Here is a 115,343-nt window from a genome sequence, read left to right on the forward strand (position 1 = left end):
CCGGCGGCCGGCGAAGTCGCGCAGGATCTCGGCGGCGGTGGTGTTGCGGTGGTAGGCGGGGTTGGCGGGGTTCTGGAACTGGCGGGCGAGGAACCAGCCGTGCTTCTCGGCAAGTTCCTCGGCCTTGCGGACCATGCCGCTGCCGCGCTCGGCGGCGGGGGTCAGGATGACCTTGGCGCCGTAGGCGCGCATCAGCTTGCGGCGCTCGATCGAGAAGGTCTCGACCATGGTGGCGACGAACTTGTATCCGCGCGCGGCACAGACCATGGCGAGCGCGATGCCGGTGTTGCCGGAGGTGGCTTCCACGATCGTGTCGCCGGGCTTGATCAGCCCGCGGGCCTCGGCGTCGAGGACGATCGCCAGCGCCAGCCGGTCCTTGACCGAGCCGCCGGGGTTGAAGCTCTCCACCTTGGCGTAGAGTTCGACGTGGGGCGGGGCGATGCGATGCAGGCGGACCACGGGGGTGCGACCGATGGTGTCGAGGATGTTCTCGTGCAGGGACATGGCGTCTCGATGGATGGTGGCGATGGAAAGGAAGGCGGCGGACGTCGTCACGCTGCTTCGCGAGCGCCGAGCGGCTCGGTCAGCGGTGCGTCGCCGTACCAGTGCAGTCGCGTCGCCAGGGCGGCGACCGAGCCGAGAATCAGCAGCGCGGGCGCGCGGACCTGGTGTTCGTTCGCACGTTGCGCCAGGTCGCGCAGCGTGCCTACGACCGTGCGTTGCCGTGCGCGGCCGCCGTTCTCGATCAGGGCGAACGGCGTGGCCTCGGCCATGCCGTGCGCGAGGAGCCGCGCCTGCAGGGTCTCCAGCAGCCCGACGCCCATGTAGACGGCCAGGGTCTGTCGTTCCCGGGCGAGTGCGGCCCAGTCGAGGGTGTCGAGGGATTCGCGGCAATGGGCGGTGATCAGGCGCACCGACTGTGCATGATCGCGATGCGTCAGCGGCACGCCCGCATGCGCGGCGCAGGCCAGCGCGGCGGTGATGCCGGGGACCACTTCGTAGTCGATGCCCGCGTCGCGCAAGGCTTCGAGTTCCTCGCCGCCGCGTCCGAACACGAAGGCATCGCCGCCCTTCAGGCGCACCACGCGCCGGCCGGCGCGCGCGTGTTCGATCATCAGGGCGTGGATGCGCGCCTGCGTGGTGGCGTCGGCACCGGGCAGCTTGCCGACGTCGATGCGCTCGGCATCGCGGCGGGCGAGCTCGAGCACGCCGGGATCGACCAGCCGGTCGTGCAGGATCACGTCGGCCTGATTCAGCGCGCGCAGCCCGCGCAGGGTCAGCAGGCCGGCATCGCCGGCGCCGGCGCCCACCAGGTGCACCGCTCCGTGGGTGGCGGCCGTGCAGTGCAACCAGGCCTCGAATGCACGCTCTGCCGCGAGCGTGCGCCGACGCCGCAGCAGATCGTGCACCGGCCCGTCGAGCAGTTCCGAAATCGCGCGCCTTCGGACATCGGTCTGCGGCCAGCGCGCGCGGATGCGCGTGCGATGCCGATCGAGCAGGGCCGCCAGCGCGCCGTAGGCGTCGTCGTAGCGGGCTTCCAGATCCTCGCGGACCAGCCGCGCGACCATTGGTGCGCCGCCGCCGCTGGAGACCGCGATCTGCAACGGGCCGCGGCGGACGCGTGCGGGGACCTGGAAGGCGGAGAGCGCGGCATCGTCCACGACATTCGCCCAGATCCGCCGCGCCTGCGCGGCGGCGGCGACGGCCCGATTGACCGCGTGGTCGCCGGTGGCGGCCACGACCAGCCAGGCCTCGTCCAGCCAACGCTCGACGAAGACGCCAGGCAGATGGGTGACGCGCCCGTCGCCGACCCAGCCGGCAAGGGTGGCGTCGACCACCTGAGGTGCGCCGACCCGGACGTGCGCACCGGCCTCCAGCAACGCCTCGACCTTGCGCCGGGCGACCTCGCCGGCTCCCACCACCAGCACGGTGCGGTGGCGCAGGTCGACGAACAGCGGAAACAGGGCAGGCGTATCGGCGGCGGACATGGCGTCTCGTGAACCTTCGCAAGGCGAGCCCCGACGCTAGCCGCGCGGCGCCGGGCGGACAAATGGCCTCGCGCTCTGTCTTCATTCCATATCGGCATGACGCGATCGGGATGCCCGCTCCGATTCGGAACGCTGAGGGGCGATCCGAAGCGGTCGAGTCGCGCCCGGGGTATGTCAGTATCCGGAGCGTCGCCCGTCTCCCCCGTTCGCGATGACCCTCAGCCAATTGCGTTATCTCGTCGCGATCGTCGATGCCGGCCTGAACATCACCTTGGCCGCCGAACGCGTGCATGCCACCCAGCCCGGCCTGTCCAAGCAGCTCAAGCAGTTGGAGGACGAGCTGGGCTTCCAGTTGTTCGTGCGCCGCGGACGCAACCTGGAGCGCATCGCACCGGCCGGTGTTCCCGTGGTGGAGCACGCGAGGCGCGTGCTGGCCGAGGTCGCCAACATCCGCGCGTATGCCGCCAACGAGCGCGGCGAGCATCGCGGGCGTCTGGCCCTCGCCACCACCCACACCCAGGCGCGCTATGTGCTGCCCACGGTGATCGCGGCGATCCGGCGGGCCTTCCCGCAGGTGGACGTGGACCTGCAAGCGGCCAGCGACGCCGACGTGCTGCAGCGCCTGGCCCAGGCCGACGCCGACCTGGCGTTGATCAGCACCGCGGGCGAGGTGCCCGAGCACGGCCTCGCGGTGCCGCTGTACCGCTGGCGTCGCGTGCTCCTGCTGCCCACCACGCACCCGCTGGCGGCGCTGGGGCGCGCGCCCGACCTCGCGGAACTGGCGCGCTATCCGTTGATCAGCTACGAGTCGTCGGTACGGCCGGAGTCATCGCTGCGACGCGCCTTCGCCGCCGCCGGCACCGAGCCGCTGGTGGCGATGACCGCGCGCGACGCGAATCTGATCAAGACCTACGTCCGTGCGGGGCTCGGTGCCGGCCTGCTCGCGGAAATGGCGGTCGGCCCGCACGAAGCCGACGATCTGTGCCAGCTGCCCGCACCGGAGGAGATTCCGGAATGCATCACCTGGGCGATCATCCCGCGCGGCCGGGTGCTGCGCGACTACGCGCTGGCCGTGGTGCACGCGCTCGCGCCGCAGATCGACCGCCGCGACCTGGAGCGGGTGCTGCAGGGTCACGAAAGCCCGGCATGGCCGCAGCCGCCCAGCTGGCAGACGTTGCTGGACACGCTCCGCACCGGTTGACGCGGCTCAGCGGCCCGGGTCGCCTTCGCCGTCCTCGTGCAGCCCGCATTCCCGTTTCAGGCCGAAGAAGCGGGTGTCTTCGGGCCGCATGCCGTCGCCCAGCGGGCGGGTGGTGTGCACGTCGCCGATCGAGACGTAGCCGCGCGCCCACAGGGGGTGGTAGGGCAGCCCGTGACGGACGAGATAGCGGCCGACGTCGCGGTCGGTCCAGTCGGCGATCGGGTGGAGTTTCAGCCTGCCGTCGCGTCGCTGCACGACGTCGAGGCCGGCACGGCTGTCCGACTGCTGGCGGCGCAGGCCAGCGATCCAGGTGCCGACGCCCAGTTCGCGCAACGCGCGCTGCATCGGTTCGACCTTGCGGACCCGGTTGTAGTGTTCGATGCCGGCCGTGCCCTGCTCCCAGAGCCGGCCCGTGCGCGCCTCCATCCACGCCGGGCCCAGCGCCGCGCGATAAACCTTGAGGTTGAGGTCCAGGCGCTCGGTGAGAGCGTCGACGAAGCGATAGGTCTCGGGGAACAGGTAGCCGGTGTCGATCAGGATCACCGGAAGATCGGGGCGCACGCGCGTGGCCATGTGCAGCAGCACCGCCGACTGTGCGCCGAAGCTCGACGAGAGCGCCGGCGCGCCGGGCGCGTGGTGCAGTGCCCATTCGATCCGGCTTTCGGCGTCGCGGGCGGTCAGCCAGCGCTGGAGCGCATGCAGAGCGCCGTCGTCGTCCAGGGCGGCGTGCGCATCCGGGAGCGATGCGGTGGCGTTGGAATGCAGCGCCGTCATCCGGCGATCTCCACGTCGGCCTGCGAGGGCCGGACCTGTGCCGGGGCCGGCAGCACGCCGGCGCGCAGCAGGAAATCGCCGAAGCGCTCCCCGGCCCGCGCGTCGGCGGCGTAGGCGGCGAACAGCGGGTCGAGGGTGTCGAGGATCGCCGCTTCGTCGATGTTCTCCCGGTACAGCGTGTTGAGACGCTGCCCGCGGTGATCGGCGCCCAGCATGAGGTTGTAGCGCCCGGGCGCCTTGCCGATCAGGGCGATCTCGCCGAGATACGGGCGCGAGCAACCGTTCGGGCAGCCGCTGATGCGCAGATGGATGGGGGCATCCGCGATGCCGTGGTGCGCCAGCCGCTTCTCGAGGGCGCCGACGATGTCCGGCAGGTACCGTTCGGCCTCGGCCATCGCCAGCCCGCAGGTCGGCAGCGCCACGCAGGCGAGCGCGGCGCGCCGCAGCGGGCTGGCCGCGCGCCAGCCGTCGAGGCCGTAGCGTGCGGCGAGGGCGTCGATATCCCCGCGCAGGACCGGCGGCACGCCGTGCAGGCCGAGATTCTGGTTGGCGGTCAGGCGGAATTCCGCATCGGCCGCGCGTTCGGCCAGCAACGCGGCGATCGCGCGCAGGCCGCTCAGGTGCCGCACCGTGTCGCCGCCATCCGTCGCGCCGTCGACGATGCGCCCGGCCGGAATGCGCAGGCCCAGATGCAGACGTCCGTCGTCACCGGCGTGCCAGCCGAAGCGGTCGCCGTTGTGGGCGAAGTCGAATGGTCGTGGCGGTTCGAACGCGAGCCCGGCACGGCGCTCCACTTCGGCGCGGAACCAGTCCAGACCGCGGTCGTCGATGGTGTACTTCAGGCGTGCGCGCTTGCGGATCTCGCGGTTGCCGAAGTCGCGCTGTGCGGTGACCACCGCGGTCGCGACCGCGATCACCGCGTCCGGCGCGATGAAGCCGATCACGTCGCCCAGACGGGGATAGGTGTCGGCGTCGCCGTGGGCGGCGCCCATGCCGCCGCCCACGGTCACGTTGTAGCCCAGCAGCTCGCCGCCGTCGCCGACGATGGCGATGAAGCCGAGATCCTGGGCGAACACGTCGACATCGTTGTCGGGCGGAATCGCGAAGCCGATCTTGAACTTGCGCGGCAAATAGCGCTCGCCGTAGACCGGTTCGTCTTCCTGGCCTGCGCCGGCGATACGTTCCTCGTCCAGCCAGATCTCGTAGTACGCGCGGCTGTGGGGCAGCAGGTGACGCGACAGCGCCGCCGCTTGCGCGTGCACCTGCGCATGCATCGCGGAGACGCTGGGGCTCGCGGAGACGGCGATGTTGCGGTTGACGTCGCCGCAGGCGGCGAGGGTGTCGATCAACGCCGCGTTGATCGCCTGCATGGTGGGTTTGAGTGCGGTCTTGATGACGCCGTGGAACTGGAAAGCCTGGCGGGTGGTGATGCGCAGGCCGCGCTCGGCGTAGGTGGTGGCGATGGCGTCGAGCTGCAGCCATTGTGCCGGCGTGACAGTGCCGCCCGGGGTGCGGGTGCGGATCATGAAGGCGTAGGCCGGCTCCAGCTTCGCCTGCCGCCGTGCCTCGCGCACGTCGCGGTCGTCCTGTTGATAGCTGCCGTGATACTTGATCACGGTCTGGTCGTCCTCGCGCAGGGCGCCGGTGACCGGGTCGGCCAGGCTCTCCAGCAATGCGCCGCGCAAGCGGGCGCTGCGGGCCTTGATGTCCTCGACGGAATGCGTGCTCATGCGGGTGCCTCAGTAGACGTCGCGGCTGTAGCGGCCTTCGGCCTGCCAGCCGGCGATGGTTTCGATGGCGGCTTCGCGGTCGCCGCCGGCGGCCTGCGCGACGCGCTCCACCAGCGCCTCGTCCACGTCGCGACCCATCGCGATGGAGCCGCAGACATAGAGGTGCGCGCCGTCGCGCAGCCGGCCGAGCAGGGCGTCGGCGTGCTCGCGCAGACGATGCTGTACGTAGATGCGCTCGGCCTGGTCGCGCGAGAATGCGAGGTCGAGCCGGTGCAGCGCGCCGGTCTTGAGTGCACGCTGCCACTCGAGCTGGTAGAGGAAATCGGTGCGGAAATGCGGCGCGCCGAAGAACAGCCAGTTGTGGCCCCGGGCGCCTGCTGCCTCGCGCTCCTGGACGAAGGCGCGGAACGGGGCGACGCCGGTGCCCGCGCCGATCATCACGATGTCGCGGTGGCCGTCCGCCGGCAGGCGGAAGCGGGGATTGGCTTCGACGTACACAGGTGCGTCCGCCTCCTCGCCGCGACCGGCCAGAAACCAGGAGGCGACGCCGCGGGTGCCCGGCGCCCCGCCGACCATGGCGACGGCGAGATGGGCCTCGTCGCCGACCACGGCCTGGCTGGAGGCGATCGAATACAGGCGCGGCTGCAAGGGCCGCAATGCGGCGACCAGCGACGCCGCATCCCATTCGGCCGGGTGTTCGCGCAGGACATCGGGCACCTGGCGCGTGGCCATCCAGGCGGCCAGGTTCGCGCGCGCGTCCGGATCGAGCAGCGCCGCGAGCGCCGGGCCCCCGCCTCGCTCGAGTTGCGCGCGCAGCAGCGGCGGGGCCAGACGGGTGAGTTCGCGATGCGCGCGCAGCCAGTCGTGCAGCGGCCGGGTGGTGCCGTCGTGCGCGACCTCGGTGTCGCCGTCGAGGCCGCTGTGGGCGAGCACAGCGGCGACCAGCGCGTCCTCGTTGCGGGCGCGCACGCCGAGCGCGTCGCCCGGCGCGTAGCGCAGCCCGCTGCCTTCGAGCGACAGCTCGACATGTCGGATATCGCGCGCGGCGTGATGCGTGGTGATGCGCTGCACCGACAGCAGCGGTGCCCGGAACGGCGCGGCGTCGCTGGCCGCTCCGGTACTGCCGGCGGATGCGTACGGGGTCCGCAGCGGGGTCACGGTGGCGCTGGGCTTGAGCGCCTCGCGCGCGCGGTCGAGCACGTCCGTCCGCCAGGGTGCTGAAGCGGCCTCGATGTCCAGGTCGGCCTCGGCCAGCGGTCGCCAGCGCGTCGCACCGAGTTCGGCCAGCCGCGCATCGAGTTGCCGTCCGATCGCGCAGAACTGTGGATAGCTGGAGTCGCCGAGCGCGAACACGCTGTAGTGCAGCCGCTCCAGCCGCGGCGCGCGGCGTCCCGACAGCAGGGCGACGAGGCCGCGGGCATCGTCGGAGGGCTCGCCATCGCCCTGGGTGCTGACCACCAGGCACAGGTAGCGTTCCTGCTTGAGGGCCTGCAGCGTGTACGCATCCGCGCGCACGATCCGGACCGCCAGGCCGGCGGCGTCCACCGCAGCGCCCAGGCGTTCGGCCTCGCGCTGCGCATTCCCGGTCTGGCTGCCGTAGACGATGGTCAGGCGCGGGGCGTCCGCGGGCGCGTCCGTGGCGACCGGCGCCGGCGTCGGTGTGGACGCGGGCGCGGCGGCTCCACCCGCGCTCGCCAGCCCCGCCGCATAGCCCGACAGCCACCACAGGCCGGCCTGGTCCAGACCGGCGACCAGCCGTCCGAGGGTGTCGGCGGCGAGTGGAGACAGCGGCAGATCGGCACGGCTGGAGGCGGTGGACATCGGCACGGACATGGATCGAGGAGGTGTCGAGGCTACGTGCACCTGGACCGGCGACGGAAAGGACGAGCGGTTATCGGGTCATGCCCGCCCGACATGTGCGCGACGCCCTGCCGGGAGATCGCGGTCTGGTTATTGCGAGATGCCCAAGCGTCATTTCAGCCCTGGCGGCAGGGCGGATTCAATGCAGGTCCCGTCGTCACCTGCGAAGCGTTGCCACGATGTCCGACTCCCTGGACCGGCTGGAGGCCGAAAGCCTGCACATCCTGCGCGAGGTCGCCGCGGAAAGCCGGCGACCCGTTCTGCTGTATTCGATCGGCAAGGACAGCTCGGTGCTGCTGCATCTGCTGCTCAAGGCGTTCGCGCCGGCACCGCCGCCGATCCCGCTGCTGCACGTCGACACCACCTGGAAGTTCCGCGAGATGATCGCCTTCCGCGACCGTCGTGCCGCCGAGACCGGTGTCGAGTTGCGCGTGCACATCAATGCGGACGGCCTGCGCGACGGGATCGGTCCGCAGACCCATGGCGCCAGCGTGCACACCGACATCATGAAGACCCAGGCCCTGAAGCAGGCCCTGGCGGCGCGAGGCTACGACGCCGCCATCGGAGGTGCCCGTCGCGACGAGGAGAAGTCGCGCGCGAAGGAGCGCGTGTTCTCGTTCCGGGATGCCCAGCAGCGCTGGGATCCGCGCCGGCAACGGCCCGAACTGTGGCAGCTCTACAACGGCCGGACCGCCGAGGGCGAGAGCGTGCGGGTGTTTCCGCTCTCCAACTGGACCGAGCTCGACGTCTGGCGCTACGTGCGCCGCGAGGCGATTCCGGTGCCGTCGCTGTACTTCGCCGCCGAACGCCCGGTCGTGCGTCGCAACGGCACCTGGATCATGGTCGACGACGACCGGTTCCGCCTGGCGGACGGCGAACGGCCGCAGTTGCGCCGGGTGCGATTCCGCACCCTCGGCTGCTATCCGCTGACCGGCGCGGTGGAGTCGGACGCCGGTGATCTCGATGCGGTGATCGCGGAAATGGAGGCCAGCCGGCAGTCCGAACGGGCCGGGCGCCTGATCGACCACGCCGACGGCGATTCGATGGAAAAGAAGAAGCGCGGAGGTTACTTCTGATGAACGTACGGGCAGCGGGCGCAGCCAACGTCGTGGCGGTGACGGACGAGGGGTGGCGGCGTCCGTCCGCGCCGGCGGCGGTCCCGGCCGCGGCGCCGGACGCCGGGCAGGCGGAGACCTTCGTGCGCGTGGTCGCCTGCGGCAGCGTCGACGACGGCAAGAGCACCCTGATCGGCCGCCTGCTGTACGAGGCCGGCCGCGTCTCCGAGGACGAGCGGCTCGCGCTGGCGCAGATCAGTGCGCGGCACGGCACCCGCGGCGGTGACATCGACTACGCGCTGTTGCTCGACGGCCTGGAGGCCGAGCGCGAGCAGGGCATCACCATCGATGTCGCCTGGCGCCACCTGGAGACGCCACAGCGGCGTTTCCTCATCGCCGATTGCCCGGGACACGTGCAGTACACCCGCAACATGGCGACCGGCGCCTCGGTGGCCGACGTGGCGGTGGTGCTGGTCGACGCCACCCGCGGGATTTCCGCGCAGACGTTCCGCCACACCGCCATCGCCGCGTTGCTGGGCGTCCGTCATGTCGTGCTCGCGGTGAACAAGATGGATCGCGTGGACGATGCCCGGGGGACGTTCGAGGCCATCGCCGCGCGCTATCACGCGCACGCCGCACGGCTGGGGCTGACCGATGTCCAGGCGATCCCGTTGTCGGCAGTGGACGGCGACAACGTGGCGACACGCAGCACGCGCTGGTCCTGGTATGCCGGCGCCTCGGTGCTGGAACATCTCGCCGGCATCCACGTGGAGGCCCCCGCACGCGGCCTGCCCGTGCTGCCCGTGCAGACGGTGTTGCGCGATGCCGACGGCGGGCGCTGGCTCGCGGGCACGCTCGGCGGCGGACGTCTGCGGGTGGGCGACCGGCTGGCGATCGCCGGTACCGCCACCGGCGCCCGGGTCGCCGGCCTGCAGGTGGCCGGCTGTGTCGCGGTGAGTGCGCTGGCCGGGCAGGCGATCGCCCTGCGCCTGGCCGAAGACGTCGATGCCGCCCGCGGCGATGTGGTCGCCCCCACGGAGCGGGGCCCGGCGACGGGCGACCGGCTCACCGTGGACGTCCTGTGGTTCGACGAGGTGCCGTTGCAGCCGGGCCGGCGCTACTTGGTGAAACTGGGCACCCGCACCGTCGGTGCGCGCGTCGGCGAGCTGCGCCATCGTCTGGATCCGGACACGCTGGCGCCTGCCGAGGCCGGGCATCTGGGCATCAACGACATCGGCGAGGTGACGCTGGCGTTGGATGCGCCGGTGGCCTATGTGCCTTACGACCGGGATCGCACCCTGGGCGGCCTGCTGATCATCGACATGCTCAGCCGTGCCACGGTCGGTGCCGGCATGGTGCGGCGGGGCGGGCACGGTCACGAGGACCTGCGCTGGCAGGCGCTCGACGTGGATCGCGACGCCCGCGCCGCGCTCAAGCGGCAGCGGCCGCGTTGCGTATGGCTGACCGGCCTGTCCGGTTCGGGCAAGTCGACGATCGCCAACCGTGTCGAGCGGGAACTGCACGCCCGTGGCATCCACACCTATCTGCTCGACGGCGACAATCTGCGCCACGGGCTCAATCGCGATCTCGGCTTCGGCATGGACGACCGCCTGGAGAACCAGCGCCGGCTGGCCGAGGTGGCGCGGCTGATGACGGACGCCGGCCTGGTGACCCTGGTCAGCGCGATCTCGCCCAGCCGTGCCGGGCGCGCCGCGGCGCGCGAGTTGTTCGCGACCGGCGATTTCATCGAGGTGTTCGTGGACACGCCGCTGGCCGAGGCGGAGCGGCGCGACGTCAAGGGGCTCTATGCACGGGCGCGCCGCGGCGAGATCACCGACTTCACCGGGATCGATTCGCCCTACGAGTCGCCCGAAGCCCCGGAACTGCGCCTGGACACCGTGCGCGAGAACGCCGATGCCCTGGCGCGCCGCGTGATCGATCGCCTGTTGGCGGATTGACCGCGCTCAGCGCGGCCGCAGCAGCTGCAGGATGCCGAGGATCACGATCGCGCCGATCAACGCACCCAGAAAGCCGGCCGCCTCGCCGATCCGGTACCAGCCGAACTGCTGGCCGCCCCAGGTGCCCAGCAACGCGCCGCCGATCCCGAGCAGGCAGGTCAGGATCACGCCCAGCCGGCGACGCCCCGGCGTGACGATGCGGGCCAGAATGCCGACGATCAGCCCGATGACGATGATGTACAGCCAGTTGCTGCTGCCGAACGGTTCCATGTGCGTCTCCTGGGTGGGCGGTGCCGCGGCAGCATACCCGTTCGCGACGCGCGCCTTGTGGCGCGACGAGGGGGCGCGCGTGGGCCGCTTGCCCCGATGCGCCCGACACGTTCGATCCAGGCGCTGCCGTGGCCGCGATCTGCCCGATGCGGAGCGGCACGGGGCTGAAGATCCAGCAGATGCGGGGGCGGCATCATGCGGCCCCTGCGGGGCTCAACAGCAGCCGTGATCGCCGTGACGCTGGCCGCTGTCGGCCGCAACGGCCGAGCCACTGGTCTCGCCGCGCGCGCTGGCCAGCTGATGCTCGGCGAGCACCCGTGCCACGCACGCGGTGACCCGCTTGCCCATCGGGATGTGCAGGAACTCGTTGGGTCCGTGCGCATTGGAGTGCGGGCCGAGCACGCCGGTGATCATGAACTGCGCACCGGGGAACTTCTCGCCCAGCATGCCCATGAAGGGAATCGAGCCACCCTCGCCCATGTACATGGCCGGGCGCCCGTACACCGCCTGGCTGGCGTCGTCGATCGCGCGGGTCAGCCAGGACGACATCGCCGGCGCGTTCCAGCCGGTGGCCGCCTTCTCCAGGTCCAGGGTGACGCGTGCGCCGTTGGGGGTGTCGCGGGTCAGCGCTTCGGTCAGCAGGTCGCCTGCACGGCGGCCGTCCACGGTCGGCGGCAGGCGCAGCGACAGCTTCACCGCCGTCTGCGGACGCAGCACGTTGCCGGCCGAATCCAGCGACGGAATCCCGCCGACACCGGTGATCGACAGCGCCGGGCGCCAGGTGCGGTTGAGCACTAGTTCGGCCAGATCGTCGTGCATCGGGCGCATGCCCGGCAGCAGCGGGAACTTGTCGTAGATCTCCGTGCCCAGGACCTCGGCTGCGCGCCGCGCCTGCGCCGTGCGCTCGTCGGGAATCTGCGCATGCAGGCCGTCGAGCAGGATGCGACCGGTGGTCTCGTCCTCGATGCGCGACAGCAGCTGGCGCAGCAGACGGAAACTCGACGGCACCACGCCCGACGCATCGCCGGAGTGCACGCCTTCGGACAGCACGTTGACGGTGAGATTGCCGCCGGCCAGGCCGCGCAGCGACGTGGTGCACCACAGCTGGTCGTAGTTGCCGCAGCCCGAATCCAGGCACACCACCAGCGACGGCTTGCCGATGCGGTCGGCCAGGTGGTCGACGTAGGCGGGCAGGTCGTAACTGCCGGATTCCTCACAGGCCTCGATCAGCACCACGCAGCGCGCATGCGGCACCTGCTGCTCGTGCAGGGCCAGGATCGCGGCCAGCGAGCCGTAGATGGCGTAGCCGTCGTCGGCGCCGCCCCGGCCATACAGCTTGTCGTCGCGCAGCACCGGCTTCCAGGGGCCGAGATCGTCGTCCCAGCCGGTCATCTCGGGCTGCTTGTCGAGATGGCCGTAGAGCAGGACGCAATCGTCGTCGCGCCCGCCGTGCGCTGCCGGGATGTCGATGAAGATCAAGGGCGTGCGGCCTTCGAGCTGCACCACCTCGACCTGCATGCCGGGAATCGGCTGGCGCTTCGCCCAGTCGACCATCAGCTTCACCGCATCGTCCATGTAGCCGTGTGCTTTCCAGTCGGCATCGAACATCGGCGACTTGTTCGGGATCCGGATGTACTCGACGAGCTGGGGCACGATCTCGTCGTCCCACTTCTGGGCGACGAAACGTTCGGTCTGGCTGGCGTCCATTCGAGACTCCTGCTGTGAAGGCTGAGACCGCCATTTTACTCCCGTCGCGGGGCAGGGGTTTTTCCTACGCAGGCCGACGGGGTTGCCCGTTCATGGGTGGGCTGGATGGCGATAGGCGGGGTGGCGTCGACGCGGGAGACTGGTCCCCGTCGGCATCGGATCGCCGGCGCAGACCACTCCCTCTTTATCGAAAGGAATCCCAAGCATGAAGACCTTCACGAAACCGCTCGTCGCCCTCCTGCTGTCGCTGCTGATCGGCGGCACTGCGTGGGCAAGCGAGACCGTCAACATCAACACCGCCGATGCCGCAACCCTCGACAAGGTCCTCACCAACGTCGGCCCGGCGAAGGCGGAGGCCATCGTCGAGCACCGCAAGGAACACGGCGCGTTCCGCAGCGTCGAGCAGCTCGCCATGGTCAAGGGCATCGGCCTGCGCACCGTGGAACTCAACCGGGAGCTGATCGAGCTCGGTGCGGCGCCGGCACGGACGCCGGCCGCCGGCGCCACGGCTGCAACCGCGACGGCGACGGCGGGTCGCTGAGCAACGGGCCCCGAGGTCCCGGTCGCGGCATCCGGAGGTGCCGCGACCGGCGACGAGCAGGGATGCAGCACAGGACGCGGCAGGACGCCGGAAACACGGATGTCAGACGCCAACGATCCGGGCAGGGACGCCCGGGTCGTCGGCACATTCCCACAGGACTGTCAGGGTGCGTGGCGCTGTCTTGACGCTCGCCGCGATCGAGCCGATCGGTCAGCGCCATCCGCCCTACACTGTGGCGATGGGGCACGATCACGACAGCCGGGTGATTCCGGCCAACGAGTACGTCCGCAGTCGCTGGCGCAACGGCGCTGGCTGGACCCGCGAAATCTGCGCCATGCGGATGGGGGAGGACCACGGGACCGAGGACGCCAGCGACGGCGACTGGGACTGGCGGTTGTCGATCGCGGATATCGAGAGCCGTTCCGGGTACTCCGCGTTTCCCGGCACACGTCGCGAGCAGGTCCTGCTGCGCGGCGATGCGCTCGATCTCGAGTTCCCGGAAGGCGACACCCTGCGGCTGGCGCCGCCCTTCGGACGGTTGCGGTTCGAGGGCGACCGCTGCCCCGAGGCCACGCCGACGGGCCATGTCGAGGTGCTCAATCTGATCTGGCGTCCCCGGCGCGTCGTGGCCGATGTCTGGCACCGGCCGCTGGTGGGGCCGATGCTCTTCTTCGCCGAGCCGGACACCTGTTGGGCCTTGCACCTGCTTGCCGGGCAGGCGCGTTTCGCGAAGGACGGCAGTCTGCCGTCGCTCGCGCAAGGCGACACGGCGCTGCTCCTCGCGCCGCAGCGGCGCCGCTTTCTGCTCGACGGCGGCGGCGAGTTGCTGGTGGTGCGTCTCCAGCGTCCGGGTTGAAGGAGAGCCGTACCGCCGCCGCGCCGCGGCATCTTCCCGCTGCCGGGAAGACACCGTGCCCCCGGATCAGAACCGGGCGTTGACGCTCACCCAGAAACTCCGGGCCTTGTCCTTGTTGTTGTAATGGTCGAAGAACAGCACTTCGTTGGCGACCGAGGGATCGTAGGCGCCATCGCCGTCGAGATCGCGGAACTCCGCGTCGTAGGTGGTGAAGTCGCGGTCGAGCAGGTTGTTGATCCGCGCGTTGAACGTGACCGCATCGTTGAGGCGGTACGAAGCGCCGAGGTGCAGGACCTGGTAATCCTTGTAGTACAGCTCTTCGCGGGTGACGGCATGCAATCCGCGATAGCGCTTGGAGCGCGCTTCGGCCGACAGGAATACGTTGACGCGGTCCGTGGCCTGCCAGTCCAGCGTGGCGTTGGCCATGTGCCGGGCGCTGTTGCCGAGCGGGAGGCCGGCTTCGCTGCCGCTTTTCTGTTCGCTGTCGGTGTAGGTGTAGTTGCCGCGGAGGCCGAACGTGTCGGCGATCTGCCATCGTCCGGCCAGCTCCGCGCCCTCGATGACCACCTCGTCGATGTTCACCGTCCTGCTGCTGTTGGCATAGCCGAGGTCGGCGTACTCGCCGGCACCGGCGCAGGCCTGTGTGGTGCCCGGCCCGCAGGGCTGGCTGGCGATCTTGTCGTCGAAGGTGTTCCTGAACACCGTGACGTTGGCATTGTGGCCGTCCGGATGTTCCCAGTAGGTCGCCAGCTCCATGCTGGTGCTGGTTTCCGGCTGCAGATCGGGATTGCCGAACATCGGCGACGCGCCCTGTCCGCCGAAGCCGATCACGCCGTCGTAGAGCTGGGTGGTCTTGGGTGTCTTGAAGCCGGTGCTGACGCCGCCCTTGACCGTCCATCTGTCGTTGACGGTGTACACGCCGTACAGGCGCGGGCTGAGGTGGTCGCCGAACACGTCGTGATCGTCGAAGCGCAGGCCGGCGGTGATGGCCAGCGGTTCGATTACGTACCAGGTGTCCTCGGCGAACACTGAAATCATGTCGTGCTTCTGCACCCCGCCGGGCGCGCCGCGTTCCATGCCGAACACGCCATCGGTCAGCTCACCGCGGATCACTTGCGCGCCGATCACCGCGACGTGTTCGCCGGCCGCCTGGAAGGGGATGTCCAGCTTCGCGTCCAGGGTGTACTGCGCGCTCTCCAGGGTGCGGTCGGGGCGCGGCAGGAAGGTCGCTTCCGCGATGCCGCGGCGCTCCGCCACGGACAGCCCCGCGTAGTCGCCGGTCCCGTTGAGCATTTCCAGCAGGCGTTCGCGTTCGGCGACGGTGAACGGCAGCGTGCGCCCTTCGTTGTTGGTCGCGACGTGCGACAGCGAAACGAAACTGTTGCCGAATGCCCACGTGCCTTCGTGGGTCAGCGACCAGCTGTCGCGGGTGAACTCCTGGCTGGGCCGGTAGCCGGCACGGGGGTCGGCACGCGTGCAGCTGCCGGTGGCGATGCAGGCCGGCGTGTTGCCGCGCCAGATGGAATTGATGCTGTCGACGGTGCCGACCGGATATTCCTCCTCGCCTTGGTCGTTGATCCGGATCGCGTTGTCGTATTCCTGCCGCGAGGTGTCGTAGTCGAACGTCACGGTCTGCGCATCGCTCGGCGTCCAGGTCAGGCTGATGCCACCGGCCTTGTTGGTGTTGTCGACCGTCTTGCCGCCGCCGCCGAAGCCCAGGGAGCGGGTATGCACGATGCCGTTGGGATCGGTGACCGTGTCGTAGACGGGGTTGGACGCATCGCGCTCGTACCAGCTGGCGCGCGCGCTCAAGTTGAGGGTGCCCGCGATCAGCGGGCCGGTCACGAAGGCGTCGGCGCTGGTGTCGTCGCCGAATGCGTCGTTGCTCTCGAAGGTGCGACCGAACGTGATCGAGCCGTGCCAGCGGTCGAGCGTGCGCTTGGTGATGATGTTGATCACGCCCCCCATCGCGTCCGCACCGTACAGCGTGGATGCCGGCCCGCGGATCACCTCGATGCGCTCGATCGCGTCGAGCGGCGGGATGTGGTTGAACTGGTTGCCGCCGAAGGCGTTCGGGTAGATGTCGCCGTGATTGTTCTGGCGCTTGCCGTCGATCAGGATCAGGGTGTAGTCGGCGCCCATGCCGCGCATGGAAATGGTGCCCTGGCCGGTCTTGTCCCGGGTCTCGCCGACGTCGACGCCCTCCAGGTCGCGCACCGCATCCAGAAGCGTCATGTAGGGCCGCTTGCCGAGATCGTCGCGGGTGATCACGCTGATGCTGGCCGGCGCATCGGTCAGCTTCTGCTCGAAGCCGGCGGCGGTGACGACGACCGTATCGAATTCGGTCGGTGCGCGCGCATCGAGGGCGTCTTCGGCCAGCGCGGCGGACAACGGCATCAGCGACAGGATGGTCGCGGAGAGAAGCGTGCGGACAGGGCGGCGCGACGCCGCGCGGATGCGCGAACGGGTGATCATGGCGACTCCAGAGCAGGAGATGGGTGAGAGGAACGACCCGCGTCTCTGGCAGTGGGCTGGACGCTGAGGGGCGCACGGGCGCGGCGGACTGCCGACAGGTGCGAACCTGTTGCGAATGTTAATGAAAGTATTTCTTATTTACAACGCCACATGAACATTGCGCGGCTCGCGGCAGGGCTGCGCTGGCGCCATGGCTGAAGAAGCGGGGAAATCGGTGCCGGTGGTCAGCGGTCGTCGCGCGTCCAGATCGCGCCGTCGCGGATCTCGACGGGAAACGTCACCACCGGACCGTACGCGGGTGGGCACAGCGGACGTCCGTCACGGATGTCGAAGCGGGCCCCGTGCAGCACGCACTCGATGCTGCCTTCCGCGACATCGAAGGCACCCGACGACAACTCGAAGTCCTCGTGGCTGCAACGGTCTTCGAGCGCGTAATAGGTGCCGTCGAGATTGAGCACCAGGATCGGCGTATCGCCGTCCCAGGCCACCCGCGTTTCGCCTGGCAGCAGCTCGGACGTGGGGCAGACGAGGGTCCAGTCGATGCTCATGCCGGCATTGTAGAAGAGTGGCGCCGTCACGCGATCCGCGGACACCTGCGACCGCGATCAGACGAAGATCTTCTCCAGTACCTCGAAACGCAGATCGTCGCGCTTGGGCACCCCGAAGCGGGTGTCGCCATAGGGAAACGGGCGGAAGTCGCCGGTGCGGCGATAGCCCAGGCGCTCGTACCAGGCGATCAGTTCGGTCCGCGCGTCGATGACGGTCATGCGCATGACCGGCAGGGCCCACTCGTCCCGGGCGATACGCTCGCACTCGACGATCGTCGCGCGACCGATGCCGCCGCCCTGGCGGAGCGGATCGACCGCGAACATGCCGAAGTAGCCCGCACCCTCGACATCGGCCACGTGCGCGCATGCCAGCAACGTTCCGGCCGCGTCTTCGGCGACGACCACGCGGCTGCGCGCGCGCGCGATGTCGTCGTGCAGGAGGCCGGGGTCGATACGGTCGCCGTCCAGCAGATCGGCCTCCGTGGTCCAGCCGGCGCGGCTTGCGTCGCCGCGATAGGCCGAAGTCACCAGCGATACCAGTGCGGGCACGTCGGCATCGGTGGCGAGGCGGAAATGGGCGAGTGTGCGATCGGTCATGGATGCGGGAAGTAGGAGGTTGGCGCGGGCCGACAGGCGATCGCCATCACGATCCGGCGCGTGCGACGCTCACCCCAGCAACGTGCGCACCTTGCGCAGTGCGGCGATGAAGGTCTCGATCTCGTCGTGGGTGTTGTAGAACGCCAACGATGCCCGGCAGGTGGCCGCCACGCCGTAGAACTGCAGCAGCGGATGCGCGCAGTGCTGGCCGGAGCGTACCGCCACTCCTTCGAGATCGAGCAGGGTGGCGAGGTCGTGCGCGTGCGCGCCCTCGACCAGGAACGACACCACTGCCGCCTTTTCGGGTGCGCGGCCGAAGATGCGCACGCCGGGTTCGGCGTCGAGCGCCTCGGTCAGATGGGTCAGCAGCTCCGTCTCCCGGGCCTCGATCCGGGCCATGCCGAGCGTGTCGAGATAGTCGATCGCCGCGGTCAGACCGACGAAGCCGGCGATGTTGGGGGTGCCCGCCTCGAACCGGTGCGGCGGGTCGTTGAACACCGTGCCGTCGAAGCTGACCTCCTTGATCATCTCGCCGCCGCCCAGAAACGGCGGCATGGCCTCCAGGTGCTCGCGCCGCGCCCAGAGCGCGCCGGTGCCGGTCGGACCGCAGACCTTGTGTCCGGTGAAGGCATAGAAGTCGCAGCCGATCGCCTGCAGGTCCACCGGCCGGTGCGGCACCGCCTGCGAGCCGTCGACGACGGTGACGATGCCGCGGCGACGCGCCTCGCGGCAGATCTCGCGCACCGGATTCACGGTGCCCAGCAGGTTGGACACGTGCGCCACTGCGAGCAGCTTCACGTCTGGCGTCATCGCGCGGTCCAGCGCTTCGCGGTCGAGCGTGCCGTCCTCGTGGATCTCGGCGACCCGGATCGTGGCGCCGGTGCGCTGGGCGACCAACTGCCACGGCACGATGTTGGCGTGGTGCTCCATCCGCGACACCAGGATGATGTCGCCCGCGGTCAACCGCGGCAGCGCCCACGAGTAGGCGACCAGGTTGATGGCGAACGTGGTGCCGCTGCACAGCACGAGTTCGTCGGCGCGGACGTTGAGGAAGCGCGCCAGGCGCTTGCGTGCGCCCTCGTAGGCCTCCGTGGCCTCGGCGCCGAGCTGGTGCACGGCACGGCTGACGTTGGCGTTGAACCGCCGGTAGTAATCGTCGACCGCCTCGATCACCGCCGCGGGCTTCTGCGCGGTGTTGGCGCTGTCGAAGTAGACCAGCGGTTTGCCGTGGACGGCCCGTTGCAGCAACGGGAAATCCGCACGCACGCGCGCCCAGTCGGCAGGCGCTTCGTGTGGGGGAGCAGGGGCCGGGGTGGAGGCGTTCATCCTGCGACGATGCCTTCGAGCCCGCGCGTCAGCGCCGCGTCGAGTCCCTCGCGCAGCGGGTCCGGCACCGCGGACAGGGGCTCGCGCGCGAACGCGCCGGTGAGCAGGGCGCGCGCCTGGGGTTCGGGGATGCCGCGCGAACGCAGATAGAACAGGGCGTTGTCGTCCAGCCGGCCGACGGTCGCACCGTGCGCCGCCTGCACTTCGTCGGCATGGATGACCAGCACCGGCTGGGTGTCGATCTCGGCATCGGCCGACAGCAGCAGGTTCTTGTTCGACAGTCGGGCGTCGGTGCCGTCGGCACCCTCGCGGATCAGGATGCCGCCGTGGAAGACCACCTTGCCGCGTCCGGTCGCCGCGCCGCGCCAGACCAGTTCGGCGGTGGAGTCGCGGGCGATGTGGTCGATGCCCAGGCGGGTGTCGACCTGGCGCCGGCCGGTGCCCAGCAGCACGCCGTTGGCGGTCAGGTGGGCACGGTCGCCCTCCAGGCGGACGTTGAGCTCGTGACGCGACAGCGCGCCGCCCAGCTCCACGTCGACGCGGCGGTAGTCCGCGTCCCTGGCGAGCACCGCATCGGTGCGCAGCAGCAGGGTGGCGCCGTCGGCTTCGTCCTGCACACGGGCATGCGCCAGGCGCGCCCCTGCCGCGAGGTGCACATGCGCCAGCGCGTTGACGAGGTGCCGCGACGCACCGGTGTTGAGGTGATGCTCGACGATGCCCACGGATGCGCCCTGACGCAGCTCGACGAGATGGCGCAGGTGCCAGGCGAGATCGGCGGCCGGGGCATCGGCTGCATCCGCCGGCGCACTGACGAACACCAGGTGCAGCGGCGTGTCGACGACGGTATCGGCCTCGACGCGCAGCAGCACGCCTTCGTCGGCGAGCGCGGCATTGAGGCGGGCGAATACCTCGTCGGTGCGCTCGAAGCGACGATGCAGGAAGCGCAGCGCCTCGTCGCCATCGGCGAGTGCGGCCGACAGCGGCTGCAGCGACACCCCGGCCGGCAGGCCGTCGAGCGACGACAGCGCGGGCGCGTGGCGACCGTTGACGAACACCAGGCGCGGCGCGGGAACACCGGCGAGCAGGGCGGTATCGATGCTGGGCGCCTGCGCCGGCGGGACGCCGAAGCTGCGCCGCTCCAGCGCACGCAGCGGGGTGTACTTCCAGGCCTCGCTGCGCGGGCCGGGCAGGCCGTCGCGCAGGGCTTCGTCGAGGATCGCGCGGCGGGCGGCATCGCCGGAGAAACCGGCGGCCAGCGATTCGAGCAGGACGCTCATCAGACGGCCTCCGGCACCACGCGCTCGCCCACCCAGCCGTAGCCGTGCTGTTCCAGCTCCAGCGCCAGCTCCGGGCCGCCGGTCTGCACGATGCGGCCATCGGCCAGCACGTGCACCACGTCGGGCTTGATGTAGTCGAGCAGGCGCTGGTAGTGCGTGATCACCACGAACGCGCGCTCGGTCGAGCGCAGCGCGTTGACGCCTTCGGCCACGGTCTTGAGCGCATCGATGTCGAGGCCGGAGTCGGTCTCGTCGAGGATGGCGAGTTTCGGCTCCAGCACCGCGAGCTGGAAGATCTCGTTGCGCTTCTTCTCCCCGCCGGAAAACCCTTCGTTGACGCCGCGGTGCAGCAGCTGGTCGTCCAGGTGCAGCACCGAGAGCTTCTCGCGCACCAGTTTCAGGAACTGCATCGAGTCCAGCTCGGCCTCGCCACGCGCCTTGCGCTGCGCATTGAGCGCGCTGCGCAGGAAGTAGGTGTTGTTCACGCCCGGGATCTCCACCGGGTACTGGAACGCCAGGAACAGGCCGGCCGCGGCGCGTTCCTCCGGTTCGAGGTCGAGCAGGGCCTGGCCGTCGAAGTCGACGCTGCCGGCGGTGACCTCGTAGCCGTCGCGGCCGGCGAGGATATTGCCCAGCGTGGACTTGCCAGCGCCGTTGGGCCCCATGATGGCGTGGACCTCGCCCGGCTTCACGTCGAGCGAGAGGCCCTTGAGGATGTCCTTGCCGGCGACGCGGGCGTGGAGGTTGTCGATCTTGAGCATGTGCGTGTCCGTTGTTGGCCTGAACCCCGCGCCGGCGTGCGGCGCGAGGTGGGTTGAGAGCGAGCGAGGGGCGTGCCCTCATCCGGCGCTTCGCGCCACCTTCTCCCGCGGGGGAGAAGGGAGAAAGCAGGGATCAGCCGACGGAGCCTTCGAGGCTCACTTCCAGCAGCTTCTTGGCCTCGACCGCGAACTCCATCGGCAGCTCGCGGAAGACCTGCTTGCAGAAGCCGTCGACGATCAGGCTCACCGCATCCTCTTCCGAGATGCCGCGCGACCGGCAGTAGAACAGCTGGTCGTCGCTGATCTTCGAGGTGGTGGCCTCGTGCTCGACGGTGGCGGCCGGGTTCTTCACCTCGATGTAGGGGAAGGTGTGGGCGCCGCACCGCTTGCCGATCAGCAGCGAGTCGCACTGGGTGTAGTTGCGCGCGCCGTCGGCGCCGCGGTCCACCTTGACCAGGCCGCGATAGGTGTTCTGGCCGCGACCGGCGCTGATGCCCTTGCTGACGATCTTCGACTTGGTGCGCTTGCCGACGTGGATCATCTTGGTGCCGGTGTCAGCCTGCTGGCGGTGGTGGGTCAGCGCCACGGAGTGGAATTCGCCGATCGCGTCGTCGCCCAGCAGCACGCAGGACGGGTACTTCCAGGTGATCGCCGAGCCGGTCTCGACCTGGGTCCAGACCACCTTGCTGCGGTCGCCGCGGCACTCCGCGCGCTTGGTGACGAAGTTGTAGATGCCACCACGACCTTCTTCGTCGCCGGGGTACCAGTTCTGCACCGTGGAGTACTTGATCTCGGCGTCTTCCAGCGCCACCAGCTCGACCACCGCGGCATGCAGCTGGTTCTCGTCGCGCATCGGCGCGGTGCAGCCTTCCAGGTACGACACGTAGGCCTTGTCCTCGCACACGATCAGGGTGCGTTCGAACTGGCCGGTGTGACCGGCATTGATGCGGAAGTACGTGCTCAACTCCATCGGGCAGCGCACGCCCTTGGGAATGAAGACGAAGCTGCCGTCGGAGAACACGGCGGAGTTGAGCGCGGCGAAGTAGTTGTCGCCCACCGGCACCACGGTGCCCAGGTACTGGCGCACCAGCTCCGGATGCTCCTGGATGGCCTCGGACATCGAGCAGAAGATCACGCCCTTCTCGGCCAGTTCCTTGCGGAAGGTGGTGCCGACGGAGACGGAGTCGAACACCGCATCCACCGCCACGCCGGCCAGGCGCGCGCGCTCGTGCAGCGGCACGCCGAGCTTGTCGTAGGTGTCGAGCAGTTCCTGCGGCACGTCGTCGAGCGAGGCGTACTTCGGGCCCTTGGGCGCGGAGTAGTAGCTCAACGCCTGGAAGTCGATCGGCGCGATGTTGAGCTTGGCCCACTGCGGCATCGGCATCTTCAGCCAGTGCCGGTAGGCGGCCAGGCGCCATTCGGTCATCCACTCCGGCTCGTTCTTCTTCGCCGACAGGGCACGGATGGTGTCCTCGTCCAGACCCGGCGGCAGCGAGTCGGATTCGATGTCGGTGACGAAGCCGGCCGAATACTTGCGGCCGAGCTGTTCGTGGATCTCACGGTTGGCGAGCGGCTCGCCGGTGACGGGTTCGATGATCTCGGTGGCCATGGGGGCTGCCTACTGTCAGGCGCTCGCCAGGCGCGCGTCGATGCGGCGCGAGGGCGAAGCGGAGGGGGAGGAAACGGAGGACGCGCCGGCGACCGACGGCGGCGGGGCATCGTCGAGCATCTGTGCCAGGCTGACCGCGCGCAGTGCATCGGCCACGACATCGTTGATCCTGCGCCAGTTCGCACGCACCCCGCACTGGTGTGAGATGCCGCACTGGCTGTGGTCGAGGCTGCATTCGGTCATCGCCAACGGGCCTTCCATCGCCTCGACGATCTCGATCAGGCTGATCGCCTCGGCCGGGCGCGCGAGGCGATAACCGCCATTCGCACCGCGGAAGCCCTCGACCAGCCCGGCCTGCGCCAGCGGTTTCAGGACCTTGCTGACCGTGGGAGCCTCCAGGCCCGCCAGTTCGGCCAGTTCCGCAGCGCTCAACACAGCGTCCGGCCGCGCGGCGAGCGCGGTCAGGATCACGGTGGCGTAGTCGGTCAGGCGGGTGACGCGGAGCATGGGCGGGGCAGTCCTTAATTAGGACCGGAATTGTACTCTTTTGCGTTCACCCAACCAAGCGTCGGCCCCAGCCGTCGTTCACCTGCGTGGACGCGCCGCGGTCGATGCCGCAGGGCGGCGGCGTCACGGGCGCGGCATGCCGGGGGCGAACGCCGAAAAACCCCGCGTCACCGTGGCATGCCGTCGTCGCATGCCACACAATGGTCATTCTCCATACATGGCAGTCCGATGCCGAAGCAGCCCCTCAAGATCGAAGCCCGCAAGTCCCCGATCCACGGCAATGGCGTGTTCGCCACGCACAAGATCCGCAAGGGCGAGCGCATCGTGCGCTACGTCGGCGCGCTGCGCTCGCACGAGGAGGTGGACGAGGATTACGGCGAAATCGAGGAAAACGGCCACACCTTCCTGTTCACCCTCAACGACGACTACGTCATCGACGCCAATGTGCGCGGCAACGTCGCGCGCTGGATCAATCACAGCTGCGACCCGAGCTGCGAGGCGGTGATCGAGGAAGACGACAAGGGCCGTCCGGAGAAGGACAAGGTCTACATCGAGGCGCTGCGCGACATCAAGCGCGGCGAGGAGCTGACCTACAACTACGGCATCACTCTGGACGAGCGGCATACGCCGAAACTCAAGAAGCTCTGGGGCTGCCGCTGCGGCCAGCCGAACTGCACCGGCACCATGCTGCAGCCCAAGCGCTGAGACGCTGCAGCCGGTCCGGGCGTCACGCCCGCCCGGCGCAGCGCGCGTGGGTCCACGACGCCGCGACGGCCCTTCACCGTCGCGGCGTTTTCATGCCGGTCCCGGGTCGCGATTCCGCCCGGGACACCCGTACGCGCGGACGTGCAACGTACCGTCCGACATCTCCGGGATGCATGGCGACCGCAAAGGGTTGCAATGACCGAAGGCAGGCGAAGCGCGGCCTTGGCGCGCCTAACGTGCGGGGCATCCGGGGCGCCGCCCCGCACGGATCGCCGCCATGCGCCACCTGTTTCGCATCGTCTTCCTGCCGATGGGCCTGCTGTGCTCGTCGCCCGCGTTCGCGGTCGTCATCGATGGCCGCATCGATCCGGACGAGTGGGCCGGCGCACGGGAGATCGTCGAATTCCGCAAGACCCAGCCGCTGTCCGGCGCGCCCGCGTCGCTGCCGACCCGGGCCTGGGTGATGGCCACGCCCGACGGGCTCGCGGTCGCGTTCCGCAACGAACAGCCCCCGGAGGTGCCGCGGACCCGGCAGCGCGTACGGCGCGATTTCGATGCCCAGGTCGACCGGGTCAACCTGATGGTCGACTTCGATGGCGACGGGCGCACCGCCTACAACTTCACCGTGTCGTCGACCGGTGGCATCTACGACGCGGTCATCACCAACGAAAACCAGTTCAACGACGACTGGGACGGGTTGTGGCGATACGCCGTCTCCGAGGATGCGGACGGCTGGTCGGTGGAGATGCTCGTCCCCTGGCACACCGCGCCGATGCGCGACGGGCGCGACGGCATGCGGACGCTGCGGATCTACCTCGACCGGGTGATCGGCAGCACCGGGGAGCGCGTGGCCTGGCCGCTGGCCAGCTACGAGCGCCCGCGGTTCGTGTCCGAGTTCGCGCCGCTCGAGGTGCCGGCCTACGACCAGTCGCTGCTGGCCGTGACGCCCTACATGTCCGGCCTCTACGACAACGTACGCGGTGGGGCGCGGAGCGATGCCGGCGCGGACCTGTTCTGGAAGCCGAACGGCCGGTTCCAGCTGTCGGCCACGATCAACCCCGACTTCGGCCAGGTCGAAAGCGACGACCTGGTGGTGAACTTCAGCGCCACCGAGACCTTCGTCAGCGACAAGCGGCCGTTCTTCACCGAGAACCAGGGCTTGTTCGAACTGACCACGCCCTCCGACTTCAGCCAGCAACTCTATACCCGCCGTGTGGGCGGCCCGGCCGACGACGGCATCGGGGCTGGCGACATCACTGCGGCCATCAAGCTCAACGGCAGCGTCGGCGCAGCGAAGTACGGCGTATTCGCGGCGGAGGAAGACGGTCCGGCGGGACGCTCGTTCCAGGCGTTGCGGCTGGTGCGCGATTTCGCCGACCAGAATCTCGGCGCCATGCTCACCCGCGTCGATCGTCCCTGGCTCGATCGCGAGGCCTTCGTGCTGGGCGTCGACCACAACTGGCGGCCGACCGACCGCTGGAACGTACGCACGCGCCTGCTCGGCAGCCGCATCGATCAGGCCGGCGTGCGCACCGAGGATGTCGGCGCCACGTTGTGGGCGGACTACGAAATGGACGGCGGCTGGCGCCAGCAATGGCTCGCGATGCACTTCGGCGATGCGCTGCAGCTCAACGACTTCGGCTACCTGGCCCGCAACAGCAGCAATTACCTGCACTGGGAGCTGCGCCGGCGTTTCGCCGACCTGCCGGCCGACGGCCGCTACGCCTCGAAGGATTGGCGCTGGCGTGCCAGCACCAGCCACAACGACCGCGGCGACCATCTCAACGACCAGTTCCGCATGAGTCGGGAGGGCCGGTTGCGCGACGGTAGCTACGAGTACGCGCAGATCAACGTCAACAGCGCCGGGCTCAACGACCAGCTGCTGCGCGGCAACGGCCTGGTCCGCATGCCCGCGAACTTCAACACGTTCTACCAGTACGAACGGCCGCGCAAAGGGGCGTGGGCGCATGAGGTGGAGCTGGAGCTGTTCGGCGGCGGCCTCGCCGGCAACGACCGGATCGGGTCCGCGCTGTGGTACGGCACCACGTTCTTCGTCAGCGACGCACTCAGCCTGAACCTGGGCGGCATCGTGATCCGCAGGCCGGACTGGCTGATCTGGCAGGGCGAGGGCAATCTGGTCGGCGCGTTCGACGGTCGCGAGGCGCGCCTGCGCGCCGGGCTGGACTGGAACATCGATGCGCGGCAGGAGTTGCGGGTGAAGCTGCAAGCGATCGGCATCGATGCGGGGGCACGACGGGCCTGGCGCTTCGACCCCTCGGGCCACGCTCTCGAGGCGGCCGACCGGATCGACGACTTCGGCGTGCGCAACCTGGGCTTCCAGATCCGTTACCGCTACGAGCTCGCGCCGTTGTCGCACCTGTACGTGGTCTATGCGCGCGGCGGTTACGAGTCCATCGACAACCCCGAGGGCGTCGGCGACCAGTTGCAGCGCAGCTTCGACCTGCGCGACGACGAGCAGTTGCTGCTCAAGCTGAGCTATCGCTTCGAGATCTAGCCGAAAGACGCGGCCTGGCGGCGTGTCATTCCGGCAACGTCAGCGGGGCGCGATTCGGGCGCAGCCACACCAGCATGCGCCCGAGCAGCAGCATCGCGATCAGGTCGAAGATCACTTGCCGGGTCATCAGCCCGAACGGCAACGGCTGGCCGACATAGGCCAGCAGGTGCCACGGCACGAACGACAGCAGCGCCATGGCCAGGCCGAACTGCAGCCCGTGGCGCGCACGGGTGCGGACATCGGCGTACAGACGTCGGAACAGCCAGGTCATGGTGAAGCCGATCAGACCGTAGGCGACCACGATCCAGCCCAGGCGCGCGTTGGCCTCTTCCGGCGTGCGGTAGAGCTCGGCATGGGCGAGGTAGTCAGCACGCAGCAGCCAGCCGTGCACCATTGCGCCCAGCAGCATCGCCGCCAGGCCGATCATCACGCCGCATACGAGGAATCGCTTGTCCATCCGGTGTCTGCGTGGCCGGGTCGAGCCGGCGGTCCCGAAAGACCCGATGCTAACCGGGCAGCCGCGATGCGTCGATGCGGACGGGTCGTTCACGGCGTGTCTCTCATGGCGCTGGCCCTCGCACGGGCGTGTCTTCGAGTTCGCGGGCGCGGCGGGCGCCCGCGCGCAGCAGCGGCAACGGATCGTACGCGCCGTCGCTGCCGTAGATGCCGTAGTGCAGATGCGGCTGGGTGCCGCGGGCGTTTCCGGTATCGCCGACGTAGCCGAGCACGTCGCCGGCCAGCACCACGTGCCCCTGGACGAGCTCGGGCGTCCAGTCGTCGAGGTGGGCGTAATAGTGACGCTCATGCGCGGGGCCGAGGACCCAGACCTGACGCCCGCCCAGTCCGGTCTCGCGGATCGACGTCACGATCCCCGGGGTGGCGCTCAGGACTTCGGTACCGCGCGGCGCGAAGATGTCCACGCCTTCGTGGCGGCGGTCGCGCCCGCGAGGCGCACCGAACGTGTCCGCGACACGGGACGCCTCGACGCCCCGCACCGGCATCGCGATCGCGTCCGGCGCCGGCATGCGCGACAGTTCGAATCCCATCCGCACCGATGCCATGAAGGGTTGCCGCCAGGCCCAGCTCGCGGCGAACCACGCCAGCAGCAGGAACACCACCCAGCCGGTGAGGCGGATGGCGGCTCGGCGGTAGTCGCGGCGGGGAGGCGGGGGCGATGCGGACACGGCACCAGCCTAGCCGTGTCGGGTGAAGCCGCCGTGCGCGTCAGGCGGCGTCGCTGCGCAACTGACTTTCGAGACGACGTTTCAGGGTGTCGTCGAGATCCAGTTTGCGCGCCAGCTCGTCGAGATAGGCGCGCTCCATGAAGTTCTGCTCGTCGGCCATCATCAGGCTGGCCAGGTACATTTCGGAGGCGAGCTCGGGCGTGCTCGCCGCCTGCGCGACCTCGGCCGGGTCCAGCGGCTTCTCGAGCTCCGCGTGCAGCCACTGCTGCAGCTCGTCATCGGTGCCGGCGCGGGCGAATTCGCCTTCGATCAGCTCGCGCTCGCGCGCGTCGATGTGGCCGTCGGCCTTGGCGGCGGCGACGATCGCCTTGAGGATCGCCTCGCTGTGCTGTTCGGCCTGCGGCGGCGGCAGGCGGTCGACGGTACGGGGCTCGACCTGCTGTCCGGACTGTTGGCGCTGGTAATCGCCGTACGCCTTGTAGGCCATGACGCCGATCGCGGCGAGACCGCCGTACGTCGCGAGCTTGCGGGTGGTCTTGTTGCGGCCCAGCAACAGGCCCAAGGCGCCGCCCGCGGCCGCGCCGCGGCCGAAGTCGGCATTGAACATGCCGCCGAGATTGCCCAGCGCACCGCCGCCTTGCGTGCGGTCCTGGGGCGCGGCGGCACCGCCGCCCTGGGCGGAACGGAGAACGTGGTCGAGAAAGCCCTGGAGTTTCATGACGTGTCGATCCGGATGTCGGCGCCTGTGCGCGGGATGGTCACTGGAATAGCCGGCGGTCGCTTAACGGATCGCCAACCGCACCTGTCGGCCGCGCACGAAAAAGGGCCGGTCGCACGAAGCGGACCGGCCCTCGAAACGCGGCATGTCGCCGCGTCGACGCGCAACCGTCAGGCGGCAGCGTCCTTGAGCTTCTTGAGCGGGCGCACCTTGACCTTGACCGAGGCGGGCTTGGCGGCGAACCACTGCTCTTCCTTGGTGAAGGGGTTGATGCCCTTGCGCTTGGCCTTGGCCGGCACCTTGACCGACGTGATCTTCAGCACGCCGGGCAGGGTGAAGGAGCCGAGGCCCTTCTTGTTGATCGAACCGTGGATCGCGCCTTCGAGCGCGGCGAGAACCGAGCGGACGTCCTTTGCGACGACACCGGTGCTCTCGGCGATGTGCGAGACCAGGCCCGACTTGGTCAGCGGTTCCTTGATCGCCTTGGGAGCGGCCGGCTTCGCGGCAGCCTTCTTCGGAGCAGCGGCCTTCTTCGCCACCTTGGTTGCTTTCTTCGCCATGTGTCCTGTTCCGTGATGGAGGGTTGGAAATGTCGGCCAAATCCAGCCGGCAGTCGAAATGTAGGGCATGTCCACGCTGCCGCCAATAGGAAACCGCGAAAAAACCGGGTTTTTAACGACCTTCGGACATCTCGGTCGGCGCGCGACGGGGCGGCCAGCATCGCCAGGCCAATGCCGCCAGGGCGACCAGGACGGTGTAGGCGGCCACGAAGATCCACCAGGGCGCCTCGAAGAACAGGATCCGCGACAGCCAGGACTCCACGAACGAGACGTCGTGAACGCTCTGACCCGCATGCCGGCGCAACAGCTGCTCCCACACGGTGAGCGGACACAACCGCCCCAGCCAGGCCTGCAGCGCGACGAAGGCGAGCAGCACGAGGTGCGTCCAGCGCAGCCACGCCACCCGGACCCAGCGCCAGCCGCGCGGACCACCAACCAGGACTGCCAGCAGCATCGACACCGCGAATGCCGCGATGGCGACATGCAGCGCGAGCACCAGATCGGCAAGGTGGGCGGCGAGAGCGGGAGACAGCGCCATCCCCGCAGCCTATGCGGATCCGCGTCGCCGGGCCGTCGATGCCGGTACGGCGCCCGGCACATGCCGGAGCGCGCGCGATCCGAAGCGGCCCATTGCAACCCTTCGCGCGCCTGCCGCATCCAAGCACGTGAGCCCGCCAGAAGGTGTCCCCCATGAATCGTTCGCTGCCACTCGCCCTGTGCCTGATCTGCCTGACCGCCTGGGGGGGCGGTGCGGGTGCGGGCGAGCCGACGCCGCGCACGCCGGAGTTGCGCGCTGCCCTGCAGGTCGGCGCATCCTCGCTGTTGTCGGGCCGGCAGTGGTGGCATCTGATGGCCGGTGCGGCGGCGCCCGCGTCGCTGGCGACCGCCTCGGGCGGGACCGCCAGCAGCTGCCACGAGTCGGTCGTGGTCCCTGGCCGGGCCCGCACGACCGCCCGCGATGCGGGTGGCGACGCCGCGGACTGGCGGCGCGCCGTGCGCGAGGGGGCCGGACGCGTGCGGTCCGACGTCGCCTTCCGGCTGATGTCGATGATCCCCGCCCGCTCGCGGCTGTAGATCGTCCAGGCCTGTCCCGGCATCGCGATGCCCGGCGCGTGTGCGCGTCCCGCTAACGTCGCGCCACCTAGGCTGTGTCGAACCGCGACGCACGCGGTGATTCGATTCTTCCAACCGGAGACGTGATCATGGGTATTTCGCGCAAGGCCACCGCACATTGGGAAGGGGACCTGAAGTCGGGTCGCGGTCAGCTCGACACGCCGCAGAGCGGCCTGCTGTCGGGGACCCGCTACGGGTTCAACAGCCGTTTCGGCGACGAGACCGGGACCAACCCCGAAGAATTGATCGCGGCCGCGCATGCCGGATGCTTCAGCATGGCGCTGTCGGCGAAGTTGACCGAAGCCGGTCACCCGCCGGAGGCCATCGACACCGAGGCCAAGGTCGACCTGTCGATGGACGGTGGGCCTACGCTGGTCGGGATCACGCTCACCTGCAAGGCGCGCGTGCCCGGCATCGACGATGTCGCCTTCCGCGCCATCGCCGACGATGCGAAACAGAACTGCCCGGTGTCGAAGGCGTTGTCGGCGGTTCCGATCACGCTGGACGCCGAACTGCTCGGCTGACGGCGTCTTCGATGCAGCCGTTCGCGATCCTGTTCGTGCACGGCGCAGGCGGCGGAGGCTGGGAGTGGAACATCTGGCGGCAGGTGATGGAGTCGGCAGGTCTCCGGGCCGAGGCCCCCGATCTGCGCCCGACGGCAGGCACCGTCGAAGGGGCCTGCCTGGAGGACTACCGGGCGCAGGTGGGATCGGCGTTGCGGCGGTTGCCCCGACCACGCGTCGTCGCGGGCGCGAGCCTGGGCGGCTTGCTGGCCGCCGCGTGCGCGGACGAGGCCGACGCGTTGATCCTGATCGATGCGCTGCCGCCCGCGCCCTGGCATCGGGAAATGCCCCCACGCGCGTGGCCCGCGCGGGTGCCGTGGGGACGGCATGCGCGTCTGGCCGGCACACGACGCGCGCTGGCGGGTGCGGACGCCGCATCCGCGCTGTTCGCATTCCGGCGCTGGCGCGACGAAAGCGGCGCCGTGCTGCGTGCTGCCCATGCCGGCGTCGCGGTGCGGCAGCCGACGTGCCCGGTCCTGTGTTTCGCGTCGATGCGGGACGAAGACGTACCGCCCGCGATCTCCGAAGCGTGGGCGGCGGCCTGGCAGGCATCGCTCGTCCGCACCCCGGGCGGTCACGCCGGGCCGCTGTTCGGGAGGGATGCGGCCGCCTCGGCGCGCTGGGCGCTCGACTGGCTGGCAGCGCTGCCGGCAGAGGCGGGGCCGGCTGATGCCGGAGCGCGCGGGGCGCAGTAGGCGGGTATCGCCGTCATCGGTCGTTCGGCGCCGGTGTCCGTGGGCACCGGCGCGGTGGCGGCGATGGCCGCTTTATCGCCGTTTGCCCGCGGCGGCAGGCGCGTCCATAGTCGGGCTTCGTCCGTGAGCGGGGAGCGCGTCATGCGGGGAGCGGGGCTGGGGCTTGTGCTGTGTCTGCTGACGATGCCGTCGTCGGCGACCGATCTGTGGCTGCTGACGGCGGAGCGCATCCACACGATGGATCCCGATCGCCCGCATGCCACGGCGTTGGTCTGGGGCGCCGACGGCACCCTGGTGGATGTCGGTGAGGCGGACGTGCTGCGCGCACGTCACCCGGAGGCGCTGCCTGTCGACGCCGCCGATGCGGTGGTGGTGCCCGGCCTGATCGATGCCCATGCGCACCTCATGGGGCTGGGCCTGGCGTTGCTGCGATCGGATCTGGCCGGCGTGCGCAGCAAGGCCGGGGTGGTCGCACGCCTGCAACGCGATGCGCAGGACCTGCCCGACGATGCCTGGCTGCTCGGCACCGGCTGGGACCAGAATCTGTGGCCCGAGGCGGACTTTCCGACCGCCGCCGATCTCGATGCCGCATTTCCCGAGCGGCCGGTCTGGCTGCGGCGGGTGGACGGCCATGCCGGCTGGGCCAATTCTGCCGCCATGCGCGCGGCCGAAGCCGCGGGTGCGGTGCTGACCGGCGACACGCAGCCCGACGGCGGGCGGATCGTGCGCGAGGGCCGCGTGCCGACCGGCGTGTTCGTCGACGAGGCGATGGCGCTGATCGAGCAGGCGGTGCCGCCGACCTCGGCGGAGGACCACGACCGCGCCCTGACCCTGGCGCTCGAGGCGGCGGTCCGCAATGGCCTCACCGGCGTGCACGACATGGGCGTGTCCCGCGAGGGGCTTGCCTTGTACCGCGCGTTCGCGGACGCCGGTCGCCTGCCGTTGCGGGTATCGGCCTACGCCGACGGCGATGCCGAAGCACTGGACGATCTGTGCACGCACGGCCTGTACGCGCATCCAGGCGGTCGCCTGGGCATGCGCGGAGTGAAGCTCTACATCGACGGTGCGCTCGGCAGCCGCGGTGCGGCGTTGCTGGAGGACTACAGCGACGATCATGGCAATACCGGGCTGCTGGTCACCGACCCGGTCGCGTTCCGGGCCGCGGTGGACAAGGCCGCGGGCTGCGGTGTGCAGGTGGCTTCGCACGCTATCGGCGACCGCGGCAACCGGCTGGTGCTCGACACCTACACCGAAGCGCTCGGCGAGCGCGCCGGCACGGATCATCGCTGGCGGATCGAGCACGCGCAGATCATGGCGGTCGAGGACATTCCGCGTGTGCCTGCGTTGCAGGTGATCGCGTCGATGCAGCCGACCCATGCGACCTCCGACATGCCGTGGGCCGGCGACCGGGTCGGGCCGGCGCGCCTGGCCGGCGCGTATGCCTGGCGCAGCTTTCTCGATGCCGGCGCTCGGCTCGCGCTCGGCTCGGATTTCCCGGTCGAATCGGTCGATCCGCGGCTGGGTCTGTATGCGGCCGCGACCCGCCAGGATCGCGAGAGGCGTCCACCCGGCGGCTGGTTGGCCGAGCAACGATTGAGCGCTGCCGAAGCCCTGCACGGGTTCACCGCCGCCGCTGCCCATGCCGGTTTCGGCGACACCACGGTCGGTCGCCTGCGGCCGGGCGCACGCGCGGATTTCCTGGTGCTGGTCGATGATCCCCTGGCGATGCCGGTCGAGCGTCTGGCCGATCTGCGCCTGCGTTCGACGTGGGTCGACGGTCGGCCGGTGTACGAGGCCGACGGCACGCCCTGAGCGGCGCATCCGCGTCCGTCGGCGGGTCCTGCCCGCGCGCACCGCGGCAGCGGCTGCGCGTGCCGGAGCGGTGTGTGGACCGAGTCGGTTCGTGGACTCAGACGCCCCAGTCGAGCGTGCCTTCGATCACGAACGCGACCTGGCCGCCGGACCAGATCTCGCCGGCGTCGTCGAGTTCCAGCTGCAGGCGCGCGTCGTACCCGACTTCGCGTCCCTGGCTGACCGTGTAGCGGCGCTTGCCGCCGGGCAGTGCGTCCTGCGCCGCCAGCCAGGCCGCCAGCGTGGCATTGGCGGCGCCGGAGGCGGCGTCCTCGAAGCGGGCCGGTGCGCCGACCCAGGCCCGCACGACCAGGTCGTAGGATTGCCCCGCATCGGCCCGGGCGAACGCGCACAGGCCCATGCTCTCGGTCGATTCGGCGAGCTGGCCGATGGCGTCCCAGTCGGGTTGCGCGCTGCGCAGGGTGTGCTCGTCGGCCAGTTCCGCCAGCCACCAGCGCCGGCCGCCGTCGACCAGAGCGGGCGGCAGCGCGCCGGGCAGCAGACCGTCGAGCGCGTGGCGCAGGCGCGGATCGCCACGGGTGGCGGTTTCGACCACGCGTGCCTTCGGCGTGCGGACCGCCACCGTGCGTGCCGGGCCTTCGCCACGCACGCGCAGCGGCAGGCGACCGGCCAGACCTTCCTGCAGCACGCAGCCGTCGGCGCCCGGTGCGATGCGGCCGTCCGCGAGCAGCACCTGCGCGGTGCCGACACTGGGGTGCCCGGCGAAGGGGACTTCGCGGCGTGGGCTGAACATGCGGATGCGATAGCTGCCGCCGTCCTCGGGCGGAAAGACGAAGGTCGTTTCCGGCAGCCGGGTCCAACGCGCGATCGCCTGCATGGCGGTGTCGTCGAGGCCCTCGGCGTCGAGGACCACGGCGAGCGGATTGCCGGCACCTGGGCGGTCGGCGAAGACGTCGAGCTGGAGAAAACGGCGGGCGGTCATGGCAGGGTCGGGCGTGGGGGCTGCGCAGCTTAGCAACCGGGCGCGGGTGGGATCGACGGCACGACTGGGGATACAGCGTCCTCCGGGCCGGCGCTTCGTGGTGATGTCGAATGCGCGCAGTGCGGATCGCGGTGCGCTGGGCGCCGTGATCGGGCATGCCGGGCGCCGGTGTGCCGCCCGTGCGGTGGATTGCGCAGGCCGGACCGACGATTCGCCCTAGAATGGAGGGCTTCGCGCCGCGGTCGCGGCCCGCCAGGATCGTCCAGGACCCCCCGATGTCATCGTCTTCCGCTGCCCCCTCCCGCTGGATCGTGCTCAAGTTCGGCGGCACCAGCGTGTCCCAACGCATGCGCTGGGACACCATCGGCCGGCTCGCCCGCGAGCGCCACGCGCGGCAGGACGCGCGGGTGCTGGTGGTCGTGTCGGCGCTGGCGGGCGTGACCAATGCACTGCAGGCCGTCGCCGAGGGCGCGGAGGATCCGGCCGGCCGGATGGAGGCGCTGGTGGAACGCCACGGCGCCTTCGCCCAGGAACTCGGGCTCGATCCGGATGCGGTGCTGGCCGAACGTATCGCCATGCTCCGGGCGCTGGCGACCGACCCGCGCGCGGCCACCCGTGCCTACGACTGGCAGGCCGAAGTGCTGGGCCAGGGCGAACTGCTGTCGTCCACCCTGGGCGCCGCCTATCTGCGCAGCCAGGGGCTCGATTTCGCCTGGACCGACGCGCGCGACTGGCTCGATGCGATGGAACTGCCCAACCAGAGCGACTGGTCGCGACGGCTGTCGGTCAACTGCCGCCGCGAGGCCGACGACGCCTGGCGCGCGCGCTTCGATGCCCACGATGCCGCGCCGATGCGGCTCACCCAGGGGTTCATCGCCCGCCACGGCGACGGCGGCACCGCCATCCTGGGGCGCGGCGGCTCGGACACCTCCGCCGCGTTGTTCGGCGCGCTGCTGCGCGCGCAGCGCGTGGAGATCTGGACCGACGTGCCCGGCATGTTCAGCGCCAACCCGCGCGAAGTGCCCGATGCGCGCCTGCTCACCCGCCTGGATTACGCCGAGGCGCAGGAGATCGCCACCACCGGCGCCAAGGTCCTGCACCCACGCGCGCTCGGCCCCTGCCGCGATGCGGGGGTGCCGCTGGCGATTCTCGACACCGGCCGCCCGGAGCTGCCCGGCACCCGTATCGAGGCCAGTGCCGAGCCGGTGCCCGGGGTCAAGGCGATCAGTCGCCGCAACGGCATCGTCCTGGTGTCGATGGAATCGGTGGGCATGTGGCAGCAGGTCGGCTTCCTGGCCGACGTGTTCGACCGCTTCCGCGCGCACGGGCTGTCGGTGGACCTGATCGGCTCGTCGGAGACCAACGTCACCGTTTCGCTCGATCCCAGCGACAACCTGGTCAACACCGATGTCCTCGCGCGCCTGTCCGAGGACCTGTCGCGGTTCTGCCGGGTCAAGGTGATCGCGCCGTGCGCGGCGATCACTCTGGTCGGACGCGGTATGCGCTCGTTGCTGCACAAGCTCTCCGACGTGTGGGCGACCTTCGGCCGCGAGCGTGTGCACCTGATCTCGCAGTCGTCCAACGACCTCAACCTGACCTTCGTCATCGACGAGGCCGACGCCGACGGCCTGCTGCAGGAACTGCACGCGGAACTGATCGCCAGCGGCGCGATGCCGGTACGCGAGTCGGCCGTGTTCGGTCCGCGCTGGCGCGAGATCGCCGGCCAGTTCCGCCCGCGTCCGCAGCCGTGGTGGCGCGCGCAGCGCGACACGCTGCTGGCCCAGGCCGCCGCCGGCACGCCGGCCTACGTCTACGACCTCGACACCGTGCGCGCCCGCGCCCGTGCGCTGGCCGCGGTGACGCCGGTCGACCGTCGCTTCTACGCGATCAAGGCCAACCCGCATCCCGAGATCCTGCGCGTGCTGACCGAGGAGGGCTTCGGCCTGGAGTGCGTCTCGCGCGGCGAGCTCGATCACGTCTTCGCCACGCTGCCCGGCTTCGCGCCGGAGCGGGTGCTGTTCACCCCCAGCTTCGCGCCGGTGGAGGAATACGCGCATGCGTTCGCGCACGGCGTGACCGTCACCATCGACAACATCGAAGTGCTGCAGCATTGGCCCGAGGTGTTCCGCGGTCGCCGCCTGTGGTTGCGGGTGGACCTGGGCCGTGGCGAGGGTCATCACGAGAAGGTCCGCACCGGCGGGCTGGCGTCGAAGTTCGGGTTGCCGGTGGACCGCGTGGACGCGTTCCTGGATGTGGCGCGTGCGATCGGGGTGCGGGTCAGCGGCCTGCACGCGCACCTGGGCAGCGGCGTGGAGACCGCCGAGCACTGGCGCGCGGTCTGCGACGAGCTCGGCGGCATCGCCGACCGGATCGGCAGCATCGTCACCATCGACATCGGCGGCGGTCTGCCGATTCCCTATCGCGACGAGGACGAACCGTTCGATCTCGAGGCCTGGAGCGCCGGCCTGGCCGAGGTCAAGGCGGCGTACCCCGGCTACCGGCTGGCGATCGAGCCGGGCCGGTATCTGGTGGCCGAAGCCGGTGTGCTGCTGCTCACCGCGACCCAGGTGGTGGCCAAGAGCGGCATCCGCCGGGTCGGCGCCGACGCCGGCATGAACGCGCTGATGCGCCCGGCGCTGTACGACGCCTGGCACGACGTGCACAACCTGTCGCGGCTGGACGACGAGGCCGTCGCCGCGTTCGATGTGGTGGGCCCGATCTGCGAGTCCAGCGACGTGTTCGGCCGTCAGCGCCTGCTGCCCGCCGCCACCACGCCGGGCGACGTGCTGCTGGTCGCCGACGCCGGTGCCTACGGCCATGCGATGGCCCACACCTACAACAAGCGCGCGCTGCCCGACGAGCGGGTGCTGGCCGCGGATGCGGAGGCGGGCCGATGAGCGCCGTGTTCGACCGCGAAGCGGTACGCAGCTTCCGCTTCGTCGACTGCGGCTTCGACGCCGCCACCGGCGTCGCGCGCCTGGTCTACGCCTTCGACGACGGCCCCGAGCTGGTCGAGACCGTCACCGTGCCGGGTGCGCCGTTCGCGCTCGACGATGCGCGAGTGGAGGCGGTACAGGCGGCCACGCGGCTGCTGCACCTGATCGCCGGTGTGAGCTACTACAAGGCCGCGGTGCCCGAGGACATCCGCATCGACGGCTATGCCATCGACGCCGCGACCGCCGCGCTGCTGGACGACATCTACATCCACGGGCTGGGCGAGTTCGCCTACCGCAACGGGCTGGACCTGCACGGGCGGGTGCGGTTTCCGGTGGGCGAGGGCGCGTCGTCCTCATCCGCCCTTCGGGCGCCGTCGTCGTCCGAATCGGCAGTCCCTGCCGATTCGTCTCCCGCAGGCGGGAGAAGGGCGTCCGAGGCGGTCGCCGGGGGCGACCGGGCATCTCTGGGCTTGCGGGCGCATGCCCTGGTCGCCATCGGCGGCGGCAAGGATTCGCTGGTCTCGATCGAGGCGCTGCGCGAGGCCGGGGTGGCGCAGACGGTGACCTGGATCGGCGGTTCGCAGCTGATTCGCGCTTGCGCCGAGCGGACCGGCCTGCCCACGCTCAACATCCAGCGCCAGCTCGCGCCGGAACTGTTCGACTACAACCGTCAGGGCGCCTGGAACGGCCACATTCCGGTCACCGCGATCAACTCGGCGATCCTGGCGCTGGCCGCGCTGGTGCTCGACGTCGACCAGGTGGTGTTCTCCAACGAGCGCTCGGCCAGCTACGGCAGCCTGATCGAGGGCACCGGCGAGGTGAACCACCAGTGGTCGAAGGGCTGGGCGTTCGAGCGGGCGTTCGGCGCCCACCTGCGGCAGCACGTCGCCGCCGACCTGCGCTACTACTCGCTGCTGCGGCCGCTGTCGGAGCTGGCGGTCGCGCGCCAGTTCGCAAAAACCGATCGCTACGACGCCCACTTCTCCAGCTGCAACCGCAATTTCCATCTGCTCGGCGAGCGGCCGGTGAACCGCTGGTGCGGGGTGTGCCCGAAGTGCCACTTCGTGTTCCTGGCGCTGGCGCCGTTCATGCCCAAGCCGCGGCTGGTCGGCATCTTCGGTCGCAACCTGCTCGACGATCCGGCGCAGACCGCCGGCTACGACGCGTTGCTGGAATACCGCGACCACAAGCCGTTCGAATGCGTGGGCGAGGCGCGCGAATCCCGCGCCGCGCTGGCGGCGCTGGGCCGGCGCCCGGAATGGCGCGAGGATGCGCTGGTGCAACGTTTCGCGCAGGACATCGCCCCGCAATTGGACGCCGGCGAACTCGACATCGCCCCGCTGCTGGTGCTGGACGACGAACATCAGCTGCCGCCTGCGCTGTGGGATCGCCTGCGTGCGCATTTCGACGCTTGACGGGCGCCGGGTCGGCCTGTGGGGCTGGGGGCGCGAGGGGCGCGCCGCCTGGCGCGCGATCCGCAACCGCCTGCCGGAACTGCCGCTGACGCTGTTCTGCACGCCGCACGAAGCGGCCGACGCGGCCTCGCTCGGCGATCCCCTGCTGAGCCCCTGCACGCAGGTCTCGGCGCAGGCGCTGGCGGCTTGCGAGGTGGTGGTGAAATCGCCCGGCATCAGCCCGTACGGGGCGGAAGCCACCGCCGCGCACGAGCAGGGCACACAGTTCGTCGGCGGCACCGCGCTGTGGTTCGCCGAGCGGCCGGACGCGCGCACCCTGTGCGTGACCGGCACCAAGGGCAAGAGCACCACGACCGCGCTGCTGGCCCACCTGTTGCGTGCCGCCGGCGTGCGCACTGCACTCGCCGGCAACATCGGCGTGCCCCTGCTGGAGCTGCTGGACGCGCAGGCCGACGCCTGGGCGATCGAGCTGTCGAGCTACCAGACCCGCGACGTGGCGACCTCGGGCGTGCGGCCCGGGATCGCGGTGGTCACGAACGTCTATCCCGAACACCTGGACTGGCATGGTGGCGAAGCCCGCTACGTGGCCGACAAGCTCGCACTGCTGACCGAAGCGCGACCGCGGATCGCGGTGCTCAACGCCGCCGATGCACGGCTGGCGGCGCTCGCCCTGCCCGACAGCGACGTACGCTGGTTCGGACGCGAGGATGGCTGGCACCTGCGCGGCGACACCGTCCACCGCGGCGACCTCGCGGTGCTCGACACCCGCGACCTGCCGCTGCCCGGTCATCACAACCGCGGCAACCTTTGTGCCGTGCTGGCGGCGCTGGAGGCATACGGCCTCGATGCGGCCGCGCTCGCGACGAATGCCCGCAGCTTCCAGCCCCTGCCGCACCGGCTGCAGGCCTTGGGCACGCGCGATGGCCTGACCTGGGTGAACGACTCCATCAGCACCACCCCGCACGCCAGCATCGCCGCGCTCGAGCTCTATCGCGAGGTACCGGTGGCGATCCTGGTGGGGGGGCACGACCGCGGCCTGGACTGGGCGGCGTTCGCCGCGCACGTGGGCGCCCGCCCGCCGCAGGCCGTGGTGACGATGGGGCAGAACGGGCCCCGCATCCACGCCGTCCTGCGGGCGTCCGCTGATGTCGCCGGATTCTACCTGCGTCAGGCAGGCGATCTCGACACGGCCGTGGCCCAGGCGCGCGCGGCGCTCGGGCCGAAGGGCGGGGTGCTGTTGCTGTCGCCGGGTGCGCCGAGCTTCGGGCCGTATCGAGACTACGCCGAGCGTGGGCGGCACTTCGCCCGGCTGGGCGGTTTCGATCCCGACGCGATCGCCGCCATTCCGGGACTCGGGGTGGGGTGAGGGGTCAGGGCCTCTCCCGCGGGTTCGCGGCAGGGGCGCCAGGAGGGGCGGCGGGGTGGCGGTGGCCCTCATCCGCCCTTCGGGCACCTTCTCCCGCAGGCGGGAGAAGGGAGAAGGTCATGGCATATCGGGCTCAGTGCGCGCGTTCGACCGCGTAGCGGGCCAGCCCGCGCAGGGCGGCGAGGGCGTCGCTTTCGGGCAGGCCGTCGAGCGCCTGCAGGGCGGCATCGGCATAGGTCAGGGCGCGCTCGCGGCTGTATTCCAGGCCGCCGGTGGCGCGGATCGCCGCCAGCACCTCGGGCATCGCGTCGGCGTCGCCGCGTTCGACGATGCCGCGCAGACGCGTGCGGGTGGCCCCGTCGGAGTGGCGGATGGCGTGGATCAGCGGCAGCGTCGCCTTGCCTTCGGCGAGGTCGTCGCCGAGGTTCTTGCCCAGGTCGGCGGCGTCAGCGGCGTAATCGAGCACGTCGTCGGCGATCTGGAAGGCATAGCCGAGGGCCATGCCGAAGTCGTGCAGCTTCTGCTGGGTGGCGGCATCGGCGCCGGAGGCCAGGGCGCCCAGACGGGTTCCGGCGGCGAACAGCACCGCGGTCTTGCGCTCGATGACGTTGAGATAGGCGGCTTCGTCGGTGTCCGGGTTGTGCACGTGCAGCAGCTGCAGCACCTCGCCTTCGGCGATGCGGTTGGTGGTGTCGGCGAGGATCCGCATGACGTCCATGGAATCCAGCTCGACCATCAGCTGGAAGCTGCGCGAGTAGAGGAAATCGCCCACCAGTACGCTGGCCGCGTTGCCCCAGATGGCATTCGCGGTGCTGCGGCCGCGGCGCAGGTCGGACTCGTCGACCACGTCGTCGTGGAGCAGGGTGGAGGTGTGGATGAACTCCACGATCGCGGCGAGCTGGTGGTGGCGCGGGCCGCCGTCGCCGCAGGCGTGCCCGGCCAGCATCACCAGCATCGGGCGCAGACGCTTGCCGCCGGCGGACACGATGTGTTCGGCCACCTGATTGATGAGGATCACGTCGGACGCCAGCCGGCCCCGGATCAGGCCGTCGACGGCCTGCATGTCCGGGGCGGCCAACGCCTGGATGGCGGGCAGGTCGAGCGTGTTCGGGCGGGAGTCGGACGGCTGGGCGGACGGCATCGGCGGCTGGATCGTGAGGAACGTCCCAGTATACGGGGACGTTCAGCCGGGGTTCGCGACGACGCGCCGGGGACATGCCGCCAGTGGGCCGCCGACGGACCGGGCGCGCGTCCCGCGGGCGTCGGGGGTGGCCGACGGCGAGGGGCGGTGTTTTCCCACGCCGCCGTGGTGCCGGGGAACGAGCGGCCGGCCGGGGCCGGCCGCTATAATGCCCGTCCAAGCAACATACGCACCGGAACGAGGAAGGTCTCATGGCCCGCGGCATCAACAAGGCGATCCTGGTCGGCAATCTCGGCAACGATCCCGAAACCAAGTACACCCAGGGCGGCATGGCCGTGACCAAGATCAGCCTGGCCACCACCAGCGTGCGCAAGGACCGCGACGGCAACACCCAGGAGCGCACCGAATGGCACCGGGTGACCTTCTTCGGCAAGCTGGGCGAGATCGCCGGCGAGTACCTGCGCAAGGGTTCGCAGGTCTACGTGGAAGGTTCCATCCGCTACGACAAGTACACCGGCCAGGACGGCGTCGAGAAGTACTTCACCGACATCATCGCCGACGAGATGCAGATGCTCGGCGGCCGCGGTGAAGGCGGTGGCGGCGGCGGTGGCGGCGGCAATTACGAGCGCGGCGGCGGTGGTGGTGGTTACGACCGTGGCGAGCGCGGCTCGCGTCCGCCGCAGCGTCAGGAAGGTGCAGCGCCGCGTCGCCAGGCACCCCAACAGCAGCCGCAGCCGGCGATGGACGACTTTTCGGACGACGACATCCCGTTCTGATCCCGGCGGGGATGTCGAGCGCGGTGCGCCCCGTCGGGTTGGTGCACCGCAGCGGTTGGCGCGACCGCGCACCCTGCGGAGCGCCCCGGCTTGCGCGGCGACGCGCGGGGTGCGATAGATAGGCCCCCTTTCGCACCACGGAAGCAGGCAACATGAGGCATCACAAGACGGTCCAGCGGCTTTCCCTCGCAGCGGCCATCGCCGCGTTGTCCGCGACGGGCGGCGCCTGGGCCCAGCAGCAGGCCCCCCAGCCCGCGCCGCAGCAGGCCGCGCCGCAGCAGGCCGCGCCGCAGCAACAGCTGACGCCCGAACAGCAGGCGCAGCTCGAGCGTCAGGACGCGGACATCACCCGCGCCGCGCAGCAGGTCGTGCAGATGATCGATGCAGGACAGGCCGGCGAGGTCTGGGACATGTCCACCGAGCGCGTCAAGGGCATGGTCCCGCGCGAGACCTTCGTCCAGGAAATCGGCCGCGACCGGGCCAATCTCGGCGCCCCCGCGCAGCGTGGCGAGGCGGTGGTGACGCGTTCGCAGTTCGAAGCCGGTGGGCAGGTGCCCGAGGGCATCTATCTCAACGTGATCTTCCCCTCGCGCTTCGCCAATACGGCGGAGCCGGTCCGCGAGCTGGTCTCCTTCCGGCTCGACGAGGATCAGGTCTGGCGCGTGTCCGGTTATAGCCTGCGCGCCAACGAGCCCTGAGCACCCTCACGGCCCTGGGCCCATCGGCGGAATCCGCAAGGTGAGGCCGGACCTCCAGTGACGCCCGCTCCGGATGGAGCGGGCGTTCTGCGTTCCGGTGGCCTCGATGGAATCGGTACCACCGTGGAGTCGGCCGACCTCGCATCGAAGTGTGTGGCCGGAATCACGATTTGTTTCCGCGCATCCGGCCATCGCATCATTGGGGGGTGTTGTCAGTGGAAACCCCCATGCTCCGACCCGAGCGGCCTGCCAACGAGGCCCAGCGTCTGGCCGCGCTCCAGCGCGCTCGCGTGCTCGACACGCCCCATGAAGCCACGTTCGACGACCTCGTCAGGATCGCCGCCGCGATCTGCGATGTACCGATGGCGATCGTCAGCCTGGTCGACGCCGAGCGCCAGTGGCTGAAGGCGCGCATCGGCGTGGACGTCTCGGAAACATCCCGCAACGACTCGTTCTGCGCGCACGCCATCCTCGACCCGGAGACCATGATGGTAGTGCCCGACGCCTTCGACGACCCGCGGTTCCACGAGAATCCCCTGGTCGTCGGTGCGCCGTACATCCGCTTCTACGCCGGCGTTCCGCTGCTCGATCCGCAGGGCTTTCCCCTCGGCAGCTTCTGCGTGATGGATCGCCGCCCGCGCGAACTCGACGACGACCAGAACCACGCGCTCACCGCACTGGCGCGGCAGGCGTCGCGATTGATCGATCTGCACAGGCTGGGTCTCGAGCTCGGCCACCACCTCAGCGAGCGCGACTGGTACGAACAGCAGCTGCAGCAGTATCAGACCGAGCTGGAGCGGCAGAACGCAGACCTCACGGAACTCACCCGGACCGACCCGCTGACCGGCCTGCCCAACCGGCGCGCGTTCTCGCAGGCGCTGGACGAGGTCACCGAGGCCGGTGTGCCCTATGCCGTGGCGATCTGCGACATCGACCACTTCAAGACGATCAACGATGTCCACGGCCATCCGGAGGGCGACCGGGTGCTGTGCGCGGTGGCTGCGGCGCTGCGCGACCAGCACGCCGCTCGCGGGCGCGTGGCGCGCTTCGGTGGCGAGGAGTTCGTGCTGCTGTTTCCCGCCACCGGCCGCGAACCGGCGGCGATGCAATGCGAACGTCTGCGCGAGGCCATCGCGCACCTGCCGGTCGGGCTGCCGCTGACGGTCAGCATCGGCGTGGCCGAAGGTGCGCCGGGGGAGCACGGAGAAGCGGTCGTCGCCCGGGCGGATGCCGCCCTGTATTCGGCCAAGCGCGGTGGGCGCAATCAGGTCGCGGTGGGATGAGGGCGGCGATCGCCGTCATCGACGGTCTGTCGGACGGACATCGGCGCTGGGGCGAATTGCAGAGATCGATCGGGAACGTGTCCAAGAAAGTGCTGACGGTGACACTGCGTCATCCCGAGCGCGACGGGTTCGTCGGACGCACCCTGACCCCGGCGGCCCATCCGTGTCGCCTACGAACTGACCGCGCTCGGTCGTGAGCTACTGGTGCAGCTATCGCCCGGTGCCGCGTTGGTGCCGCGCGAGCCTCATCGAGGCGTCGTGCGGTCGTCCGTGGGCGGGGTGTCGAGCAGGGGTCTGGCCTCGCCGGTGGCGAGATTTTCGGGATGGACGTCGGCACGTCCCAGATCGCGCCGGGACAGCAGCGGGTGGACCAGCACCGCGATCATCAGGATGGCGACGCCCGTGTAGAACGCCGGCGTGAGTTCGTGTTGCTCCCCGAGCAGCACGATCGCCAGAAGCACGGCGTAGACCGGTTCCAGGTTCACCGCCAGCTGCGCCGAGAACGCGCTCATGTGGCGCATCGCCACCAGCGCCAGTGCGAACGGCAACAGGGTGCAGCCGAACGCGAGCAGCACCAGCAGCGCCGCATCGCGCGGGCCTGGGGTCTCGAAACCGCCGGCCAGGCTGGGGGTCAGTACGGCCAGCACGGGCCACAGCGCGGTCAGCGCGAGCGTGCCGGCGCCGAGCTCGATCGTGGTGACGGTCAGCGGGTCGGCGCGCTCCACCAGGCGCTTGTTGAGCGTGCCGAACAGCGCCACGAACAACGCCGACAACGCGCCGACCGCGATGCCGATGCGCATGTCGTCGGGCACGCCGCCCACGACCAGGGCGACGCCGGGCAGCACCGCGAGGCCCAGCGAGAGATCGCGCCAGGAGAGCGGCCGCCGGTTCATCCGCGGCTCGATCAGGGCGACGAACACCGTCGCCAGCGCCATGCAGGTCGCCGCCACCGATGCATTGGCGAGCTTCACCGCGCCGTAGAACGTCAGCCAGTGCAGGCCGACCAGCACGCCGATACCGGCGTAGGCGGCCAGCAGCTGCCGGGGAAGCGCGCGCAGGCCGCGCCAGATCCGCGGCAGCAGGAGCAGGGTGCCGGCCACGAGCAGCATGCGCCACCACACCAGCGCGAGCGCGGGCAGGCTGATCAGCTTGCCGAGGATGGCGGTGAACCCCCACAGCAGGACGCAGACGTGGATCTGCCAGTGCGCTTTGGCGGTGGGCGTCATCGGGCCGGGGGAGCGACGTTGGGTCGCGCATTATCCATGGCGCATGCGGCCGGCACTATCGCCCGGCCTGCGCGACCAGCCAGTCATACAGGCAGCGCGCCGCCGGGCGCAGGCGTCGATGCCCCGGCTGTACCAGGTAATACGCGCGCCGCCCCTGGATCCACTCGCCGGGCAGGGCACGCAGGCGACCGGCCTGCATCCATGGGGCGGCTACATGCTCGCGCGCAAGGGCGATCCCGAGGCCCTGCGCTGCTGCTTCCAGCATGTCGGTACTGTCGCTGAAGACCAGCCTGGCCTCGCCGGACGGGGCCTGGATGCCATTGGCACGGAACCAGTCGTGCCAGCCGAAATTAGACAGGTCCGCGATCAGTGGATGCTGCGGGATGTCGGCGGCCTCGCGGATGGTATCCAGACCGGCGTATCGAGGTGCCGCCGCCGCGAACAGGCGCTCCTCCATCAGCAGATGGGCCGCGAGTCCCGGCCAGTGCCCCGGGCCGAAGCGGATGCCGAAGTCGGGGCCGCCCTCGTCGTCGAAACGGGTGAGCGCGAATCCGGTGTCGATGCGCAGACGAATGTCGGGAAAGGCGGCAGTGAAGTCGGGTAGGCGCTGCAACAGCCATCCATGGACGAACGAATGCAGGGTGGTGACGGTGACAGTGCGCTGCGTGTCGTGGCCGGCGCGCAACTCGCGCATCACGTTGTCGAGATCACCGATTGCATGGCTGGCGGAATCGGCCAGGCGCCGACCTTCTGCCGTCAGCGAGACGCCGCGCGCATGGCGTTGGAACAGGGTGACGCCGAGCCGGGCTTCCAGTTTGCGCACGTGATGGCTCACCGCGCTGGCGGTCAGGTGGAGTTCCTCGGCGGCGTGGGCGAAGTTCTGGTGCCGGGCGGCTGTCTCGAACGCGGCAAGGGCCGGAAGCCAGTCGGTACGGAGGGTCATCGAGGCACAAACTAGATGCGTGGCTGGCGCTGAAACTACGCGCTTGTGCGGCTATGGCGCAAGGGCAGAATCGAGGTCAGGCAACAACAGGATTCGATGGCGATGAGCGCATGTGTGCAGCCGGTGCTTCCGGCAGGTCGACGCGAGGACCGGCGTACCGCGCTGGAGCTGTGCGTGCTCGGCGCGATCTGGGGGGCGTCATTCCTCTTCATGCGCGTGGCCGCGGATGACTTCGGTCCGGTCCCGCTGGCCGAAGTGCGGCTGGCGGCCGGGGCGCTGGTTCTGCTGCCGTTCCTGTGGCGTGCGCGGGCCGCGTTTCCGGCGAATGCGTGGGCGAAGATGGCGTTGATCGGGGTGATCAACTCAGCGGTGCCGTTCATTCTGTTCGCCTGGGCCGTACAGCGCGTGCCGGCCGGCATCGGCGCGATCACCAACGCCATGACCGTATTGTTCACGGCGCTGGTGGGGCTGATGTTCTTCGGTGAGCGTATCGGCACCCGTCGCGCCGTGGCGCTGTTGGCCGGGTTCGCCGGTGTGGTGGTTCTGGCCAGCGGCAAGGTCGCAGGAATGAGCGTGGGCGCGGCTGTGGTGGCCGGTGTGGGTGCCGCGTTTTTCTATGGCCTCGGCATCAACCTGGTGCGGCGCCATCTCATCGGCCTGCCGCCCGCGGCGGTGGCGTCGGCGACACCGGGCACCAGTGCGCTGCTGCTGCTCCCGCTGGCGATCGTGGCCTGGCCGGAGCAGCCGATCCCCATGGCGTCCTGGCTGTCGGCATTGACACTCGGAGTCGTGTGTACCGGCATCTCCTTCGTCATGTACTACCGCCTGATCGCACGGGTGGGCGTGGGCCGTGCGTCCACGGTGACCTATCTGGTACCACTGTTCGGCGTCGCCTGGGCCTGGTTGCTGCTGGGCGAACCGGTGACATGGTCCATGGCGCTCGCCGGCGCCATCATCCTGGGCAGCGTGGCGGTGAGCCAACGGAGCGCTGGGCGGTGATACCCAGGCGCACATGCGCCGTCGATGCTGACGCAAGCCGTCCTCAATGGGACGGACTCTCGACCCCGACGTCGTGCTCGATCCGCCGGTGCGCGCGTCCGAGCATCAAGCCGTTGAGCGCCCAGCCGGCAGCGATGCCGGCGCCGATCAGCATGGCGATGGCGGGATGCTGCGTCACGCTGTCGATACCGGCCTTGACCCAGCCGCTCACCGCATCCGCGCCGCGGTAGACCACGGTGTCGTTGAAGTTCTTGGCGCGATACTTGGCGTCGGGTGCCAGCACCGAGTACAGCATTTCCCGACCCGGCCGTACGAAGCCGTATTCGCCGGCGCGGCGGGCGACCATGACCACCGCCAGCACCGCGAACGTGGGTGCGAACGCCAGCCACAGGAAGCCTGCAGCGGTGATCAGCGGCACCAGCACCAGCAGCACGCCGACGCCGAGACGCCCGGCGATGCGTCCGGTGACGAACAGCTGGGCGAGGATGGACAGCGCCTGCACGATGGCGTCGATCAGGCCGAACACGCGGGTCTGGTCGGTGGGGTCCGGAAACGCGGCCTCGACCAGCCGCGCCTGCTCGAAGTAGAGAAACGTGCTGACGCTGGCCAGGAACAGCATGAACAGCGCAATTCCCAGCAGATAGGGCGACCGCAGCACGTCGACGGCACCCGCGAACGGATGCCCGCCCAGCGGCCGTTGCCGTTGCGTGGCGGCGTCGGCGGGCATCGGGTTGCGATCGCGCCAGCGGTGGATCGCCCACGCCATCGCTGCGGACGCCAGCAGCAGCGCCGCGGACAGGAACAACAGGCCGGCATGCCCGATGGGCCCGACCAGGGCGATGCCGAGCAGGGGGCCGGTCAACCCGCCGAGACTGGCGCCGGCTGCCATCAATGCGAACAGGCGTTTGCCCTGCGCCGCGGAGAAAACATCGACCAGCACGCTCCAGGCCACCGAGATGGCGATCATGTTGAACACCGACAGCCAGACGTAGAACGTGCGCGCGATCCAGACGTTGTCGGGGGCGACGACGAAACCGGCGCCGAACAACGCGAGATTGGCGGCGAAGAACCCGTACACCCAGTACAGGATCCGCCGTCGCTGCGCGCGTCCGGCGAGCCACCCGAACAGCGGCATCGCCGCCAGGGTCGCGAAGAAGGTGGCGGTGAACAGCCACTGCAAGTTGTCCACGCCGCCGGCGATCCCCATGGTCTCGCGCACCGGGCGCAACATGAAATAGCCGGCGAACAGCAGGAAGAACATGGCGAAGCCGGCCGCGACCGCGCCGGTTTCGCCGTGGCGGACATCGAACAGGCGCGCGAGGCGGCCTGTCGGGCGGTCGTGGGACGGGGAGGTCCCGGAGGTGGGCGGCATGCGAACTCCAGTGAGGCCGTGGGTCGTGTGCGGACGGGACGCCTACGTCCTCCGGACAGCGCCGGCGCGGGTGCCGGCGGGCGCACCTGCGGGCACCCGCCTTTCCGGACGCGGCCCGGGCACGGCGTGTCGTCCGGCAACGGTCCGACCCGGCCGGTCCGGCATGCCCGACCGGCCATGCCGGGCATCACGCTAGGCGTGACGGATCGGGTGTCGCCTTCAGGCGGGCGCGACGATCAACCGAACAGGGCGACGAGCTCGTCCTGTTGCGCCCGGCTGAGCAGTTCGCCGTGGCCGGCCTGCAGATTGTCGGTCTGGCGATCGGGCTTGCCGGTGGCCGGGATCACCGCGGTGACCGCGGGATGGCTGATCGCGAACTTGAGGAACATCTGCGCCCACGAGGTGATGCCCAGTTCCGCCGCCCAGCCCGGCAGCGTCTTGCCTTGCGCTTCGGCGAACAGCTTGCCGTCGTCGAACGCGCGGTTGATCAGCACCGCCACGCCGAGTTCCTGTGCCGCCGGCAGCAGCGACTGCGCGGCCTGCGGCGCGTTGACCGAATAGTTGATCTGGATGAAGTCGGGTTTCTCGGCGCGCATGATGCGTTCGAGGTCGGCGTGGCCCCGCTCGAGATAGTGGGTCAGGCCGATGTACTTCGTGGCGCCCTGTTCCTTGAGCTCGCGCGCGTACGGCAGCGCGATCTCCCATTCGCGCAGGTTATGGACCTGCAGCAGTTCGACGTGGTCGGTGCGCAGGCGGCGCAGGGTCTCGGCCCACTGCGCCTCCATCGCCTCGCGGCTGTCCTCGGCGATCTTGGTGGCGAGGAAGCAGCGGTCGCGCCAGCCGCCGGATTCGAGCAGCGCACCGAGCACCTCGTCGGCATTGGTGTAGTTGGGCGAGGTGTCGAAGACGGTGCCGCCGCCTTCGAAGAACACGCGGATGGTTTCTTCCAGCGTGTTGTAGTCGGCGGAGCCCAGCGGCACCTCGTAGCTGCCGCTGGTGCCGGCGCCGATCACCGGTACCTGCTCGCCGGTGGCCGGGATCGCGCGGGTGATGAGGCTGCCGCTGGCCGGTGCCTGCGCCGGTGCGGTGGCGGCGGGTGCGGCATCGCCGGCGCCTGCGGCGGGCGGCGGCGCGCCGTTGCGGCTGCAGGCGGCGAGCGGGGCCAGGGCGAGGCCGGTGGCGGCGAGTGAGGCGGTGGTCAGGAAGTCGCGGCGCGTACGCATGGAGTGGGCTCCGGTGACGGGTCGTGCCCCGATCATAGTGGCATCGGTGGGAGCGGTCCCTTTCCCGGCGTCCGGACATGGTCGACGCGTGCCGAAGGCGCCGCGCCCGCGCCTCTCCGGCTCAACGCGCGTCGTCGGTCACCACCAGCGGCACACCGCGGGTCGGATGCTCGAGCACCAGCACCGGCTGCGCGTAGACGCGCTCGATGGTGGCCTGGGTCAGCACCTCGCGCGGGCTGCCGTCGGCGGCGATCGCGCCGCCATGCAGCATCACGATGCGATCGGCGTGCCCGGCGGCGAGATTGAGGTCGTGCAGCACCACCACCACGCAGGCGCCGGCGTCGGCCAGCCCGCGGGCGATGCGCAGCACCGACTCCTGGTGCTGGAGATCGAGCGCGGCGGTGGGTTCGTCCAGGAACACCACCGGCGTGGTCTGCGCCAGCACGCGCGCGAATGCGGTCCGCGAGGCCTCGCCGCCCGACAGCGTCTGCACGTCGCGTTCGGTGAGGTGGACGATGTCGGCATCGATCAGCGCGGCATCGACGATGCGCGCATCGACCGCGGGGTCAGGGGCGTGCGGCAGCCGCCCCATCGCCACCACCTCGCGCACGCTGAAGCCGAAGCGCACCGCGTGGTCCTGCGGCAGTACGCTGCGTTCGCGTGCCAGTGGGCGCGCCTTCCACGCCGACAGGGCGGTGCCGGCCAGCTGGATTCGGCCACCGGCCGGAGCGAGGTCGCCGCTGGCCACCGCGAGCAGGGTGGATTTGCCGGCGCCGTTGGGGCCGACCAGCGCGGTCAGGGTGCCGTGGGCCAGGTGCAGGTCGACCGCGTCGAGGATCGTGCGGCCGTCGATGCGCACGGTGACCTGCTCGATCGCCAGCGCGGCGGATGCGGGAGGCGCGCTCATGGGCCGGTCGTCCTCGCGGCGCGCTGGCGGGCCACCTTCCCCCGGCCCGGTATGGACGCCTCGATGGCGAGGGTGGAGGTCGGTCTCACATCGCGCTCCGGCGGCGCAGCACCAGCCACAGGAAGAACGGCGCACCCAGTGCGGCCGAGAACAGGCCCAGCGGAATCTCCGACGGCGGATCGAGACTGCGCGCGGCGGTGTCGGCGATCACGATCAGCAGCCCGCCCGCCACCGCCGACAGCGGCAGCAGCCAGCGGTGGCCCGGACCGGCGAGCAGGCGCACGAAGTGCGGCACCACCAGGCCGACGAAGCCGACCACGCCGGCGAACGCCACCGCCGAACCCACCAGAAGTGCGCACACCGCGATCAGGGCCGCGCGGGTGCGTTTCACATCCAGGCCGATGTGCTGCGCCTGGCGTTCGCCCAGCGCCAGCATGTCCAGCGGCGTGGCGAGCAGGCGCAGGGCGACCGCGCCGACGGCGAACGCCGGCAGCGCGGCGAGCGCCGAGGTCCAGTTGGCCATCGACAGCGAACCCATCTGCCAGAACACCAGCGATTGCAGATCGTCGGCATCGGCGATGTAGGTGAAGAAGCCGATCGCCGACGAGCACGCCGCGGCGATGGCGATACCGACCAGCAGCAGGGTCGCGGTGCCGCTGCCGCGGTCGGGCCGTGCCAGCAGGTAGATCAGCGTGGTGGTGGCCGCGCCACCGGCGAAGGCGGCGAACGGGATCGTCCACATGCCGAAGGTGGTGATGCCCAGCACGATCGCGGCCACCGCACCGAGCGCGGCACCGTGGGTGACGCCGACGATGCCGGGGTCGGCGAGCGGATTGCCGAACAGGCCCTGCAGGCCGGCACCGGCCATCGCCAGCGACGCGCCCACCAGCACCGCCAGCAACGCGCGCGGCACGCGCAGGTTCCAGACCACGGAGATGTCGCGTTGGCTCAGCGCACCGGCATCCGCCAGACCGATCTTGTGCGCGATCACGTGGAGGACGTCGCCGGGGGGAATGCGCAGCGGACCGATGCCGAACGACAGCACGATCACCAGCGCCAGCACGGCGACCCCACCCACGAACAGCAGCCCGCCGGGCGGTCGCCGGACGAGGCCGGAGCGGCGGGTCCGCATGCGACCGGTGTCGGCGCTCATGCGCCGGGTGCGGGTGCGGCCGGCATATGGGGCGGGGTGCCGGGCGCTGCCGAGGACGTGCCGGACGCTGGGGAAGCGCGGTCTCGGGTCGCGACCGCGCGTGCGGTCGACGCGACGGGCATGACCGGGGACGGCCGCACCGCGGCATGCGCGTCGAGTTCGTCGGCCAGTTCGGCCAGGTGACTGGCCAGTGCGATCGCGGCGGTGCCACCGGCGATGCTGCTGACCTTCAGCTGGGTGTCGGGCATCACCCAGACGCGCTCGGCGAGACCGGCCGGCGTCTGCCGCAGCGTCGGGTAGGCCGCCCACAGGCCGTCCTCGCCGCCGAACACGCGCATGTCGTCCTCGCTGACCAGGATCACCTCCGGTGCGGCGGCGACGATGCCCTCGTTGCTGAGCTGCGAGTAATTGGCCACCCGTGCCTCGTCGCCGACGTTGATGCCGCCGGCCAGGCGGATCAGCCCGGCGGCCGCGGTATCGGCGCCGCCGACGGCCGGCGCACCGCCGCCGCCGGTGGCCGAGACGTGGATCACCCGGGGCGCGCGCGAAATGCCCGCGGCGATGACCTTGGCCTGATCGAGCTGTTGCCGCACCTTCGCGGCGAGCGTTTCGCCTTCGTCGGCGTGGCCGAACACGGCGGCGAGCTTGCGGACCTTGTCGGGCGCGGGCTGCAGTTCGTCGACGATCACCAGCGGCAATCCGGCATCGCGCAGCGGCTGTGCGAGCTTGCCGTGGCGGCGCAGGCTGTTGCCCACGAACAGGGTGCCGTCGAGGCTGAGCACGCCTTCCACGCCCGTGGTGCGGTTGAACAGGAAGTGGTGCTGCGCGGCGCGCGCGCTGGCGCTGACCGCATTGGTGGGTGCGGCGAAGACCTGGTCGGACAACCCCAGCGCATCCATGACCATCACGATGTCGTCGTTGCCGACGATGGTGCGCGAGGTGTCGGTGACGACGACTTCGACCCCGTCATCGGAGCGCACGGTCGCCGGCAGATCCTGCGTGGACCGCGCCACACGCGGAATGTCGGCGCCGGCGACCTGGCGCCAACCGCCACCGGGTGCCTGCGCCGACGTCGCAGCGTGCGACGGGGGGCCGCCCGGCGTTGCGGCCGCCGTGGACGCCGCGTCGCTCTGGGTCGCACGTTCGGAGCCCGTGTCGGGTGCCGTCGGCGAGCACGCCGCCAGCAGCACGGCCAGCGTCGCGGCGAGCGGCGCGGTCCGCCGCATGTGCCTGCCGGCGGCCCTGGCGTCGGCACCATCGGCAGGGGCGTGCAGGACGTGGGGAGGCGAAAGGGGACGGTCGGGCATCGGAGTTTCCAGCAGCGGAGCAAAGCAACACCGGCCGGGCGCGAGCGCCTCGGCCGGTGCGTCGGGGCCGATCTTAACGGGCCTTCGGGGTGATGCGACGGATGTGGTCGCCCTGCGGGTCGTCGCTGCCACGCGCCTTGTTCACCGCGTACACGTGTCCGCGGCCGTCGGCGAAGGTGTGGTTCGGGAACGTGCCGCCCTCCAGGTTGGCCACGATCTGCCCGTCGCCGTTCACGACGGTGATCGTGCCGGCGCCGCGGTTGGGCACGTAGGCCAGCTTCGACACCGGGTCGAAGCTGACGTTGAGCGCACCCGCGCCCACGTACACGTCGTGCAGCACGTCGCCGCTGGCGATGTCGACGATCAGCAGGTTGTCGCTGCCCTGCGAGGCGACGAACAGGCGCCCGGTCTCGGTGTCGACGGCTGCGCCGGAGGCGGCCGACGCGCCCGGCAGGCGGAACACCCGGTCCACGGTGCCGGTGGCGGTATCGATCACCGCAGCCTCGTTGGTGGTCATGCTCACGGTGTAGAGCTTGCCGCGACCGTCCAGCGCGAGGCTCATCGCGTTGAACGTGCCGCCGCGCACGCCGGACTCGATCACCACGTCGGGCAGCTGTTCCAGGGTCCGGGCGTCGAACGCGGCCAGCGTGTTGTCGCCGAACGCCGAGGCGTAGACACGGCCCGTGCCGGGATCGACGATGACGTCGCGCGCATGCGCCGCCGCGCCGACGTCGTACTGGCGCACCAGCGACAGATCGGACTGGCGGTACACCGCCACGGTGTCCTCGCGGGTGTTGGTGACCCAGACGTTGCCGTTGGCGTCGTCCACGCCCACGCCGTAGACGGCGAACACGCGCTGGTCGTCGTGGCCCGGGATCTGCGCCGGGGTGATGCGGGCGACGATCTCCAGCGATTGCGGGTCCACCTTCACCAGCTCGGAACGGGTGACCGGCGGGCGGCCGACGGCGGAGGTGACGAACAGGGCGTCGCTCGCGGCGCTGTAGGCGACCTGGTACAGGCCGGGCACGAGCGGCTCGGCGGCAGCGTCGAAGCGGTCCTGCCCGGACAGCGGCACATCCTTCGAGATCTTCAGATCGAACACGGCCGCGGCATCCGGATTGGCGACGCGCACGACCACCGGGTGACGGCCGGCGACCGCATCGGCGGGGATATCGAGCGTGGCCTTGAAAGCGCCTTCGGCATCGGCGACGTAGGGCCGTGCGTTGAGCACGGTCTCGCCGCGCAGCAGGGTGATCGACTGGCCCGGGGCGAACCCGCTGCCGGCGATCTCGGCCTGGGTGCCCGGCAGCACCACCGCGCTGGCGGCGCGGACGCTGCCGTTGAAGTCGGGATCGGGGGCGCCGAACACCTGCGCACCGGCGACGCCAGTGGCCAGCGACAGCGCCAGGCCGAGGACGGCCAGACGCAGGGGCATGCCCCGTCGCGGGCGCGGGGTGCGGGTGGATCGGGACTGCAGGCTCTTCATGACGGACTCCTTGCGAAAGGGACACCGGCCGCTCGACGGGCCGGACGGACATGCCTGGGGTGAGCTGCCCGACGGGCACGCGACGGCGCGTCCGGACATCCGGACGCGCCTGCCTGGGCGATGGGGGTGGCGGGCGCCGTCATCGCGGCGCCCCCGATGGATGCGATGGATGCGGCGCCCGCGCGGCGCCGGCGGGCACGGCGGTGCCGGCCGCGGGCAGCCGCTGGAGGCCGTCCGCCGGTGCGGATGGCGCGCGCATCGCGAACGCATGAGACATGTCGGCCGTATCGGCGGCGGCGTGCAGCGGGTGCACGTGGCCGGCCCACATCAGCAACTGCAGCACCTGGTTCAGCAGGCCGGGCGCTTCGGCGAACGGCGGCAGCCGGCGCAGCGCCTCGAACCGCTGCGGGCCGTCGGCCAGCGCGCGCAGCACCGGGCCGACCCAGCCGCCGGGCGCGTCGACCGGGCCGATCCGGGTGTCCAGGCGCAGGCCGTGGTCGGCGGCGGCCGGAGCGCCGGGCAGCGCGGCGAAGCGCAGCGCGTCGAGGGCGGCCAGGTGCGCGACCGGGTCGAGCCGGTGCGGCGCATCCGCACCGGGCTGGACGCGCTGGAACAGATCCCGGCGCAGGCTCTGGTTGCGCGCGAGATCGCGCGCGGTCTCGGCCAGCGGGCCAGGGGGCAGCGTGCGCAGGTGGGGCTGCAGCGCGGCCGGCACCGACAGCGCGTCGATGTTCTCGATCGGCGTGGCGCTGCCGATGAAGGCGCACCCGGTGCCGGCGAACGCGCGGATCGTGTCGGCGGCGTGCTGCGGCTGCCAGTGCGCGCCGAGGAACTCGTGGACCAGGTAGGCCGGGGACTCGCGCTCCATCGCCTCCAGCTGGCGCAATGCGCCGGGATGCTCGGCGAAGAAGCCGGCACCGGCATCGGCGAGCGCACGCAGCAGGCCCAGGGCCTGGCGCACGCGCGTTTCCGGGTCGCCCTCGAGGTGGCGCGCGGCCTCGGCGAGCAGGCGCTGCGCGCCTTGCAGCGGCGACGCGCCGGGGTGGCTCATGTAGCCCACCGCGACCAGGCCGCCAGGCGCCAGCCGCGCCTGCAGCAGGGCGAGGATGGCCGCGCGCACGGTCGCGTCCACCCAGGCCCAGACGCCGTGCAGGACGACGAAATCGAACGGCGCGCCGTCGCGCAACGCGGGATCGCGCAGGTCCGCCTCGACGAACGCCAGGTTCTCCAGGCCGTCGTCCGCGGCCGCGGCCCGGGCGCGTGCGATCTGCGCGGCGTCCATGTCGATCGCGGTGAAGTGCCCCGTCGGGTTGCAGGCGGCGGCGACGCGCGCGGTCAGGCCGGCGCCGCAGCCCAGCTCGCACCAGCGGTAGGGCCGCGACGGGTCGGGCGCGGCGTGGCCGAGCGCGGTGGCGGTGGCGTGCAGCCACAGCGGCATCTGCTCGCGATGGAAATGCGGCGGATAGGCGACGCCGCCGACGAGGTCGTCGGCGGAGGCGTCGATGGCCGCCGCATAAGCGTTCATCGGTCGGGGTCGACCCCGTCGGCCAGGCTCGGCGTGCCGCTGCGGTCGGCCACGCCGGCGATGGCGTGCAGCGCCCACATCAGCGAGGCGCGGAACATCGGGCCGTGGGTCAGGCCGGGGAACTCGCGGTAGGCCACGTCCAGCCCGTCGACCGCCGACAGGCGCTGCGCCAGCTTCTCGGTGGAATCCGGCGGCGCGGCGGCGATCCGCCGCAGGTGCACCTGCACCCGCGGATCGGACAGGTCGCGGTGGCGCACGTCGCTGCGGCGTTCGCCTTCGCCCAGGCCCAGCAGCACGCGCACGCGGCGGCCGGCGTTGTTGGCGGCGAAGCGCTGCTCCGGCGCGCCCAGCATGGCGCCGTCGGCCCACCACAGCGAGGGACTGCCGGCGGCGTAGGTGTCGAACGCGCCGGTGCGGGTGTAGAGGGTGTGCAGCGCGAACAGGCCGGCCAGCGAGTGGCCCCACAGGGTCTGTCGCGCGGGGTCGGTGGCCACGCGCCGTGCGACCTCGGGCCGGATCGTGCGTTCGACGATCTCCAGCAGCGCGTCCGCGCCGCCGCCGCCCGCGGCGGTGGAGACGGTGGCGCCGTCGCGCACCGGACGTTCGCCCGCGACCGGGGTGTAATCGCGGGTGCGCGCGTTGGAATCGATGCGCAGCGCGTTGTCGTAGCCGACGAACACCAGCGCGAGCGGTTCGGGACGGGCGGCGAGCTCGGCCAGCAGCGCGTCGTCGAACTCGATCAGGGCGGCGTTGCCGTCGAGCATCCAGAACGCCGGAAAGCCCCCGGGCGGCGGCGCCGTCTTCGGGGTGGCGACATGGACCCGCCAGGTCCGCTCGCCGTCGGGGCTGGCCACGGTGAAGCGCTCGAACGCGTAGTGCGGCGAGACGCGGTCGGCGACGGTCTCGCCGATGCTCTGCTGCGGGTTGCGCTGCTGGGCGGACACGGTGGCGGGCACGGCGAGGGTGGAGAGCGCGAGCAGCCCGGCCACGGCGGTGGCCGTGGCGCGGGTGCGGAATGCGGGGGGGAGACGGGCGGGCATGCGGGTTCGCGTCGAGAGGGGATCAGAAGCCGATGGTCATGCTGACGTAGTAGGCGCGTCCAGGCTCATTGTAGGTGGCCGCACCGGCGTAGCTGCTGTTGGACTCGCGGAACAGCCGCTTGTCGAAGAGGTTGTTGATGCCGCCGCCCAGGCTGACCCGGTCGGTGATGCGGTAGCGCGCGCCGATGCCCCACAGGGCGTACGGGTCGCGCACCTGGCGCAGCGCGTCGCAGTCGGCGTCGGCCTCGTCGCAACGGTCGTCGTTGTTCATGTCGCGCGTGGCGGGCGTCTGGCGGCCGTAGAACGTGCCGGTCAGCAGCAGCGACAGCGCCTCGGTGGCCTGCCAGTCGAGCGAGGTGTTGACGGTGTACTCCGGGGTCACCGACAGCGGCTGGCCGGTCACCTTGTTCTCGTTCTCGATCATGTAGGTGACGTTGGTGCTCCACTTGAGCACGTCGCCTTGCGCGCCCAGAAGCGGCACCACCACGTTGCCCTCCAGACCCTGGACGACCGCCTCGGGCGCGTTTTCCCAGCGGAAGGTGCGCGCCGGCGGGGTGCCGACGGTCTCGCCGACGGGCACGAAGCCGGAGACGATCTTGTCGTCGTAGTCGTTGTGGAAGTAGGTCAGCGATGCATGGTGGCCGCTGAGCGGCGCCCACTCGATGCCGATCTCCTTGTTGATGCTGGTCTCGGGGTCGAGGTCCGGGTTGCCGAGGATGTAGCAGCCGGCGCCCAGGCTGGGGAAGTTGTCCGGGCAGCCGAACCCCATCGTGTAGTAGAGATAGTTCGGGTTGGACTGGTACAGGTTGGGCGCCTTGAACGCGCGCGCGATGCCGCCCTTGAGCTTGAGGTCGTCGCTGATCGAGAACTGCACGTTGAGGCTGGGGCTGGCGTTGTTGCCGAACTGGCTGTGGTGGTCGAAGCGCAGCCCGGGGGTGAGGATCCAGCGCTCGCCGGCGTAGATGTTGTCCTCGACGAACACCGCGGAGATCTGCGCATCGGCCTTGCCGCCGCCGCGGTCGGGATCGAGGCCGGGGATGCCACCGCCGTTGTTGCCCGACTGCGACATCGAGTACGGATCCTCGAGCCGGCTGTCGCGGTGCTCGAAGCCCAGCGTCCACACGTGCTCGGTGCCGGCCAGGGTGGTCGGCAGGTTCACCTCGCCGTCGATCTGCCAGTTGCGCAGGCGCGAGGTGGACCACAGGTCCGGCGAGCCGATGCTGCCCTCCGGGCCGCCGGCCAGGCCTTCGTTGAGGCGCTTATTGTTGGTGCCCTCGAAGGCGAGCGTCAGCCGCGAGGACGCCGCGCCCCAGGCGCCGCGATGGGTCAGCGCGCCGGTGTTGCGGTACATGCGATTGGTCTCGGCGCCGGCATTGGCCAGTTCGGTCAGTAGCGGGGTGCCGTCCAGGCTCACCGCGCGGTCGCCGGCGTAGACGTTGCCCTGCCGGCTGATGCCGGCCTCCAGCTCGACCACGTGGGCGGCGTCGACGTCCCAGCGCAACAGCGCGTTGACGTCGCGGTTGCGCACGCCTTCGCGGCCGGCGGGCGGGGTGTCGCCGCTGGCGAAGTCGGCGTTGAGGTCGAGCGAATCGGCGTCGGTCTTGGCGAGATTGCCGAACAGGCGGAACGAGAACCGGTCCGACAGCGGCCCGCTCAGGTTGATGCCGGCACGCTGGCTCACGCCCTCGGCGCCGTGCTGCGGGACCAGGCCGTACAGGCTCAGGCTGCCGGTCAGGTCCCCGGTGGGGCGCTTGGTGATGATGTTGACCACGCCGCCGGACGCGCCGGAGCCGTAGCGGGCCGCGGCCGGACCGCGCAGCACCTCGATGCGCTCGACCGCATCGGCCGGCACCCAGTTGGTGTCGCCGCGAGTATTGCGCTCGCCGCTGCGGCCCATGCGGATCGAATCGCGCGAGCCCACCGGCTTGCCGTCCACCAGCACCAGGGTGTTCTCCGGGCCCATGCCGCGCAGGTCGATCTGGCGGTTGTTGCCGTATTGGCCGGAGGCGCTGTTGCCGGTCAGATTCACGCCCGGCATGGTGCGCAGCAATTCCGACAGGTCGTTGGCCGGCGGCCGGCGCTCGATGTCCTCGGCCGTGATGACCGAGGTGCCGAGCGCTTGGCGGGCGATGACCTCGGCGGTGACGTGGATGGTGTCGAAGTCCTGGGGGTCTTGGTCGGCCGTGGCGCCGATGGATTGTGCGTACAGCGGCGCGGACAGCAGCAGGGCGATGGCGGCGGGCAGGAGGGCGGGGGCGGACGGGCGGGGACGGAGGATGCGCATGGGTTCGGGGACGGAACGGGCTCGGACGGAGGACGGTCTCGAGCGGCGGCAGAGACGACGGAAGGCCTGTGACGGCATCCACGAATCATAAGGACAATGCGAATTGTTCTCAATAACAACGGCGCATCCGATGCCGGGACGACGACGGCGGGCGAAGCCGTCTTCACACTGCCGGCGAACCGCATCACGATGCTTCGATCGGGTTGAATAAGAACTGTTATCATTCTCGGGCCGCGCGAGCCGAATGCCAGCGAACCTCACCGCCGCGTCGCCCGGCGCGCCCGCCGATGCCGGCCGGCAGGCCGCCGAGCCCGAAGTGCCCACGCCCGAAGTCCCGATGTCCGACCTCCAGATGCACGCAGATTCCAGCCCGCGCCCGGCGGGCTCCGCCGTTCCGGTGCTCGCGTTCACCGCCTTGACCGGCACCATGGCGATGATGGCCTTCGTGGCCGTCGTCGGTCCCCTGGTGCGCCTGCTCGGTCTGGCCGAATGGCATGCGGGGCTGTCGGTCACCGCGGCAGGGCTGCTGTGGATGCTGACCGCGCGCGGCTGGGGCCGGCTGAGCGACCGGATCGGCCGCCGCCGGGTGCTGTTGATCGGCCTGGCCGGCTACGCGGTGGTCTACGTGGCGATGGCGGTGTTCGTCGATGCCGCCCTGCGCCAGCCGCCTGCGGTGCTGGTGTCGGTGCTGATGCTGGTCGGCGCGCGCGCGGCGATCGGCCTGTTCTACGCCGCGGTGCCGCCGACCGCCGCGGCCCTGGTCGCCGACGAGGTGGCGGCCGGACAGCGCGGGGCGGCGATGGCCCGTCTCGGTACCGCCAACGCCGTCGGCATGGTGCTGGGTCCGGCCGCGGCCGGCTGGATCGCGCTGCACGGGATCTCCACCGCGCTGTTCATCGCCGCCGCGCTGCCGCTGGTGTCGCTGGCGGCGGTGTGGTGGCGGCTGCCCGACGACCCGCCGCCCGACACCGGCCGCGCCGGGCCGCCGACGCGGATGGCGTTCGCCGATCCGAGGCTGCGGCTGCCGGTGTTCGCGGTGTTCGTGGCGATGGTCTCGGTGACCATCGCCCAGGTGGTGGTGGGTTTCTTCGCCATGGACCGCCTGCAACTGCCGCCGGCCGACGGCGCGCGGGTGGCGGGGCTGTCGCTGACCGCGGTCGGCATCGGCCTGATCGCCGCGCAGGCGCTGGTGATGCGCCTGAAGACGGTGCCGCCGGCGCGCTGGATCGCGATCGGGGCGCTGGTGGCGGCGATCGGTTTCGCCTCGGTCGCGGCGGTGGCCGCGCAGTGGCAGTTGCTGCTCGCGCACGCCGTGGCCGCGTTCGGCATGGGCTTCGTGATGCCGTCGTTCCAGGCCCTGGCGGTGGATGCGGTCGAGCCGCACGAGCGCGGCGTGGCCGCCGGCACGGTGGCGTCGGTGCAGGGCATGGGCATGGTAGCGGGTCCGTTGCTGGGCACCTTGCTGTACCGCGCCGCGCCCAGCGGCCCCTATCTGCTGGTCGGCGCGCTGCTGCTGGCGTTGTCGATCACCGCGTGGCGGCAGCGTCCGGAGGTCACTCGATGAACGATGTCCACCACGTGGCCGGACCTGCGCCGGCGGCCGCTGTCGAGGCCGTGCCCGATGCGGTCGCGGCCGAGCAGCCGGCCTTCCTGCTGCACGGCCCCGGGCGTCGCCTGCGCACCCAAGGGGCGCGGGCGTGGTTGCCGGCCGGTCCGGCGATGACCCTCGGCGCACGCGCCGCGGCGTTCTTCTCCGCCGCGCACGACGGCCCCGGCCTGCTGGTCGGCGCGCTGCCGTTCGATCCCGACCAGGACGATGCGTTGCACCAGCCCCGGGTGATCTGCGACGCGGCCGCGGCCGCGGTCGATCCGGCTCCGGGCCGCTGGCCGGCGCCGGCCGGCCCGGTGCATGCCGAGCCCGATGTCGCCGGCTACGCCGCCGCGGTCGCCGATGCGGTGGCCCGCCTGCGCACGGCCGGCGACGGCGGCGATGCGCTGCACAAGGTGGTGCTGGCGCGCAGCCTGCGGATGGAGGCGGCTGCGCCGATCGATCCGTTCGCGCTGGCCGCGCGGCTGGGTCGGGACCCCGCGGTGACCGCCTATGTCGCACCGTTGCCGGTGGCGAGCGGCGACGCGCCGGCGTGGCTGGTCGGCGCGTCGCCCGAACTGCTGGTGTCGCGGCGCGGGCGCGAGGTGGTGTCGCACCCGCTCGCCGGCTCCGCGCGGCGGCACGCCGATTCCGCCGCCGACCGGCGCGCGGGCGAGGCGTTGCTGGCCTCGCACAAGGACCTGGAGGAGCACCGCCACGTGGTCGAGGCGATCGTCGACGCGCTGGCGCCGCTTTGCGACGACCTGCACGTACCCGCGCGGCCGTCGCTGCAGGCCACCGCGACCATGTGGCACCTGGGCACGCCCATCGCCGGCCGGCTGCGCAACCCGTCGGTGTCGGCGGCGGCGCTGGCCGGCCTGCTGCACCCTACGCCCGCGGTCTGCGGCACGCCGCGGCGGCCCGCGCTGGCGCGCATCCGCGCACTGGAGCCTGTGCCGCGCGGTTTCTACGCCGGCGCCGTGGGCTGGAGCGACGCCAGCGGCGACGGCGCCTGGTACGTGGCGATCCGCTGCGCCCGCGTGCAGGACCGGACGATGCGCCTGTTCGCCGGCGCCGGTATCGTGGCGGATTCGCAGCCGCGGCTGGAGGTGGAGGAGACCGCCGCCAAGTTCCGCGCCCTGCTCGACGCGCTGGGCATGGACGAGCCGCGCGTCGGCTGATCGTTTCTTCGAGGATGTGATGACCGACGCCCCCGCACCGCAGCGCGTGCCGCTGCGCCAGACCTGGCCGGACGAGTTCGTCGCGCGCTACCGCGCGGCCGGCCACTGGCGCGGCGAGACCTTTCCCGGCTTCCTGCGCGCGCGCGCGCATGCCTTCGCCGACGACGTGGCCGTGGTCGGCGGCGAGACCCGGCTGACCTACGGCCGGCTGTGGGCCGAGGCCGAACGCATCGGCGCCGGCCTGCTCGCGCGGGGGCTCGCCCCGGGCGACCGCGTGGTGGTGCAACTGGGCAACCTACCGGCGTTCGTCGCCGTGGTCTGCGGACTGTTCCGCGCCGGCCTGGTGCCGGTGTACGCGCTGCCCGCGCACCGGCTGACCGAAGTGGCGCACTTCGCGCGCACGTCCGGCGCCAGCGCCTACGTCTGCGGCGAGCGCTACGAGACCTTCGACTACCGCTCGCTGGCGCGCGAGCTCCAGGCCGCGGTGCCGGCGGTGCGGCACGTGGTGGTGGCGGGCGACGCCGGGGAGTTCGTCGCGCTCGACGCGCTCGACGGCCCGCGCGAGGCACTGCCCGGCGACCCCGATCCGCAATCCGTCGCGTTCCTGCAGATCTCCGGCGGCAGCACCGGGCTGTCGAAGCTGATTCCGCGCACCCACGACGACTACATCTACAGCTTCCGCGCCAGCAACGACCTGTGCGGGATCGGCCGCGACAGCGTGTACATGGTGGCGCTGCCGGCCGCGCACAATTTTCCGATGAGTTCGCCCGGTTTCTTCGGCGCGCTGTACGCCGGCGCGCGGGTGGTGCTGAGCCCGGGGCCGGGACCGGACGCGGCGTTTCCGCTGATCGCGCGCGAACGCGTGACCTGTGTGGGACTTGTGCCGCCGCTGGCGCTGCTGTGGGCGGATGCCGCCTCGAGAACGACGCACGACCTCTCCAGCCTGCAGGTGCTGCAGGTCGGCGGGGCCAAGCTGGTGCCGGAGGCCGCGCGCCGCGTGGTGGCGGGGCTGGGCTGCCGGCTGCAGCAGGTGTTCGGCATGGCCGAAGGCCTGGTCAACTACACCCGCCTCGACGACCCCGACGACCTCGTGTTGACCACCCAGGGTCGTCCGATCAGTCCCGACGACGAGGTGCGCGTGGTCGACGATCAGGACCGCCCCGTGCCCGACGGCGAGGTGGGCCATCTGCTCACGCGCGGGCCGTACACGATCCGCGCCTATCACGACGACGATGCGGCCAATGCGCGTGCGTTCACCGACGACGGGTTCTACCGCACCGGCGACATGGTCCAGCGCCTGCCCGGCGGGTACCTGGTGGTGCAGGGCCGCGCGACCGATCACATCAACCGTGCCGGGGAGAAGATTTCCGCCGAGGAGATCGAGGATCACCTGCTCGCGCATCCGCAGGTGTTCGATGCGGCGGTGGTGTCGATGCCCGACGATTTCCTCGGCGAGCGCAGCTGTGCGTTCGTGATTCCGGGCGATGCCCGGCCGCGCCCGGCCGAGCTCAAGGCCTGGGTGCGCGGCCGTGGGCTGGCGGCGTTCAAGGTGCCGGACCAGATCGTGTTCGTGGACGCCTTCGAAACCACCGCGGTCGGCAAGGTCAGCCGGCGCGAACTGCGCGCGCAGCTGCGTGCGCGTTTTCTCGCCGAGCAGGAGGCCCGGTGATGGGATTGCCCAGGATCGCCGCGTATGCGTTGCCCACCGCAGCCGAACTGCCGGCCCCGCGTGGCGCGTGGCGGCTGGATGCGGGCCGTGCGGCGCTGCTGGTACACGACATGCAGCGCTACTTCCTCGCCGCTTTCGATGCCGGGAACGCGCCGCTGGCGCCGGCCGTGGCCAATCTCGCCCGCCTGATCGCCCGGTGCCGTGCGCGCGGCATCCCGGTCTTCTACACCGCGCAGCGTGGCGATCAGGACCGGCGCGACCGCGGCCTGCAGGCCGATCTGTGGGGACCGGGCATGCAGGCGGTCGCCGAGCACGAGGCGATCGTCGACGCGCTGGTGCCGGCCGCCGCCGACATCGTGCTGGTCAAACACCGTTACAGCGCCTTCCAGCGCAGCAATCTCGACGCGCTGATGCGTGCGCGCGGCCGCGACCAGTTGCTGATCGGCGGTGTCTACGCCCACATCGGCATCCTGTCCACCGCGACCGAGGCCTTCCAGCGCGATATCGAAACCTTCGTGGCCGCCGATGCGGTGGCCGATTTCTCGCGTGCCGATCACGACATGGCGCTGGCCTGGATCGCGCGTACCTGTGGCGTGCCGCTGACCACCGCCGACCTGCTGGAGACACTCGCATGACCCCCGCTGCCTCTGCGCCGCTGACCCTGGAGCGCATGCGCGCCGACATCGCCGCGCTGCTCGACGAACCGCCCGAGGCCATCGGCGACGACGATCATCTGATGGATCTCGGCCTCGACTCGATGCGCGTGCTCGGCCTGGTGATGGCCTGGAGCGAGACCGGCATCGCGCTGGAGTTCCCGCATCTGGCCGAGCACACCACGCTGGCCGGCTGGTGGGGCGTGGTGCAGACCCTGCAGCGCGGCGCCGCGGAGGCCTGATGGGCGAGACGCCGTCCCGGCTTCCCGTGGCGCGTCCGGCCGGAACGTCGCTCGCGGCCTCATGGTCGACGCCGGTGCCGCTGACCGAGGCCCAGGCGGGGCTGTGGTACGCGCAGCGTCTGGCGCCGGACAATCCGGCGTTCAACACCGCGCATGCGCTGTGGATCGAAGGCGCACTGGACGTCGATGCGTTCGTGGACGCGGCGGACCGGGCGGCGGCCGAGGCGTCCGCGCTGGCATTGCGCATGCGCGAGACGGCGCAGGGGCCGCGGCAATGGCTCGATCCCGCGCACCGTCCGCGGCTGGACGTCGTCGACCTGAGCGCCGATGCGGATCCGGATGCGGCCGCGCGCGTGGCCATGGCGCGCGACCGCGGGACGCCGGTCGACCCGACCCGTGACCGGCTCGCGCTGCAGCGCCTGTATCGCGTGGGCGGCGAGCGGTGGGTCTGGTATCTGCGTGTGCATCATCTGGCCACCGACGGTTACGGCATGGCCTTGCTGACCGATCGGGTCTGCGCGCTGTATGCGCAGTCGCGGCTCGCCGTGTCCGTCGGCGACGGGGAGGGCGTGCCGGCCGTGGTCGCCGTGCCATCCGCCGGGGAGCGCCTCGCATCGCTGGACGGCGTGTTCGCCGAGGACGCCGCCTACCGCAGCGCGGAGCGGCGCGAGACCGATGCCGCGTACTGGCGCGAGACGCTGTCGGGCATGCCGGCCGCGGCGGGGCTCGGCGGCGGCCACGCGCCCGCCGCGCACGATTGCGTGCGCCATGTCGAACCCCTGGACCGCGGTTTCCGCGACAGCCTGATGCGCGCCGCCTCGGCGCTCGGGCACCCGTGGCCGGACGTGCTGACCGCCCTGACCGCCGCGTACTGCCGGCGGTTCGGCGGGCAGGGCGAGGCGGTGGTCGGCGTCCCCTACATGGGGCGCCTGGGCAGCGCATCGGCACGCGTGCCGGCGATGGTCATGAATGTCCTTCCGTTGCGGGTGCCGGCCATGGCCGAGGCCGATCCCGCGACCTTCGTCCGCACGATCGTGAAGGCGCTGGTCCGCGGCCGTCGCCACGGCCGCTACCGTGGCGAGCAGTTGCGCCGCGACCTCGGCCTCATCGGCGGACAGCGTCGCCTGCACGGCCCGCTGATCAACGTGCAGCCGTTCTATCGGCCGCCGTCCGTGACGGGCGCGCAGGCCGTTCTGGAGATCCTCGGCACCGGCCCGGTCGACGATGCGACGTTCGGTTTCCGCGGCGACGGCACCGCCGTGCTCGATCTGGAGATCGAAGCCAATCCCGCGCTCTACCGTCCCGACGACGTGGCCGCGCATGCGGCGCGCCTGCGCGCCTTTCTGGCGGCCGCATTCGATCTCGCGGTGCGACCGGATGCGTGCCTCGACGACGTGCCGTTGGCCACGCCCGACGAAGCGCGACGCGCGCTGTTCGACCTCAACGCCACCGCGCACCCGGTGCCGGACACGACGTTGGCCGCGCTGATCGAGTCGACGATGGCCGCATCCCCCGACGCGCCCGCGGTGGCGTTCGCAGGGCAGGTGCTGAGCTACCGCGAACTCGATGCGCGCAGCCGCGCGCTGGCGCAGGCGCTGCGCGCCCGGGGGGCGGGCCGGGACGCACGCGTCGCGGTCGCGTTGCCGAGGTCGCTGGCACTGGTGGTCGCCCTGGTGGCTGTGTCGCGGGCCGGAGCCGCGTATCTGCCGCTGGACGCCTCGCATCCGCCTGCACGCCGTGCGCGGATCCTGGACGCCGCGCAGCCGGTGGTGTTGCTGGCCGACGACGATGGCGTGGACTGGCCCGTCGACGTGCCGCGCCTGCCGTCGCACGACTGGCCGACGCATCCCACACCGGCGCCTCTGCCGCCGGTCGAGGGCGGCGATGCGGCCTATGTCATCTACACCTCGGGCTCGACCGGCGAGCCCAAGGGCGTGGTCGTCGAGCACCGCGCCATCGTCAACCGACTGCTGTGGATGCGCGACCATTACGGCATCGACGCCGACGACCGCATTCTGCAGAAGACGCCGGCGACCTTCGACGTCTCGGTCTGGGAGTTCTTCCTGCCGCTGCTGGCCGGTGCCACCCTGGTGGTCGCGCCACCCGATGCGCATCGCGACCCGGCGGCCGTCGCGCGGCTGATCCGCGAGGCCGGGATCACCACGCTGCATTTCGTGCCGTCGATGCTGGCCGCCTTCCTGGCCGCGCCGGATGCGCAAGGGCTAGCGGTCGATCGCGTGTTCGTCAGCGGCGAGGCGCTCGATGCCGATCTGCGCGATCGCTTCCACGCCACCCTGCGCGCCGAACTGCACAACCTCTACGGCCCCACGGAAGCGGCGGTCGACGTCAGCTACTGGGCGGCGGATGCCGACGACACGTCGCGCTCCGTGCCGATCGGTTTCCCGGTGTGGAACACGCGTCTGTACGTGCTCGATGCGCGCCTGCGGCCGTTGCCCCCGGGTGTCGCCGGCGATCTCTACCTCGGCGGCGTGCAGCTCGCGCGTGGCTACCTCGGCCGCGACGATCTCACCGCGGCGCGTTTCATCGACGATCCGCACCTGCCGGGGGAGCGTCTGTATCGCACCGGCGATCTGGCCCGCTACCGTGCCGACGGTGCGGTCGAATTTCTCGGTCGCAGCGATCACCAGGTCAAGCTGCGCGGCCTGCGCATCGAACTCGGCGAAATCGAGGCGGCGATGCTGGGCAGCGGACAGGCGCGGCAGGCCGCGGCGATCGTGCGCGAAGACCGCGCCGGCGACCGGCGCCTGGTCGGCTATGTCCAGCCGGTCCCAGGCTTCGTTGCCGACGCCCTGCGTGCGCACGTGGCCGCGACGGTACCGGACTACATGGTGCCGGCCGCCATCGTCGCGCTGGACGACTGGCCGCTGACCGCCAACGGCAAGCTCGATCGCGAGGCCTTGCCGGCACCCGCATTCGAGGCCGATGCGGTCGTCGCGCCGCGCACGCCCACCGAGGCGGCGCTGGCGGCGTTGTTCGCGCAGGCGCTGGGGGTGACGCGCGTCGGCGCGGATGCGGATTTCTTCGCCCTGGGCGGGGACTCGTTGTCGGCGGTGCATCTGCTGCTGGCGGTCCAGCAGCGGTTCGGGCGCGACCCGGGGCTGGGCGCCTTGTTCGCCACGCCCACGGTCGCCGCGCTCGCGGCGATCCTGGACGCCGGTGCGGACACCGCCCCCGATCACGGCCTCGCGCCGGTGATCCCGCTGACCGGGGGGCATGGCGCTCCCGGCGCGCCGCTGTTCGCCGTGCATCCGGCCGGCGGCATCGCCTGGTGTTATCGGGAGCTGGCGCGTGCGCTGGCGCCGGCGCGCCGGGTGTACGGCCTGCAATCGCCCGCGCTCGATCTCGCGCAAGCGCTCCCCGGCAGCATCGACGTGCTGGCGGCGGAGTACGCGAAGCGCGTGGTCGCGCTGCAGCCGGCCGGTCCGGTGCACCTGCTGGGCTGGTCGGTCGGCGGCATCCTCGCGCAGGCCATGGCGGTGCGGTTGCGGGCGCTCGGCCGCGAGGTCGGCGTGCTCGCGCTGCTCGATGCCTATCCGGCCGAGTGCTGGCGTGCCGAACCCGAGCCGGACGCCATCGCGGCCCTTCGCGCGCTGCTGGCGATCGCCGGCTACGATCCGCAGCGCTACCCGGAGCTGCGCACCCGGGAGGCGATCGTGGACTTCCTGCGTCGCGGCGACAGCGCACTCGGCAATCTGCCGGCCGCGGTGCTCGACGGCGTGGTCCGTGCGGTCACCGACACCAATCGGCTCGTGCGCCTGCATCGTCACGCGCGCTACGACGGGACCCTGCTGCATGTGCGCGCGGCCAACGACCACGTCGACCGGCCGCACCTGCAGGCGGCGCTGTGGCAGCCGCACGCGGCACAGGTCGAGGCGGTCGATGTGCCGTTCCTGCATGCCGAACTCACCGGTCGCGATGCCACCGCGCGTATCGCGCCGCTGCTGGAGAGGCGTCTGGCCCCGTTCGCGCGTTCGGCGGCACCGGACTGAGATGTCGTCGTTCCGGCCGGGGTGTGGCCCGTCATCACGAACGCGTGTTTCGGCACGTGGGTCGAGTGCCGCCATGCAGGCGGCGGTCCGCAGGTGACGTGGCTTTCGGATACCGAGGGCTTCGCATGAGGCGCGCCGCGGCCGGGAACCCTACTTCACAGGCATCAGATTCGAGAGGATTCAGCCATGCGTCTCACGGGGTTCGAGGGAAAGATCGCATTCGTCACCGGTGCCGCGGGCGGCATCGGCGCCGCGGTGGTGCGCCTGTTGCGAGAGAGCGGGGCCATCGTCGTGGCCACCGACGTCGAGGCGCCTGATGTCTCCACGCCGGTGCCGGCGTTCGGCGACGATCGCGCCGCGGGCGGCGGCCGGGCTTCGTCGCGTTCGGGCCTCGATGACGGACAGGGGCCTGTCCTCGGGGCCGGCTCGCGGCGGCATGCCCATGCGCTCGACGTGTCCGACGCCGATGCGGTGGCCGCGCTGGTCGCCCGGATCGAGGCCGAACTCGGTCCGATCGATCTCGGCGTCAATGTCGCCGGCGTGCTGTCCACGGCGTCCGTACTCGATCTCGGGACCGACGAATGGCGGCGCATCTTCGCGGTCAACACCGACGGGGTGTTCCATGTGTCCCAGGCCCTGGCACGCGCCATGGCGCCGCGCCGCCGCGGCGCGATGGTGACGGTGAGCTCCAACGCCGCCGGCATTCCGCGACAGAACATGGCCGCCTATGCGGCCTCCAAGGCGGCGGCCACGATGTTCGTGCGCTGCCTCGGCCTGGAGCTTGCACCGCTGGGCATCCGCTGCAACATCGTCGCGCCGGGCTCCACCCGCACGCCGATGCAGACCGGCATGTGGACCGATGCCGGCGGCGAGGCGCGCACGATCGCCGGGACCCTGGAGACCTTCAAGAGCGGCATCCCGCTGGGCAAGCTGGCCGAGCCCGAGGACATCGCCCACGCGGTGATGTACCTGCTGTCCGACCAGGCCGGCCACGTCGCGATGAGCGATCTCTACGTCGACGGCGGCGCCACGCTGCGGGGCTGAGGCGCATCGCGAGGGGGGCGGGTGGCATCATGCGGTCCGATGGCCCGCGGGGCCGAGCATGCGAGCGTCCGGTCATGAAGAAGATCGCGGCCTGCCACTGCGGCGCGGTGGAGATCGAGGTGGCCGGGTTTCCCACCGTCGTCACCGAATGCAATTGTTCGTTGTGCCGCAGCTACGGCGTGATCTGGGCGTACTACGACGCCGACGACGTGCGCTCGCTGCCGGAGGCGGCGCTGACCGCGACCTACGCGTGGAACGGCCGTCATGTGGATTTCCATCGCTGCCGCGCCTGCGGTTGCGTGACCCACTGGATGCCACGCGACGCCTCCCGCACGCGGCGCGGCATCAATGCGCGTCTGTTTCCCGTCGAGGTACTGGCCGCCGCGCGCGTGCGGCACCTCGATGGCGCTGACACCGGAACGTATCTCGATTGATGACGGCCGACCGGCCCCACGTCGCCCGGACTCCGGGCCGTCTGGTGGTCCGGCCGTACCTGCCCGGCGACGCCGTCGCGCCGCGGCCCGTCTTCGAGTCGTCGGTGCGCGGCCTCGCACGAGCGTTCTACACCGATAGGCTGGCCGGGTTCGGCTCGTCGCCGGCGTCGGGCATCGTGCGATCGTTGCAGCGCGACAGGATCGGGACCATGCCGTGGTCCAGGCTCGTGGGGCTGGCCGGCACGCCGCTGTGGCGGCGCAGACCTACCGGGCGTCGGTCGGGCACTGTCCACGCCCGGTCCGGCGTGGCGTGGCACGCAGGCGCTGCCCGGCTCGGCGTTCAGGGGCTCGGCATGGGGCCCTGTCCGCCGGGCAGAGAGGCCACCACGGCACGACCGGCATCGGTCAACCGGGCGAGTGTGCGCTCGCCGTCCTCGAACGTGCGGATCCATCCTGGCCCCGGCGCATCGCCGATGGTGTCCTCGCCCAGGTAGGTCAAGGTCCGCATCAGCACGCTCATGCGGATGCCGAGCCGCTTGCACAGCTTCGGCAGCGAGACGCCGTCCGGATGCGCCGCCAGCTCGGCCAGCAGCGCATGCAGCAATGTCTCGTCAGCGGACAACGGCGGCGGGGATGTCGCGCTGGCGCGGCGCCTGCGCGGCGGCGGGCGCCGCGTGCGGGGTGATCACCACCGGCACCGATTTCGAGGTCGGCGTGCGCGATTCGTCGGCGAAACTCGACAGCGGCACCAGCGGATTGGTCTCGGGGTAGTAGGCCGCCAGACAGCCGCGCGGGATGTTGTATTCGACGAGCAGGAAACGTGGCGCCTGCCGGCGCACGCCGTCGTCGCACAGGCTTTCCAGGTCCACCCAGTCGCCGGCCCTCATGCCGAGCGCCTCGATGTCGTCGGCGTTGATGAACAGCACGCGTCGCTCGCCGAACACGCCGCGGTAGCGGTCGTCGAGGCCGTAGACGGTGGTGTTGTACTGGTCGTGCGAGCGGGTGGTGGCCAGGGTGAACACGGGTTGCGTGCGATGTTCGCGGCGCGCGCGGTGGATCGGGTTGTCGGTGGGCACCGGGCAGGCGAAGAACACCGCCTTGCCGGCCGGGTTGGCCCACACACGGTCGCGCGCGGTGTTGGAGAGGCGGAAGCCGCCGGGCACGCGCACGCGGGTGTTGAAGTCGTGGAAATCGTCGAAGGTCTTCGCGATCAGGTCGCGGATGCGGTCGTAGTCCTCGACCAGATGCAGCCAGTCGATCTTCGAGCGTGCGCCGAGGGTGGCGTGGGCCAACCGCGCGACGATCGCAGGCTCCGAGAGCAGGGTGTCCGATGCCGGCGCGTTGATGCCCGACGACAGGTGCACCATGCTCATCGAATCCTCGACCGTCACGCCTTGCGGTCCGGCGGCCTGGATGTCGATCTCGGTGCGTCCCAGGCAGGGCAGGATCAGCGCGTCGGTGCCGTGGATCAGGTGACTGCGGTTGAGCTTGGTGGTGACGTTGACGGTCAACGCGCAGCTGCGCAGGCCGCGTGCGGTGGCCTCGGTGTCGGGGGTGGCGATGGCGAAGTTGCCGCCCATGCCGAAGAACACCTTCGCCCGGCCATCGATCATCGCCTCGATCGCGCCGACGGTGTCGTAGCCGTCTTCGCGCGGCGGCTCGAAGCCGAACACGTCGCGGATGCGGTCGAGGAACGCGGCCGGCGGCTTCTCGTAGATCATCATCGTGCGGTCGCCCTGCACGTTGCTGTGGCCGCGCACCGGGCAGGCGCCGGCGCCCTCGCGGCCGAGGTGGCCGCGCAACAGCAGCAGGTTGACGATCATGTTGATCGTCGCCACCGAGTGCTTGTGCTGGGTGATGCCCATGCCCCAGCAGGCGATGAGGCGCTCGCAGCCGAGGTAGAGATCGCCGGCGTGGCGGATCTGCGCCTCGTCCAGGCCGGACTCCTGCAGGATCGTCTCCCACGGCTCGGCCAGCGCCTCGGCGGCGAAGGCATCGAAGCCGGTGGTGTGTTCGGCGATGAAGGCGCGGTCGAGCAACGAGGCGCCGCCGTCGGCGATGGCCTCCAGGTCGCGTTCGAGCACGTGCTTGATCATGCCCTTGACCGCGGCCAGGTCGCCGCCGATCTTGAGCTGGAAGTAGTCCGACGAGATCTTCGTGGAACTGTTCGTCGCCATCTCCAGCTTGTCCTGGGGGTCGGCGAAGCGCTCCAGCCCGCGCTCGCGCAGCGGGTTGAACGACACGATCTTCGCCCCGCGCTTGGCCGCCTCGCGCAGTTCGCCGAGCATGCGCGGATGGTTGGTGCCGGGGTTCTGGCCGAAGATGAAGATGCCGTCGGCCTGCTCGAAGTCGTGCAGCGACACCGTGCCCTTGCCGACGCCGATCTGCTTCTTCAGCGCGGTGCCCGAGGACTCGTGGCACATGTTGGAGCAGTCGGGGAAATTGTTGGTGCCGTACTCGCGCACGAACAGCTGGTACAGGAACGCCGCCTCGTTGGAGGTGCGCCCTGAGGTGTAGAAGATCGCGTCGTCGGGCGAGGGCAGGGCGTTGAGGTGCCGTGCGATCAGCGCGAAGGCGTCGTCCCAGCTCACCGGCACGTAATGGTCGGTGGCCGTGTCGTAGCGCATCGGCGTGGTCAGGCGGCCCTGCTGTTCGAGCCAGTAGTCGCTGTATTCGGCCAGCTGGGTCACGCTGTACTGCGCGAACAGGTCGGGTCCGGCACGGAACTTCGTCGCTTCGGCGGCCACGGCCTTGGCGCCGTTCTCGCAGAATTCGAACGTGGAGGTGTGGTCGCGGTCGGGCCAGGCGCAGCCGGGGCAGTCGAAGCCGTCGGGCTGGTTGGCGCGCAGCAGGGTCTTGGCGCCGCTGACGGCGACCTTCTGCTCGCTCAGGTGGCGGGCGACGCTCTTCAGCGCGCCCCAGCCGCCGGCGGGACCATCGTAGGGGCGGATCGGTTGCTTGCTCATGCGGGAGAACTCCTGCCCGCGGTCGTCGCGGGGGCGGCGACCAGGCGGTGCGGATGGGTGTAGACGGCATGCCCGTCGTCGCGGGCGAAGCCGATCAGGGTGAGCCGGGCGCGTTCGGCCAGCGAGATCGCCAGGGCCGTGGGTGCGGAGATCGCGGCCATCACCGCGATGCCGGCGCTGGCCGCCTTCATCGCCATTTCGTAGCTGGCGCGGCTGGTGACCACCAGAAAGCCGTCGGCGGCATCGTGGCCGGCGGCATGCATCGCGCCGATCAGCTTGTCGAGCGCGTTGTGGCGACCGACGTCCTCGCGCACCAGATGCAGGCGGCCGTCGAGCGCCGCCCAGCCGGCGGCGTGGGTGGCGCCGGTCTCGGCATTGAGCGCCTGCATTCGGCGCAGCGCCTGCAGGGCCGTCCGCAGGGCCGTGGTGTCCACGCGCGGATCGGCCTGCACGGGATCCGGGCGTCGCAGCGCGGCTTCCAGCAGTTCGCTGCCGCACACGCCGCAGCCGCTGCGGCCACTCATGCTGCGGCGGCGCCGGTCCAGCGCCTCGGCGCGCGCGTCGGGGATGCGAATGCGGATCTCGATGCCTTCGAGCAGGTGCTCGACGCCTTCGACCTGCACGTCACCCGCGCGTTCGACGATGCCCTCGCTGAGCGCGAAGCCCAGCGCGAAATCCTCGAGGTCGGCCGGCGTGGCCATCATCACCGCGAACGGTGCGTCGTTGTAGACGAACGCGACCGGCACTTCCTCGGCGATGTGATCGTCCAGGCGCTGCAGGGTGCCGCCGCGCCAGCGGTCCACCGGGCGTCGCGCGCTGCCGGCCGCCGCCCCGGTGGGGCGGTCGGTCGGTGGACGGTGGTGGCGGGCGTCGTCTCGCATGGCCTCGAGCGTGGCGCACGCCGCGTGGGCGTGCGGTGGCGGATCAGCTGAACAGGATCATGGCTTTCTGCAGGGTGACCCACATGCCCCACAGCAGCGGCAGGCCGACCGCGGCCCAGGCCAGGCCGATCACGACCGGGTTGCCGCCGCCACCGATGCGGTCCATTTCCTCGGCCGAGACCAACGACTTGCCGCTCTCGTCGACCTTCTCGTGCGCGAGCTGCTTCTCGTGGGCCAGCTCGTCGTCGGTCATGAAGTGCTTCGGGTTGACCGGCCGCACCAGCAGGTTGCAGATCAGGCCCAGCACCAGCATGCCGGCGAGGATGTACATGGTGGTGTTGTAGACCTGCGACGGCGGCATGCCCAGGCCGAGCTGGTACTCGCGCATGTAGCCGATGACGAACGGGCCGAGGATGCCGGCGGTGGCCCAGGCGGTCAGCAGGCGGCCGTGGATCGCGCCGACGTGCTGGGTGCCGAACAGATCGGCCAGGTAGGCCGGCACGGTGGCGAAGCCGCCGCCGTACATCGACAGGATCACGCAGAACGCGGCGACGAACAGGGCGATCGAGCCGGCGTTGCCGAGCGTCGGCGCCATCGCGTACAGCGCGATGCCGAGCACGAAGAAAATCGAGTAGGTCATCTTGCGGCCGAACTTGTCCGACATCGACGCCCAGAAGAACCGGCCGATGATGTTGGCCAGGCTCAGCATGCCGACGAAGCCGGCCGCGATCGCGGCGATCGCCGACAGCTGCTCGCCGGTGAGCTCGCGGAAGCCGGCATCCACGCCGATCAGGCGACCGCCGAACATCTCCTGCAGCATCGGCGAGGCCAGGCCCAGCACGCCGATGCCCGCCGATACGTTGAGGCAGAGCACGCCCCAGACCAGCCAGAACTGCGGGATGCCCCAGACCTTCTTCACGTGCACGTGGCCGCGGGTGATCATCGCGTTGGTGCTCGCCGGCGGCGGGGTCCAGCCCTTCGGCTTCCACCCGGTGGGCGGCACGCGGTAGCCGAACGCGCCGGCCATCATGAAGACCAGGTACAGCGCCGCCATCACCAGGAAGGTTTCCTTCACGCCGACCGAGGTCGGGGTGGCGAAGTGGCGCATCAGGATGTCGGCCAGCGGGCTGCCGATCAGCGCGCCGCCGCCGAAGCCCATGATCGCCATGCCGGTGGCCATGCCGCGGCGGTCCGGGAACCACTTGATCAGCGTGGACACCGGCGAGATGTAGCCCAGGCCCAGACCGATGCCGCCGATCACGCCCGAACCCAGCCACAGCATCCAGATCTGGTGCAGGTGCACGCCGAGCGCGGAGATCAGCAGGCCGCCGCACCAGCACAGCGCGGCGACGAAGCCGGCCTTGCGCGGGCCGACGCGTTCCAGCCAGCCACCCCAGATCGCCGCCGAACAGCCCAGCAGCACGAAGAACAGCGTGTACATCCACTGCAGCTCGCTGATGTTCCAGTCGCAGCTGGCCGAGGTGATGCGGGCGAAGAAGCCCATCTCGGGGCCGCAGGCCACCGGAGCGTTGATGCCCACCGCCATCGACAGCGGCAGCCAGAACACGCTGAAGCCGTAGGCCATGCCGATGCACAGATGGATGGCCAGCGCGGCCGGCGGCACCAGCCAGCGGTTGAAGCCCGGCTTCGCGATGATCCGTTCCTTCGACAGCAGGCTGCCTTCTTTCCGAGCGGATGCGGGTAAAACGCCTTCATTGCCGGCCATGGGCCCCCCGTAGAGCGGTTGATTTATTGGGTTCCCCAGCAAATATGCTTTAAGCCGCATATTGGGTGGGACAAAGTGCCGCAAGGTTAGTGCAAAACGTCCAATATTTGCGTTTTCTGATGGTCGAATATTAGGCTTTATTGAGCATATTTAATCGGCGATCCGCAGTGCTGCGACGCCGCATGCGGGTCGACTCACGGGAGAGGACATGTACAAGGTGCGGATCCAGCCGGGTTGGGAACTCGAGAACAGTGCCGGCGACGCCTTGCCGCCACGCCTGATCGAACTGCTGGTCGCGGTGCATGGGGGCGGGTCGCTCGCGGCGGCGGCGCGCCGCGTCGGCCTGTCGTATCGCTACGCATGGGGCCAGTTGAACCAGGCGCGCGAGGTCTTCGGGCAACCGTTACTGCGCATGACGCGCGGCCGGGGTGCGCAACTGACACCGATCGGCGAACGCCTTGTCTGGGCCGACAGTCGCATCCGCGCGCGCCTGTCGCCGATGCTCGACAGTCTGGCGGCCGAGCTGGAAACCGAGCTCGAGCGCGCGGTCAGCGCGCATGCCTCGCCGCTGCGGTTGCATGCGTCGCACGGCTTCGGTGTCGAAGCCTTGCGGCGCGCGTTGTCGGATGCGGGCATTCCGCTCGATCTCAAATACCGCAGTCCGGACGATGCGCTGGTGGCCTTGCGCAACGGCAGTTGCGATCTGGCCGGCCTGCATCTGCCGATCGGCGAGATGGAAGGCACGATCGCGGTCCACTATCTGGACCGGCTGGACCTCGTCGGCGATCGCGTCGTGCATCTGGCGATGCGGCGGCAGGGCCTCGTGCTCGCGCCCGGCAATCCCCGCGGCATCCGCGCGCTGGACGACCTGGCCGCGCCGGGTCTGCGCTTCATCCACCGGCAACCGGGCTCGGGGACGCGCCTGCTGCTGGAGCACCTGCTCGCGCGCGAGGGCATCGCGTTCACCGCACTGGGCGCGTGCGACGTCGAGGAACTGACGCATGCGGCCGTGGCCGCATATGTCGCCAGCGGACTGGCCGACGCCGGCCTCGCGCTGGAGCCACCGGCACGCCGCTACGGGCTGGAGTTCGTGCCGCTCGCCACCGAACACTACTTCTTCGTCTGCCGTGCACAGACGCTCGAAGGAGGGCACCTGGCGGACCTGCTGGACGTGCTGCGCGGCAGTACGTTTCGGCATGCGCTCGGGCAGTTGCCCGGCTACGACCCCAGCTACTGCGGCCGCGTGCAGACGTTGCCCGAGGCGTTTCCGTCGCTGCGGATGCCGAGTGGGGATCGATCGGCCGGGTGACGATCCGCACTGCGGCCCGGGGCGCGGTGTTTGCGAGGATGAGCGCATCGCATCGAAGGGAGAACGGCGTGAAGGCACGCATCGATCCGAACCGTTCGGCCATGACGGGGCTTGCCGTCGCGGCGCTGTCGCTGTCGTTGGGGCTCGCCCACGCGCGCGACGGGGCGTTCCCGCCCGGCCAGGCCGTGGCGGCGCGCCTGACCGGCCACATGGCGCCACGCCTGCAGAACGAGATCATGGTGCTGGGGACTGCGCACCTGGCCGCATTCCGCGACTGGCTGGAACCGGCCCAACTGGACGGCACGCTGGATGTCCTGGCGCGGTTCGCGCCCACCCGCATCGCCGTCGAGCGGATGCCGCCCGACGAGATCGCGCTGCTGCTCGAGCGCCGGCAGCACGACCCCGTGGCCGGCAAGGTGATCGACCAGTTCGCGCGTGCGATCGTGACCCACGGGGCGGCCCTGCAGGCCGCGCTGGGCATCGACCGGATCGAGGCCGCGCGCCAGGCCGGGGCGATGCTTGCCGACAGCGGCGCTGCACTGGACGAGACCGCGCGCGTCGCCCTGGTCGCGCGGCTGCTCGCGGCATACGAATACGACTCGGCGGTCCTGCAATGGTCCTATCTGGCGCCATCCGCGCGCGCGGAGACGGATGGGCTGCCGGACGAAGTGCGCGAGGCGCTGGACCGGCGGCTGCAGGGTCGCGACGAGATCGTGTTGTTGGTGCACCCGTTGGCGCACCGGCTCGGCCTGCAGCGGCTGTACCCGGTCGATAGCCAGTACGGAGGCGCGCGGACGTCGGCGTTGCCGGAACAGGCGCTCGGCGAAGCGTCGCAGCAGGCTTGGGGCGACGCTTGGCGCGCATCGGACGCCTGGCGGCGCATCGAGGCCGCGCAGGTGCAGGCGCGTGAGAGCGGCGACCTGCTGGACTTCTACCGCACTACGAACTCCGAACAAGGCCAGGGCGACGATGCCGAACAATGGATCGGTTGGCTGGACCAGTCGCGCGCAGATGGCATCGACCGGTTCCGCTACGCGATGTGGGAGCTGCGCAACCAGCGCATGGCGGCGTATGCGATGGATGCCGCCGCGTCGACGGTGCCGGAGCGGGTGCTGTTCGTCGTGGGCAGTTCGCACAAGGCCTACATCGACCGCGCGCTCGCGCCGCAACTGGGCGTGAGCCTGGTGCAGTTCCAGGATTACGCCGACTGACCGGCCCGGCCGAAATCCGCCATGCGGACCGGTGCGCGGCGCATCCCGACGGCGCATGGCGCGGGGGGCGGTGCGCCGTCGGGCGTGACGCATCGGATCATGGCCCCCGGGCCGGTCCCGGCACGTCGGGGCTGCCGACAGCATCGATGCCGGAGGCGGGGACCAAGGCCACGCGCGACAGGGCGACCACCCCCTGCGGCGAGCGGTCGAACACGAACGCGATCTCCTGCAGGGCGCCGGGATCGAACGTCGGATTCTCGGCGACGAAATCCCGCAAGGGCAGGATCCAGGTCCGGAACAGGGGTTCCGGACGGACCTGCCCGCGCACCCAGGCTGCCTTGAACAGGTCCGGCTGCTGCACACGTTGCAGCGCGCCGTAGCGGCCGAGCGGCAGGGTGGCGGTCTGCCCGCTGCGATCGGTCACGCGCACGCTCAGGTCGAGCGGTGCATCGGGGTCGCCTGCGTCCGGCGCATCGCTGGCGTCGGTATCGGGTGTGCGGCGCGGCGTCGCGCCGGTATCGGCCATCGCGAAGCTGAGTGCATCGGCGGTGGGCAGCCCGTCGGGCAGGCGCAGCGCGAAATGCGCCGGATCGGCGATGCCGCGCCAGCCCAGCCAGACCGCGCTCGTGTCGCGCAGGCCGCGGCGCAACTGGATGCGTTGTTCGCGCCAGTCGGTCAGGCGATGTTGGGACAGGCGTACGCCGGGCAGCGATGCGGTGGTGGGGTCGAGATCCTCGTCGAAGGTCGCCAGCGGCATGTCGCCCGCGGCGACGTACTCGGTGTTGTACACACCTTCCGGCAGCCACGCCGCGCCGGTGCGCGGGTCGTGGAACAACGGGCGGTAACGAGCGTCGTCGCGCAGGCTCGCCTCGAGAAACGCGCCGACGAAGGTGCCCGCGATGTGGCGCTGGCGTTCGCCCGGCATCAGCGGCGCGAGGTTGAGCAGCCAACCCAGCGGACGCGGCATGTCGTAGCGGCCCCACACGGTATTGAACTGGCCGTGATTGCCGCCGGCGAAGTGCACCGCGCTGCGGAATCCCGTGCCGCCGGGCGAGTAGGCGATGCGGTCGAACTGGCGGACGCCGTCGAACGAGAACATGTCCGCATCCTGGCCGCCCTGCAGGGTCAGGTAGTCGATGTCCCGCAGCGGCGGGCCGCGCCGCCCGGGGCGGTATTGCCCGTCGGTCGGCGACAGCGCGACGATGGCGCGGATGTCGTAGCCGTAGTCGAAGGCGAAGGTGGCGTCGTCCGGGTAGGCCGGGAGCCGGTTGAAGGCTGCGGCGATCGCGACCGCTTCGCCGCCGCGCGAATGACCGATCAGGGCGATGCGCCCGGTGTCCACGCGGCCGGCGAGCGGGTGGCCCGGGCTCGCGTTCCAGCGATGCCACAACCGCAGGTGTTCGAGCATCAGCCAGGCGCGGGTCTGCGTTTCGCCGCTGGTGCCGCCCTGGGTCAGGTCGGCCACGCCGGAGTTGAGGAAGTTCTGGTCCACCGACACCGCGATGTAGCCACGGCTGGCCAGGCGTTCGCCGAGCCAGGCGTAGCCGGGGTCGGAGAAGCTGTCCATGAGGTGGTTGCCGTGCACGATCAGCACCAGCGGGAAGGGGCCTTCGCCATCGGGCAGCCAGATCCGCCCCTGCAGCGGCAGGTGGCCGGGGTCGATGCCCCAGTATGCGGCGCGGATGCGCGCGGGAGCGCCGTCGCCCCAGTCGAGCAGCCGGGATGCGTCGACGGTCGGGGCCTCGAGGTCGGCATCCTGGCCGTACTCGGGCCGCCGGCGATCTTGGCCGCTGCCGTAGGTGAGGACGGTGTGCGACCACTGGCCGGCCGCGAACGGGTCGGGCGCGGCCAGCGCCGTGGCGCCGCGCGCCCAGTCACCCGCATCGGGACTGCCCGGGCGGCCGGCGTCGGCCAGCCACCACACCGCGAAGGCCAGGGTGCCGGCGCCCGCGAGCACGAGGCCCACGGCGACCAGGACGCCCGGGCGGTCCCGACGACGGCGCGCGCGCACGAGCCAGCGGGTGCCGCCGGCGACCGCCGCCGTCGCCAGCGCGCAGGCGAGCGTGACCTGGATCGCGCCGTTGCGGGTGGCGAGGAAGGACAGCAGCGGGACGGCCGTGGCGACCGCGACCGCGACCGCGCAGAGGAAGGCCACGGGCAGCGAGAACAGCAGGCGGCCGGCGACGACCAGCAGGCAGGTCACGACCGCCAGGACGCCCAACCGCCACGCGGCATGACCGATGCCGGCGACATCGGTCGCCGAAGCGCCGAGAGCGGCGATGAGCAACGGCAGGCCGGCCATGACGATGCCCGCGGCCAGTGCGCCCCAGGCCGCGGCGCGCCAGATCGCGCGGGCATCCTGCGACCGGTGGAGGCCCTCGGAGCGTGCGCGCAGACGACTGCGCCAGCCGGGCCTGGGTGATGCGGAAGGGTGGGACGAGGTACTGGCAGCGGGCATGTCGCGGTCTCCATGACCTGGATGGATGGCTGCGCCACGGGGTTGGCGACGGGATCGAGAAGAACGGCGCCAGGGGGCGGCGCCGTTGCGGGAGTCAGCGTGCGGCCGGCGGCCGCGGCGTCACTCGATCGGCTCGTCCAGGATCAGCTGACGCACGAAGCGCACCGGCGGCGCGCCCTTGGACAGCACCTCGTCGTGGTAGGCCTTGAGGTCGAACGCGTCGCCGCGCGCGGCCTCCACCGCCCGGCGCATGTCGAAGTGCTCCTGTGCACCGACGAAGTAGGTCGGCAACTGCGCCGAACTGACCTGGGCGCGGATCCACTTGCCCGAAGCCTCGCTTTCCTGCTGGAACGTGGTGCGGACCATCAGTTCCATCGCCCGGTCGCGGTCCCAGCCGTCGACGTGCACGCCGATGTCGAGGATCGCGTTGGCCACCGCGCGCAGATAGAACTTCAGCTGCACCAGGCGGAACAGCGGGTCGTGGTCGAGATAGCCGGCCTTGGCCATCATGTCCTCGGTGTAGACCGCCCAGCCTTCCGCGAACGGACCCGAGCGCAACACCGCGCGCAGCGTGGACGGGTGGTCCACCGAGTGCGCGCCTTCCAGGTAGTGGCCTGGCACGCCTTCGTGGATCGACAGCAGGTGGATCATGCGGTCGTTGTATTCGCGCAGGAACGAGGTGGCCTGCTCGTCGCTCCAGTCGTCGGGAATCGGCGAGATCGCGTAGTAGGTCTCCAGGCCCTTGTCGAGCGGACCGGGCGAGTCGCAATAGGCGACCGCGACGCCGCGCTGGAACTCCGGCATCTCGATGATCTTCACCGGCGCGTCGGGCATGGTGACCAGGTCGTGCTCGCGGGTGAACGCGGTGGCGATGTCGAGCGTTTCGCGGGCGAACTCGAACACTTCGTCGCGCGCCGGGCGTTCGGCGTAGGCCAGCTCCAGTGCGGCTTCGATCGCGGCCTGACGCTGATCGTCGTCGGGCTGCGCCGGCATCTCCGGCGCATCGGCATGATCGGCCAGCACGGTCTGCGCGATGGTGTACATCTCGTCGCGGACGCCGGCGATCTCGGCCTCGGCACGCTGACGGATCTCCTCGCGCGAGAGCGACGCGTTGAGCGAGTAGCGCAGCTTCTCGTCGAAGCGCTCGGCGCCGAGGCGGAAGTCGCCGGATGCGGCGGGGACCAGGGGGTCGTCGATCCAGGTCTGGTGTTCCTCGACGGCGTTGCGCAGGCCGGCAACGGCCGCGTCGAGACGGGTCCGGGCCTCACCGTCGAGCTCGCCGGCATGCGGCACGATGAACTCGTCGACCAAAGTCAGCAGGCCCCGGTGCTGGCGCGAGACGGTCTCGGCGTGGATCTTCGGCACCCGCGCCGGGTCGAGGTTCTCGCGCATCTGCGCGAACAGGGTCGGCAGCGCCTCCATGCGTGCGGTGGCCGACGCCAGGCGCTCGGGCAGCGGGGCGAAGTCGCGCGCCATCAGGTTGTAGATCGCGCCGCCCGCCAGACCGTTGTAGATCAGCGGATCCCAGGCCCAGGCCTGCAGGGTCTCCACGCTCCAGATGTTGGCCTCCAGACGATTGCGCAGCAGCAATGCGTCGACCTGGTTCTCGCGGCTGAGCTGGCCGGCGTCTATCCCGTCGAGTTCGGTCAGCAGGCCCCGGTTGGCATCGACCGAGCGCTGGCGCGCATCGGCGCTCAGGTCGTCGATGGCGTCGTCATAGCGGTGCTCGCCGGTGCGGGTGGCGCCGATCGGCGCGCGTTCGAACCACTCGGCCAGGGCGCGTTCCGACAGTGCGGCGAACGCCTGGTCGGCCTCGCTTTGCGCGGCGGCATCGGTGGCGACCGCCGGCGCGTCGGCGGAGGGCGCGGGGGTGGACGGCTGGCAGCCGGCCAGGACGGCGAGCAGGGACAGAGCGAGCAGGCTGTGACGCATCGGATGACTCCAGAAAGAACGGGCGACGTGGGGCGCGTCGTCGCGGATGGAATGGAACGGGCGCGACGCGCCGGTGGCGGGTGTCGCGGGCGCTGCAGGTGCGATTCGACCGGCTGCGGGAGCGGGTGACCGATCGCGTCGGCATCGGGGCGGGACGCGTGTCGAGTCCGTGCCGGCCCGCCGGCGTCGGGTGACGACGGCCGGCGGATTATGTCGTGGCGCGCGCTTGCACGATACAGGGCGGAACGTCATGCGCACGGCATTGCGTGCGCGCCGTCGCCACTTGATGTCGGCATGCATGACCATTGGCCTATGCCCGTGTCGACGCGGTGTGCGGAGAATCGGGGATGGGTCGGGTGCGTTCGAGGACGCGCCGGGTCCAGCGGCCCCGTGCCGCGGTTTTCGCATCGCGCCGCGGTGCCCATCAGGAGGACTCCCCGTGAAACGACGCGACTTCATCGCCCTCGGCGGCCTGGCTGCGGCCGGTACGCTCATGCCGGCCTGGTTCGGCCGTGCCGTCGCCAGCGACGTGCTGGCCACGCCGCTCGAGCAGGCCTTGAAGAAGCCGCTCGCCGACGCCGGTCTCGAGGCCGCGCGCAGCGCGGGTGCCAGTTACTGCGACGTACGCATCGGTCGCTACCTGCGCCAGTATGTGATGACGCGCGAGGACAAGGTCGAGAACGTGGTCAACGGCGAATCGATCGGTGCCGGCATCCGGGTGATCGTCGATGGTGCATGGGGCTTCGCGGCCACCAATGTGCTGACCACGCAGGCGATCGCCGATGCCGCGCGCCAGGCCGCGGCCATCGCGCGCGCCAATGCGCGCCTGCAGGAAAGCCCGGTGCAGCTCGCGCCGGCGCCGGCGCTGGGCGAGGTCGCCTGGCGCACGCCGATCCGTCGCAACGGCATGGAGGTTCCGGTGGAGGAGAAGGTGGACCTGCTGCTGGGCGTGAACGCGGCGGCGATGCAGGCCGGCGCGAACTTCGTCAATTCGCGGATGTTCGTGATCAACGAGCAGAAGTATTTCGCCTCCACCGACGGCTCCTACATCGACCAGGACGTGCACCGGATCTGGGCGCCGTTCACGGTCACCGCGGTGGACCAGTCCAGCGGCAGGTTCCGCACCCGCGACGGGCTGTCCGCGCCGATGGGCCTGGGCTACGAGTATCTCGACGGCGACCGTTCGCAGCGGTTCGAACTGCCCGGTGGCGTGGTCGCCTACGGACAGAGTTACGACATGCGCGAAGACGCCGTGGCGGCGGCGGGCCAGGCGCGCGAGAAGCTCTCGGCGCCGTCGGTGGAGCCGGGCCGCTACGATCTGGTGCTCGATCCGACCAACCTGTTTCTCACCATCCACGAGAACGTCGGCCATCCGCTCGAGCTGGATCGTGTGCTCGGCTACGAGGCCAACTACGCCGGCACCAGCTTCGCCACGCTGGACAAGCGCGGCGAGTTCCAGTGGGGCAGCGACATCGTCACCCTGTTCGCCGACAAGACCCAGCCCGGCAGCCTCGGCGCGGTGGGTTACGACGACGAGGGCGTGCAGACCAAGCGCTGGGACCTGGTGCGCGACGGCGTGCTGGTCGATTACCAGGCCACCCGCGACCAGGCCCACATCCTCGGCAAGACCGAGTCCGACGGCTGCTGCTACGCCGATTCCTGGTCGAGCGTGCAGTTCCAGCGCATGCCCAATGTGTCGCTGGCCGCGGGCACGACGCCGCTGTCGGTGCAGGAGATGATCGCCGGCGTCGAGCGCGGCCTCTACGTGCACGGGCGCGGCTCGTACTCGATCGACCAGCAGCGCTACAACTCGCAGTTCGGCGGTCAGCTGTTCTACGAGATCCGCAACGGCGAGATCGCCGGGATGGTGGAGGACGCCGCCTACCAGATCCGCACGCCGGAGTTCTGGAACGCCTGTTCGGCGATCTGCGACGAACGCGATTTCCGCCTGGGCGGCTCGTTCTTCGACGGCAAGGGCCAGCCGGGGCAGGTCTCGGCGGTCTCGCACGGCTCGGCGACCACCCGCTTCGACGGCATGAACATCATCAACACCGCGCGCTCGCTGGGCTGAGCGCGCGGTGCGTCCGGCGCACGCGCCCGCGGATCAGCGGGTGGTGTAGCCGCCGTTGACCAGGATCGTCTGTCCGGTCATCCACCAGCCGTCCGAGACCAGGAAGCGGATCCACGGCACGATGTCCTCGATGTCGGTCAGTCCCGTCTTCGACGACGGCGACAGGGCGGCGGCGGTCTTGTGGTACGCCACGGCGTCGTCGCTCTCGGCCGGGTAGAAGAACGGCGTGTCCATCGGGCCGGGTCCGATCGCGGTGACCGAGATGCCGCGCTCGCCGAACTCCTTGGCCGCGGCACGCGTGTAGTGCTCGACCGGCGCCTTGGTGCCGGCGTAGCTGGCGTAGAACGGGGTGAACGCGCCGAGCAGCGACGTCACCAGCGTGCAGACCTTGCCGTTGTCGGACAGCGTGCGGCCCGCCTCCTTGAGGAAGAAGAACGCGGCCTTGTTGTTGACCGCGTCCATCTGGTCGAACTCGGCCTCGGTGATCTCGACGAACGGCTTCTTCAGGACCCGGCCGACGGTGTTGACCGCGATGTCGATGCGACCCATCGCCTGCCGGGCGTCGGCGAACAGGCGCTCGGCGGCGTCGGCCGTGGTGAGGTCGGCCTGGAACAGGTGCGCCTGCGCGCCGGCATCCCGGACCGCCGCGGCGGTCGCCTCGGCCTCCTGCCGGCTGGCCTCGCTGTTGTAGTGGATGGCGATCGCGGCGGCGCCGTGACTGGCGAGGTCGCGCGCCAGCAGGCCGCCGAGGTTCTTGGCGCCGCCGGCGATCAGAACGGTCTTGCTTTCGATGTGGTGGTCGGACATGGCTGCACTCCGGATCGAATGGCGCGGGGGCGCCGGGATCGTCAGGCTATCTGCTGGAAACCATGGATAAAGAGGCGCCTAATGGCTTCTCATGTCGGAATTTCTGGATAATCGCGTGGACTACATCGACCAGTGCCGGATCTTCATGCGCGTCGTGGCCTGCGCGAGCTTCACCGGCGCGGCCGATCAGTTGAGCCTGCCGCGGTCGACGGTGTCCGAGGCGGTGCGCCAGTTGGAGCAGCGGATGGACGCGCTTCTGCTTCACCGCACCACCCGCCGCGTGGCACCGACCCGGGACGGTCTGCTGTTCCACGCCCGCTGCGAACGCATGGTGGCCGAAGTGGAGGCCACCCAGCAGATGTTCCGCCAGAGCCCCAGGACACTGTCCGGGCAGCTGAAGGTGGATCTGCCCGCGCGGATCGGGCGACTGATCGTCGCGCCGGCACTGCCGGACTTCCTGCATCGCCACCCGGGCCTGGATGTCACCCTCGGCATGACCGACAGGGCGGTGGACCTGGTCGCGCACGGGGTGGACTGCGTGCTGCGTGTCGGGCCCCTTCCGGATTCGAGCCTGGTCGCGCGCGGCCTGGGGCAGCTGCCGCTGATCAACGTCGCGAGCGCCGATTATCTGCGCCGCCACGGCACCCCGGAACACCCGTGCGACCTGGATGAGCATCTCGCGGTGCTCTATGCATCGCCGACCAGCGGCCGGGTCGAGCCCTGGGAGTGGGAGGATAGGGGCGGCGTGCACACGCGACGCGTCGCGGGCCGGGTGACCGTCGACAGTGCCGAGGCCTACATCGCCTGCTGCCTGGCCGGTCTCGGCCTGATCCAGGTTCCGGCCTACGACGTCCAGGACGAGATCGCGCGCGGGCAGCTCGTGGAGGTCATGCCGGCATTCCGGGCCGAACCGATGCCGATCACGTTGCTGTATCCGGATCGTCGGCAAGTCTCGGCTCGGCTCAGGATCTTCGGCGACTGGTTGATGGCGCTGATCGCGCGCGAGACGCGCCGGCATCCGATCGGCGCGTTCGACGCCGGTGGTCGATCGTCCGGGTGACGTCATCCGATCGTCGCGAATAGGCCGAAAGTCATTTGACCCTGCGGTGCATGCGCGGCAAGAATCGGGATGGCCTGCAGGCAGGGATGCCGGGACGAAACGCGGTTCGATGTTCCAAGCGCCGTGGCGACCGCCGCGCGTGCATCCATGGGGAGAGATTGCCTTGCAACGACGCGACTTCCTGGCCCTCGGTGGCCTCGGTCTGGGCGGCCTGGTGCTGCCATCGGTCTTCGGGCGCGCCATCGCCGCCGAAGAACTGCTCACCACGATTGATGTCGTCACCAAGAAGCGCCTGGCCGATGCCGCGCTGCAGGCGGCGACCGGTGCCGGTGCCAGTTACTGCGACGTGCGCATCGGCCGTTATCTGCGGCAGTTCGTGATGACCCGCGAGGACAAGGTCCAGAACGTGGTCAACACCGAATCGACCGGTGTGGGCGTGCGGGTGATCGTCGACGGTGCCTGGGGCTTCGCCGCCACCAACACGCTCAGCGACGACAGCGTGGCGGCGGCTGCGCGTCAGGCCGCCGCCATCGCGCGGGCCAATGCGAAGATCCAGACCGAGCCGGTGCAACTGGCCGCCGCGCCGGGCGTGGGCGAGGTGTCGTGGCGCACGCCGATCCGCAAGAACGGCATGGAAGTGCCGATCAAGGAGAAGGTGGACCTGCTGCTGGGCGTGAACGCCGCGGCGATGGGGGCAGGCGCGAGCTTCGTCAATTCCACGCTGTTCCTGGTCAACGAGCAGAAGTATTTCGCGTCCACCGACGGATCCTACATCGACCAGGACGTGCACCGGATCTGGACGCCGATGACGGTGACCGCGATCGACCAGGACAGCGGCAAGTTCCGCACCCGTGCCGGCCTGTCCGCACCGATGGGCATGGGCTACGAGTACCTCGACCGCGATGCCGGGCAGAAGTTCGTCTCGCCCAACGGCGTGGTCAACTACGGCCTGTCCTACGACATGCGCGAGGACGCCATCGCCGCGGCGCGCCAGGCGCAGGAGAAGCTGCGCGCGCCGTCGGTGACGCCGGGCCGCTACGACCTCGTGCTGGACCCGTCCAACCTGTGGCTGACCATCCACGAGAACGTCGGCCATCCGCTCGAGCTCGACCGCGTGCTCGGTTACGAGGCCAACTACGCCGGCACCAGCTTCGCCAACCTCGACCGTCGCAACGAGCGCTTCCAGTACGGCAGCGACATCGTCACCCTGTTCGCCGACAAGACCCAGACCGGCAGCCTCGGCGCGGTGGGCTACGACGACGAGGGTGTGGCGACCAAGCGCTGGGATCTCGTCAGCGACGGCCGGCTGGTCGACTTCCAGACCATCCGCGACCAGGCCCACATCCTCGGCAAGACCGAGTCCGACGGCTGCTGCTATGCCGACTCGTGGTCGAGCGTGCAGTTCCAGCGCATGCCCAACGTGTCGCTGGCGCCGGGCCGCACGCCGCTGTCGGTGGCCGACATGATCAAGGACGTCGAGAACGGCATCTACATCATCGGCGACGGTTCGTTCTCCATCGACCAGCAGCGCTACAACGCGCAGTTCGGCGGCCAGCTGTTCTACGAGATCAAGAACGGCGAGATCACCGGCATGGTCGAGGACGTGGCCTACCAGATCCGCACGCCGGAATTCTGGGGCGGTTGCGTGGCGATCTGCGACGAGAGCGACTACCGCCTGGGCGGCTCGTTCTTCGACGGCAAGGGCCAGCCGAGCCAGGTCTCGGCGGTCTCGCACGGCTCGTCCACGACGCGCTTCAACGACATCAACATCATCAACACCGCCCGCTCGCTCGGCTGATCAGGAGACCCGCAGGACATGACCATCTATACCGAAGAGCAGGCGCGCACCCTCCTGGAGAAGGTCGTCGCGCTGTCGACCGCCGACGAGTGCACCGCCACGTTGAACGGCTCGCAGGACGGCAACATCCGCTTCGCGCTCAACAACGTCTCCACCAGCGGCCTGGTGAGCAACGTGGAACTGGGCGTGCAGGTGGCGTTCGGCAAGCGCGTGGGCACGGCGACCGTCAACGAGTTCGACGACGCCTCGTTGGAGCGCGTGGTGCGGCGTGCGGAGGATCTCGCGCGTCTGGCGCCGGAAAACCCCGAGTTCATGCCGGCCATCGAGAAGCAGACCTACCGGCCGAGCCCGACCTTCAGCGAATCCACCGCGGCAATCACCCCGGAGTTCCGTGCCCAGGTGGCGGCCGATTCGATCCTGCCGTGTCGCAGCGAGAACCTGGTCGCCGCGGGCTTCCTGCTCGACGGCCAGAACTTCACCGCGTTCGCCAATTCCAATGGCAACTTCGGCTACCAGCAGGGCACCAACTTCAACTACACCTGCACCGTGCGCACCGCCGACGGCCAGGGCTCGGGCTGGGTGGGGCGCAGCGTCAAGGACGCCAGCGACTTCCAGGCCGAGCGCGACATCCGCGTGGCGATGCGCAAGGCCAGCGAGTCGGCGGAAGCGCGCGCGCTGGAGCCGGGCAAGTACACCGTGATCCTGGAGCCGCACGCGGTGGCCGGGCTGGTGTCGTTCATGATGCGCTTCTTCGACGCGCGCATGGCCGACGAGGGCCGCAGCTTCCTGTCCAAGCGCGGCGGCGGCAACAAGCTCGGCGAGCAGGTCTACGACCCGCGGGTGAACATCTCCGCCGATCCCTGGCATCCGGACGCGCCGGTGATGCCGTGGGACGACGAGGGCCTGCCGCGCGAGGCGATGCCGATCATCCAGGACGGCAAGATCGCCAACCTCAACTATTCGCGTTACTGGGCCCAGCAGCAGGGCCGGCGCGCGACCGGCCGTCCGGGCAACCTGATCATGGCCGGCGGCGATGCCTCCACGGCGGATCTCGTGGCCGGCACCGAGCGCGGCATCCTGGTCACCCGTACCTGGTACATCCGCATGGTCGATCCGCAGACGGTGCTGCTGACCGGCCTGACCCGCGACGGTACCTTCTACATCGAGAACGGTCGCATCGCGCATCCGGTGAAGAATTTCCGCTTCAACGAATCGCCGGTGATCATGCTCAACAACATCGACGAGCTGGGCCGGCCGATTCGCGTGGCCGGCGACGAGTCGAGTTTCGTGATGATGCTGCCGCCGATGCGGTTGCGGGATTTCACGTTCACCTCGCTGTCCGACGCGGTGTGAGGGCTGGGGCTGCCCTCATCCGCCCTTCGGGCACCTTCTCCCGCAGGCGGGAGAAGGGAACGGGCCACGGCATGTTGGGGGCTGCCCTCATCCGCCCTTCGGGCACCTTCTCCCGCAGGCGGGAGAAGGGGCAAGGTTGCGGCCGGGCGTGCGGCCCTTCTCCCGTTCACGGGAGAAGGTGCCCCGAAGGGGCGGATGAGGGCGCTCTTCGCGCGTCCGCATCGCCTCACCTCATCGCCCCATGAACCGCGCCCAGTTCCTGCGCGCGCTGCTCGGCGCGGCCGCCGCGCTGGCATTGCCGGCCGCGGCCCGTGCCCAGTCCGGTAACTACGACTTCCGCTTCACCCGCCTGCGCTACCAGTCCGGCAACTGGGACGTCGATGCGCGCATGCCGTCCAACGTCATCACCTCGCTGATCGACTACACCAGCCTGCGCGTGGATCCCGAAGAGCACGTCGTGGACCTGGCCGATCCGGAGATGCTGTCGGCGCCGTTCTGCTACATGGCCGGGCACAAGCTGGTCGAATTCGATCCCGCCGAGCGGCGCAACTTCGAGCGCTACGTGCGCAACGGCGGCTTCGTCTTCGCCGACGACTGCAACCACGATATCGACGGCCTGTTCGCGCGGTCCTTCGAAGCGCAGTTGGCCGACATCTTCGGCGACGCCGCGCTGCGCAAGCTGCCCAACGACCACGCGATCTACAACAGCTTCTTCCGCTTTCCAGACGGGCCGCCGACCACGAGCTTCGAGCTCAACGGCTGGGGCGACGATCTCGTGCACGATTACCTCAAGGGCATCGAGATCGACGGCCGTCTGGGCGTGCTCTACAGCAACAAGGACTACGGGTGCGAGTGGGACTACGACTGGCGTAACAAGCGCTTCCTGGCCGAGGACAACACCAAGTTCGCGGTCAACATCGTCGTGTACGCGCTGACCGCATGAGCCCGACCCTGCAGGCCCCACCCCCGTCGCGGCCGTGCCCTGGGCATCGGTTGCCTTCCGTCCGCCTCTGACGCCGGCGCCACGTTCTTCACTCTCCACGGAATTCCGCCATGACCGCCACCCCCACCGAAGCCGATCTCGAGGCCCATCGCGCGCGCCTGGATGCACTGCGTGCGGCGATCGGGCAGGCCATCGTCGGCCAGACCGCGGTCGTCGAGCAATTGCTCACCGCGCTGCTGGCCGGCGGCCACGCGCTGCTGGAGGGCGCGCCCGGCCTGGGCAAGACACTGCTGGTCCGGACCCTCGGGCAGGCGCTCTCGCTCGATTTCCGGCGCGTCCAGTTCACACCCGATCTGATGCCCAGCGACCTGCTCGGCACCGAACTGCTGGAGGAGGATCACGGCACCGGCCACCGCGCGTTCCGGTTCCAGCGCGGCCCGGTGTTCACCCACTTGCTGCTGGCCGACGAACTCAACCGCACCCCGCCCAAGACCCAGGCCGCGCTGCTCGAAGCGATGGCCGAGCACACCGTGAGCTATGCCGGCACCACCTACGCGCTGCCGGCGCCGTTCTTCGTCCTGGCCACGCAGAACCCGATCGAACAGGCCGGCACCTATCCGCTGCCGGAGGCGCAGCTCGACCGGTTCCTGCTGCACATCGCGCTCGACTACCCGGACGAAGGCGAAGAGCGCGACATCCTCGCCCAGACCACCGGCACGCGCAGGCCGGAGATCCCGCAGGTGATGGGTGCCGAGGACGTGCTCGCGTTGCAGGCCTTGGTGCGCGACGTCCACATCGGCGACGACCTGCTGACCTGGATCGCGCGGCTGGTGCGCGCGAGCCGGCCGGGCGACGCGGCACCGGAGGTCGTGCGCGAGTACGTGCGGTGGGGCGCAGGGCCGCGTGCCGGCCAGTCGCTGGTGCTGGCGGCGAAGGCGAGGGCGCTGCTGCACGGGCGTCTGGCGGCCACGCGCGAGGATGTCGCGGCATTGGCCGCGCCGGTCATGCGTCATCGTCTGCTGCTGTCGTTCGCGGCCGAGGCCGAGCGCAAGCGGCCGGACGACGTGGTGGCGGCGCTGCTGCAGGCGGTGCCGTTCGACGCCGTGCGGCCTGCCGCACGCTGATCCGCGCGTGATGTCGTGATCGCCCTCGATCCTGCCCTGCGCGCCCGCCTGCGCGGCCTGCGGATCACGCCGCAGCGTGCGTTCGCACGCGCGGGCATGGGCCAGCATCGCGGGCGCGAGCGGGGCACGGGGCTGGAGTTCTCGCAGTACCGGGCCTACGAGCCCGGCGACGCGCCGAAGGCGATCGACTGGAAGCTCTACGCGCGCAGCGATCGCCTGTTCGTGCGCGAGGCCGAGCGCGAGAGCCCGCTGACGGTGTGGGTGCTGATCGATACCAGCGCCTCGATGGGCCAGGCCGACGAGGAACGTCCTGCGTTCGCGCGCCTGGATGCGGCTCGCCAGCTCGCATTGGCGGTCTGCGAGCTGGCGATCGGGCAGGGCGACCGGGTCGGGTTGCTGTGCGTCGGGCGGGACCGCATCGACGGCGCGCCGGCGGGCGCCGGCCCGCGACAGCGTGATCGTGTGCGATTGATGCTCGATGGCCTGCAGGCGGGAGGCGGCTGGCCGGACGCCGCACGCCTGTCGCAGGTCTGGGAGCGGATCGCTGCCGACGATCTGGTGCTCGTGCTCGGCGACCTGTTCGAGCCGGCGAGCGTGGCCCTGGCCGAACGATTGGCCGCGGCGCGCCGCGAGGTGCTGGCGATCCAGCTGTTGACGGTCGGCGAGCGCGATTTTCCCTATCGCGACGGGCGACGTTTCGTCGAGCCCGAGACGGGCGAGGCCGTGCCCGGCGACGGCGCGGCCTTGCGCGAGGACTTCCTCGCCCGGTTCGGTGCGGCGCAGGGCGCGCTCGTCTCGCGTCTGGACGCGGCCGGGATCCGCTACGCATCCCACGTGCTCGATGCCCCGCTCGACACCCCGCTGCGGGCGCTGTTCGCGCAGGGGCGCGGCTGATGCCGACGTTCCTGTCGCCGATGGGATGGCTGGCGCTGGCGGCGTTGGCGATTCCGCTGCTGGTGCATCTGGCGCGGCGGCAGACGCTGGTGCCGACGCCGTTCGCGGCATTGCGCTGGTTGAGGCCGCGCGCGCGACCGCGGCGGCAGGTGCGCTGGGACGAATGGCTGCTTCTGCTTCTGCGGCTGTTGCTGCTGGCGCTGTTCGCGGCATGGCTGGCGCAGCCGGCGCTGCAGCGCGGGGCGCCGCCGGAACGGTGGGTGATGCTGGCACCGGGGATCGATCCGCTGGCGCTGCCGGCGCCGGGCGACGGCGAGACGCGACGCTGGCTCGCACCCGGATGGCCGGTGGTCGATGCCAGTGCTGGTCCCAGCGCCGGCGCTGCAGTGCCGCCGGGCACGGCGGGCGCCGAAGCCGGCGTCGGGACGCTGCTCAGACAGCTGGACATGACCCTGCCGGCCGGCGCATCGCTCGTGGTGCACGTGCCCGATCCGCTCGTCGGTGCCGATGCGCAGCGACCGCAACTGTCGCGCGAGGTCGAATGGCGGGTGATGCACCGGGTCATCGGTTCCGGCGACGACGGCGGCCGTTCGAGCTTGGATGACGATGCGGCTGTCGATGCGGTGGCCGCAGGCGATCCCGGTATCGGCATCGGCGAGCGCGACGCTGCGCCGACACGGCCGCCGCCGCGGCTGGCGATCCGTCACGATGCCGCGCATGCGGGGGCGGTGCGATATCTGCGCGCTGCGGCGGAGGTCTGGCAGGCGGAGATCGCGGCGACGATGTCCACCGGCGCGGACATGGCAGCGGCAACGGGCCGTCGGGGTACGCCGGCAAGGGACACCGCGACTCCGATGGCGAGTGCATCCGATGCGGCCACCGCCAACGAGTCCGCCGACGGCGAGCGCGCCGGCAGCCAGCTTTCCGAAGGCGAGCGTTCCGACGGCGCCGCAGTCGAAATGGACATCGTGCAGATCGCCGATACCGGCGTGGACGTGGCCGGGGGTGCGGACGCCGTGCGCGACGCGATCGCCCCCGCGCTGCCGGCGACGACAACGCTCCTGGCCTGGCTGGTGGCCGGCCCGGTCCCGGACGCGGTCCGCGACTTCGTGGCAGACGGCGGCACGGCGTTGCTGGCCGCCGATGCGGACTGGCCGGGTCTGGTGGATGCGCCGCCCGTACGGGATCCCGTCGGCACCCTGCAGGCGACAGCGTTGCGCCACGGGCGAGGGCGGGTAGTCGGACTCGGCAACGCGTTCGATCCGGCCCTGTGGCCGGGCCTGGTCGAGGCCGATTTCCCCGATGTCCTGCGCCGTGCGGTCGATCCGCCGCCCGCACCGACGCGGGCGCCCGCGGCGGATTACGCACCCGTTGCCGGCGCTCCGGCCTGGCCGATCGGCTGGCGGGATCTGCGCCCGCCGCTGTGGTGGTTGATCCTGGGCCTGCTGCTGGCCGAACGCTGGTTGGCGACCTCGCGACGCCGGAGCGCGTCGCCGTGAGCGTCGTGGGTCTGAGCAACATGTTGGCCACGGTGCGTACGCGCATCGCGCTCGATGCGTTCGCGACCGGATTGCCGCTGGTGGTACTGGTGGTCGTGCTGGGCCTGCGTGCGTGGGGTGCGGCCGGCGCGCCGGTGGCGCTGGCGATCGCGGCAGCCGGATCGGTGCTCTGGATACGGCACCGGGTACGCCGGTACGACGCCGCCTGGCTCGCGGCGACGCTGGATGCGCGACGCCGCGACCTCGACGACAGCAGTGCGCTGCTGTTCGCGGATACGGCGTCGCTCGGTCCGCTGCAACGGCTCCAGCAGACGCGTCTGCGCACGCGCCTGGCACAGCGTCCGCTGCCGGACCTGCGGCCTGCGTGGGCGTGGCGGACGTGGATGCTCGCCTGGCTCGGCGCCGGTTGCGTGCTGGCGCTGGTGTGGCTGTGGCCCGTGATGACGGGAGCGCGCGGCACGCAGACGACACCCGTCGCCGCTCGCGGCAACGCGACGACGACACCCGCACTGGAGAGCGCCACGCTGGACATCCAGCCGCCGGCCTACACCGGCCTCGATGCGGAGGTCGCGCACGGTCTCGATGCGAAGGCGCCGGCCGGCAGCCGCCTGCGGTGGCGGTTGGCGGTCTCCGGACGGCCGGAGACCGTGGCGCTGGCGTTCCTGGATGGTCGCCACGTACCGCTGGCGCTGGATGACGGCGTCTGGACCGGAACCGAGATCCTGGAGACCTCGCAGCTCTATCGGGTCCGGATCGCCGGCGCCGAGGACGCCGGCGCGCCCCTGCACCGCCTCGATGCGGTGGCCGACAGCCCGCCGCAGGTGCGCGTGCTGGTGCCCGAAACCACGCTGCAGCTGCGCACCGACGGACAGCGGCAGTGGTCGCTGGTCTTCGAGGCGCGCGACGACTACGGCGTCGCCGCGCAGGCGCGGCTGCGGATCGTACGGACCGAGGGCACCGGCGAGAACCAGACCTTCCACGACCACGTACGCACCCTGAGCGGCGAGGGGCCGGCCCGGCAACGGCGTTTCGCGACGACGCTGGACATCGATGCCTTCGGCCTGCAGCCGGGCGAGGATCTGGTCGCCCAGCTCGAGGTTCACGACGGGCGCCGCCCGCAGCCGCAGGCCGGGCGCAGCCCGAGCGTGATCCTGCGCTGGCCGCCGCCGGCATTGCCCGATATCGACGGTCTGGAGGGACTGGCGCGCGACATTCTGCCGGCCTACTTCCGCAGCCAGCGCCAGATCATCATCGATGCCGAAGCGCTGCTGGAGGCGCGTCCGACGCTGGCGTCCGAACGCTTCGCGGATCGCTCGGACGCGCTGGGCGTCGACCAGCGGCTGCTGCGCCTGCGCTACGGCCAGTTCCTGGGCGAGGAGTCGGAGGGCGCGGCGCGCCCGCCGCCGACGGCGGATGCGCACGACCACGACCGGGCGCACGAGGCGCCGCCGCCGCGTCCCTCGGTGTCCCCGGGCGGCATCTTCGCCGACGGCTCGGATGCGCCGCCGGAGCGTCCCGCCGCCGAGGTCGCTGCGCACGACCACGCGCATGACGCGGCCAGCACCGCCGGCACGGCGGAGGGCGCACACGACCACGACGACCACGACCACGACGACCACGATCACGACGACCACGATCACGGCGACCACGATCACGGCGACGGTGCCCCGGCCGACGGCGTGTTCGGCCGGGCCGGCGACGTGGTCGCGGCGTTCGGTCACACCCACGACCTGCCCGAGGCGGCGACCCTGCTGGACCCGAAGACGCGCGAGACCCTGCGCAGCGCATTGCGCGAGATGTGGCAGTCGGAACTCCACCTGCGCCAGGCGGAGCCCGCACTGGCCCTGCCGTACGCCTACCGCGCACTGGAATTCATCAAGCAGGTGCAGGAGGCGGACCGGATCTACCTGCCTCGGCTGGGATCCCGCCTGCCGCCGATCGACGAGAACCGTCGCCTCGGCGGCGACCGCGAAGGCCTGGCCTCGCGGCCGTTGGCGCCATTGTCTTCGGTCGAAGCGGCCGCTGCGCCACACACGGCCTGGCGGGCACTGGCCGACGCGCGCGACACGGACATCACGCCGGTGCTGGACGCGCTGCAGGACTGGGTGCGAGACGCCGGCACGCGGCTGGACGATCCGCTGGCGGTGGTCGCCGCGATCGACGGCGTCCGCCAGGATCCGGCCTGCACATCGTGCCGGGACACGCTGCGCGGCCTGCTGTGGCACGCGATGCCGCGTCCTGTCGGCGGGATCGCGCCGCGCGCCGTGGATGCGGCCGGTGCGCACTATCTGCGTCGCCTGCAGCAAGACGACGGCCTGCCGGACGAACGCGCACGGGAGGGCGCGCCATGATCGCGTCGCCCGCGTTCGCGACCACTGCCGGCCTGCTCGCTGTGCTGGCCGTGGCCGCCTGCATCCGGATCCTCCTGTGGCAGCGGCGGGCGCCGCGCGCCGAGCGATCGGCGCCGTGGCGGCTGGGTCTTCTGCTGCTCGCGCAACCGGCTTGGGCGGTCCTGCTGTTGCTCGCCGTGCATCCGCCACGGCTGCCGCCCGCTGCGGGGGCGATGAGTGTATTGACGGCCGGTGCGACCGCTGACGATCTGCCCGACGGCCCGGCCGGCCGTGTGGTGGCGCTCCCGGAGAGCGGCGACACGGGCGGGCATGCGGGATCGACCATGACGGCGCCGGCCACGGTGGCGCGGATGCCGGATCTGGCGACGGCCTTGCGGCTGTACCCGGAGACGCGCGCGCTGCACGTCTTCGGCGACGGCCTGGAGCAGCGCGACCTCGACGCACTGCCGCGGACGACGTTGCGGTTCGTGCCATCCGTGGCCAGGCCCGGTCTCGGCGACCTGGTCGTGCCGACGTCTCCGGTCGCCGGCGATATGCTTCGGCTTCAAGGGCATGCGCTGGCGCTCCCCGGTGGCCGGGTGGAGATGCTCGATCCGGCCGGCGTCCGGGTCGATGCCGCATCGCTCGCCGACGACGGCATGTTCGGTCTCGATGCGCCGACCTTCGTCGAAGGGCCGGCCACGTTCACGCTGCGTCTGCTGGACGCCGAGGGCGAGGTTGTCGAGGAAGCCGGGCTGCCGGTCTGGCTGGCGTCGCCCGCGCGACCGCGCGTGCGCCTGCTCGCTGGTGCCGCCAATGCGGAGAGTCGGTTCCTGCGCCGTTGGGCGACGGATGCCGGCCTGCCGGTCGCTGCCCATGTCGCACTCGGCGCGGGACTGGGTCTGGGCGAGGGGCCTGCCGTGCCGTCGCGTGCGGACCTGGACCGGACCGATGCCCTGATCGTCGACCTGCGTGCGTGGCAGGCGCTGGGAGCCGGTGGCCGGGCGACGGTACTGGCCGCGGTGGAAGCGGGGCTCGGGCTGGTGGTGCGCATGGACGGTCCCGGCGTCCCGGCGGGGTTGTCCGATGCGATGTTCCGTATCGAGGCCGCGCAGGGCACGCAGCCGTGGCCATGGACGTTGCCGGCTGCGCCGGATGCCGATGTCCTGCGCGCCCGGCTGGGTCCCGGCAGCGAGGATGCCCCGTTCGATCCGGAGCAGGCCCGCGCCGCACTCCCGCCGCTGTCGTTGCGCGATCTGCGCGTGTCCGGGCACGCCGCCGTACCGCTCGACGCGGGCGATGTCTCCACCGCGATGGCGCCGTTGGGCTGGTGGCGCGGACGCGGTGCCGGCCGGGTCCTGCTGTGGCGTCCGCAGGACACCCATCGCCTGGTATTGCTGGGTCGACCGGACCTGCATGCCGACCTCTGGCGTACCGCCGTCGGCACGATCGCGCGTTCGCAGCCGACGCGACCGCCCAGGATCCAGGCTCCGGCATTCGAGGACGAGCGGGTCGCGATCTGCGGTCTCGGCGACGAGGCGAGTGTCGAGGCACCCGATGGCCGCGTTTCGCCCCTGCCGATCGAGCGACGGCAGGGGGCCGGGGATGCCTGTGCAGGCTTCTGGCCGCACGGGCCGGGCTGGCATGCGGTGATGGAAAGGGGAGAGGTCGTCGGTCGCTGGTTCGTCCACCCCAGCGACGCGTTGCCCGGTGTACGGGCAGGTCTGCGACGTGCGCGTACGGCGGCGGTCGCCTGCGACGGCGCGACGTGTGTCGAAGCCCCGGCCGGAGGTGAGATGCACGCCCCGTCACCGCGTGGCCCGGCCTGGCCCTGGTGGCTCGGCTGGCTGGCGCTCTCGGGCGTGTTGTGGTGGCTGGAACGCAGCCGCCTGGGACGCCCGGCGGTGTCGCCGTCGGGCTGACGCACAGAGGCGCCATCTGCCTGCAGGTCGAAGATGCAAGGCCTACACTCGGCGCCTGGAAACGAAAGGAATCGCGTCATGGCGTATCCGCGCAGTGGCCATCGCCGCCGTACCGTCCGACCGTCCGATGTCGGCAATCCGCTGGTGAAGCGCGCATCGCCAGCGTCGGGCACGCCACGAGCATCCATCCGCGCCGACGTCGGTGCGGAACGGCGGTCCAGGGCGTCCGGCATGGTGACGGCGAGACGCACGCCGGCGATGCTTCTCGGCGTACTGCTGCTGGCAGCGTGCGGCCGAAGCGCCGACATGGAGGGCGGCCCGGGTGCGGGTGGCGTCGCTGCCGATTCGACCGAAGTCGCCGGGCAACGCGCGCGGTCGCCCGGGGCAATGCTGGCCTACGAGCACGACGTGGGGATCACCCTCGCCGATGCCGAGGTGCTGACGCGCGCCGGCGACGTGCGGGCGGCGTGCACGGCTGCGCGGTTCGGCGCGTGCACGGTGCTGGGCGCCTGGGAGCAGGGCGGTGCACAGCGTTCGGCGTCGCTACGGATGCGCATCGTGCCGGAAGGCGTGGAGCCGCTGGTCGCGCTCGCGTCGGCCGGCGGCGACATCGGTTCCCGCAATACCCGTGCCGAGGATCTGGCCGTCGCGGTACGCGACAACGCGGTGGCCCAGGATCGCCTGCGCCGTGAGCTGCAGCGTCTGGGCGAGTTCCAGGCGCGATCCGATCTTTCGGTTGCCGACATGATCGCCTTGTCCGAGCGCATCGCGACCGCCGAGGCCGAACAGGAACGGGTGGAGCAGGAGAGTGCGCAACAGCGCCGACGCATCGACACCGAGTTGCTGACGATCCGGTTCCAGCCGCCGCACGGCCAGCGCGGCCGTGGAGAGATCGGACGCGCGGTTCGCGAGTTCGGAGCCACCTTGGCGACGGGAACGGCGTGGACGATCCGGGCCGCCGCGTTCCTGATCCCCGTGCTGATCGTGGTCGGCCTCTGCACCTTCGCCGTACGCCGGCTGCGGCGTCGACGTCGGAGCGTTTGACCGCGCCGTCCCGTCGTCAGATCTCGTCGTCCTCGTCGTCCTCGAACTCGACCAGTGCGCCGAGCTGGAAGGCGAGTTCGTCGACGGCTTCGCGGACCTTGCGCGCGGTGGCGGCGTTCGGCGCGTCCACTTCGATCTCGTGCAGCTTCGGGCCTTCCTCCTCGGCGAGGCCTGCAGAGCTGGAATCCTCGTCGTCCATGCGCGGCATGAGGTCGGCGATTTCCTCGACATGTTCGATGCCGTCCAGGCTCTGCAGCAGATTCATGATGCCGCGGACGGCGTCGTCTTCGCCGGTGATACGGATGCGGAGCATGGGCATGTCGGGACCACCGTGATGAAGTCGGCTGCAGGCTATGCGCGGCTGCATCAAGCCGGTGTGACCGCAGACGGCGACACGGGCACGCGTGCCGGCTGCGGCAGATCGCGCATGGCGGCGCCCACGGCGTGCCGGAGCATGGCGGGCACGATGTAGTGCTGATGTACGCCTGCGATCGCCGCCAGGTACGCATGGCCGAACGCGTTCGTACACTGCACGCGGTTGGCCATGCCGACGCGGACGTGCCCACCGGGGTCGATGCGGACATCGATGCTGCAGCGGAAGGCGAGGTGGCGGTCGTCGGCGCCGAGCAACACTTCGGCGTATCGGCCGTCGGCGGCGGCGCGCTGGGCCAGCACCGGGAAGCGGCCGGCGAAGCGCTCGACCTCGCCTGTGCCGAGCAACGAGGAGACCGGACACCCCAGGGGCGAGGTCCGCAGGCGCAACGGGCGCACCAGCAGGTTGCGTGCGCGCATCAAGCGGCTGACGCCGCGGGGTGGGGATTCGACGAAACCCGCCAGGACCCGGGCGAGCAACGTCTCGGCGCCTGGCGGCGCATGCGCGTGCGGGGCGGCCAGCGGCAACGGGAGTTCGACGCGGTCCTGATGATGGTGGCGAGGCAGTGCCGTCGCCAGCAGGCTGTCGGCGGGCAGGGTGGTCGCGCGATGCAGGCGATCGCCAGGTCCGGCGGCGACGCCGTCACGCCCGCCTGCCCGCGCCTGGGCGCCGCAGCGGTATCGGCCCATCGCGCGTCGCCAGACGTCGCGCACGCGCCGGCCCCAGGCCGTCTCGCGCGCATCGAGCGCGAGACGCGTGGTCGGGATCGCGGCGAGGGCGGCCGGATGCGCCTCGAGCCACGTGCGTACGGATGCCGGCAGCAACTCGGTGAGATCGGGAATGCGGGCATCGCCTGTGGCGGCATGGGCATGCAGCCGGGGGTCGTCGAGGCCGTCCAGCTCGTCGGGATGGACCGACAGCGCGAACAGCGCGGGATGCCGGCTGTCGACCCGGGCCGGCGCGAACTGGTGCCAGACATCGCCGCCGAAGCGCACACAGAACAGGGCATCGGGTGGGATTTCCACTTGCGTCAATGCGTTCGCGAATGCGCCGGGCGCTTGTCGCAGGCAGGCATCGTCAACGCTGGCGAAGCGCAGCAGTGCACCGCCGCTGCCGGAGACCGCGGTGAAGACGCGGCGTCCGCGGTGGCGGTGGAACGGGTGGCCGCCGCGATCCACCGCAAAGGCGTGCAGCGCGCTGTGGTCGCCTACGTCGGCATGCATGTCGCCCAGCCTGACCGTGGGCTCGTCCAGCGCATCCACGAAACCGGCATGCCGGCGTTGCCGGGCGCCGGCCTGGGCGCACAGCGCATCCCCGGCACCTGCGCCCAGCTGTGCGATCAACCGGACCTCCACCGGCGCCCCACCGGTGCGGGACGGCAGCAGAAACGAGGGGAAGCCGGAAACCGTGCCTGTGTCCACGCCGGACGCTCCTCTAGTCCCTGGGAACGGCCGCTTTCGCCGTCTTCGCAGGCCTGGACGGGCCGACCGCGCGCCGGCGCGCCTCGCGCTTCAAGGGACCGGCGCCCGGGCAGATCTCGAAAGCGAACCCGGACAGCGCATTGACCAGGTTGTCCGGCACCAGCCGGTAATGCACGAACTGGCCGCGCCGTTCGGCATCGACCAGGCCGGCATGCTCCAGGATCGACAGATGCCGGGAAATCGCCGGCGCGCTCATCTCGAAGCGCGCGGCGATCTCGCCGGCGGTCAGTTCCTGCGCCGACAGGTAGGCGAGGATCTGCCGGCGGGGCAGGGAGGCGAGCGCTTCGAAGACGGCACTGACGCTGCTCATTTGTCTAATTCAATAATTAACTAAATTGTTAAGTTATGGCGTCGCAGGAGACGTGTCAACCGGAGGCGATCCGGTGCCCGTGCTCGAGGCACACGATCCCGGGCCAGCGATCCAGGGCCGCGATTCGCAGGGGCATGATCGGGCTCCCTGATCCGGGATCCGCGATCGGATTCAGTGCGTTTCGCGGGTGCGCTCGTACAGCACGACATCCTGGTCGTGATAGCGCGCCTCCCCGAACGGGTGATACCCGGCGCCTGCGGCGACCCGCTGCGAGGGCAGGTTGTGCCGTCCGATGCAGCAGACGCTGCGCGCGCCGCCGGAATGGCGGGCATCGAGCCAGGCATGCGCGGCGCCGACGGCCTCGGCCGCGATGCCACGCCCGTGTGCCTGCGTGCGCAGGATCCAGCCGGCTTCCGGCACGCCGTCGAAGCGCGGCCCCAGCCCGCGGTGGAAGTCGGCGAAGCCGGTTTCGCCGAGAAACGCGCCGCTGTCGCGCTCGATGATCGCGAACAGCCCGTAGTCCAGTGCGTGCCAGTGGCCGATGTAGCGCAGCAGCCGATTCCATACGTCCTCGCCCGACAACGGCGCGCGCCCCATGGGTGCGAGCACCGCGGGATCGGCGAACATCGCATGCAGCGCGTCGAAGTCCTCCAGCCGATGCGGGCGAAGATGCAGCCTGGCGGTGTCGATCGTGGCGGCGGCCGCGCTCATCCGGCAGGCGTCCGGACCGGCAGCGGCACATTGCACAGGTCGATGTGTCCGGCCTTGCGCAGATACCAGTCGTCGCTGCGGTTGCGGCGCGCTTCCACCACGGCGTCGAACAACGGGGTGTCGGTGCGCAGCACCTGCAGCGGCGTGCGGGCGTCGGCCGCAACGTCCGCTGCCAGCCGGATCGCGCGGATCGGGGTGGGCTGTGCTTCGCCTTCGAGGAAACCCAGCGGGCCCGTGCCCCGCGGCAAGGCGCTCAGCAGTTCGATGCCCTGCAGCACGCGGCCGACCTGGGTGATGTTGCGGTCGAGCTGGCGCGGGGACTGCCCGATCACCACGTACAGTTCGGTGCCGTTGCTGGAATCGGCCTCGGCGCCGCGTCCGGCTCCGAGCACGCCGTAGCAGTGCGCCATCCACGAAACGCCCGCGTCCGCATCGCGCGCGGCCGGAAACCCGTCGACGAACCCGACCTCGGCTGCCCAGCCGTCCGCGTCGGCCAGCGGGTGGAACGCCAGACCGTCGCTGGCGCGCTCGAACTCCGCGGGCAGGTGGTCGCGCGCCTCGCCAAGCGGCTTGGGCGGCGCACCGTCTTCGACATTGGCGCCGAACTGCGCCACGAAGTTGTCCTGCACCCGGTAGACGGTGGTGCCGTCCCAGAACGCGCCGCGTGCCAGTGCGCGAATGTTGGCGACATGCTCGGGTGCGAACTGCGGCGCCAGCTCGATCACCACCCGGCCGGCGTCGAGATCCATGTACAGGAGGTTTTCGGGATCGGGTGTGCGCCAGTCGCCGGGCTGGGAGGCGTCGAGCAGGGCCTGCATCGTCGGCGCGGGCGGCGGCGCTTCGGCGCTCGCGATGCCGGCGATGCCGACGAGGACAGCGGTGGCGCCCAGAACGGACAGGGTGGTGGCATGCATCGTGATCGGGCTCCCCGGGGTTGAAACCCGATTCTCGCCCGAACGGCGCATCGGGGCGACGGTTCGCCGGCATCCGTCGCGCAGGCCGCGGCTTCATCCCGCCGGTCCCGTGCGGGCGGAGGCGCACCTTGGTGGCGACGCACCCGGCCACAGTCGCTCGGGATCGAAGACCCTGACCTCCGGCACATCCACTAGTGCGAACTTGGCACTAGTATCGACCCCAACATAGCCATGCCGGGTTCCACCGCCGCCATGTCCGCCTACGAGTCCGCCATCGACGTGCAGTTGCGCAAGTTCCAGAAGGAACTCAGCGCCGGCACCGTGTCGCTGGTGCTGCTGGCGGTGCTGGCTGGTGCCGAGGCACCGATGTACGGCTACCAGATCGCCAAACAGCTCGAGGCGGTCGGCGAGGGGGTGTTCGCCGGCAAGCAGAGCGCGCTGTACCCGGTGCTGCGCAACCTGGAGGCGGCCGGCTTGCTCGACAGCCATGTCGAGCCGTCGGTGGCCGGGCCGCCGCGCCGTTACTACCGGATCACGCCGGCCGGCCGCGACACCCTGGCGCACTGGATGCGCGCCTGGGCGGCCACCCGGCGTTCCGTCGATACCGTCCTGAGGGGAGTGAAGCCATGAACGAGCACCGCCTGCCGACCACGATCCCCGAGTACCTCGCCCACCTGCGCCGTGCGCTGGAAGGCGCGGACCCGGCGATGATCCAGGACGCGCTGTACGACGCCGAGGAGTATCTGCGCTCCGAACTGGCCGAGCACCCGGAACGCAGCGAGGCCGAAGTGATCGCCGCGGTCGCCTCGAGCTACGGTGCGCCGGACGAGGTCGCCGACATCTATCGCGACACCGAGGTCAAGGTGGAAACCGCGCTGCGGGCGCCCAAGCCCGCGCCGCGCGATTCCTGGCTGGGGCGCTTCTTCGGCGTCGCGGCCGATCCGCGCGCCTACGCATCGCTGTTCTACATGATCCTGACGCTGGCGACCGGCATCTTCTATTTCACCTGGGTGGTGACCGGCCTGTCGGTGTCGCTGGGGCTGGCGGTGCTGATCATCGGCGTGCCGTTCGTGATCCTGTTCTTCGGCTCGGTGCGCATCCTGTCGCTGGTGGAAGGGCGGCTGGTGGAGGTGATGCTCGGCGAGCGCATGCCGCGGCGTCCGCTGTATGCGGTGCGCGGGCGCGGCATCGTGCAGCGTATCGGCGACATGTTCACCGACCCGCGCACCTGGAGCACGCTGTTCTACATGCTGCTGATGCTGCCGCTGGGCATCGTGTATTTCTCCATCGCCGTGACCCTGGGCAGTGCGTCGCTCGCGATGCTGCTGGCGCCGCTCGCACTGCTGCCCGGCGTCGAATTCAGCGTCTGGCTGTTCGGCCTCGACATCGCCCGCGACGCCGCCTGGCTGCTGCCGCTGGTCTCGGTCGTCGGTGCGTTGCTGCTGTTCGTGACCCTGCACGTCGCGCGGACGGTCGGGCGAGCGCATGCGCTGCTGGCCAAGCACCTGCTGGTGAAGACGGCGCAGTACGCGTGAAACCGCCGTCGATGTGGCGCTGGTTGCCGCTGTCGCTGGGTGCGGTGCTGATGTTCGCCGCGCTACCCGCTGGTGCCGTGGAGGACACCTTCATCTTGCCCGAGGCGGGTGAACGGCATGCCGCATTGGCGTCGCTTTCGGATCAGGTGCTTGCGGCGCATGCCCGCCTGCAGGTGACGCTGACCGACAGCAACCTGGCGCATCTGCGCGTGACCGCCGGGCATTCGTCCGACGCGGTCGCCTCGATCGAGGCGATGATCGAGCAGGCCCGCGGCGACGGAGACGAGACGCGGGCGCAGCGCTGGATGCCCTATCTGGTGTACGCGCGCGCGGCGCTCGCGGATGGTGCGCCGGGTAGCGCATATGCGGAGGCGTTTCGCGCGGTGTTCGAGCCCTTGGACGACCTGCAGGCGCAACGGACCGCGTCCTGGTTCGTCGCCGACGCTCCGCGCGCCCGCGAAACGCTGGCCGGGTCGTTGGCCGCACTGCAGGGCCGGACGGAGGTGTCGCTGGAGGAGGCGCTGGATCTCGCGCGCCGGCAGGCGTTCGTCGAGGTCTTCGAGGCATCGGCCACCCTGTCGCCTGCGTTGATCGCCCAGGACGAGTCGCGTCGCTACCTGATCGACGACCAGGTGCTGATCAGGACGCCGTCGGGCGCAACGCTGTCGGCGGTCGTCGTGCGCGGTCGGGAGGCGGTGGCGGCGCAGCCGGCCGCGATGCTGTTCACGATCTACACCGATCCGGTCGCCAACCGGGCGATCGCGCTACGTGCCGCGTCACGCGGTTACATCGGCGTCGTCGTGGATGCGCGTGGAAAACGACTGAGCGAGGACGACATCCGTCCCTACGAGACCGAGGCCGACGACGCCACGGCGGCCATCGAATGGATCGCCGCGCAGCCGTGGAGCGACGGCAGGGTCGGCATGTACGGGGGAAGCTATTCCGGCTTCGCGGCGTGGGCGGCGACCAAACGCATGCCCGCCGCACTCAGGACCATCGTGCCGTACGTGGCCGCGATCCCGGGACTCGGGTTGCCGATGGAGAACAACGTGTTCCTTTCGGCGAACTACGCATGGCCGTTCTTCGTGGCCGGCAGCCGTCTGCTCGAGACGGAGACCTACTCGGATCGGGCGCGGTGGCAGGCATTGCCGGAGGCCTGGTACTCGAGCGGGCGTGCGTACCGTGAGATCGACCAGGTCGACGGCACGCCGAACCCTTGGTTGCAGCGGTGGTTGTCGCACCCGTCCTACGACGCCTACTGGCAGGCCATGGTCCCTCAGGGCGACGAGTACGCTCGTATCGACATTCCGGTGCTGACCATCACCGGTTACTACGACGACGGCCAGATCTCCGCGCTCCATTTCTTCAACGAGCACCTGCGCCACCGCCCGGACGCCGAGCACTACCTGCTGATCGGCCCGTACGACCACTTCGGCGCGCAGGCGTCGTCCAAGCAGCAGTCGCTGCGTGGATACGCGATCGACCCGTCGGCCCAGTTCGATACCGAGGAGGTGACGTTCGAGTGGCTCGATCACGTGCTGCGAGGCGCTGCGCGGCCGCAGCTGCTGCGCGATCGGGTGAACTACCAACTCATGGGTGCGGATGAATGGCGACACATCGCCTCGCTTGGTGCGGATGTCACCGTCACCGACTTCTTCCTTTCGGGACATGCAGCGGAGGGACTGCATCTCCGGCAGGAGGCGCCACCCGGACGTGCCTGGCTGACGCAACACGTCGACCTCGCCGATCGCAGCACCCGGCAACACGGCTACTACCCCGATCCCATCGTCCTCGAGCGGTTGGAGTCCGGCAGCGGATTCGCGTTCGCCAGTGCGCCGTTCGAGGCCGCGACCGACGTGGTCGGTACGTTTTCCGGCGAGCTCATGGTGCGCACCAACAAGCAGGATTTCGATTTCAGCGTGTCCTTGTACGAGGTGCGGCCGGATGGCAGCGCGATGCAACTGTCCTACTACGTCGGCCGCGCCAGCTATGCGCACGACATGTCCCGTCGCCAGCGTCTGGTGCCCGGGGAGTGGACCTCGCTGCCGTTCGCCCGTACCCGGATGACAGGGCGTCGCATGCCGGCGGGAAGCCGGCTGCTGGCGGTCGTGGACGTGCTGAAGGACCCGATGCATCAGGTCAACATGGGCACGGGGGGGGACGTCAGCGACGAGTCCGTCGCCGATGCAGGGGCGCCGCTGCGCGTGGAGTGGCGCAACGACAGCGTGCTCAGGGTGCCGCTGCGGGCCGCCGAACCTTGAGCGTGCCGATCGACACCGCGCGCAGGGCCCGAGGCCTGACCCGGCCCGCGGATCGCGCTATGGTGCCGGTGCCGGCGCATCTCGGCACCGGCGCCATCAGGAGCAACCGCTATGGAAGGAAGGAAGAAGGTCTGGTTCGCGTTGGCGTTGATCGCGGGTCTGGGTGTCGCGGGGGGCGCCCAGGCGTACGGTCCCGGCATGCACCCGGACGACGTGATGGTCCACCTCGAGCAGCATCGTGACGGCAGCTACGTAGAAACGTGGCAGACGCCGGAAGGTTTCGTCTACTACAAGCGCTGCGACTCCCCGTGGGGTCACTGCGAATGGTTCATGATGTGACCATGCTCCGATCGTTCTGATCGGGCTTCGCCGCGGCGGGCGCGATCAGCGCTTGCCGCGGCGGATCGGGGTGACGTTGCCAGCCGGCCTCGACTTCGTTTTCGCAGGGGCGTTCTCGCTGGCGTATCGCCCGATGAAATCGCGTACACGCGGGTAGACCACGTTGCGCCAGCGGCGGCCGCTGAAGATGCCGTAGTGGCCGGCACCTTCGACGGTGAAGTGCTCGCGGTCGGCCTCGGGCACGCCGCTGCACAGCTTGTGCGCGGCGCGGGTCTGGCCGAGGCCGGAGATGTCGTCCAGTTCGCCCTCGACGGTCAGGATGGCGGTGCGGCGGATCGCCGCCGGACGCACACGCTCGCCGGCCACGTCCCATTCGCCGCGCGGCAGCAGGTGTTGCTGGAACACCACGCGAACGGTATCGAGGTAGTACTCGGCGGGCATGTCGAGCACGGCGTTGTACTCGTCGTAGAAGCGCCGGTGGGCCTGGGCGTCGTCGTCGTCGCCCTTGACCAGGTTGCGATAGAAATCCCAGTGCGACATGAAGTGCCGCTCGGGATTCATCGCCATGAAGCCCGCGTGCTGCAGGAAACCCGGATACACGCGGCGGCCGCGGCCGGGATAGTTCACCGGCACCTGGTGGATCAGGTTGTTCTCGAACCACCACAGCGGGCGTTCGGTGGCGAGATCGTCGACCGAGGTCGGCGATTCTCGGGTATCGATCGGACCGCCCATGAGCACCAGCGAGCGCGGCGTGGTCTCGCCGCGCGCGGCCATCAGCGAGACCGCCGCCAGCACCGGGACGGTCGGCTGGCACACGCTGATGACGTGCAGGTCTTCGGCACCGATTTCGCGGATGAAATCCTCGATGTAGGCGACGTAGTCGTCCAGGGTGAACGCGCCGTCCTCGGTGGGCACCATGCGCGCATCGACCCAATCGGTGATGTACACCTTGTGGTCGCGCAGCAGCGTGCGCACGGTGTCGCGCAGCAGGGTGGCGTGGTGCCCCGAAAGCGGCGCCACCACGAGCACCGGGGGCTGGCCCTTGAGGTCGGTGATCGCGCCGGCATCGTCGCTGAAGCGCTTGAAGCGCAGCAGGCGACAGAACGGCTTGCGGGCGATCTCGCGCTCGACCACCGGGTACACGCTACCGTCGACGTCCACCGAGTGGATGTCGAACGCCGGCTTTTCGTAATCCTTGGCGACGCGGTAGAACAACTCGTTGGTCGCCGAGATCTGTTCGGCGCCCGGCGCCTGCGACAACAGGCTGCCTTGGGCGGAGAACGCCTTGGCGTTGGCTTCGGCCCAGTAGGCGTACGGCGCCAGCCAAGCGCGACCGAGTTCATGGAGTTGGTACAGGAACATGCGGGATCTCCGCTGGACGGCGTGCTGCTGCGGCGCAGCATAGCGGATCGCGCCCGGGACCGCCCGTGCCGCCGGGCGGGCGTTCAGGCGCCGGGGATCTCCAGCGAGGTGGCGCTGTCGGCCAGCGCCGGGCCCAGCCAGCAGTGCGAGCCGAGCGGACGGAACCCGGCGTCCGCGAAGCGCTTGCGGTAGAACGCGGCGGGACGGCGCAGGAAGCCGTCGTCGTCGCCGTCGGCGTCGTCCTCGCGGGTGAAGGTTTCCAGAAACGCGACGCCGCCGCAGAGTTCGGCCAGGCCCGGCAGGCCGCGGTCGATCTCGCGCGTGGGCAGGTAGTGCAGCACGTCGCTGCAGACCACCAGGTCGGCGGGAGGGCAGGGGCGCAGCATGCCGAAATCGGAAAAGCGTGCAAGATGCAGATTGCGTCGCGTGCCGTAGCGCCCGATCGCGTAGTCGCTGCTGTCGAAGCCCAGGTACTGCGCCTTCGGCCGCAGCTTCAACAGCGGTGCGCGCCAGGCACCTTCGCCGCAGCCGATGTCGAGCACGCTGCGCAGCGGGCGCTCGAGGTGGTATTCGGCGGTCGCGACGGCAAGCGCGACCTTGCGGGCCAGGCGCGTCGCGCCGCCGATATCGCCGCGGCGGTACCAGCGATCGAAGTAGGCGCGGTCGTATCGTTTCTCCATCCCGGTACGATACCGGGCGCGGCGGATTCGCGCCGCAGCCACTTGCGCCCACGGAGCCAATGATGCAAGCCTATTTCTGGGTCAAGACCTTCCATCTCGTGTTCGTCATCGCCTTCATGGCGGCGGCGTTCTACCTGCCGCGCATCCTGGTGAACATCGCCGAGGCGGGCGACGAACCAGCGGTGCGCGCACGGCTGGTGCTGATGGGCAAGCGCCTGTACGGCTTCGGCCACGCGATGTTCGGGCTGGCGTTGGTGATCGGTCTGGGACTGTGGATGGGCTATCGCGCGATCGACGGCTTCCCGACGATGGTCGCGCCGGGCAGCGGCTGGATGCACGCCAAGCTGGCGCTGGTGGTGCTGGTCCTGGCGCACTTCATCATCGCCGGTCGCATGCTCAAGGGCGCCGCCGCCGGTCGTTCGGTGCCGTCGTCGCGCTGGCTGCGCTGGTTCAACGAAATCCCGGTGCTCGCACTGATCGCCATCGTCTGGCTGGTGCTGGCCAAGCCGTTCTGACCCGCGTCGCGCCGCGTCGCGGCGTCAGTCCTGGAGCGCGGGTCGCGGGTCGCCTGCCGTGTCCGTGTGGCCTTCCACGCGGTCCCGGCCACCGCGTTTGGCCCGGTACATGGCGCCGTCGGCCCGATGCAACAGGGCGGCGGGTGCCGCATCGTCGTCGGCGAGCGTCGCCAGGCCGATGCTGGCGGTGATGACCAGGCCGGGGATGCCGAGCAATGGGCCGGTGCCGGCGATGCGGTGCCGCATCGCCTCCAGGCGCATATGGGCGCCGGCCGCGTCGACACCCGGCAGCAAGACCAGGAACTCCTCGCCGCCCATGCGGATCACGTCCTCGCGGCGACGCACCGAGCCGGCCAGCGTCGCGCCGACCGCGGCGAGGACGCGATCGCCGGCCTCGTGGCCGTGCATGTCGTTGATCTGCTTGAACCGGTCGATATCGACGAACCCCAGCGACAGCGGCAGGCCCTCGGCACGCGCCCGCTCGAAGCAATCGTCCAGCCGCGCCAGGCCGGCGCGACGGTTGGGCAGACCGGTCAGGGCGTCGGTGTCGGCCAACTGGCGCATCGCGTCGCGTTGCTCGCGCAGCCGGCCGTACCGGTTGGTCAGGGTGTAGGCCATGACGATGAGGAACCAGGTCAGCGCCAGCTGCACGATCTCGACGCGGTACTCCACCACCGGCCGCGTGCCGGCCACCTGGGGTACGAACAGCAGCAGTAAGGGCACGATCGCGGCGATCGCCGCGAAGGCACGGCGGTCGCCGCGCCATACCGACAGGCAGGCCGCCACGGTCACCGCCAACGCGCCCAGCGCGAACAGGCGATCGACCAGCCACCAGGCCGACGCGAGCGCCGACGGCGGGAGCAGCGGCACCAGCACGCCCACGCCGATGAACAGGCGGATCATCCAGCGCGAAAGGCGCCGCAGGCGCGGCGAGCGTCCGACGGTGCCAGCCTGCTGCCATGCGCCGTACGACACCGCCGCGAATCCGAAGCCGGTGAAGGCGACCTGCCATTGCGTCTCGCGACCATCGACCGGCAGCCACGGTTGCGGATAGCCGCCCAGCCCGTTCAGCGTGGCCTGCCACAGCAGCAGGGTCAGACACATGGCCACATGGGCGAGGAACGAGCGGTCGCGCGCGCCCACGAAGCCCATCAGGGCCGAGAAGGCGAGCGCCAACGCGATCGCCAGGCACGCTGCCCGCACCATCAGGCGAAGCGTGTCCTCCTGCTGCACGGGGCTGGGGCCGCCCAGACGGACCGTCGGTATCCAGTGCGGCTTGACCGGCGGATGCCAGCCGACCTGGACCGGGTCGTGGCTGCCGCGCTCGGGGACCACCACGAGGCCGACGCCGGTACGGAAGCGCGAATCCCGGGTCCTTGCGTCGTGCATCCGTCCGCAGACCTGGCGGTCGCCGAGGCCCACCATGACCTCGCCGCCGAACACATTGAACACGCTCACGGCCTGCGGCGTGCCGGACCAGCCCTCCGGCGGTGCCGGAATCTCGACCCGGTGCAGTGTCGTCAGCATCGCGGGATCGCAGGCCCGCATCGGGGTGGCGTCGCTGGTGGGCATGCCGCTGACCAGGTGCGTGGGCACGGCAGCGCGTGCGGCGCCGGTCATCGCCAACACCAGCGACAGCAAGAACGTGACGAGCACGGGCAGGGCGCGCCTTGCCGATTGATCCCCCGCCTGTCCTTGCGCCGTCATGGCCTTCTCCCGCGGGTATCTGGCCCGTCAGTGTCTCCATGCAAGTGTCGGGCCAGCCCGACGGCATGCCAAGGCTGGCGGCGCGGGGCCGTCGCGACGACGCGAGTGTGTCGATGGCGCGGCGGGAAGGGGGGTCGGGTCATCTTCGCCGGGACACCCCGGTGAACGCCGGTCCCCGGACCGCGCCATGGCCTGCAGCACGCGGCCGGCGCATCGTGCGTGGGCATGTATCCGGCGTCGCCGCAGGCACATCGACGGCGCGAGGCCGCCCGTGGACGGCGGGCGACCTCTGCCGGAATCCGTCAGGTCGTGTCGGGGCGCGTCAGCTCACGCGAGGCGTGACGTGCGGACGTTCGTAGGCGTCGGACCCCACGGCGCCCGGGACGGGCGGTGGCGGTGCATCGGGTGCCTGCATGTTCCGCTCCGGGATGCGTTCCCGGGCCGAGGCGGGGTCTCGTCGTCCGCGACGTACCCACCAGACCAGCGCCATCACCATCGCCGCCGGAATTGCCACCATCATCAGCAAGAAGAACCCGTGCCACGGGCTGAAACTCCCCATACCACCTCCCCAGAGCGGGCCGCCCTCCCGGCCGGCGCGAGTGCCGGCGCTTCCGTGGGGGACCCCTGCGTCCGATCCTACCGCGGCCGGCGCGCGGGCCATGCTGCCCTGCGTCAAAGGCTCAGTCGGCGGTGAGGCGGTGGACGTCGTGGGTGGCGACACCGATGTCGCGATCGGGCAGGTCGAAGAACGCCGGGTGATCGAGGGTCAGCGCCATGTCGTTGCGGCCCTGTTCCCAGTGGTACTGCAGCGGCAGGCGCCCGAAGGCGTAGTCCTTGTGCTGGCGTTCGTGCGCACCGGACTGGTAGATCAGATGGACGATGTTGAACACCCGGTCGTCGAGATAGGGCGCGAGCGTATCGGCCAGGTGCGGCGGCAGCTTGCGGTCGGGCAGGCGTGCGATCAGTTCCTTCAGCGCGCTGCGCAGTTGCTGGGCGAGCTCCACGGTGCGGGTGCCGTGGCGGGTGCGGCTGGAGAAACGGATGTCCTTCATCCGCTCCAGCACATCCATCATCGATTGCGGCCGCGGCCCGCGCGCGCTCCACAGGTCCACCTGCAGGGCGAGGGTGTCGGCCGGCGCGCGGCAATCGAGCACGTATTCGAGCGGCGTGTTGGAGACGATGCCGCCGTCCCAATAGGCCTCGCCATCGATCTCCACCGCCGGAAAGGCCGGAGGCAGCGCGCCGGAGGCGAGGATGTGCTCGACCCGGATCGGCTCGCGGGCGCTGTCGAAGTAGCGGAAGTTGCCGGTACCCACAGCCGTGGCGCCGACGGTCAGGCGCACCCCGGCATCCTGGTTGATGCGGTCGAAATCGACGAACCGTTCCAGCGTCTCGCGCAACGGCGAAACGTCGTAGAAGCTGGTGGCGGCGTCGCTGCCGTCGTCGAACAGGAACGGCGACAGCGGCCGGGCTTCGAAGAAGCCGCGCTGGCCCTGCAGCAGGGCGCCCCAGGCCGACAGCGCGTTGGCCCAGGCGAGCAGCTCCGGGTGCGGCGGCAGCGCGGCGACCGTGCTGCGCACCGCGAGCGCGGGCAGTGCCAGCATCGAGCCCGCGGGCTCGGCGATCAGGTCCCAGAAGCCCTGCAGCTTCTCGATGCGTCGCTCGACCGGGTTGCCGGCGATGATCGCGGCGTTGATCGCGCCGATGGAGATGCCGGCGAACCAGTGCGGACGGATGCCCGCCTCGTGGAGTTCCTGGTACACGCCGCACTGATAGCCGCCGAGCGCGCCGCCGCCCTGCAGCACCAGCGCGACGGTGGGGTAGCGCGCGACCCGGTCGAGGACGGCGTGGCGTCCGCGCGCCCGGCTCATTGCATGAACCAGCCGTGGCTGACGACCAGGCTCTGGCCGGTCAGCGCGTTGGTCTCGAACGCCGCAAGCGTCAGCGCGACGTTGGCCACATCGTCGACCGTGGTGAATTCGCCGTCGACGGTGTCCTTGAGCATGACGTTGGCGACCACCTCGTCCTCGCTGATGCCCAGCTCTTTCGCCTGTTCGGGAATCTGCTTGTCGACCAGCGGAGTGCGCACGAAGCCGGGACAGATGACGTTGGCGCGCACGCCGTAGTCGGCGGCCTCCTTGGCCACCGTGCGCGCCAGGCCGAGCAGGCCGTGCTTGGCGGTGACGTAGGGCGCCTTGAGTTTCGAGGCCAGGTGCGAATGCACCGAGCCCATGTAGATGATCGCGCCGCCTTCGCGACGCGTCTCCATGTCGCGCAGGCACTCGCGGGTGGTGAGGAAGGCGCCGTCGAGATGGATGGCGAGCAGCTTCTTCCAGTCGGCGAGGCTGAAATCGGTGATCTTGTTGACGATCTGGATGCCGGCGTTGGCGACCAGCACGTCGACCTTGCCCCAGGCGGCGACGACGGCGGCGATCCCGTCCACCACCTGCGCTTCGTCGGTGACGTCCATCGCCACGGCCATGGCGTCGCCGCCGGCGTCGCGCAGGCGGTCGGCGGCGGCTTCGGCCGCCTCGCGGTTGAGATCGGCGATGGCGACCTTGCCGCCGGCCTGCGCATAGACCTCGGCGATGCGCAGGCCGATGCCGCTGGCCGCGCCGGTCACCACGCACACTTTGCCGTCGAGTCGGTTCATGGGAACTCCTGCTGGGGGGATGCCGATCCAGCATAGCGAACGCCATGACAGCCGCGTGTCGTACCAACGGCCAAGGGCGCGTGCCCGGTCCGGGGACGCAGGGCGCCCACGCAGGGCGCGATCCCCCAGAGGCGGGTGCCGGTGCGCTCAGTCCGCGGTCGCGGCGCCAGTCCCGGCCTGGGCCTCGGCGAAGTCCTTCGGCCCGAAGCCGAAATCCGCCGGGTCGGGGAGGGTCACCGGCACGCCGTCGGCATTGCACAGGCCCTGCGCGCACAGGCGCTGGCGCAGGCGCGGGGCGGCCTGGACCATGAAATGGAAGATGGTGTGCTGCTCGACGTTGCCGCGCACGGCGTGCGAGCCGGGCCCATGAGCCCAGATACCGACATCGTCGCCGCCGTGGCTTTCGCTGCCCATCGGCAGGATCGCTTCCTGCATGTAGTCAGGGTGTTCGGTGTCGACCGCGGTGAGGTCGGGACGACCGCGGGCGGGCTGGAAGCCGCTGCCGACGTGGAAGAACGCTTTCGGGCCCTCGGCTTGCGAGGCGCTGGCACCGGTGTATCCCGGGCCGTTGGCGTAACCGAGCGTGGTGTACGGCAGGCCGAGGCCATCGAGCGCCCAGCCGGCCGACGCATCCTCGTCGCTGCTGCCGCGGACTTTGCCCAGGATCGGGTTGCCGCGCCTCGGGTAGCCGGCGAAGGTCAGGGTGTGGGCGTGGTCGGCCGTGACCAGGATCAGCGTGTCGTGCGCGTCGGTGGCCTCGATCGCGGCCTGTACGGCATCGGCCAGGGCGATGGTGTCGACCAGGGCGCGGTGGGCATTGCCGTAATGGTGGGCATGGTCGATGCGGCCGCCCTCGACCAGCAGGAAATAGCCTTCGGGCGCGTCCTGCAGGCGGCGGATCGCCTCGACCGTCAGTTCGGCCAGGCTCGGCTCGCCGGGATCGGCGGGGCGGTCGTGTTCGAAGTGCAGGTGGTCGTACTCGAACAGGCCGAGGATCGGGCGCCGGTCGCGAGCGGCGGCCATGTCGTCGCGGTTCCAGACGTAGGCCCCCCCGGGGTGGCGCGCCTGCCAGCCGGCGATGAGGTCGCGGCCGTCCAGCCGCAGCCCGACCTTGTCGGCGCGTTCCGGATCCCGCTGCTGCGCGGTCATGAAATAGCGACGGCCGCCGCCGAAGATCACGTCCGGGCCGCGGCCGGGGCGTTCGACCAACTGCCTGGCGATGTCGGTGCAGCCGGCGGCCGCCGCGTCGGCGGGCAGGCGCACGTCGCCTTCCCAGTTGCGATCGGGCGAATGCGCATAGGTGCCCGACGGTGTGGCGTGGGTGACGCGGGTGGTGGTGACGATCCCGGTGGCCATGCCGGCGCTTTCGGCCAGGTCGCGCACCGA

Annotated in this window: 96 protein-coding genes (1 of these 96 running past the window's edge); 45 read left to right on the top strand and 51 right to left on the bottom strand. The window is 70.7% G+C overall.

Going from position 1 to position 115,343, the window contains the following annotated elements; all coding sequences use genetic code 11:
• Positions 1 to 504 (bottom strand): PLP-dependent cysteine synthase family protein (locus tag RG19_RS03765; protein ID WP_157515338.1); only part of this gene is annotated, 504 nt, incomplete at its 3' end.
• Between the two features lie 47 nt (positions 505 to 551).
• The gene (gene cysG, locus RG19_RS03770) at positions 552 to 1,988 is read right to left on the bottom strand and encodes a siroheme synthase CysG (RefSeq protein ID WP_058834100.1); all 1,437 of its coding nucleotides are present in this window, start codon (positions 1,986 to 1,988) and stop codon (positions 552 to 554) included.
• A 211-nt stretch (positions 1,989 to 2,199) separates the two neighbouring features.
• On the opposite strand from cysG, the gene RG19_RS03775 reads away from it, so the two are divergent.
• Positions 2,200 to 3,189 (top strand): LysR family transcriptional regulator, encoded by a 990-nt coding sequence (locus RG19_RS03775; RefSeq protein WP_058834101.1) that lies wholly within the window; start codon positions 2,200 to 2,202, stop codon positions 3,187 to 3,189.
• A 6-nt stretch (positions 3,190 to 3,195) separates the two neighbouring features.
• Here the strand turns inward: RG19_RS03775 and RG19_RS03780 are convergent, their stop codons facing one another.
• Genes RG19_RS03780 through RG19_RS03790 form a run of 3 tightly spaced genes read right to left on the bottom strand, consistent with a single transcriptional unit; the run spans position 3,196 to position 7,514 of the window.
• On the bottom strand, positions 3,196 to 3,963 hold the full coding sequence (locus RG19_RS03780; protein ID WP_058834102.1) for a phosphoadenylyl-sulfate reductase: 768 nt from the start codon (positions 3,961 to 3,963) through the stop codon (positions 3,196 to 3,198).
• Positions 3,960 to 5,693 carry an assimilatory sulfite reductase (NADPH) hemoprotein subunit gene (gene cysI, locus RG19_RS03785; RefSeq protein WP_058834103.1) on the bottom strand — a complete coding sequence of 578 codons (1,734 nt, stop codon included), beginning with the start codon at positions 5,691 to 5,693 and terminating at the stop codon, positions 3,960 to 3,962. The genes RG19_RS03780 and cysI overlap by 4 nt, the downstream gene beginning before the upstream one ends.
• Positions 5,694 to 5,702: 9 nt before the next feature.
• The gene (locus RG19_RS03790) at positions 5,703 to 7,514 is read right to left on the bottom strand and encodes a diflavin oxidoreductase (protein ID WP_058834104.1); all 1,812 of its coding nucleotides are present in this window, start codon (positions 7,512 to 7,514) and stop codon (positions 5,703 to 5,705) included.
• Between the two features lie 200 nt (positions 7,515 to 7,714).
• Here RG19_RS03790 and cysD point away from each other — a divergent pair, with 200 nt between their 5' ends.
• Together cysD and cysC are read left to right on the top strand one after the other, a co-directional pair.
• Positions 7,715 to 8,629: a sulfate adenylyltransferase subunit CysD gene (gene cysD / locus RG19_RS03795; protein WP_425599719.1), complete on the top strand. Its 915-nt coding sequence runs from the start codon at positions 7,715 to 7,717 to the stop codon at positions 8,627 to 8,629.
• On the top strand, positions 8,629 to 10,566 hold the full coding sequence (gene cysC / locus RG19_RS03800; protein WP_058834106.1) for an adenylyl-sulfate kinase: 1,938 nt from the start codon (positions 8,629 to 8,631) through the stop codon (positions 10,564 to 10,566). The genes cysD and cysC overlap by 1 nt, the downstream gene beginning before the upstream one ends.
• A 6-nt stretch (positions 10,567 to 10,572) precedes the next feature.
• On the opposite strand, the gene RG19_RS03805 is transcribed toward cysC, so the two are convergent.
• Both RG19_RS03805 and RG19_RS03810 read right to left on the bottom strand, forming a co-directional pair.
• On the bottom strand, positions 10,573 to 10,836 hold the full coding sequence (locus tag RG19_RS03805; protein WP_058834107.1) for a GlsB/YeaQ/YmgE family stress response membrane protein: 264 nt from the start codon (positions 10,834 to 10,836) through the stop codon (positions 10,573 to 10,575).
• A 213-nt stretch (positions 10,837 to 11,049) separates the two neighbouring features.
• Entirely contained in the window at positions 11,050 to 12,543 is a 1,494-nt protein-coding gene (locus RG19_RS03810) for a M20 family metallopeptidase (protein ID WP_058834108.1), read from the bottom strand.
• A gap of 205 nt (positions 12,544 to 12,748) precedes the next feature.
• Between RG19_RS03810 and RG19_RS03815 the strand changes: the two genes are divergently transcribed.
• Entirely contained in the window at positions 12,749 to 13,084 is a 336-nt protein-coding gene (locus tag RG19_RS03815) for a ComEA family DNA-binding protein (RefSeq protein ID WP_058834109.1), read from the top strand.
• 238 nt (positions 13,085 to 13,322) lie between these two features.
• On the top strand, positions 13,323 to 13,940 hold the full coding sequence (locus RG19_RS03820; protein ID WP_058836391.1) for a HutD/Ves family protein: 618 nt from the start codon (positions 13,323 to 13,325) through the stop codon (positions 13,938 to 13,940).
• 66 nt (positions 13,941 to 14,006) lie between these two features.
• On the opposite strand, the gene RG19_RS03825 is transcribed toward RG19_RS03820, so the two are convergent.
• From RG19_RS03825 to RG19_RS03860, 8 genes are all read right to left on the bottom strand, one after another.
• A complete protein-coding gene (locus RG19_RS03825) occupies positions 14,007 to 16,415 on the bottom strand; it encodes a TonB-dependent receptor domain-containing protein (protein WP_058834110.1) in 2,409 nt (802 codons plus the stop codon).
• Positions 16,416 to 16,639: 224 nt separating this feature from the next.
• Positions 16,640 to 16,963 (bottom strand): non-heme iron oxygenase ferredoxin subunit, encoded by a 324-nt coding sequence (locus RG19_RS03830; protein ID WP_058836392.1) that lies wholly within the window; start codon positions 16,961 to 16,963, stop codon positions 16,640 to 16,642.
• Between the two features lie 57 nt (positions 16,964 to 17,020).
• Positions 17,021 to 17,560 carry a GNAT family N-acetyltransferase gene (locus RG19_RS03835; RefSeq protein ID WP_058834111.1) on the bottom strand — a complete coding sequence of 180 codons (540 nt, stop codon included), beginning with the start codon at positions 17,558 to 17,560 and terminating at the stop codon, positions 17,021 to 17,023.
• Positions 17,561 to 17,629: 69 nt separating this feature from the next.
• Positions 17,630 to 18,886, bottom strand: coding sequence for a cysteine desulfurase (locus tag RG19_RS03840; protein ID WP_058834112.1), 1,257 nt, complete (start codon positions 18,884 to 18,886; stop codon positions 17,630 to 17,632).
• Entirely contained in the window at positions 18,883 to 20,163 is a 1,281-nt protein-coding gene (sufD, locus tag RG19_RS03845) for a Fe-S cluster assembly protein SufD (protein WP_058834113.1), read from the bottom strand. The genes RG19_RS03840 and sufD overlap by 4 nt, the downstream gene beginning before the upstream one ends.
• Positions 20,163 to 20,924, bottom strand: a complete 762-nt coding sequence (gene sufC, locus RG19_RS03850) for a Fe-S cluster assembly ATPase SufC (protein ID WP_058834114.1) — start codon at positions 20,922 to 20,924, stop codon at positions 20,163 to 20,165. The genes sufD and sufC overlap by 1 nt, the downstream gene beginning before the upstream one ends.
• Before the next feature lie 133 nt (positions 20,925 to 21,057).
• Positions 21,058 to 22,533, bottom strand: coding sequence for a Fe-S cluster assembly protein SufB (gene sufB, locus RG19_RS03855; protein ID WP_058834115.1), 1,476 nt, complete (start codon positions 22,531 to 22,533; stop codon positions 21,058 to 21,060).
• 15 nt (positions 22,534 to 22,548) lie between these two features.
• Positions 22,549 to 23,040 (bottom strand): SUF system Fe-S cluster assembly regulator, encoded by a 492-nt coding sequence (locus tag RG19_RS03860; protein ID WP_058834116.1) that lies wholly within the window; start codon positions 23,038 to 23,040, stop codon positions 22,549 to 22,551.
• A gap of 228 nt (positions 23,041 to 23,268) precedes the next feature.
• Here RG19_RS03860 and RG19_RS03865 point away from each other — a divergent pair, with 228 nt between their 5' ends.
• On the top strand, positions 23,269 to 23,745 hold the full coding sequence (locus RG19_RS03865; protein WP_058834117.1) for an SET domain-containing protein: 477 nt from the start codon (positions 23,269 to 23,271) through the stop codon (positions 23,743 to 23,745).
• Between the two features lie 277 nt (positions 23,746 to 24,022).
• On the top strand, positions 24,023 to 26,260 hold the full coding sequence (locus RG19_RS03870; RefSeq protein WP_058834118.1) for a DUF5916 domain-containing protein: 2,238 nt from the start codon (positions 24,023 to 24,025) through the stop codon (positions 26,258 to 26,260).
• Positions 26,261 to 26,285: 25 nt separating this feature from the next.
• On the opposite strand, the gene RG19_RS03875 is transcribed toward RG19_RS03870, so the two are convergent.
• From RG19_RS03875 to RG19_RS03895, 5 genes are all read right to left on the bottom strand, one after another.
• Positions 26,286 to 26,717, bottom strand: coding sequence for a hypothetical protein (locus RG19_RS03875; RefSeq protein ID WP_058834119.1), 432 nt, complete (start codon positions 26,715 to 26,717; stop codon positions 26,286 to 26,288).
• A 103-nt stretch (positions 26,718 to 26,820) separates the two neighbouring features.
• Positions 26,821 to 27,444: a M23 family metallopeptidase gene (locus RG19_RS03880; protein ID WP_425599683.1), complete on the bottom strand. Its 624-nt coding sequence runs from the start codon at positions 27,442 to 27,444 to the stop codon at positions 26,821 to 26,823.
• A gap of 40 nt (positions 27,445 to 27,484) precedes the next feature.
• Positions 27,485 to 28,162 (bottom strand): tellurite resistance TerB family protein, encoded by a 678-nt coding sequence (locus tag RG19_RS03885; RefSeq protein WP_058834120.1) that lies wholly within the window; start codon positions 28,160 to 28,162, stop codon positions 27,485 to 27,487.
• A gap of 170 nt (positions 28,163 to 28,332) precedes the next feature.
• Positions 28,333 to 28,722: an HU family DNA-binding protein gene (locus tag RG19_RS03890; protein WP_058834121.1), complete on the bottom strand. Its 390-nt coding sequence runs from the start codon at positions 28,720 to 28,722 to the stop codon at positions 28,333 to 28,335.
• Positions 28,723 to 28,834: 112 nt separating this feature from the next.
• Positions 28,835 to 29,260 carry a DUF2784 domain-containing protein gene (locus RG19_RS03895; RefSeq protein WP_058834122.1) on the bottom strand — a complete coding sequence of 142 codons (426 nt, stop codon included), beginning with the start codon at positions 29,258 to 29,260 and terminating at the stop codon, positions 28,835 to 28,837.
• Between the two features lie 152 nt (positions 29,261 to 29,412).
• Between RG19_RS03895 and RG19_RS03900 the strand changes: the two genes are divergently transcribed.
• The 4 genes from RG19_RS03900 to RG19_RS03915 all read left to right on the top strand — a co-directional run bounded on the left by RG19_RS03900 (position 29,413) and on the right by RG19_RS03915 (position 32,905).
• Positions 29,413 to 29,796, top strand: a complete 384-nt coding sequence (locus RG19_RS03900; RefSeq protein WP_058834123.1) for a hypothetical protein — start codon at positions 29,413 to 29,415, stop codon at positions 29,794 to 29,796.
• 128 nt (positions 29,797 to 29,924) lie between these two features.
• A complete protein-coding gene (locus RG19_RS03905; protein WP_058834124.1) occupies positions 29,925 to 30,359 on the top strand; it encodes an OsmC family protein in 435 nt (144 codons plus the stop codon).
• 11 nt (positions 30,360 to 30,370) lie between these two features.
• Positions 30,371 to 31,093 carry an alpha/beta fold hydrolase gene (locus tag RG19_RS03910; RefSeq protein ID WP_058834125.1) on the top strand — a complete coding sequence of 241 codons (723 nt, stop codon included), beginning with the start codon at positions 30,371 to 30,373 and terminating at the stop codon, positions 31,091 to 31,093.
• Between the two features lie 123 nt (positions 31,094 to 31,216).
• The gene (locus tag RG19_RS03915) at positions 31,217 to 32,905 is read left to right on the top strand and encodes an amidohydrolase (RefSeq protein ID WP_238376582.1); all 1,689 of its coding nucleotides are present in this window, start codon (positions 31,217 to 31,219) and stop codon (positions 32,903 to 32,905) included.
• Positions 32,906 to 33,002: 97 nt separating this feature from the next.
• Here the strand turns inward: RG19_RS03915 and RG19_RS03920 are convergent, their stop codons facing one another.
• Complete coding sequence (locus tag RG19_RS03920; RefSeq protein WP_058834127.1) at positions 33,003 to 33,887, bottom strand: PhzF family phenazine biosynthesis protein; 885 nt, start codon at positions 33,885 to 33,887, stop codon at positions 33,003 to 33,005.
• 275 nt (positions 33,888 to 34,162) lie between these two features.
• Between RG19_RS03920 and RG19_RS03925 the strand changes: the two genes are divergently transcribed.
• Genes RG19_RS03925 through murD form a run of 3 tightly spaced genes read left to right on the top strand, consistent with a single transcriptional unit; the run spans position 34,163 to position 39,604 of the window.
• Positions 34,163 to 36,784: a bifunctional aspartate kinase/diaminopimelate decarboxylase gene (locus tag RG19_RS03925; protein WP_058836394.1), complete on the top strand. Its 2,622-nt coding sequence runs from the start codon at positions 34,163 to 34,165 to the stop codon at positions 36,782 to 36,784.
• Positions 36,781 to 38,238 carry a UDP-N-acetyl-alpha-D-muramoyl-L-alanyl-L-glutamate epimerase gene (murL, locus tag RG19_RS03930; RefSeq protein WP_058834128.1) on the top strand — a complete coding sequence of 486 codons (1,458 nt, stop codon included), beginning with the start codon at positions 36,781 to 36,783 and terminating at the stop codon, positions 38,236 to 38,238. The genes RG19_RS03925 and murL overlap by 4 nt, the downstream gene beginning before the upstream one ends.
• Positions 38,219 to 39,604 carry a UDP-N-acetylmuramoyl-L-alanine--D-glutamate ligase gene (gene murD, locus RG19_RS03935; protein ID WP_058834129.1) on the top strand — a complete coding sequence of 462 codons (1,386 nt, stop codon included), beginning with the start codon at positions 38,219 to 38,221 and terminating at the stop codon, positions 39,602 to 39,604. The genes murL and murD overlap by 20 nt, the downstream gene beginning before the upstream one ends.
• 133 nt (positions 39,605 to 39,737) lie before the next feature.
• Here murD and RG19_RS03940 read toward each other — a convergent pair whose 3' ends face one another.
• Positions 39,738 to 40,745, bottom strand: coding sequence for a polyprenyl synthetase family protein (locus RG19_RS03940; RefSeq protein WP_058834130.1), 1,008 nt, complete (start codon positions 40,743 to 40,745; stop codon positions 39,738 to 39,740).
• Between the two features lie 251 nt (positions 40,746 to 40,996).
• Here RG19_RS03940 and ssb point away from each other — a divergent pair, with 251 nt between their 5' ends.
• The 4 genes from ssb to RG19_RS18465 all read left to right on the top strand — a co-directional run bounded on the left by ssb (position 40,997) and on the right by RG19_RS18465 (position 43,699).
• Positions 40,997 to 41,521 carry a single-stranded DNA-binding protein gene (gene ssb, locus RG19_RS03945; protein ID WP_058834131.1) on the top strand — a complete coding sequence of 175 codons (525 nt, stop codon included), beginning with the start codon at positions 40,997 to 40,999 and terminating at the stop codon, positions 41,519 to 41,521.
• Positions 41,522 to 41,673: 152 nt separating this feature from the next.
• Positions 41,674 to 42,219, top strand: coding sequence for a DUF4019 domain-containing protein (locus RG19_RS03950; protein WP_058834132.1), 546 nt, complete (start codon positions 41,674 to 41,676; stop codon positions 42,217 to 42,219).
• Between the two features lie 227 nt (positions 42,220 to 42,446).
• The gene (locus RG19_RS03955; protein ID WP_058834133.1) at positions 42,447 to 43,502 is read left to right on the top strand and encodes a sensor domain-containing diguanylate cyclase; all 1,056 of its coding nucleotides are present in this window, start codon (positions 42,447 to 42,449) and stop codon (positions 43,500 to 43,502) included.
• A complete protein-coding gene (locus RG19_RS18465; protein WP_082672453.1) occupies positions 43,499 to 43,699 on the top strand; it encodes a winged helix-turn-helix transcriptional regulator in 201 nt (66 codons plus the stop codon). Before RG19_RS03955 ends, RG19_RS18465 begins: the two co-directional genes overlap by 4 nt.
• Positions 43,700 to 43,747: 48 nt before the next feature.
• On the opposite strand, the gene RG19_RS03960 is transcribed toward RG19_RS18465, so the two are convergent.
• Positions 43,748 to 44,728, bottom strand: coding sequence for a DMT family transporter (locus RG19_RS03960; RefSeq protein ID WP_058834134.1), 981 nt, complete (start codon positions 44,726 to 44,728; stop codon positions 43,748 to 43,750).
• Positions 44,729 to 44,783: 55 nt separating this feature from the next.
• A complete protein-coding gene (locus tag RG19_RS03965) occupies positions 44,784 to 45,671 on the bottom strand; it encodes a LysR substrate-binding domain-containing protein (RefSeq protein WP_058834135.1) in 888 nt (295 codons plus the stop codon).
• 102 nt (positions 45,672 to 45,773) lie between these two features.
• Between RG19_RS03965 and RG19_RS03970 the strand changes: the two genes are divergently transcribed.
• Positions 45,774 to 46,670, top strand: coding sequence for a DMT family transporter (locus RG19_RS03970; protein WP_157515149.1), 897 nt, complete (start codon positions 45,774 to 45,776; stop codon positions 46,668 to 46,670).
• 43 nt (positions 46,671 to 46,713) lie between these two features.
• Here RG19_RS03970 and RG19_RS03975 read toward each other — a convergent pair whose 3' ends face one another.
• The 9 genes from RG19_RS03975 to RG19_RS04015 all read right to left on the bottom strand — a co-directional run bounded on the left by RG19_RS03975 (position 46,714) and on the right by RG19_RS04015 (position 58,967).
• On the bottom strand, positions 46,714 to 48,042 hold the full coding sequence (locus RG19_RS03975; RefSeq protein WP_058834137.1) for an NTP/NDP exchange transporter: 1,329 nt from the start codon (positions 48,040 to 48,042) through the stop codon (positions 46,714 to 46,716).
• A gap of 236 nt (positions 48,043 to 48,278) precedes the next feature.
• On the bottom strand, positions 48,279 to 49,265 hold the full coding sequence (locus tag RG19_RS03980; protein WP_082672454.1) for an aldo/keto reductase: 987 nt from the start codon (positions 49,263 to 49,265) through the stop codon (positions 48,279 to 48,281).
• Positions 49,266 to 49,386: 121 nt separating this feature from the next.
• Positions 49,387 to 50,172: a heme ABC transporter ATP-binding protein gene (locus RG19_RS03985; protein ID WP_058834138.1), complete on the bottom strand. Its 786-nt coding sequence runs from the start codon at positions 50,170 to 50,172 to the stop codon at positions 49,387 to 49,389.
• An 85-nt stretch (positions 50,173 to 50,257) separates the two neighbouring features.
• A complete protein-coding gene (locus RG19_RS03990; RefSeq protein WP_425599684.1) occupies positions 50,258 to 51,325 on the bottom strand; it encodes a FecCD family ABC transporter permease in 1,068 nt (355 codons plus the stop codon).
• Positions 51,322 to 52,632, bottom strand: coding sequence for a heme/hemin ABC transporter substrate-binding protein (locus tag RG19_RS03995; RefSeq protein ID WP_238376583.1), 1,311 nt, complete (start codon positions 52,630 to 52,632; stop codon positions 51,322 to 51,324). The genes RG19_RS03990 and RG19_RS03995 overlap by 4 nt, the downstream gene beginning before the upstream one ends.
• Before the next feature lie 73 nt (positions 52,633 to 52,705).
• Positions 52,706 to 54,118 carry a Vgb family protein gene (locus RG19_RS04000; protein ID WP_238376584.1) on the bottom strand — a complete coding sequence of 471 codons (1,413 nt, stop codon included), beginning with the start codon at positions 54,116 to 54,118 and terminating at the stop codon, positions 52,706 to 52,708.
• A 139-nt stretch (positions 54,119 to 54,257) separates the two neighbouring features.
• A complete protein-coding gene (locus RG19_RS04005; RefSeq protein WP_058834140.1) occupies positions 54,258 to 55,643 on the bottom strand; it encodes a class I SAM-dependent methyltransferase in 1,386 nt (461 codons plus the stop codon).
• A complete protein-coding gene (locus RG19_RS04010; protein WP_058834141.1) occupies positions 55,640 to 56,683 on the bottom strand; it encodes an alpha/beta hydrolase in 1,044 nt (347 codons plus the stop codon). The genes RG19_RS04005 and RG19_RS04010 overlap by 4 nt, the downstream gene beginning before the upstream one ends.
• A 22-nt stretch (positions 56,684 to 56,705) precedes the next feature.
• Positions 56,706 to 58,967 (bottom strand): TonB-dependent siderophore receptor, encoded by a 2,262-nt coding sequence (locus tag RG19_RS04015; protein WP_058834142.1) that lies wholly within the window; start codon positions 58,965 to 58,967, stop codon positions 56,706 to 56,708.
• Between the two features lie 244 nt (positions 58,968 to 59,211).
• Between RG19_RS04015 and RG19_RS04020 the strand changes: the two genes are divergently transcribed.
• The 8 genes from RG19_RS04020 to RG19_RS04055 all read left to right on the top strand — a co-directional run bounded on the left by RG19_RS04020 (position 59,212) and on the right by RG19_RS04055 (position 69,788).
• Positions 59,212 to 60,531: an MFS transporter gene (locus tag RG19_RS04020; RefSeq protein ID WP_238376585.1), complete on the top strand. Its 1,320-nt coding sequence runs from the start codon at positions 59,212 to 59,214 to the stop codon at positions 60,529 to 60,531.
• Complete coding sequence (locus RG19_RS04025; protein WP_058834143.1) at positions 60,528 to 61,736, top strand: isochorismate synthase; 1,209 nt, start codon at positions 60,528 to 60,530, stop codon at positions 61,734 to 61,736. The genes RG19_RS04020 and RG19_RS04025 overlap by 4 nt, the downstream gene beginning before the upstream one ends.
• A gap of 19 nt (positions 61,737 to 61,755) precedes the next feature.
• A complete protein-coding gene (locus tag RG19_RS04030; RefSeq protein WP_058834144.1) occupies positions 61,756 to 63,405 on the top strand; it encodes a (2,3-dihydroxybenzoyl)adenylate synthase in 1,650 nt (549 codons plus the stop codon).
• Complete coding sequence (locus RG19_RS04035) at positions 63,405 to 64,040, top strand: isochorismatase family protein (RefSeq protein ID WP_058834145.1); 636 nt, start codon at positions 63,405 to 63,407, stop codon at positions 64,038 to 64,040. Before RG19_RS04030 ends, RG19_RS04035 begins: the two co-directional genes overlap by 1 nt.
• Entirely contained in the window at positions 64,037 to 64,300 is a 264-nt protein-coding gene (locus tag RG19_RS04040) for a phosphopantetheine-binding protein (RefSeq protein WP_058834146.1), read from the top strand. The genes RG19_RS04035 and RG19_RS04040 overlap by 4 nt, the downstream gene beginning before the upstream one ends.
• The gene (locus tag RG19_RS04045) at positions 64,300 to 68,310 is read left to right on the top strand and encodes a non-ribosomal peptide synthetase (protein ID WP_058834147.1); all 4,011 of its coding nucleotides are present in this window, start codon (positions 64,300 to 64,302) and stop codon (positions 68,308 to 68,310) included. Before RG19_RS04040 ends, RG19_RS04045 begins: the two co-directional genes overlap by 1 nt.
• Positions 68,311 to 68,496: 186 nt before the next feature.
• Positions 68,497 to 69,354, top strand: a complete 858-nt coding sequence (locus tag RG19_RS04050) for a 2,3-dihydro-2,3-dihydroxybenzoate dehydrogenase (protein ID WP_058834148.1) — start codon at positions 68,497 to 68,499, stop codon at positions 69,352 to 69,354.
• Between the two features lie 74 nt (positions 69,355 to 69,428).
• A complete protein-coding gene (locus RG19_RS04055) occupies positions 69,429 to 69,788 on the top strand; it encodes a GFA family protein (protein ID WP_058834149.1) in 360 nt (119 codons plus the stop codon).
• A 340-nt stretch (positions 69,789 to 70,128) separates the two neighbouring features.
• Here the strand turns inward: RG19_RS04055 and RG19_RS04060 are convergent, their stop codons facing one another.
• Genes RG19_RS04060 through RG19_RS04075 form a run of 4 tightly spaced genes read right to left on the bottom strand, consistent with a single transcriptional unit; the run spans position 70,129 to position 75,361 of the window.
• Positions 70,129 to 70,410, bottom strand: a complete 282-nt coding sequence (locus RG19_RS04060; RefSeq protein ID WP_058834150.1) for a hypothetical protein — start codon at positions 70,408 to 70,410, stop codon at positions 70,129 to 70,131.
• Entirely contained in the window at positions 70,400 to 72,754 is a 2,355-nt protein-coding gene (locus RG19_RS04065) for an FdhF/YdeP family oxidoreductase (protein WP_058834151.1), read from the bottom strand. The genes RG19_RS04060 and RG19_RS04065 overlap by 11 nt, the downstream gene beginning before the upstream one ends.
• On the bottom strand, positions 72,751 to 73,635 hold the full coding sequence (gene fdhD / locus RG19_RS04070) for a formate dehydrogenase accessory sulfurtransferase FdhD (RefSeq protein WP_058834152.1): 885 nt from the start codon (positions 73,633 to 73,635) through the stop codon (positions 72,751 to 72,753). Before fdhD ends, RG19_RS04065 begins: the two co-directional genes overlap by 4 nt.
• 43 nt (positions 73,636 to 73,678) lie before the next feature.
• Complete coding sequence (locus RG19_RS04075) at positions 73,679 to 75,361, bottom strand: OFA family MFS transporter (RefSeq protein ID WP_058834153.1); 1,683 nt, start codon at positions 75,359 to 75,361, stop codon at positions 73,679 to 73,681.
• A gap of 208 nt (positions 75,362 to 75,569) precedes the next feature.
• On the opposite strand from RG19_RS04075, the gene RG19_RS04080 reads away from it, so the two are divergent.
• Positions 75,570 to 76,670: a substrate-binding domain-containing protein gene (locus RG19_RS04080; protein WP_058834154.1), complete on the top strand. Its 1,101-nt coding sequence runs from the start codon at positions 75,570 to 75,572 to the stop codon at positions 76,668 to 76,670.
• A 68-nt stretch (positions 76,671 to 76,738) separates the two neighbouring features.
• The gene (locus tag RG19_RS04085) at positions 76,739 to 77,881 is read left to right on the top strand and encodes a DUF5694 domain-containing protein (RefSeq protein ID WP_058834155.1); all 1,143 of its coding nucleotides are present in this window, start codon (positions 76,739 to 76,741) and stop codon (positions 77,879 to 77,881) included.
• Positions 77,882 to 77,978: 97 nt separating this feature from the next.
• Here RG19_RS04085 and RG19_RS04090 read toward each other — a convergent pair whose 3' ends face one another.
• Positions 77,979 to 80,339 (bottom strand): alpha/beta hydrolase family protein, encoded by a 2,361-nt coding sequence (locus RG19_RS04090; protein ID WP_058834156.1) that lies wholly within the window; start codon positions 80,337 to 80,339, stop codon positions 77,979 to 77,981.
• A gap of 120 nt (positions 80,340 to 80,459) precedes the next feature.
• Positions 80,460 to 82,271, bottom strand: a complete 1,812-nt coding sequence (locus tag RG19_RS04095; protein WP_058834157.1) for a DUF885 domain-containing protein — start codon at positions 82,269 to 82,271, stop codon at positions 80,460 to 80,462.
• A gap of 439 nt (positions 82,272 to 82,710) precedes the next feature.
• Between RG19_RS04095 and RG19_RS04100 the strand changes: the two genes are divergently transcribed.
• Positions 82,711 to 84,342 carry a TldD/PmbA family protein gene (locus tag RG19_RS04100; protein WP_058834158.1) on the top strand — a complete coding sequence of 544 codons (1,632 nt, stop codon included), beginning with the start codon at positions 82,711 to 82,713 and terminating at the stop codon, positions 84,340 to 84,342.
• 33 nt (positions 84,343 to 84,375) lie between these two features.
• On the opposite strand, the gene RG19_RS04105 is transcribed toward RG19_RS04100, so the two are convergent.
• Positions 84,376 to 85,149 carry an SDR family oxidoreductase gene (locus RG19_RS04105; protein WP_058834159.1) on the bottom strand — a complete coding sequence of 258 codons (774 nt, stop codon included), beginning with the start codon at positions 85,147 to 85,149 and terminating at the stop codon, positions 84,376 to 84,378.
• 115 nt (positions 85,150 to 85,264) lie between these two features.
• Between RG19_RS04105 and RG19_RS04110 the strand changes: the two genes are divergently transcribed.
• From RG19_RS04110 to RG19_RS04155, 10 genes are all read left to right on the top strand, one after another.
• A complete protein-coding gene (locus RG19_RS04110) occupies positions 85,265 to 86,209 on the top strand; it encodes a LysR family transcriptional regulator (protein WP_058836398.1) in 945 nt (314 codons plus the stop codon).
• 163 nt (positions 86,210 to 86,372) lie between these two features.
• Entirely contained in the window at positions 86,373 to 88,007 is a 1,635-nt protein-coding gene (locus tag RG19_RS04115; protein ID WP_058834160.1) for a TldD/PmbA family protein, read from the top strand.
• An 18-nt stretch (positions 88,008 to 88,025) separates the two neighbouring features.
• Positions 88,026 to 89,360 carry a TldD/PmbA family protein gene (locus RG19_RS04120; RefSeq protein ID WP_058834161.1) on the top strand — a complete coding sequence of 445 codons (1,335 nt, stop codon included), beginning with the start codon at positions 88,026 to 88,028 and terminating at the stop codon, positions 89,358 to 89,360.
• A gap of 241 nt (positions 89,361 to 89,601) precedes the next feature.
• On the top strand, positions 89,602 to 90,303 hold the full coding sequence (locus RG19_RS04125; RefSeq protein ID WP_058834162.1) for a DUF4159 domain-containing protein: 702 nt from the start codon (positions 89,602 to 89,604) through the stop codon (positions 90,301 to 90,303).
• Between the two features lie 110 nt (positions 90,304 to 90,413).
• Positions 90,414 to 91,427, top strand: a complete 1,014-nt coding sequence (locus tag RG19_RS04130; protein ID WP_058834163.1) for an AAA family ATPase — start codon at positions 90,414 to 90,416, stop codon at positions 91,425 to 91,427.
• A gap of 18 nt (positions 91,428 to 91,445) precedes the next feature.
• Entirely contained in the window at positions 91,446 to 92,321 is an 876-nt protein-coding gene (locus RG19_RS04135; RefSeq protein WP_058836399.1) for a DUF58 domain-containing protein, read from the top strand.
• Positions 92,321 to 93,820, top strand: a complete 1,500-nt coding sequence (locus RG19_RS04140) for a BatA domain-containing protein (protein WP_058834164.1) — start codon at positions 92,321 to 92,323, stop codon at positions 93,818 to 93,820. The genes RG19_RS04135 and RG19_RS04140 overlap by 1 nt, the downstream gene beginning before the upstream one ends.
• On the top strand, positions 93,817 to 96,171 hold the full coding sequence (locus RG19_RS04145; RefSeq protein ID WP_058834165.1) for a hypothetical protein: 2,355 nt from the start codon (positions 93,817 to 93,819) through the stop codon (positions 96,169 to 96,171). Before RG19_RS04140 ends, RG19_RS04145 begins: the two co-directional genes overlap by 4 nt.
• Complete coding sequence (locus tag RG19_RS04150; RefSeq protein WP_058834166.1) at positions 96,168 to 98,072, top strand: hypothetical protein; 1,905 nt, start codon at positions 96,168 to 96,170, stop codon at positions 98,070 to 98,072. Before RG19_RS04145 ends, RG19_RS04150 begins: the two co-directional genes overlap by 4 nt.
• A 231-nt stretch (positions 98,073 to 98,303) precedes the next feature.
• Entirely contained in the window at positions 98,304 to 99,116 is an 813-nt protein-coding gene (locus RG19_RS04155) for a DUF4349 domain-containing protein (protein ID WP_058836400.1), read from the top strand.
• 16 nt (positions 99,117 to 99,132) lie between these two features.
• Here the strand turns inward: RG19_RS04155 and RG19_RS04160 are convergent, their stop codons facing one another.
• From RG19_RS04160 to RG19_RS04180, 5 genes are all read right to left on the bottom strand, one after another.
• A complete protein-coding gene (locus RG19_RS04160) occupies positions 99,133 to 99,435 on the bottom strand; it encodes a hypothetical protein (RefSeq protein ID WP_058834167.1) in 303 nt (100 codons plus the stop codon).
• Between the two features lie 47 nt (positions 99,436 to 99,482).
• The gene (locus RG19_RS04165; RefSeq protein ID WP_058834168.1) at positions 99,483 to 100,910 is read right to left on the bottom strand and encodes a DUF2867 domain-containing protein; all 1,428 of its coding nucleotides are present in this window, start codon (positions 100,908 to 100,910) and stop codon (positions 99,483 to 99,485) included.
• 13 nt (positions 100,911 to 100,923) lie between these two features.
• Positions 100,924 to 101,280: a metalloregulator ArsR/SmtB family transcription factor gene (locus RG19_RS04170; RefSeq protein WP_058834169.1), complete on the bottom strand. Its 357-nt coding sequence runs from the start codon at positions 101,278 to 101,280 to the stop codon at positions 100,924 to 100,926.
• Positions 101,281 to 101,451: 171 nt separating this feature from the next.
• Positions 101,452 to 101,991, bottom strand: a complete 540-nt coding sequence (locus tag RG19_RS04175) for a GNAT family N-acetyltransferase (RefSeq protein WP_058834170.1) — start codon at positions 101,989 to 101,991, stop codon at positions 101,452 to 101,454.
• A complete protein-coding gene (locus RG19_RS04180; protein WP_058834171.1) occupies positions 101,988 to 102,905 on the bottom strand; it encodes a peptidylprolyl isomerase in 918 nt (305 codons plus the stop codon). The genes RG19_RS04175 and RG19_RS04180 overlap by 4 nt, the downstream gene beginning before the upstream one ends.
• Before the next feature lie 231 nt (positions 102,906 to 103,136).
• On the opposite strand from RG19_RS04180, the gene RG19_RS04185 reads away from it, so the two are divergent.
• The 4 genes from RG19_RS04185 (at position 103,137) to RG19_RS04200 (ending at position 107,040) form a co-directional block, all read left to right on the top strand.
• Positions 103,137 to 103,535, top strand: coding sequence for a PadR family transcriptional regulator (locus tag RG19_RS04185; protein ID WP_425599685.1), 399 nt, complete (start codon positions 103,137 to 103,139; stop codon positions 103,533 to 103,535).
• Positions 103,532 to 104,440, top strand: a complete 909-nt coding sequence (locus tag RG19_RS04190) for a sensor domain-containing protein (RefSeq protein WP_058834172.1) — start codon at positions 103,532 to 103,534, stop codon at positions 104,438 to 104,440. The genes RG19_RS04185 and RG19_RS04190 overlap by 4 nt, the downstream gene beginning before the upstream one ends.
• A complete protein-coding gene (locus tag RG19_RS04195; RefSeq protein ID WP_157515151.1) occupies positions 104,437 to 106,701 on the top strand; it encodes a CocE/NonD family hydrolase in 2,265 nt (754 codons plus the stop codon). The genes RG19_RS04190 and RG19_RS04195 overlap by 4 nt, the downstream gene beginning before the upstream one ends.
• A gap of 111 nt (positions 106,702 to 106,812) precedes the next feature.
• Positions 106,813 to 107,040 carry a hypothetical protein gene (locus RG19_RS04200; protein ID WP_058834174.1) on the top strand — a complete coding sequence of 76 codons (228 nt, stop codon included), beginning with the start codon at positions 106,813 to 106,815 and terminating at the stop codon, positions 107,038 to 107,040.
• Between the two features lie 45 nt (positions 107,041 to 107,085).
• On the opposite strand, the gene RG19_RS04205 is transcribed toward RG19_RS04200, so the two are convergent.
• Together RG19_RS04205 and RG19_RS04210 are read right to left on the bottom strand one after the other, a co-directional pair.
• The gene (locus RG19_RS04205; protein ID WP_058834175.1) at positions 107,086 to 108,402 is read right to left on the bottom strand and encodes a polyhydroxyalkanoate depolymerase; all 1,317 of its coding nucleotides are present in this window, start codon (positions 108,400 to 108,402) and stop codon (positions 107,086 to 107,088) included.
• An 83-nt stretch (positions 108,403 to 108,485) separates the two neighbouring features.
• A complete protein-coding gene (locus RG19_RS04210) occupies positions 108,486 to 109,082 on the bottom strand; it encodes a class I SAM-dependent methyltransferase (RefSeq protein ID WP_058834176.1) in 597 nt (198 codons plus the stop codon).
• A 62-nt stretch (positions 109,083 to 109,144) separates the two neighbouring features.
• Here RG19_RS04210 and RG19_RS04215 point away from each other — a divergent pair, with 62 nt between their 5' ends.
• The gene (locus RG19_RS04215) at positions 109,145 to 109,597 is read left to right on the top strand and encodes a CopD family protein (RefSeq protein ID WP_058836402.1); all 453 of its coding nucleotides are present in this window, start codon (positions 109,145 to 109,147) and stop codon (positions 109,595 to 109,597) included.
• Between the two features lie 24 nt (positions 109,598 to 109,621).
• On the opposite strand, the gene RG19_RS04220 is transcribed toward RG19_RS04215, so the two are convergent.
• The 4 genes from RG19_RS04220 to RG19_RS04235 all read right to left on the bottom strand — a co-directional run.
• Positions 109,622 to 111,253 carry a GGDEF domain-containing protein gene (locus RG19_RS04220; RefSeq protein WP_058834177.1) on the bottom strand — a complete coding sequence of 544 codons (1,632 nt, stop codon included), beginning with the start codon at positions 111,251 to 111,253 and terminating at the stop codon, positions 109,622 to 109,624.
• Positions 111,254 to 111,984: 731 nt separating this feature from the next.
• Complete coding sequence (locus RG19_RS04225) at positions 111,985 to 113,175, bottom strand: patatin-like phospholipase family protein (RefSeq protein WP_058834178.1); 1,191 nt, start codon at positions 113,173 to 113,175, stop codon at positions 111,985 to 111,987.
• Positions 113,172 to 113,957 carry a 3-hydroxybutyrate dehydrogenase gene (locus RG19_RS04230; protein ID WP_058834179.1) on the bottom strand — a complete coding sequence of 262 codons (786 nt, stop codon included), beginning with the start codon at positions 113,955 to 113,957 and terminating at the stop codon, positions 113,172 to 113,174. Before RG19_RS04230 ends, RG19_RS04225 begins: the two co-directional genes overlap by 4 nt.
• A gap of 147 nt (positions 113,958 to 114,104) precedes the next feature.
• Positions 114,105 to 115,343 carry the 3' portion of an alkaline phosphatase gene (locus RG19_RS04235; RefSeq protein ID WP_058834180.1) on the bottom strand. The gene runs 480 nt beyond the window's last position, so the window shows 1,239 of its 1,719 coding nt (coding positions 481–1,719); its start codon lies off the right edge, out of view; it ends in the stop codon at positions 114,105 to 114,107.

It is taken from the genome of Luteimonas abyssi, from assembly GCF_001482195.1.
Lineage (GTDB): Bacteria > Pseudomonadota > Gammaproteobacteria > Xanthomonadales > Xanthomonadaceae > Luteimonas > Luteimonas abyssi.

Coding starts and splice junctions, on each gene's coding strand:
- cysG (WP_058834100.1), bottom strand. CDS start 1,988: ATGTCCGCCGCCGATACGCCTGCCCTGTTTCCGCTGTTCGTCGACCTG.
- RG19_RS03775 (WP_058834101.1), top strand. CDS start 2,200: ATGACCCTCAGCCAATTGCGTTATCTCGTCGCGATCGTCGATGCCGGC.
- RG19_RS03780 (WP_058834102.1), bottom strand. CDS start 3,963: ATGACGGCGCTGCATTCCAACGCCACCGCATCGCTCCCGGATGCGCAC.
- cysI (WP_058834103.1), bottom strand. CDS start 5,693: ATGAGCACGCATTCCGTCGAGGACATCAAGGCCCGCAGCGCCCGCTTG.
- RG19_RS03790 (WP_058834104.1), bottom strand. CDS start 7,514: ATGTCCACCGCCTCCAGCCGTGCCGATCTGCCGCTGTCTCCACTCGCC.
- cysC (WP_058834106.1), top strand. CDS start 8,629: ATGAACGTACGGGCAGCGGGCGCAGCCAACGTCGTGGCGGTGACGGAC.
- RG19_RS03805 (WP_058834107.1), bottom strand. CDS start 10,836: ATGGAACCGTTCGGCAGCAGCAACTGGCTGTACATCATCGTCATCGGG.
- RG19_RS03810 (WP_058834108.1), bottom strand. CDS start 12,543: ATGGACGCCAGCCAGACCGAACGTTTCGTCGCCCAGAAGTGGGACGAC.
- RG19_RS03815 (WP_058834109.1), top strand. CDS start 12,749: ATGAAGACCTTCACGAAACCGCTCGTCGCCCTCCTGCTGTCGCTGCTG.
- RG19_RS03820 (WP_058836391.1), top strand. CDS start 13,323: ATGGGGCACGATCACGACAGCCGGGTGATTCCGGCCAACGAGTACGTC.
- RG19_RS03825 (WP_058834110.1), bottom strand. CDS start 16,415: ATGATCACCCGTTCGCGCATCCGCGCGGCGTCGCGCCGCCCTGTCCGC.
- RG19_RS03830 (WP_058836392.1), bottom strand. CDS start 16,963: ATGAGCATCGACTGGACCCTCGTCTGCCCCACGTCCGAGCTGCTGCCA.
- RG19_RS03835 (WP_058834111.1), bottom strand. CDS start 17,560: ATGACCGATCGCACACTCGCCCATTTCCGCCTCGCCACCGATGCCGAC.
- RG19_RS03840 (WP_058834112.1), bottom strand. CDS start 18,886: ATGAACGCCTCCACCCCGGCCCCTGCTCCCCCACACGAAGCGCCTGCC.
- sufD (WP_058834113.1), bottom strand. CDS start 20,163: ATGAGCGTCCTGCTCGAATCGCTGGCCGCCGGTTTCTCCGGCGATGCC.
- sufC (WP_058834114.1), bottom strand. CDS start 20,924: ATGCTCAAGATCGACAACCTCCACGCCCGCGTCGCCGGCAAGGACATC.
- sufB (WP_058834115.1), bottom strand. CDS start 22,533: ATGGCCACCGAGATCATCGAACCCGTCACCGGCGAGCCGCTCGCCAAC.
- RG19_RS03860 (WP_058834116.1), bottom strand. CDS start 23,040: ATGCTCCGCGTCACCCGCCTGACCGACTACGCCACCGTGATCCTGACC.
- RG19_RS03865 (WP_058834117.1), top strand. CDS start 23,269: ATGCCGAAGCAGCCCCTCAAGATCGAAGCCCGCAAGTCCCCGATCCAC.
- RG19_RS03870 (WP_058834118.1), top strand. CDS start 24,023: ATGCGCCACCTGTTTCGCATCGTCTTCCTGCCGATGGGCCTGCTGTGC.
- RG19_RS03875 (WP_058834119.1), bottom strand. CDS start 26,717: ATGGACAAGCGATTCCTCGTATGCGGCGTGATGATCGGCCTGGCGGCG.
- RG19_RS03885 (WP_058834120.1), bottom strand. CDS start 28,162: ATGAAACTCCAGGGCTTTCTCGACCACGTTCTCCGTTCCGCCCAGGGC.
- RG19_RS03890 (WP_058834121.1), bottom strand. CDS start 28,722: ATGGCGAAGAAAGCAACCAAGGTGGCGAAGAAGGCCGCTGCTCCGAAG.
- RG19_RS03895 (WP_058834122.1), bottom strand. CDS start 29,260: ATGGCGCTGTCTCCCGCTCTCGCCGCCCACCTTGCCGATCTGGTGCTC.
- RG19_RS03900 (WP_058834123.1), top strand. CDS start 29,413: ATGAATCGTTCGCTGCCACTCGCCCTGTGCCTGATCTGCCTGACCGCC.
- RG19_RS03905 (WP_058834124.1), top strand. CDS start 29,925: ATGGGTATTTCGCGCAAGGCCACCGCACATTGGGAAGGGGACCTGAAG.
- RG19_RS03910 (WP_058834125.1), top strand. CDS start 30,371: ATGCAGCCGTTCGCGATCCTGTTCGTGCACGGCGCAGGCGGCGGAGGC.
- RG19_RS03920 (WP_058834127.1), bottom strand. CDS start 33,887: ATGACCGCCCGCCGTTTTCTCCAGCTCGACGTCTTCGCCGACCGCCCA.
- RG19_RS03925 (WP_058836394.1), top strand. CDS start 34,163: ATGTCATCGTCTTCCGCTGCCCCCTCCCGCTGGATCGTGCTCAAGTTC.
- murL (WP_058834128.1), top strand. CDS start 36,781: ATGAGCGCCGTGTTCGACCGCGAAGCGGTACGCAGCTTCCGCTTCGTC.
- RG19_RS03940 (WP_058834130.1), bottom strand. CDS start 40,745: ATGCCGTCCGCCCAGCCGTCCGACTCCCGCCCGAACACGCTCGACCTG.
- ssb (WP_058834131.1), top strand. CDS start 40,997: ATGGCCCGCGGCATCAACAAGGCGATCCTGGTCGGCAATCTCGGCAAC.
- RG19_RS03950 (WP_058834132.1), top strand. CDS start 41,674: ATGAGGCATCACAAGACGGTCCAGCGGCTTTCCCTCGCAGCGGCCATC.
- RG19_RS03955 (WP_058834133.1), top strand. CDS start 42,447: ATGCTCCGACCCGAGCGGCCTGCCAACGAGGCCCAGCGTCTGGCCGCG.
- RG19_RS18465 (WP_082672453.1), top strand. CDS start 43,499: ATGAGGGCGGCGATCGCCGTCATCGACGGTCTGTCGGACGGACATCGG.
- RG19_RS03960 (WP_058834134.1), bottom strand. CDS start 44,728: ATGACGCCCACCGCCAAAGCGCACTGGCAGATCCACGTCTGCGTCCTG.
- RG19_RS03965 (WP_058834135.1), bottom strand. CDS start 45,671: ATGACCCTCCGTACCGACTGGCTTCCGGCCCTTGCCGCGTTCGAGACA.
- RG19_RS03970 (WP_157515149.1), top strand. CDS start 45,774: ATGAGCGCATGTGTGCAGCCGGTGCTTCCGGCAGGTCGACGCGAGGAC.
- RG19_RS03975 (WP_058834137.1), bottom strand. CDS start 48,042: ATGCCGCCCACCTCCGGGACCTCCCCGTCCCACGACCGCCCGACAGGC.
- RG19_RS03980 (WP_082672454.1), bottom strand. CDS start 49,265: ATGCGTACGCGCCGCGACTTCCTGACCACCGCCTCACTCGCCGCCACC.
- RG19_RS03985 (WP_058834138.1), bottom strand. CDS start 50,172: ATGAGCGCGCCTCCCGCATCCGCCGCGCTGGCGATCGAGCAGGTCACC.
- RG19_RS03990 (WP_425599684.1), bottom strand. CDS start 51,325: ATGAGCGCCGACACCGGTCGCATGCGGACCCGCCGCTCCGGCCTCGTC.
- RG19_RS03995 (WP_238376583.1), bottom strand. CDS start 52,632: ATGCCCGACCGTCCCCTTTCGCCTCCCCACGTCCTGCACGCCCCTGCC.
- RG19_RS04000 (WP_238376584.1), bottom strand. CDS start 54,118: ATGAAGAGCCTGCAGTCCCGATCCACCCGCACCCCGCGCCCGCGACGG.
- RG19_RS04005 (WP_058834140.1), bottom strand. CDS start 55,643: ATGAACGCTTATGCGGCGGCCATCGACGCCTCCGCCGACGACCTCGTC.
- RG19_RS04010 (WP_058834141.1), bottom strand. CDS start 56,683: ATGCCCGCCCGTCTCCCCCCCGCATTCCGCACCCGCGCCACGGCCACC.
- RG19_RS04015 (WP_058834142.1), bottom strand. CDS start 58,967: ATGCGCATCCTCCGTCCCCGCCCGTCCGCCCCCGCCCTCCTGCCCGCC.
- RG19_RS04020 (WP_238376585.1), top strand. CDS start 59,212: ATGCCAGCGAACCTCACCGCCGCGTCGCCCGGCGCGCCCGCCGATGCC.
- RG19_RS04025 (WP_058834143.1), top strand. CDS start 60,528: ATGAACGATGTCCACCACGTGGCCGGACCTGCGCCGGCGGCCGCTGTC.
- RG19_RS04030 (WP_058834144.1), top strand. CDS start 61,756: ATGACCGACGCCCCCGCACCGCAGCGCGTGCCGCTGCGCCAGACCTGG.
- RG19_RS04035 (WP_058834145.1), top strand. CDS start 63,405: ATGGGATTGCCCAGGATCGCCGCGTATGCGTTGCCCACCGCAGCCGAA.
- RG19_RS04040 (WP_058834146.1), top strand. CDS start 64,037: ATGACCCCCGCTGCCTCTGCGCCGCTGACCCTGGAGCGCATGCGCGCC.
- RG19_RS04045 (WP_058834147.1), top strand. CDS start 64,300: ATGGGCGAGACGCCGTCCCGGCTTCCCGTGGCGCGTCCGGCCGGAACG.
- RG19_RS04050 (WP_058834148.1), top strand. CDS start 68,497: ATGCGTCTCACGGGGTTCGAGGGAAAGATCGCATTCGTCACCGGTGCC.
- RG19_RS04055 (WP_058834149.1), top strand. CDS start 69,429: ATGAAGAAGATCGCGGCCTGCCACTGCGGCGCGGTGGAGATCGAGGTG.
- RG19_RS04065 (WP_058834151.1), bottom strand. CDS start 72,754: ATGAGCAAGCAACCGATCCGCCCCTACGATGGTCCCGCCGGCGGCTGG.
- fdhD (WP_058834152.1), bottom strand. CDS start 73,635: ATGCGAGACGACGCCCGCCACCACCGTCCACCGACCGACCGCCCCACC.
- RG19_RS04075 (WP_058834153.1), bottom strand. CDS start 75,361: ATGGCCGGCAATGAAGGCGTTTTACCCGCATCCGCTCGGAAAGAAGGC.
- RG19_RS04080 (WP_058834154.1), top strand. CDS start 75,570: ATGTACAAGGTGCGGATCCAGCCGGGTTGGGAACTCGAGAACAGTGCC.
- RG19_RS04090 (WP_058834156.1), bottom strand. CDS start 80,339: ATGCCCGCTGCCAGTACCTCGTCCCACCCTTCCGCATCACCCAGGCCC.
- RG19_RS04095 (WP_058834157.1), bottom strand. CDS start 82,271: ATGCGTCACAGCCTGCTCGCTCTGTCCCTGCTCGCCGTCCTGGCCGGC.
- RG19_RS04105 (WP_058834159.1), bottom strand. CDS start 85,149: ATGTCCGACCACCACATCGAAAGCAAGACCGTTCTGATCGCCGGCGGC.
- RG19_RS04120 (WP_058834161.1), top strand. CDS start 88,026: ATGACCATCTATACCGAAGAGCAGGCGCGCACCCTCCTGGAGAAGGTC.
- RG19_RS04125 (WP_058834162.1), top strand. CDS start 89,602: ATGAACCGCGCCCAGTTCCTGCGCGCGCTGCTCGGCGCGGCCGCCGCG.
- RG19_RS04130 (WP_058834163.1), top strand. CDS start 90,414: ATGACCGCCACCCCCACCGAAGCCGATCTCGAGGCCCATCGCGCGCGC.
- RG19_RS04140 (WP_058834164.1), top strand. CDS start 92,321: ATGCCGACGTTCCTGTCGCCGATGGGATGGCTGGCGCTGGCGGCGTTG.
- RG19_RS04150 (WP_058834166.1), top strand. CDS start 96,168: ATGATCGCGTCGCCCGCGTTCGCGACCACTGCCGGCCTGCTCGCTGTG.
- RG19_RS04155 (WP_058836400.1), top strand. CDS start 98,304: ATGGTGACGGCGAGACGCACGCCGGCGATGCTTCTCGGCGTACTGCTG.
- RG19_RS04160 (WP_058834167.1), bottom strand. CDS start 99,435: ATGCCCATGCTCCGCATCCGTATCACCGGCGAAGACGACGCCGTCCGC.
- RG19_RS04170 (WP_058834169.1), bottom strand. CDS start 101,280: ATGAGCAGCGTCAGTGCCGTCTTCGAAGCGCTCGCCTCCCTGCCCCGC.
- RG19_RS04175 (WP_058834170.1), bottom strand. CDS start 101,991: ATGAGCGCGGCCGCCGCCACGATCGACACCGCCAGGCTGCATCTTCGC.
- RG19_RS04180 (WP_058834171.1), bottom strand. CDS start 102,905: ATGCATGCCACCACCCTGTCCGTTCTGGGCGCCACCGCTGTCCTCGTC.
- RG19_RS04185 (WP_425599685.1), top strand. CDS start 103,137: ATGCCGGGTTCCACCGCCGCCATGTCCGCCTACGAGTCCGCCATCGAC.
- RG19_RS04190 (WP_058834172.1), top strand. CDS start 103,532: ATGAACGAGCACCGCCTGCCGACCACGATCCCCGAGTACCTCGCCCAC.
- RG19_RS04200 (WP_058834174.1), top strand. CDS start 106,813: ATGGAAGGAAGGAAGAAGGTCTGGTTCGCGTTGGCGTTGATCGCGGGT.
- RG19_RS04205 (WP_058834175.1), bottom strand. CDS start 108,402: ATGTTCCTGTACCAACTCCATGAACTCGGTCGCGCTTGGCTGGCGCCG.
- RG19_RS04210 (WP_058834176.1), bottom strand. CDS start 109,082: ATGGAGAAACGATACGACCGCGCCTACTTCGATCGCTGGTACCGCCGC.
- RG19_RS04215 (WP_058836402.1), top strand. CDS start 109,145: ATGCAAGCCTATTTCTGGGTCAAGACCTTCCATCTCGTGTTCGTCATC.
- RG19_RS04225 (WP_058834178.1), bottom strand. CDS start 113,175: ATGAGCCGGGCGCGCGGACGCCACGCCGTCCTCGACCGGGTCGCGCGC.
- RG19_RS04230 (WP_058834179.1), bottom strand. CDS start 113,957: ATGAACCGACTCGACGGCAAAGTGTGCGTGGTGACCGGCGCGGCCAGC.